This is a genomic window from Streptomyces cyaneofuscatus, from assembly GCF_000718135.1.
Taxonomy (GTDB): domain Bacteria; phylum Actinomycetota; class Actinomycetes; order Streptomycetales; family Streptomycetaceae; genus Streptomyces; species Streptomyces cyaneofuscatus.
This window is the reverse complement of the sequence record NZ_JOEM01000019.1, coordinates 1-114,484: the sequence shown is the minus strand read 5'-3', so window position 1 is coordinate 114,484 and position 114,484 is coordinate 1. Positions and strand designations below refer to the sequence as shown.

Annotated in this window: 98 protein-coding genes, 1 pseudogene and 1 riboswitch; of the genes and pseudogenes, 31 read left to right on the top strand and 68 right to left on the bottom strand. The window is 71.9% G+C overall.

Annotated elements, in window-relative coordinates; translation table 11 throughout:
* Positions 1–101: 101 nt before the first annotated feature.
* Positions 102–1,430 carry a class I SAM-dependent RNA methyltransferase gene (locus tag IF17_RS0127950; RefSeq protein WP_030571494.1) on the bottom strand — a complete coding sequence of 443 codons (1,329 nt, stop codon included), beginning with the start codon at positions 1,428–1,430 and terminating at the stop codon, positions 102–104.
* Between the two features lie 121 nt (positions 1,431–1,551).
* Positions 1,552–3,603, bottom strand: a complete 2,052-nt coding sequence (locus IF17_RS0127945) for an APC family permease (RefSeq protein WP_030571491.1) — start codon at positions 3,601–3,603, stop codon at positions 1,552–1,554.
* Positions 3,604–3,924: 321 nt separating this feature from the next.
* Here IF17_RS0127945 and IF17_RS0127940 point away from each other — a divergent pair, with 321 nt between their 5' ends.
* Complete coding sequence (locus IF17_RS0127940) at positions 3,925–4,593, top strand: potassium channel family protein (protein ID WP_030571488.1); 669 nt, start codon at positions 3,925–3,927, stop codon at positions 4,591–4,593.
* Positions 4,593–5,273, top strand: coding sequence for a potassium channel family protein (locus IF17_RS0127935; protein ID WP_030571485.1), 681 nt, complete (start codon positions 4,593–4,595; stop codon positions 5,271–5,273). Before IF17_RS0127940 ends, IF17_RS0127935 begins: the two co-directional genes overlap by 1 nt.
* A gap of 83 nt (positions 5,274–5,356) precedes the next feature.
* On the opposite strand, the gene IF17_RS0127930 is transcribed toward IF17_RS0127935, so the two are convergent.
* From IF17_RS0127930 to IF17_RS0127875, 11 genes are all read right to left on the bottom strand, one after another.
* Complete coding sequence (locus IF17_RS0127930; protein WP_030571482.1) at positions 5,357–6,163, bottom strand: DUF3159 domain-containing protein; 807 nt, start codon at positions 6,161–6,163, stop codon at positions 5,357–5,359.
* 3 nt (positions 6,164–6,166) lie between these two features.
* The gene (locus IF17_RS0127925; protein ID WP_078616063.1) at positions 6,167–6,583 is read right to left on the bottom strand and encodes an OB-fold nucleic acid binding domain-containing protein; all 417 of its coding nucleotides are present in this window, start codon (positions 6,581–6,583) and stop codon (positions 6,167–6,169) included.
* A 75-nt stretch (positions 6,584–6,658) separates the two neighbouring features.
* Complete coding sequence (locus tag IF17_RS0127920; protein WP_030571476.1) at positions 6,659–7,351, bottom strand: response regulator; 693 nt, start codon at positions 7,349–7,351, stop codon at positions 6,659–6,661.
* Positions 7,352–7,469: 118 nt separating this feature from the next.
* Entirely contained in the window at positions 7,470–10,019 is a 2,550-nt protein-coding gene (locus IF17_RS0127915) for a sensor histidine kinase (protein WP_030571474.1), read from the bottom strand.
* Between the two features lie 247 nt (positions 10,020–10,266).
* Positions 10,267–10,938, bottom strand: a complete 672-nt coding sequence (locus IF17_RS0127910; RefSeq protein ID WP_030571470.1) for a potassium-transporting ATPase subunit C — start codon at positions 10,936–10,938, stop codon at positions 10,267–10,269.
* A gap of 6 nt (positions 10,939–10,944) precedes the next feature.
* Positions 10,945–13,053, bottom strand: a complete 2,109-nt coding sequence (gene kdpB, locus IF17_RS0127905; protein WP_030571468.1) for a potassium-transporting ATPase subunit KdpB — start codon at positions 13,051–13,053, stop codon at positions 10,945–10,947.
* Positions 13,050–14,714, bottom strand: a complete 1,665-nt coding sequence (kdpA, locus tag IF17_RS0127900) for a potassium-transporting ATPase subunit KdpA (protein WP_030571465.1) — start codon at positions 14,712–14,714, stop codon at positions 13,050–13,052. Before kdpA ends, kdpB begins: the two co-directional genes overlap by 4 nt.
* A gap of 7 nt (positions 14,715–14,721) precedes the next feature.
* The gene (kdpF, locus tag IF17_RS1000000137380; protein WP_032757140.1) at positions 14,722–14,811 is read right to left on the bottom strand and encodes a K(+)-transporting ATPase subunit F; all 90 of its coding nucleotides are present in this window, start codon (positions 14,809–14,811) and stop codon (positions 14,722–14,724) included.
* Between the two features lie 347 nt (positions 14,812–15,158).
* Positions 15,159–15,926, bottom strand: a complete 768-nt coding sequence (locus tag IF17_RS0127885) for a DUF3710 domain-containing protein (protein WP_030571462.1) — start codon at positions 15,924–15,926, stop codon at positions 15,159–15,161.
* Between the two features lies 1 nt (position 15,927).
* Positions 15,928–16,455, bottom strand: a complete 528-nt coding sequence (gene dut, locus IF17_RS0127880; RefSeq protein WP_015611958.1) for a dUTP diphosphatase — start codon at positions 16,453–16,455, stop codon at positions 15,928–15,930.
* On the bottom strand, positions 16,455–17,039 hold the full coding sequence (locus IF17_RS0127875) for a PaaI family thioesterase (protein ID WP_018516258.1): 585 nt from the start codon (positions 17,037–17,039) through the stop codon (positions 16,455–16,457). Before IF17_RS0127875 ends, dut begins: the two co-directional genes overlap by 1 nt.
* 58 nt (positions 17,040–17,097) lie before the next feature.
* Between IF17_RS0127875 and IF17_RS0127870 the strand changes: the two genes are divergently transcribed.
* On the top strand, positions 17,098–17,556 hold the full coding sequence (locus IF17_RS0127870; RefSeq protein ID WP_030571458.1) for a DUF3093 domain-containing protein: 459 nt from the start codon (positions 17,098–17,100) through the stop codon (positions 17,554–17,556).
* 18 nt (positions 17,557–17,574) lie between these two features.
* Here IF17_RS0127870 and IF17_RS0127865 read toward each other — a convergent pair whose 3' ends face one another.
* The 4 genes from IF17_RS0127865 to IF17_RS0127850 form a co-directional block, all read right to left on the bottom strand.
* Positions 17,575–18,531, bottom strand: coding sequence for a hypothetical protein (locus tag IF17_RS0127865; RefSeq protein WP_030571455.1), 957 nt, complete (start codon positions 18,529–18,531; stop codon positions 17,575–17,577).
* A 13-nt stretch (positions 18,532–18,544) separates the two neighbouring features.
* Positions 18,545–18,841, bottom strand: a complete 297-nt coding sequence (locus IF17_RS0127860) for a DUF4193 domain-containing protein (protein ID WP_003965732.1) — start codon at positions 18,839–18,841, stop codon at positions 18,545–18,547.
* A gap of 405 nt (positions 18,842–19,246) precedes the next feature.
* Positions 19,247–20,488 carry a sensor histidine kinase gene (locus IF17_RS0127855; RefSeq protein WP_030571452.1) on the bottom strand — a complete coding sequence of 414 codons (1,242 nt, stop codon included), beginning with the start codon at positions 20,486–20,488 and terminating at the stop codon, positions 19,247–19,249.
* Positions 20,489–20,493: 5 nt separating this feature from the next.
* Positions 20,494–21,147 carry a response regulator transcription factor gene (locus tag IF17_RS0127850; RefSeq protein WP_018516262.1) on the bottom strand — a complete coding sequence of 218 codons (654 nt, stop codon included), beginning with the start codon at positions 21,145–21,147 and terminating at the stop codon, positions 20,494–20,496.
* Positions 21,148–21,496: 349 nt separating this feature from the next.
* Between IF17_RS0127850 and IF17_RS1000000139350 the strand changes: the two genes are divergently transcribed.
* Positions 21,497–21,670: a hypothetical protein gene (locus IF17_RS1000000139350; protein WP_015611953.1), complete on the top strand. Its 174-nt coding sequence runs from the start codon at positions 21,497–21,499 to the stop codon at positions 21,668–21,670.
* Positions 21,671–21,775: 105 nt separating this feature from the next.
* Here the strand turns inward: IF17_RS1000000139350 and IF17_RS0127840 are convergent, their stop codons facing one another.
* Positions 21,776–22,576 carry an inositol monophosphatase family protein gene (locus tag IF17_RS0127840; RefSeq protein WP_030571449.1) on the bottom strand — a complete coding sequence of 267 codons (801 nt, stop codon included), beginning with the start codon at positions 22,574–22,576 and terminating at the stop codon, positions 21,776–21,778.
* 31 nt (positions 22,577–22,607) lie between these two features.
* Positions 22,608–23,735 carry a ferrochelatase gene (locus IF17_RS0127835; protein WP_030571446.1) on the bottom strand — a complete coding sequence of 376 codons (1,128 nt, stop codon included), beginning with the start codon at positions 23,733–23,735 and terminating at the stop codon, positions 22,608–22,610.
* Between the two features lie 195 nt (positions 23,736–23,930).
* Between IF17_RS0127835 and IF17_RS0127830 the strand changes: the two genes are divergently transcribed.
* Positions 23,931–25,178: an MFS transporter gene (locus tag IF17_RS0127830; RefSeq protein ID WP_030571443.1), complete on the top strand. Its 1,248-nt coding sequence runs from the start codon at positions 23,931–23,933 to the stop codon at positions 25,176–25,178.
* Entirely contained in the window at positions 25,135–26,457 is a 1,323-nt protein-coding gene (locus tag IF17_RS0127825) for a D-arabinono-1,4-lactone oxidase (protein ID WP_030571439.1), read from the top strand. The genes IF17_RS0127830 and IF17_RS0127825 overlap by 44 nt, the downstream gene beginning before the upstream one ends.
* Before the next feature lie 79 nt (positions 26,458–26,536).
* On the opposite strand, the gene IF17_RS0127820 is transcribed toward IF17_RS0127825, so the two are convergent.
* Positions 26,537–27,730 carry a hypothetical protein gene (locus IF17_RS0127820; protein ID WP_078616061.1) on the bottom strand — a complete coding sequence of 398 codons (1,194 nt, stop codon included), beginning with the start codon at positions 27,728–27,730 and terminating at the stop codon, positions 26,537–26,539.
* A gap of 495 nt (positions 27,731–28,225) precedes the next feature.
* On the opposite strand from IF17_RS0127820, the gene sepH reads away from it, so the two are divergent.
* Positions 28,226–29,293, top strand: a complete 1,068-nt coding sequence (gene sepH, locus IF17_RS0127815; protein WP_030571433.1) for a septation protein SepH — start codon at positions 28,226–28,228, stop codon at positions 29,291–29,293.
* A gap of 72 nt (positions 29,294–29,365) precedes the next feature.
* Here the strand turns inward: sepH and IF17_RS0127810 are convergent, their stop codons facing one another.
* Positions 29,366–30,196: a sulfurtransferase gene (locus IF17_RS0127810; protein ID WP_030571430.1), complete on the bottom strand. Its 831-nt coding sequence runs from the start codon at positions 30,194–30,196 to the stop codon at positions 29,366–29,368.
* A gap of 236 nt (positions 30,197–30,432) precedes the next feature.
* On the opposite strand from IF17_RS0127810, the gene IF17_RS0127805 reads away from it, so the two are divergent.
* On the top strand, positions 30,433–31,209 hold the full coding sequence (locus tag IF17_RS0127805; RefSeq protein WP_030571426.1) for a VOC family protein: 777 nt from the start codon (positions 30,433–30,435) through the stop codon (positions 31,207–31,209).
* A gap of 19 nt (positions 31,210–31,228) precedes the next feature.
* Here IF17_RS0127805 and IF17_RS0127800 read toward each other — a convergent pair whose 3' ends face one another.
* Genes IF17_RS0127800 through IF17_RS0127785 form a run of 4 tightly spaced genes read right to left on the bottom strand, consistent with a single transcriptional unit; the run spans position 31,229 to position 36,643 of the window.
* Positions 31,229–31,882 (bottom strand): thymidine kinase, encoded by a 654-nt coding sequence (locus IF17_RS0127800; RefSeq protein ID WP_030571422.1) that lies wholly within the window; start codon positions 31,880–31,882, stop codon positions 31,229–31,231.
* Between the two features lie 56 nt (positions 31,883–31,938).
* Positions 31,939–33,126, bottom strand: coding sequence for an alkaline phosphatase family protein (locus IF17_RS0127795; RefSeq protein ID WP_030571419.1), 1,188 nt, complete (start codon positions 33,124–33,126; stop codon positions 31,939–31,941).
* Complete coding sequence (locus IF17_RS0127790; protein ID WP_030571416.1) at positions 33,126–33,722, bottom strand: DUF5998 family protein; 597 nt, start codon at positions 33,720–33,722, stop codon at positions 33,126–33,128. The genes IF17_RS0127795 and IF17_RS0127790 overlap by 1 nt, the downstream gene beginning before the upstream one ends.
* Positions 33,723–33,763: 41 nt before the next feature.
* Entirely contained in the window at positions 33,764–36,643 is a 2,880-nt protein-coding gene (locus IF17_RS0127785; RefSeq protein ID WP_030571413.1) for a bifunctional acetate--CoA ligase family protein/GNAT family N-acetyltransferase, read from the bottom strand.
* Between the two features lie 165 nt (positions 36,644–36,808).
* Between IF17_RS0127785 and IF17_RS0127780 the strand changes: the two genes are divergently transcribed.
* Entirely contained in the window at positions 36,809–37,090 is a 282-nt protein-coding gene (locus IF17_RS0127780; RefSeq protein WP_007449776.1) for an HPr family phosphocarrier protein, read from the top strand.
* Positions 37,091–37,256: 166 nt separating this feature from the next.
* Here the strand turns inward: IF17_RS0127780 and IF17_RS0127775 are convergent, their stop codons facing one another.
* The 4 genes from IF17_RS0127775 to IF17_RS0127760 all read right to left on the bottom strand — a co-directional run bounded on the left by IF17_RS0127775 (position 37,257) and on the right by IF17_RS0127760 (position 42,181).
* The gene (locus IF17_RS0127775; protein WP_030571410.1) at positions 37,257–37,964 is read right to left on the bottom strand and encodes a GntR family transcriptional regulator; all 708 of its coding nucleotides are present in this window, start codon (positions 37,962–37,964) and stop codon (positions 37,257–37,259) included.
* Between the two features lie 223 nt (positions 37,965–38,187).
* Positions 38,188–39,003, bottom strand: a complete 816-nt coding sequence (locus IF17_RS0127770) for a M23 family metallopeptidase (protein WP_030571408.1) — start codon at positions 39,001–39,003, stop codon at positions 38,188–38,190.
* A 13-nt stretch (positions 39,004–39,016) separates the two neighbouring features.
* Positions 39,017–39,185, bottom strand: a riboswitch (cyclic di-AMP (ydaO/yuaA leader).
* A gap of 243 nt (positions 39,186–39,428) precedes the next feature.
* Positions 39,429–40,799 carry a M16 family metallopeptidase gene (locus IF17_RS0127765; RefSeq protein WP_030571405.1) on the bottom strand — a complete coding sequence of 457 codons (1,371 nt, stop codon included), beginning with the start codon at positions 40,797–40,799 and terminating at the stop codon, positions 39,429–39,431.
* Between the two features lie 26 nt (positions 40,800–40,825).
* Positions 40,826–42,181, bottom strand: coding sequence for a M16 family metallopeptidase (locus IF17_RS0127760; protein ID WP_030571401.1), 1,356 nt, complete (start codon positions 42,179–42,181; stop codon positions 40,826–40,828).
* Positions 42,182–42,452: 271 nt separating this feature from the next.
* On the opposite strand from IF17_RS0127760, the gene IF17_RS0127755 reads away from it, so the two are divergent.
* The gene (locus IF17_RS0127755; protein WP_030571399.1) at positions 42,453–44,906 is read left to right on the top strand and encodes a DNA gyrase/topoisomerase IV subunit A; all 2,454 of its coding nucleotides are present in this window, start codon (positions 42,453–42,455) and stop codon (positions 44,904–44,906) included.
* Between the two features lie 33 nt (positions 44,907–44,939).
* Here the strand turns inward: IF17_RS0127755 and IF17_RS0127750 are convergent, their stop codons facing one another.
* Together IF17_RS0127750 and IF17_RS0127745 are read right to left on the bottom strand one after the other, a co-directional pair.
* Positions 44,940–46,049, bottom strand: a complete 1,110-nt coding sequence (locus tag IF17_RS0127750) for a CobW family GTP-binding protein (RefSeq protein WP_030571395.1) — start codon at positions 46,047–46,049, stop codon at positions 44,940–44,942.
* Positions 46,050–46,073: 24 nt separating this feature from the next.
* Positions 46,074–47,228 carry a citrate/2-methylcitrate synthase gene (locus IF17_RS0127745; protein ID WP_030571392.1) on the bottom strand — a complete coding sequence of 385 codons (1,155 nt, stop codon included), beginning with the start codon at positions 47,226–47,228 and terminating at the stop codon, positions 46,074–46,076.
* Positions 47,229–47,339: 111 nt separating this feature from the next.
* Between IF17_RS0127745 and IF17_RS0127740 the strand changes: the two genes are divergently transcribed.
* On the top strand, positions 47,340–48,590 hold the full coding sequence (locus tag IF17_RS0127740) for a citrate synthase (RefSeq protein ID WP_030571389.1): 1,251 nt from the start codon (positions 47,340–47,342) through the stop codon (positions 48,588–48,590).
* Between the two features lie 35 nt (positions 48,591–48,625).
* Here the strand turns inward: IF17_RS0127740 and IF17_RS0127735 are convergent, their stop codons facing one another.
* Positions 48,626–49,645, bottom strand: a complete 1,020-nt coding sequence (locus IF17_RS0127735) for a LacI family DNA-binding transcriptional regulator (RefSeq protein WP_030571386.1) — start codon at positions 49,643–49,645, stop codon at positions 48,626–48,628.
* Between the two features lie 194 nt (positions 49,646–49,839).
* Here IF17_RS0127735 and IF17_RS0127730 point away from each other — a divergent pair, with 194 nt between their 5' ends.
* A complete protein-coding gene (locus IF17_RS0127730; protein WP_030571383.1) occupies positions 49,840–51,507 on the top strand; it encodes an ATP-binding protein in 1,668 nt (555 codons plus the stop codon).
* Entirely contained in the window at positions 51,504–52,172 is a 669-nt protein-coding gene (locus tag IF17_RS0127725; RefSeq protein WP_030571380.1) for a response regulator, read from the top strand. The genes IF17_RS0127730 and IF17_RS0127725 overlap by 4 nt, the downstream gene beginning before the upstream one ends.
* Positions 52,173–52,203: 31 nt before the next feature.
* On the opposite strand, the gene IF17_RS0127720 is transcribed toward IF17_RS0127725, so the two are convergent.
* The 3 genes from IF17_RS0127720 to IF17_RS0127710 all read right to left on the bottom strand — a co-directional run bounded on the left by IF17_RS0127720 (position 52,204) and on the right by IF17_RS0127710 (position 56,603).
* Entirely contained in the window at positions 52,204–53,796 is a 1,593-nt protein-coding gene (locus IF17_RS0127720) for a solute symporter family protein (RefSeq protein WP_030571378.1), read from the bottom strand.
* Positions 53,793–54,260: a DUF485 domain-containing protein gene (locus IF17_RS0127715; protein WP_030571376.1), complete on the bottom strand. Its 468-nt coding sequence runs from the start codon at positions 54,258–54,260 to the stop codon at positions 53,793–53,795. The genes IF17_RS0127720 and IF17_RS0127715 overlap by 4 nt, the downstream gene beginning before the upstream one ends.
* Before the next feature lie 216 nt (positions 54,261–54,476).
* Complete coding sequence (locus IF17_RS0127710) at positions 54,477–56,603, bottom strand: DNA gyrase/topoisomerase IV subunit B (protein ID WP_030571374.1); 2,127 nt, start codon at positions 56,601–56,603, stop codon at positions 54,477–54,479.
* Positions 56,604–57,050: 447 nt separating this feature from the next.
* Here IF17_RS0127710 and IF17_RS0127705 point away from each other — a divergent pair, with 447 nt between their 5' ends.
* Positions 57,051–57,281 carry a DUF7455 domain-containing protein gene (locus tag IF17_RS0127705; RefSeq protein WP_018516290.1) on the top strand — a complete coding sequence of 77 codons (231 nt, stop codon included), beginning with the start codon at positions 57,051–57,053 and terminating at the stop codon, positions 57,279–57,281.
* A gap of 108 nt (positions 57,282–57,389) precedes the next feature.
* Here IF17_RS0127705 and IF17_RS0127700 read toward each other — a convergent pair whose 3' ends face one another.
* The 6 genes from IF17_RS0127700 to IF17_RS0127675 form a co-directional block, all read right to left on the bottom strand.
* Complete coding sequence (locus IF17_RS0127700) at positions 57,390–58,220, bottom strand: serine protease (RefSeq protein WP_030571373.1); 831 nt, start codon at positions 58,218–58,220, stop codon at positions 57,390–57,392.
* 136 nt (positions 58,221–58,356) lie between these two features.
* Positions 58,357–59,904: an RNA polymerase sigma factor gene (locus IF17_RS0127695; protein WP_030571370.1), complete on the bottom strand. Its 1,548-nt coding sequence runs from the start codon at positions 59,902–59,904 to the stop codon at positions 58,357–58,359.
* 346 nt (positions 59,905–60,250) lie between these two features.
* Complete coding sequence (locus tag IF17_RS0127690) at positions 60,251–61,141, bottom strand: FadR/GntR family transcriptional regulator (RefSeq protein WP_179115583.1); 891 nt, start codon at positions 61,139–61,141, stop codon at positions 60,251–60,253.
* Between the two features lie 160 nt (positions 61,142–61,301).
* Positions 61,302–63,041 (bottom strand): ABC transporter ATP-binding protein, encoded by a 1,740-nt coding sequence (locus tag IF17_RS0127685; protein WP_030571367.1) that lies wholly within the window; start codon positions 63,039–63,041, stop codon positions 61,302–61,304.
* A 146-nt stretch (positions 63,042–63,187) separates the two neighbouring features.
* Positions 63,188–63,931, bottom strand: coding sequence for an NUDIX hydrolase (locus IF17_RS0127680; protein ID WP_030571364.1), 744 nt, complete (start codon positions 63,929–63,931; stop codon positions 63,188–63,190).
* 142 nt (positions 63,932–64,073) lie between these two features.
* A complete protein-coding gene (locus IF17_RS0127675) occupies positions 64,074–65,480 on the bottom strand; it encodes a DUF4192 domain-containing protein (RefSeq protein ID WP_030571360.1) in 1,407 nt (468 codons plus the stop codon).
* Positions 65,481–65,590: 110 nt separating this feature from the next.
* On the opposite strand from IF17_RS0127675, the gene IF17_RS0127670 reads away from it, so the two are divergent.
* Together IF17_RS0127670 and IF17_RS0127665 are read left to right on the top strand one after the other, a co-directional pair.
* Positions 65,591–67,762, top strand: a complete 2,172-nt coding sequence (locus IF17_RS0127670; protein WP_030571358.1) for a RecQ family ATP-dependent DNA helicase — start codon at positions 65,591–65,593, stop codon at positions 67,760–67,762.
* A 216-nt stretch (positions 67,763–67,978) separates the two neighbouring features.
* The gene (locus IF17_RS0127665; RefSeq protein WP_030571355.1) at positions 67,979–68,629 is read left to right on the top strand and encodes a hypothetical protein; all 651 of its coding nucleotides are present in this window, start codon (positions 67,979–67,981) and stop codon (positions 68,627–68,629) included.
* An 84-nt stretch (positions 68,630–68,713) separates the two neighbouring features.
* Here the strand turns inward: IF17_RS0127665 and IF17_RS0127660 are convergent, their stop codons facing one another.
* The 6 genes from IF17_RS0127660 to IF17_RS0127635 all read right to left on the bottom strand — a co-directional run bounded on the left by IF17_RS0127660 (position 68,714) and on the right by IF17_RS0127635 (position 74,499).
* Entirely contained in the window at positions 68,714–69,409 is a 696-nt protein-coding gene (locus IF17_RS0127660; RefSeq protein ID WP_051884144.1) for a hypothetical protein, read from the bottom strand.
* A 23-nt stretch (positions 69,410–69,432) separates the two neighbouring features.
* Positions 69,433–70,143 (bottom strand): ribonuclease HII, encoded by a 711-nt coding sequence (locus tag IF17_RS0127655; protein WP_026242271.1) that lies wholly within the window; start codon positions 70,141–70,143, stop codon positions 69,433–69,435.
* A gap of 95 nt (positions 70,144–70,238) precedes the next feature.
* Entirely contained in the window at positions 70,239–71,993 is a 1,755-nt protein-coding gene (locus IF17_RS0127650) for a DUF4153 domain-containing protein (protein WP_030571348.1), read from the bottom strand.
* Between the two features lie 201 nt (positions 71,994–72,194).
* Positions 72,195–73,103 (bottom strand): ADP-ribosylglycohydrolase family protein, encoded by a 909-nt coding sequence (locus IF17_RS0127645; RefSeq protein WP_030571345.1) that lies wholly within the window; start codon positions 73,101–73,103, stop codon positions 72,195–72,197.
* A gap of 12 nt (positions 73,104–73,115) precedes the next feature.
* Positions 73,116–73,775 carry a histidine phosphatase family protein gene (locus IF17_RS0127640; RefSeq protein ID WP_030571341.1) on the bottom strand — a complete coding sequence of 220 codons (660 nt, stop codon included), beginning with the start codon at positions 73,773–73,775 and terminating at the stop codon, positions 73,116–73,118.
* A 118-nt stretch (positions 73,776–73,893) separates the two neighbouring features.
* Positions 73,894–74,499: a YdbC family protein gene (locus tag IF17_RS0127635; protein ID WP_030571338.1), complete on the bottom strand. Its 606-nt coding sequence runs from the start codon at positions 74,497–74,499 to the stop codon at positions 73,894–73,896.
* Between the two features lie 208 nt (positions 74,500–74,707).
* Here IF17_RS0127635 and IF17_RS0127630 point away from each other — a divergent pair, with 208 nt between their 5' ends.
* A complete protein-coding gene (locus IF17_RS0127630) occupies positions 74,708–75,244 on the top strand; it encodes a TerD family protein (RefSeq protein ID WP_030571335.1) in 537 nt (178 codons plus the stop codon).
* A gap of 95 nt (positions 75,245–75,339) precedes the next feature.
* Here IF17_RS0127630 and IF17_RS0127625 read toward each other — a convergent pair whose 3' ends face one another.
* Both IF17_RS0127625 and nrdR read right to left on the bottom strand, forming a co-directional pair.
* Positions 75,340–78,234 carry a vitamin B12-dependent ribonucleotide reductase gene (locus IF17_RS0127625; RefSeq protein WP_030571332.1) on the bottom strand — a complete coding sequence of 965 codons (2,895 nt, stop codon included), beginning with the start codon at positions 78,232–78,234 and terminating at the stop codon, positions 75,340–75,342.
* A gap of 165 nt (positions 78,235–78,399) precedes the next feature.
* Positions 78,400–78,912, bottom strand: coding sequence for a transcriptional regulator NrdR (gene nrdR, locus IF17_RS0127620; RefSeq protein WP_030571330.1), 513 nt, complete (start codon positions 78,910–78,912; stop codon positions 78,400–78,402).
* 480 nt (positions 78,913–79,392) lie between these two features.
* Between nrdR and lexA the strand changes: the two genes are divergently transcribed.
* The gene (gene lexA / locus IF17_RS0127615) at positions 79,393–80,190 is read left to right on the top strand and encodes a transcriptional repressor LexA (RefSeq protein ID WP_026242273.1); all 798 of its coding nucleotides are present in this window, start codon (positions 79,393–79,395) and stop codon (positions 80,188–80,190) included.
* Positions 80,191–80,270: 80 nt separating this feature from the next.
* Here lexA and IF17_RS0127610 read toward each other — a convergent pair whose 3' ends face one another.
* Genes IF17_RS0127610 through IF17_RS0127590 form a run of 5 tightly spaced genes read right to left on the bottom strand, consistent with a single transcriptional unit; the run spans position 80,271 to position 88,408 of the window.
* Complete coding sequence (locus tag IF17_RS0127610; protein ID WP_030571327.1) at positions 80,271–82,241, bottom strand: ATP-dependent DNA helicase; 1,971 nt, start codon at positions 82,239–82,241, stop codon at positions 80,271–80,273.
* A gap of 38 nt (positions 82,242–82,279) precedes the next feature.
* Positions 82,280–84,181 carry an IucA/IucC family protein gene (locus tag IF17_RS0127605; protein ID WP_030571325.1) on the bottom strand — a complete coding sequence of 634 codons (1,902 nt, stop codon included), beginning with the start codon at positions 84,179–84,181 and terminating at the stop codon, positions 82,280–82,282.
* 60 nt (positions 84,182–84,241) lie between these two features.
* Positions 84,242–85,003 (bottom strand): GNAT family N-acetyltransferase, encoded by a 762-nt coding sequence (locus tag IF17_RS0127600; RefSeq protein WP_030571322.1) that lies wholly within the window; start codon positions 85,001–85,003, stop codon positions 84,242–84,244.
* Positions 85,004–85,041: 38 nt separating this feature from the next.
* Positions 85,042–86,976 (bottom strand): IucA/IucC family protein, encoded by a 1,935-nt coding sequence (locus tag IF17_RS0127595; RefSeq protein WP_030571319.1) that lies wholly within the window; start codon positions 86,974–86,976, stop codon positions 85,042–85,044.
* Between the two features lie 28 nt (positions 86,977–87,004).
* Entirely contained in the window at positions 87,005–88,408 is a 1,404-nt protein-coding gene (locus tag IF17_RS0127590; RefSeq protein ID WP_030571316.1) for a diaminobutyrate--2-oxoglutarate transaminase family protein, read from the bottom strand.
* A 356-nt stretch (positions 88,409–88,764) separates the two neighbouring features.
* On the opposite strand from IF17_RS0127590, the gene IF17_RS0127585 reads away from it, so the two are divergent.
* The gene (locus tag IF17_RS0127585) at positions 88,765–89,934 is read left to right on the top strand and encodes a trypsin-like serine peptidase (protein ID WP_030571313.1); all 1,170 of its coding nucleotides are present in this window, start codon (positions 88,765–88,767) and stop codon (positions 89,932–89,934) included.
* Positions 89,935–89,982: 48 nt separating this feature from the next.
* Here IF17_RS0127585 and IF17_RS0127580 read toward each other — a convergent pair whose 3' ends face one another.
* Positions 89,983–90,333 (bottom strand): hypothetical protein, encoded by a 351-nt coding sequence (locus tag IF17_RS0127580; protein WP_030571310.1) that lies wholly within the window; start codon positions 90,331–90,333, stop codon positions 89,983–89,985.
* Between the two features lie 58 nt (positions 90,334–90,391).
* Entirely contained in the window at positions 90,392–90,634 is a 243-nt protein-coding gene (locus tag IF17_RS0127575) for a DUF6411 family protein (protein WP_018516317.1), read from the bottom strand.
* A gap of 174 nt (positions 90,635–90,808) precedes the next feature.
* Here IF17_RS0127575 and IF17_RS0127570 point away from each other — a divergent pair, with 174 nt between their 5' ends.
* Positions 90,809–91,258 carry an ATP-binding protein gene (locus IF17_RS0127570; RefSeq protein ID WP_179115582.1) on the top strand — a complete coding sequence of 150 codons (450 nt, stop codon included), beginning with the start codon at positions 90,809–90,811 and terminating at the stop codon, positions 91,256–91,258.
* A gap of 80 nt (positions 91,259–91,338) precedes the next feature.
* Here IF17_RS0127570 and hflX read toward each other — a convergent pair whose 3' ends face one another.
* The 6 genes from hflX to miaA all read right to left on the bottom strand — a co-directional run bounded on the left by hflX (position 91,339) and on the right by miaA (position 99,309).
* The gene (hflX, locus tag IF17_RS0127565) at positions 91,339–92,859 is read right to left on the bottom strand and encodes a GTPase HflX (protein ID WP_030571304.1); all 1,521 of its coding nucleotides are present in this window, start codon (positions 92,857–92,859) and stop codon (positions 91,339–91,341) included.
* A gap of 161 nt (positions 92,860–93,020) precedes the next feature.
* Entirely contained in the window at positions 93,021–94,475 is a 1,455-nt protein-coding gene (locus tag IF17_RS0127560) for a M1 family metallopeptidase (protein WP_030571301.1), read from the bottom strand.
* A gap of 85 nt (positions 94,476–94,560) precedes the next feature.
* Positions 94,561–96,693: a RelA/SpoT family protein gene (locus IF17_RS0127555; protein WP_030571298.1), complete on the bottom strand. Its 2,133-nt coding sequence runs from the start codon at positions 96,691–96,693 to the stop codon at positions 94,561–94,563.
* Between the two features lie 188 nt (positions 96,694–96,881).
* Entirely contained in the window at positions 96,882–97,754 is an 873-nt protein-coding gene (gene dapF, locus IF17_RS0127550; RefSeq protein ID WP_030571295.1) for a diaminopimelate epimerase, read from the bottom strand.
* Between the two features lie 68 nt (positions 97,755–97,822).
* Complete coding sequence (locus tag IF17_RS0127545) at positions 97,823–98,263, bottom strand: hypothetical protein (protein ID WP_030571292.1); 441 nt, start codon at positions 98,261–98,263, stop codon at positions 97,823–97,825.
* A 107-nt stretch (positions 98,264–98,370) separates the two neighbouring features.
* A complete protein-coding gene (gene miaA, locus IF17_RS0127540) occupies positions 98,371–99,309 on the bottom strand; it encodes a tRNA (adenosine(37)-N6)-dimethylallyltransferase MiaA (RefSeq protein WP_030571289.1) in 939 nt (312 codons plus the stop codon).
* A 170-nt stretch (positions 99,310–99,479) separates the two neighbouring features.
* Here miaA and IF17_RS0127535 point away from each other — a divergent pair, with 170 nt between their 5' ends.
* Positions 99,480–99,746 (top strand): antitoxin, encoded by a 267-nt coding sequence (locus IF17_RS0127535; RefSeq protein ID WP_030571287.1) that lies wholly within the window; start codon positions 99,480–99,482, stop codon positions 99,744–99,746.
* Between the two features lie 65 nt (positions 99,747–99,811).
* Here IF17_RS0127535 and IF17_RS0127530 read toward each other — a convergent pair whose 3' ends face one another.
* The gene (locus IF17_RS0127530; RefSeq protein ID WP_030571285.1) at positions 99,812–100,525 is read right to left on the bottom strand and encodes a class III extradiol dioxygenase subunit B-like domain-containing protein; all 714 of its coding nucleotides are present in this window, start codon (positions 100,523–100,525) and stop codon (positions 99,812–99,814) included.
* A gap of 123 nt (positions 100,526–100,648) precedes the next feature.
* On the bottom strand, positions 100,649–102,172 hold the full coding sequence (gene miaB, locus IF17_RS0127525; RefSeq protein ID WP_076968355.1) for a tRNA (N6-isopentenyl adenosine(37)-C2)-methylthiotransferase MiaB: 1,524 nt from the start codon (positions 102,170–102,172) through the stop codon (positions 100,649–100,651).
* Between the two features lie 89 nt (positions 102,173–102,261).
* Between miaB and IF17_RS0127520 the strand changes: the two genes are divergently transcribed.
* The gene (locus IF17_RS0127520) at positions 102,262–103,260 is read left to right on the top strand and encodes a TAXI family TRAP transporter solute-binding subunit (RefSeq protein ID WP_030571279.1); all 999 of its coding nucleotides are present in this window, start codon (positions 102,262–102,264) and stop codon (positions 103,258–103,260) included.
* 30 nt (positions 103,261–103,290) lie between these two features.
* On the opposite strand, the gene IF17_RS0127515 is transcribed toward IF17_RS0127520, so the two are convergent.
* The gene (locus tag IF17_RS0127515; RefSeq protein WP_030571276.1) at positions 103,291–104,688 is read right to left on the bottom strand and encodes a sensor histidine kinase; all 1,398 of its coding nucleotides are present in this window, start codon (positions 104,686–104,688) and stop codon (positions 103,291–103,293) included.
* 18 nt (positions 104,689–104,706) lie between these two features.
* On the bottom strand, positions 104,707–105,399 hold the full coding sequence (locus tag IF17_RS0127510; RefSeq protein WP_003965809.1) for a response regulator transcription factor: 693 nt from the start codon (positions 105,397–105,399) through the stop codon (positions 104,707–104,709).
* Between the two features lie 329 nt (positions 105,400–105,728).
* Here IF17_RS0127510 and IF17_RS0127505 point away from each other — a divergent pair, with 329 nt between their 5' ends.
* From IF17_RS0127505 to IF17_RS0127470, 9 genes are all read left to right on the top strand, one after another.
* A complete protein-coding gene (locus tag IF17_RS0127505; protein ID WP_030571273.1) occupies positions 105,729–106,514 on the top strand; it encodes an amino acid ABC transporter ATP-binding protein in 786 nt (261 codons plus the stop codon).
* A gap of 53 nt (positions 106,515–106,567) precedes the next feature.
* Positions 106,568–107,491, top strand: a complete 924-nt coding sequence (locus tag IF17_RS0127500; RefSeq protein WP_030571270.1) for a glutamate ABC transporter substrate-binding protein — start codon at positions 106,568–106,570, stop codon at positions 107,489–107,491.
* Between the two features lie 161 nt (positions 107,492–107,652).
* Entirely contained in the window at positions 107,653–108,300 is a 648-nt protein-coding gene (locus tag IF17_RS0127495; protein WP_018516333.1) for an amino acid ABC transporter permease, read from the top strand.
* The gene (locus IF17_RS0127490; protein ID WP_030571267.1) at positions 108,297–109,241 is read left to right on the top strand and encodes an amino acid ABC transporter permease; all 945 of its coding nucleotides are present in this window, start codon (positions 108,297–108,299) and stop codon (positions 109,239–109,241) included. The genes IF17_RS0127495 and IF17_RS0127490 overlap by 4 nt, the downstream gene beginning before the upstream one ends.
* Before the next feature lie 166 nt (positions 109,242–109,407).
* Entirely contained in the window at positions 109,408–111,192 is a 1,785-nt protein-coding gene (locus tag IF17_RS0127485) for an FAD-dependent monooxygenase (RefSeq protein ID WP_030571264.1), read from the top strand.
* 32 nt (positions 111,193–111,224) lie between these two features.
* Positions 111,225–111,311: a putative leader peptide gene (locus IF17_RS1000000140430; RefSeq protein ID WP_311307652.1), complete on the top strand. Its 87-nt coding sequence runs from the start codon at positions 111,225–111,227 to the stop codon at positions 111,309–111,311.
* 94 nt (positions 111,312–111,405) lie between these two features.
* Positions 111,406–112,011, top strand: coding sequence for a cupin domain-containing protein (locus IF17_RS0127480; protein ID WP_373036966.1), 606 nt, complete (start codon positions 111,406–111,408; stop codon positions 112,009–112,011).
* Positions 112,008–112,457, top strand: a complete 450-nt coding sequence (locus IF17_RS0127475) for a rhodanese-like domain-containing protein (protein WP_030571258.1) — start codon at positions 112,008–112,010, stop codon at positions 112,455–112,457. The genes IF17_RS0127480 and IF17_RS0127475 overlap by 4 nt, the downstream gene beginning before the upstream one ends.
* A 182-nt stretch (positions 112,458–112,639) precedes the next feature.
* Entirely contained in the window at positions 112,640–113,278 is a 639-nt protein-coding gene (locus IF17_RS0127470; RefSeq protein WP_030571252.1) for a DUF6197 family protein, read from the top strand.
* Positions 113,279–113,396: 118 nt separating this feature from the next.
* Here the strand turns inward: IF17_RS0127470 and recX are convergent, their stop codons facing one another.
* Positions 113,397–114,167 (bottom strand): recombination regulator RecX, encoded by a 771-nt coding sequence (recX, locus tag IF17_RS0127465; protein ID WP_030571249.1) that lies wholly within the window; start codon positions 114,165–114,167, stop codon positions 113,397–113,399.
* A 3-nt stretch (positions 114,168–114,170) separates the two neighbouring features.
* Positions 114,171–114,484: pseudogene (locus IF17_RS0127460) on the bottom strand (recombinase RecA); the annotation flags it as partial.

Genomic DNA, 114,484 nt, shown 5'->3' with positions numbered 1-114,484 from the left:
TGCCGCTCGTAGGAGCCCGGCTTCCGACGAGGTGCTCTGAGAGGATGGAACGTCAAGAAGTCGCCCATCACGCTTACAGCGCACATAGCCCAGCCCGCGGGTCAGGCCCCCTTTCCGATGGGTTCAAGGATCGCCACGCACTCCACATGGTGCGTCATAGGAAACAGATCGAACGCCCGCAGCGTCCGCACCCGATACCCGCCCTCCGCGAAGTACGCCAGGTCCCGGGCCAGCGCCGCCGGGTCGCAGGCCACGTAGGCGATCTTGCGGGCGCCCAGACCCGACAGGTGCTTGACCACCTGCTTGCCCGCGCCCGCGCGCGGCGGGTCCAGGACGATCAGGTCGCACTCCGTGATGCCCGTCCGGGGCAGGACCTGGTCGACCTTGCCCTGTTCGATGCGGACCCGGTCCAGGTCCTTGAGGTTGTGGCGGGCGTCCTCGACCGCGCGCTTGCCGGACTCGATGCCGAGCACCGCGCCCTTCTCGCCGATGCGCTGGCCGATGGCTCCGGCGAAGAGGCCGACGCCGCAGTAGAGGTCGAGGGCCGTGTCGTTCTTGCGGGGCAGCAGGCCTTGCATGACCGCGCGGACCAGGGTGTTGGCGGCCTGCGGGTGGACCTGCCAGAAGCCGCCGGAGCCGACGCGGTACGTGCGGTCGTCGGCGCGTTCGCGGACGAAGGCGCGGCCGTGGACGCGGTGGACGCCGCCGTCGTGCTCCTCGACGCGGAGTACGGAGACCGGCTTGTCCAGCTCGACCAGGGGGAGCCGGCCGCCGGGCTTCGGGGTGAGGATCACCTGGCGGTCGTTCGAGCCGGTGGCGGTGATGGCCTCGACCGCAGCGATCTGTGGCCATTCGCGCTTCTCCACGCCGAGCTCGGAGACTCCGGGTGCGGCGATCAGGCAGCGGTCGATCGGCTGGACGTCGTGCGAGCGGTGCTTACGCAGGCCCGCCCGGCCGTCCGCGTCGACGGTGTACTGGACGCGGGTGCGCCACGCGGGGACCTCGCCCGGCGGGAGCTTGTCGCCATCGGCGGGCATGACCGTGCCGTCCCAGCCGGCCTCCTCGGGCGTCAGGCCCGCCAGGCGCTGGAGCTGCTCGGCGATCACCTCGCCCTTGAGGCGGCGCTGCGCGCCGGGCTTGGCGTGCTGCCAGTCGCAGCCGCCGCACATGCCGGGGCCGGCGTACGGGCACGGGGCCTCGACCCGGTCCTTGGACGGCTCCAGGATCCGTACCGCGTCGGCCCGCAGGAAGCGGGAGTCCGTGTCGCCGTCGGTGACCTTGGCGATGATCTTCTCGCCGGGGAGCGTGTGTCGGACGAAGAGGACCTGGTTCTCGGCGGTACGGGCGATGCAGTGGCCGCCGTGTGCGACGGGACCGACCTCGACCTCGTACTCCTCCCCGACCAGCGACGACGTGGGTGCGTTCTGCATGAGGGGAGGCTCCAGGGAGGGGTAAGGGGGGCATACCGGGCAGGCGTGCGTGCCCGGACGACAGCCGACCAGTCTACGTGGGTGTGGCCGGGGCTCCGACCACGACCGGCCGCGGCCCGCCTCAGCCCTTCCGGCCCGGCTCCTTGTGGTGCCGGCGTTCCACCGGGCCCCGCCGTACCGAACCCGGAGCGCTCCAGTCCGCACGCCTGCGCGCCCGCTTCTTCGCCGCCTCGGAGGACTGGAGCTGGTACGGGACGGAGGTGACCATCACGCCCGGGGTGAACAGCAGGCGGCCCTTGAGGCGCAGGGCGCTCTGGTTGTGCAGCAGGTGCTCGTACCAGTGGCCGACGACGTACTCCGGGATGTAGACGCTGACCACATCGCGCGGGCTCTGGCGCCGCAGGCCCTTCACGTACTCGATGACCGGGCGGGTCACCTCACGGTAGGGCGAGTCGAGGATCTTGAGCGGTACGTTGATGCCGCGCCGCTCCCAGTCCTCGCGCAGGGCCTTCGTCTCGTCCGGGTCGACGCTGATGGAGAGCGCCTCCAGGTGGTCCGCGCGGATCAGCTTGGCGTAGGTGAGGGCGCGCAGGGTCGGGCGGTGCAGCTTGGAGACCAGCACGATCGCGTGGACGCGGGAGGGACGGATCGTCTCGTCCGGGGAGGCGTTCTCGGCGGAGATCTCGGCGGCCACCCGGTCGTAGTGCTTCCGGATCGCGGTCATCGTGCCGTAGAAGATCACCATGCCGAGCAGCGCGACCCAGGCACCGTGGGTGAACTTGGTGGCCAGGACGACGACGAGCACCAGGCCCGTGAAGAAAGCGCCGAAGGCGTTGATGGCGCGGGAGCGGATCATGTGGCGGCGTATGGCCTGGTCGCGTTCGTCGGCCAGCAGGCGGTTCCAGTGCCGCACCATGCCGGTCTGGCTGAGGGTGAAGGAGACGAAGACGCCGACGATGTACAGCTGGATAAGGCGCGTGGAGTCCGCGCCGTAGATCCACACCAGCAGGATGGCCGCGCCCGCCAGCAGCACGATGCCGTTGGAGAAGGCGAGCCGGTCGCCGCGGGTGTGGAGCTGGCGCGGCAGGTAGCGGTCCTGGGCGAGGATCGAGCCGAGCAGCGGGAAACCGTTGTACGCGGTGTTCGCGGCCAGGAAGAGGACCAGCGCGGTGGCCGCGGCGAGGAGCATGAAGAGGACCGAGCCGTGGCCGAAGACCGCCTCCGCGACCTGGGCGATCACCGGGTCCTGGGTGTAGCCGTCGCCGACCGGCACGCCGTCGCGGATCAGGTCCTTGGCCGGGTACTCGGCCATCTTGACGCCGGTGGTCATGGCCAGGGCGATGATCCCGCAGAACATGGTGACGGCGAGCAGCCCCATCATCGCGAGCGTCGTCGCGGCGTTCTTGGACTTCGGCTTGCGGAAGGCGGGCACCCCGTTGCTGATCGCCTCCACGCCGGTCAGGGCGGCGCAGCCGGAGGAGAAGGCGCGCAGGAGGAGGAAGACGAGCGCGAAGCCGGCGATGCCCTGGTGCTCGGGCTTGATCTCGAACTCGGAGGTCGGGGCGTGCATCGTGTCGCCGAGGACCAGGCCCCGGAACGCGCCCCAGAGGAGCATGAGGAAGACGCCGGCCACGAAGAGGTACGTCGGGACCGCGAACAGCTTTCCGGACTCCCTGACTCCGCGCAGGTTCATCACCGTGAGCAGCACGATGGCGCCGACCGCGCAGAGCGTCTTGTGCTCGATGACGAAGGGGATCGCGGAGCCCAGGTTCTCCACTCCGGCGGAGATCGACACGGCCACGGTGAGGACGTAGTCGACCAGCAGCGCGCTGGCGACGGTCAGCCCGGCCCGGGGGCCGAGGTTGGTGGTGGCGACCTCGTAGTCGCCACCGCCGCTCGGGTAGGCGCGGACGTTCTGCCGGTAGGAGGCGACGACCGTGAACATGAGGACCACGACGGCCAGCGCGATCCAGGGGCTGAAGTGGTACGCCGACACGCCCGCGATGGACAGGACGAGGAGCACCTCTCCAGGTGCATACGCCACCGAGGACAGCGGGTCGGATGCGAAGACGGGGAGCGCGATGCGCTTGGGGAGGAGGGTCTCCCCCAGCTTGTCGCTGCGCAGCGCCCGGCCGATCAGGATCCTTTTGGGCAGGTCGGTCAGTTTGGACACGCTGAGGATCGTAAGCGGAGCCCGTACCGGTCGAGGACGCCTGATCGCCGTGGCACCCCGCTCTCCTGCGGCGGGAGCAGAAATCAGCCGTAATCCTTAACGCAATCCTTGCGACCGGCGCAGCGCCTTTACTCCCCCTTTGCCCATGTGTCCGGGGCAACGCACACTCGGAGGAAACAGCGGCCCCCCAGCGGCATAAGCTCATCCCCGGGCAACGCCGAAGCCGTTGCCCCGTTGTTTGCCCGGCAAGCTGAGAGAGAAGTGTGAGCAGCGTGTTTTCGCAGGTCAGCCGGACGACCAGGACGGCGAGGTAGGCGAACGGTGCACATCGTCATCATGGGCTGCGGGCGCGTCGGAGCCGCTCTCGCACAGACCCTGGAGCAGCAGGGCCACACGGTCGCGGTGATCGACCAGGACCCCACGGCCTTCCGCCGTCTCGGGTCCGGATTCGGCGGTCGCCGGGTCACCGGGGTCGGCTTCGATCAGGACACCCTCCGCGAGGCGGGCATCGAGGACGCCGGGGCGTTCGCCGCGGTAAGCAGCGGCGACAACTCCAACATCATCGCGGCCCGCGTGGCCCGCGAGATGTTCTCCATCGAGAACGTCGCGGCCCGCATCTACGACCCGAAGCGGGCCGAGGTGTACCAGCGGCTCGGCATTCCCACCGTGGCGACGGTCCGCTGGACGGCGGACCAGATGCTGCGGCGGCTGCTGCCGTCGGGCGCGGAGCCGCTGTGGCGCGATCCGAGCGGGGGTGTGCAGCTCGCCGAGGTGCACACGACACCGTCGTGGATCGGCCACCGGATCAGCACGCTCCAGGAGCAGACCGGCGTCCGCGTCGCCTTCCTCACCCGGCTGGGCGAGGCCATCCTGCCGACGTCGCAGACCGTCCTGCAGGAGGGCGACCTGGTCCACGTGATGATGCGTACGGACGAGATCGCCAAGGTCGAAGAGGCCTTCGCCGAGGGTCCCGAGGAGGGCGGTCATTGATGCGTGTGTCGATTGCCGGAGCGGGCGCGGTGGGCCGTTCCATCGCCACCGAACTCCTGGAGAACGGGCACGAGGTGCTGCTCATCGACAAGGCGCCCAGCGCCATCTCGGTGGAGCGGGTCCCGTCGGCGGAATGGCTGCTCGCGGACGCCTGCGAGATCACCTCGCTGGACGAGGCGGCCCTGCAGCGCTGCAACGTGGTGATCGCGGCGACGGGCGACGACAAGGTGAACCTGGTCGTCTCGCTGCTCGCGAAGACCGAGTACGGCGTGCCGCGCGTGGTGGCGCGGGTCAACCACCCGAAGAACGAGTGGCTCTTCAACGAGTCCTGGGGCGTCGATGTCGCGGTCTCGACCCCGCGGCTGATGTCGGCCCTGGTGGAGGAGGCGGTGAGCGTCGGCGATCTGGTCCGGCTGTTGCGCTTCAGCCACGGCGACGCCAACCTGGTGGAGCTGACGCTGCCGCCGGAGTCGGCGCTGGCCGGGACCCGGGTCGGTGATGTGGCGTGGCCCGAGGACACCTCGCTGGTCACCATCATCCGGGGGACGCGGGTGCTGACGCCGAGCCCCGAGGAGTCCCTGGAGGCCGGTGATGAGCTGCTGTTCGTGGCGGCCCAGGCGCGCGAGGAGCAGTTGGAGGACCTGTTGTCGGTCCGCCGCGATCTGTCGTCCGACGACTGACGCGCAGCCGTAGAGCTGACGCGTGAACATAAGAAGGGCCCGTAACCGCACAACAGCGGTTACGGGCCCTTCCTTTTACGTCCTTACGCCTCCGGGTTGCGGAGAGCCGCCGCGGCCTGCTCGGCCTTATGGTCTTTCTCGGCCTGCTCCGCGGCCTTCTCCTCGGCCTCCATCTCGGCGAAGACGTCGATGGGCGGCGGAGCCTTCGCCAGGAAGACCCAGGTCAGGTAGACCGCGAGCAGGAACGGCGGGATCTTGAGCGCGATCAGCACCCAGCCGAACTGCGTGGTGTCGGCCCACCAATACAGCGGGAAGAGGATCGCGCACTTGGTGAGCAGGATGAGGCCCCAGGCGTAACTGGCCTTCGTGTACGCCTTCTTCCGGCCCGGGTTACGCGTCCGCCAGGAGAGGTTCTCCTTGAAGACCGGGCCCAGGATGAGGCCGATCAGCGGTACGCCTGCGGCGGCGGTGCCCAGGTAGGCGACGGCCAGCCCCAGGGTGTAGAGCATGCCCGGCAGGTAGAAGTCCTTGGCGTTGCCCGTCATCATCGCGAAGACGACACCGAAGGCGACCCCGAAGACGCCGCTGAAGGCGTGCTTCACGGTGTCCCGGCGGATCAGCCGTACGGCGACCAGGGCCAGGGAGACGGCCAGGGCCGCGATGGCCGAGATGTGCAGGTCCTTGTTGATCGTGAAGATCGTGACGAAGAGCAGCCCGGGCAGGACTGTCTCCACCATGCCGCGCACGCCGCCGAAGGCCTCGAAGAGGGCGGCTTCGGTGACCGCCTTCGACGCGGCGTCCTGCTGGGCGGCGTGCCTTCCGCCGGCGCTCTGCCGGTCGGTGGGGTGAGGCTGGTCCGTTTCGGACGTCGGCTTGTCGAGAGACGTCACCGGCTACTCCTTGCCGAGCGGTCGGAGTTCGTATGTGGGGTTGAACAGCACCCGGCGCCCGTGACTCATGGCGACCCGGCCCGAGGCGATGATCCGGCGGCCGGGCTCTATGCCGACGATGGAGCGCCGGCCCAGCCAGACCACGTCCAGCGGCTCGGTGCCGTCGAAGAGCTCCGCCTCCAGGGCGGGCACTCCGGCACGGGGTCGGAGGGTGACGGTCCGCAACGTACCAGCCACCTTCACGATCTGGCGGTCGGTGCACTCGGATATCCGGGTGCACCCGGTGGCCTGGGTGTCCTCCCGCAGCTCCTGGGACTCCAGGTCCTCCTGGGAACTGGAGAGCCGGTCGAGCATACGGCGGAAGCGCCCGGAAGGCCTCTCCGCCCTGCCGGCCTTCTCGTGTCGGGGAACAGCACTCATACCCGAAGGGTACCGGTCCTGCGGGCTGTGTACTGAGGCCTGGGTGGACCACTCGAAAGGGTGAGCCGGTGAGCGTCAGTCACGCTCGAAGCGGTAGCCCATGCCCGGCTCGGTGACGAAGTGGCGGGGGTGCGAGGGGTCCGCCTCCAGCTTGCGGCGGAGCTGGGCCATGTAGACCCGCAGATAGTTGGTCTCGGTGCCGTAGGAGGGCCCCCAGACCTCCTGGAGGAGCTGTTTCTGGCTGACCAGGCGGCCGCCGTTGCGGACGAGGACCTCCAGCAGGTGCCACTCGGTGGGGGTCAGCCGTACGTCGCGGCCGGCGCGGTGCACCTTCTTGGCCGCCAGGTCGACGGTGAAGCCGGCCGTCTCCACGATCGCGAGGTCCTCGCCGATGTCCTGGCCGACCGGTTCCGAGCGGCGTACCGAGGCGCGCAGGCGGGCCAGCAGCTCGTCCATGCCGAAGGGCTTGGTGACGTAGTCGTCGGCGCCCGCGTCCAGCGCCTCCACCTTCTCGTCGGAGGTGTGGCGCGCGGAGAGGACGAGGATCGGGACCCGGGTCCAGCCGCGCAGGCCCTTGATCACCTCGACCCCGTCCATGTCGGGCAGCCCGAGGTCCAGGAGCACGACGTCGGGGTGGCGGGCGGCGGCGAGCTGGAGGGCGGTCGCCCCGTCGGGCGCGGCGTCGACCTCGTACTTGCGGGCCTTCAGGTTGATCACGAGGGCGCGTACGATCTGCGGCTCGTCGTCGACCACAAGCACCCGGGTCATCGCGGACCTGCCTTTCTGCGGGAGGAGCTGTACGGGGAGGGGCTGTACGGGGAGGAGGGGGCGGGCTTCAGGCGGGCGGGACCGTCGTCAGGTGGCGGGACCGTGCGCGGCGGGTCCGTCATGAGGTGGCCTCGGCCGGGAGCGCCGCCCGGTCCTGGACCTGCTCCCGGCCCGGTGCGGCCGTCAGCGTCAGGACCATGGTCAGCCCGCCACCAGGCGTGTCCTCGGCGTCCAGGGTGCCGCCCATGGCCTCGGCGAAGCCCCGGGAGACCGCGAGGCCGAGGCCCACCCCGGCGCCGCGCGGGGCGTCACCGTACCGCTGGAAGGGCTCGAAGATCCGCTCCTTGGCCTCGTCGGGGACGCCGCGCCCCCGGTCGACGACCCGGAGCTCGACGCGTTCGCCGTGCGCGCTGGCGGCCACCGCGATGGGCTCCCCGCCGGGGCTGTACTTGACGGCGTTCTCGACGACGTTGGCGACGACCCGCTCCAGCAGTCCCGGGTCGACGGCGACCATGGGCAGCGTCTCGGGGATGTCCAGGTCGACGCTGCCCTCGGGGACCCCGCCGAGCGCCATCGGCACCACCTCGTCGAGGTCGATCTCGCGGATCAGCGGGGTCACGGTGCCGGTCTGGAGGCGGGACATGTCCAGCAGGTTGCCGACCAGGTGGTCGAGCCGGTCGGCGCCGTCCTCGATGCCTTCGAGGAGCTCTGCCTCGTCCTCCGGCGACCAGGCCACGTCGTCGGAGCGCAGCGAGCTGACGGCGGCCTTGATCCCGGCGAGCGGGGTGCGCAGGTCATGGCTGACGGCGGCGAGCAGCGCGGTCCTGATCCGGTTGCCCTCGGCGAGCCTGCGGGCCCGGTCGGCCTCGGAGACCAGGCGCTGGCGGTCCAGGACGACGGCCGCCTGGGCGGCGAAGGCGCCGAGCACCCGGCGGTCCTCGGCGGGCAGCACCCGGCCGGAGAGCGCGAGCGCCATGTTGTCGCCGACCGGCATGTCCACGTCCGCGTCGTCGGGCCGGGCGACCGGGGCGGGCCCGACCGACCCGGCGCAGGTCCACGGGTCGACGTCGCTGGCCCGCTCCAGCAGGGCGACCGACTCCATCGCGAAGGTCTCGCGGACCCGCTCCAGCAGCGCGTCCAGCGCGGTCTCCCCGCGCAGCACGCTGCCCGCCAGGAAGGAGAGGATCTCCGACTCGGCGCGCAGCCGGGCGGCCTGGTGGGTACGGCGGGCCGCCAGGTCCACCACCGAGGAGACCGCCACCGCCACCGCGAAGAAGATCACGATGGCGACGAAGTTCTCCGGGTCCTGGACGGTCAGAGTATGGGTCGGCGGGGTGAACCAGTAGTTCAGAAGCAGGGTGCCGACGGCGGCCGAGGCGAGCGCGGGCCGCAATCCGCCGAGCAGCGCCGCGGCGACGGTCAGGAAGAGGAAGAGCAGGACGTCGTTGGCGAGGCCGGGGCCGTTCTCCAGGCTGAGCAGAAGCAGGGCGAGCAGAACGGACCCCCCGACGCCCACCAGCCATCCCCCCACGATCCGGGCCCGCCCGAGCCGGGCGCCGCGCGCGATGGGCAGGCCACGGCCCTTGGCGACCTCTTCGTGGGTGACGATGTGGACGTCCAGGTCGGGCCCGGACTCCCGGGCGACGGTGGCGCCGACTCCGGGGCCGTAGATGTACTGCCAGGTCTTGCGGCGGCTGGAGCCCAGCACGATCTGGGTGGCGTTGACGCCGCGGGCGAACTCCAGGAGGGCGGCGGGGATGTCGTCGCCGATGACGTGGTGGAACGTCCCGCCGACGTCCTCGACCAGGGTGCGCTGGACCGCCAGCTCCTTGGGCGACGCGGAGGTCAGCCCGTCGCTGCGCGCGATGTAGACGGCGAGGATCTCGCTGCCGGAGCCCTTGGCGGCCATCCGGGAGGCGCGGCGGATGAGCGTGCGGCCCTCGGGGCCGCCGGTGAGGCCGACGACGATGCGTTCGCGGGCCTGCCAGGTGGTGCGGATGTTGTGCTCGCCCCGGTACTGCTGGAGGTACTCGTCGACCCGGTCGGCGGTCCACAGGAGGGCCAGCTCGCGCAGGGCGGTCAGGTTGCCGGGGCGGAAGTAGTTCGAGAGGGCGGCGTCCAGCTTGTCGGGCTGGTAGATGTTGCCGTGCGCCATCCGGCGGCGCAGCGCCTGGGGCGACATGTCGACCAGCTCGATCTGGTCGGCCCGGCGCACCACCTCGTCCGGGACGGTCTCCTGCTGGCGTACGCCGGTGATCGACTCGACCACGTCGCCCAGCGACTCCAGGTGCTGGATGTTGACCGTGGATATGACGTCGATCCCGGCCCGCAGAAGCTCCTCGACGTCCTGCCAGCGCTTGGCGTTGCGGGAGCCGGGCACGTTGGTGTGGGCCAGTTCGTCCACCAGGGCCACGGCGGGCGCGCGCTCCAGGACGGCGTCGACGTCCATCTCGGTGAAGACGGCGGAGCGGTAGTCGATCTCGGAACGCGGGATCTGTTCCAGACCGTGCAGCATCACCTCGGTACGCGGCCGGTCGTGGTGCTCCACGAGGGCCACCACGCAGTCGGTGCCGCGCTCGACCCTGCGGTGGGCCTCGGCCAGCATCGCGTACGTCTTGCCGACGCCCGGTGCCGCGCCGAGGTAGATCCGGAGTGTGCCGCGTCCCATGGCCCCATTGTCTTCTTCCTGCGGCCGTCCGTGCCGGTGGCCGATGGCGCCGGGTGCGGCTGCCGCTCACGACGCTACTCCGCGAATCCGTGGCTCCGGGACCTGGGAGCGCAGGTGGGGGCCGTATTGACGCAACCCTGATGGCATCGACGCAGCCCTGACGCTGACCTGCCCGCTTCCGGCAGGTCAGCGTCAGGGACCGGTCAGGCGGGCGCCGGTCCGGTCCCGCGGAACGGTGTGGGGCCGCTCAGCGGGCGTCCGCCAGCTCCCGCAGGGCGATGTTTAGCCGCAGGACGTTCACCCGGGGCTCTCCGACGAAGCCGAGGGTCCGCCCCTCGGTGTGGTGCGCGACCAGCTCCGCCACCCGCTCGGCGTCCAGGTGGTTGCGGGCGGCGACCCGGCGGACCTGGAGCTCGGCGTAGGCCGGGGAGATGTGCGGGTCGAGGCCGGACCCGGAGGAGGTGACGGCGTCCGGGGGGACGTCCTGGGGGCGGACGCGGTGGCCCGGTACGGAGTTGTCGGCGACGACGGCTTCCTGGGCGGCCTTCACCCGGCCGATCAGCTCCTCGTTGTCGCCGGCGAGGTTGGAGGCGCCGGAGACGAGGAGGTCGTACCGGGTGTTGACGCCGTTGGTGGAGAGCCCGGCGGACGGGCGGGGCTGGAACCACCGGAGGTCGGGTGCGGGCGCCTCGCCGCCCTTCCGTGCCGGGAGGTCGTAGCGCTGGCCGATGAGCTCCGAGCCGACGGTACGGCCGCCGGCGGTGATCTCCGAGCCGTCGGCCCGGCCGGGAAGGAGGGCCTGGGCCGCTCCGGTGACGGCCAGCGGGTAGAGGACGCCGCAGACCAGGGTGAGGACGAGCAGGGCGCGCAGCCCGGCTCCGAGCAGCCGGGCGGTGGTGCCGGCGTAGGTGTGGGTCATGGCGGATCAGCCGATTCCGGGGATGAGGGAGATGAGCAGGTCGAGGAGTTTGATGCCGATGAAGGGGGCGATCAGGCCGCCGAGCCCGTAGAGCCCGAGGTTGCGCCGCAGCATCGCGTCGGCGCCTGCGGGCCGGTAGCGGACGCCCTTCAGGGCCAGCGGGACGAGCACCACGATGATCAGCGCGTTGAAGACGACGGCCGAGAGGATCGCGGACTCGGGCGAGGCCAGGCGCATGATGTTGAGGCGGTCCAGCGACGGGTAGGCCACGGCGAACATGGCCGGGATGATCGCGAAGTACTTGGCCACGTCGTTGGCGATGGAGAACGTGGTCAGGGCGCCCCGGGTGATCAGGAGCTGCTTGCCGATCCGGACGATCTCGATGAGCTTGGTGGGGTCGGAGTCCAGGTCGACCATGTTCCCGGCCTCCTTGGCGGCCGAGGTGCCGGTGTTCATCGCGACGCCGACATCGGCCTGGGCGAGCGCGGGGGCGTCGTTGGTGCCGTCCCCGGTCATCGCGACCAGCCGTCCGCCGGCCTGCTCCCGCTTGATGAGGGCCATCTTGTCCTCGGGCGTGGCCTCGGCCAGGAAGTCGTCGACGCCCGCCTCCTCGGCGACGGCCCGAGCGGTCAGCGGGTTGTCGCCGGTGATCATCACCGTACGGATGCCCATGCGGCGCAGCTCGCCGAACCGTTCCCGCATCCCTTCCTTCACGACGTCCTTGAGGTGGACGACGCCCAGGACCCGGGTCCCGTGCGCGTCCTCGACGGCCACCAGCAGCGGCGTACCGCCCGCCGCCGCGATCCGGTCCGCGATCTCGCCCGCGTCACCGGGCACCTCGCCGCCCCGGCTCCGCACCCAGGTGGTGACGGAACGGGCCGCGCCCTTGCGGACCCGGCGGTCGTCCAGGTCCACCCCGGACATCCGGGTCCGCGCGGTGAAGGCGATCCACTCCGCGCCGTCCGCCCGCGCCTCCGGCCCGTACGGCCCGTGGCGCTCGTCCGCGAGGGCGACGATGGACCGGCCCTCCGGGGTCTCGTCGGCGAGCGAGGAGAGGCGTGCGGCCCCGGCAAGTTCCGCCTCGCTCACCCCCGCCACCGGGACGAACGCGGCCGCCTGCCGGTTGCCGAGGGTGATGGTGCCGGTCTTGTCGAGAAGCAGCGTCGACACGTCGCCCGCCGCCTCGACCGCGCGCCCCGACATGGCCAGCACGTTGCGCTGGACGAGGCGGTCCATGCCCGCGATGCCGATGGCGGAGAGCAGAGCGCCGATGGTGGTGGGGATCAGGCAGACCAGCAGGGCCGTCAGCACGATCATCGACTGCTCGGCGCCCGCGTACACCGCGAACGGCTGGAGCGAGACGACGGCCAGCAGGAAGACGATCGTGAGGGAGGCCAGCAGGATGTTCAGGGCGATATCGTTGGGCGTCCGCTGCCGTGCCGCGCCCTCGACCAGGCCGATCATCCGGTCGATGAACGTCTCCCCCGGCTTGGTGGTGATCCTGATGACGACGCGGTCGGAGAGCACCTTCGTACCGCCGGTGACGGCCGAGCGGTCGCCGCCGGACTCCCGGATGACCGGTGCCGATTCACCGGTGATGGCGGACTCGTCCACGGAGGCGACGCCTTCCACCACGTCGCCGTCCCCGGGGACGGTGTCCCCGGCCTCGCAGACCACCAGGTCCCCGATGCGCAGCTCCGTTCCGGCGACCCGTTCCTCACCGAAGCCGGAACCGGAGCCCGTGACGCGGCGGGCGACGGTGTCGGTCCTGGCCCGGCGCAAGGTCTCGGCCTGCGCCCTCCCACGCCCCTCCGCGACCGCCTCCGCCAGATTGGCGAAGAGCGTGGTGAGCCAGAGCCAGCCGGTGATCGCCCAGCCGAACCAGTCGCCCGGCTCCAGCGCCGCGAGCACGGTGGTGAGCACCGAGCCGATCAGGACGACGAACATCACCGGGGACTTCACCATCACCCGGGGGTCCAGCTTGCGTACCGCGTCGGGCAGGGACCGGAGCATCAGCCGGGGGTCCAGGGTCCCGGAGCCGACGCGGGTCCCGGCGGGCCCGTGATCGACCTGCGGCGCCTGTAGCGCCGTACGGGGGTCGGTGAGCGTGCTCATGACGCGAGCCCTTCAGCCAGCGGGCCCAGTGCCAGGGCCGGGAAGTAGGTGAGTCCGGTGACGATCAGGATCGTGGCGAGGAGCACCCCGCTGAACAGCGGCTTGTGGGTGCTGAGGGTGCCGTTGGTGGCGGGGACGGACCTCTGTTCGGCCAGTGAGCCGGCCAGGGCCAGGACGAGGACGATCGGCAGGAAGCGGCCGAGCAGCATCGCGATGCCGAGGGTGGTGTTGAACCACGGGGTGTCGGCGGCCAGCCCGGCGAAGGCGGAGCCGTTGTTGTTGGCGGCCGAGGTGTAGGCGTAGAGGATCTCGGAGAAGCCGTGCGGTCCCGCGTTCGCCATCGACTCGCGGGGCGTGGGCAGGGCCATGGCCACGGCGGTGAGGCCGAGGACCAGCGCCGGGGTGACGAGGAGGTAGCAGGCGGCGAGCTTGATCTCCCGGATGCCGATCTTCTTGCCCAGGTACTCCGGGGTCCGTCCGACCATGAGACCGGCGATGAACACCGCGATGACCGCCATGATCAGCATGCCGTAGAGACCGGAGCCGACCCCGCCGGGGGCGATCTCGCCGAGCTGCATGCCCAGCATCGTGATGCCGCCGCCGAACCCGGTGTACGAGGAGTGGAAGGAGTTCACCGCTCCGGTCGAGGTCAGCGTCGTGGCGACCGCGAAGAGCGCCGAGCCGGCGATCCCGAAGCGGGTCTCCTTGCCCTCCATGGCACCGCCCGCGATCTCGAAGGCCGCTCCCCGGTGGGCGGATTCGGTCCACAGCATCAGCGCCGTGAAGCCGGTCCAGATGACCGCCATCGTGGCGAGGAGCGCGTACCCCTGCTTCAGCGAACCGGTCATCCGGCCGAAGGTGCGGGTCAGCGCGGTCGGGATGAGCAGGATGAGGAAGATCTGGAACAGGTTGGAGAGCGGTGTGGGGTTCTCGAAGGGGTGGGCGGAGTTGGCGTTGAAGTAGCCGCCGCCGTTGGTGCCCAGTTCCTTGATGGCCTCCTGCGAGGCGACGGCGCCGCCGTTCCATTGCTGGGTGGTGCCGAGGAACTGGCCGACGCCGTGGATGCCGGAGAAGTTCTGGACGGCCCCGCAGGCGACCAGGGCCAGGGCGCCGGCCACGGATATCGGCAGCAGGACGCGTACGGTGCCGCGCACCAGGTCGGTCCAGAAGTTGCCGAGCTCCCCGGTGCGGGTCCGGGCGAAGCCGCGTACGAGGGCCACGGCGACGGCCATGCCGACGGCGGCGGAGACGAAGTTCTGCACCGCCAGGCCGCCGGTCTGCACGAGGTGGCCCATGGCCTGTTCACCGGCGTACGACTGCCAGTTGGTGTTGGTGACGAAGGAGGCGGCGGTGTTGAACGCCTGGTCGGGGTCGATCGAGGCGAAGCCCAGGGAGCCGGGCAGGAGACCCTGCGCCCGCTGGAGCGCGTAGAGGAGCAGGACGCCGACGAAGGAGAAGGCGAGGACCGCGCGCAGATAGGCGGGCCAGCGCATCTCGGCCGACGGGTCGGCGCCGATGGCCCGGTAGATCCACCTCTCGGCCCGCAGGTGGCGGGTGGAGGTGTAGACCCGGGCCATGTGGTCGCCGAGGGGACGGTAGGCCAGGCCCAGTGCCGCGACCAGGGCGAGCAGCTGGAGCAGACCGGCGAGGAAGGGGCTCATCTCGGGCTCAGAACCTCTCCGGGTGGAGGAGGGCGAGGACGAGGTAGCCCAGCAGGGCGACGGCCACGATCAGGCCGACGGTGTTCTCGGCGGTCACAGCTTGCCCACCGCTCGGGCGATGAGGGCCACCAGCGCGAAGACCGCGATCGTGGTGGCGACGAAGGCCAGGTCGGCCATCGTGTGCTCCTAGGGAGGTTCGGTTTCTCGGACCCCCTGAGCAAACCGCCGAGAACGGCTCCCACCAGCGGCGTTGACAGTCTCCTTACGGCAGCGGCCCGGCTCTTGATGTTCCTCGTACGTGCCCGATACGCGCCCCATACGCGCCCTCGGCCGGCGGACCGGGCCGGGACGGGACGGGAGACGCGGAAAGGCCGGTGGGCCGCACCCCGGGCAGGGGTGCGGCCCACCGGCCGCGATGCTGTGGTGACGTACCGCTCTGTACCGCTAGCGGACCTCGGTGATCTCCGGTCCGCGCTGGAGCTGGCCCATGCCGCCGGAGAACTTCGAGCCCTCCTGCTCCTCCTGCTGGACACCCTCGGGCACCATCTGGGCGTCGTTGGGGAGCTTCAGGACGATCGGGTCGCGGGGGGCCATCGGGCCCTCTCCGCGGACCACCACGGTGTCCCGGAAGATCGTCTCCAGCAGGCCCGCGGCCTCCGGCTGGACCGCGCCCTGGCCGGAGATGACTCCGCGCAGGAACCAGCGGGGGCCGTCGACGCCGACGAAGCGCACCAGCTGGACACCGTTGGTGCCGTCCGGGAGCTGTACGGGGACCTGCGCGCGCAGCTCCCAGCCCAGCGGGCCCTCGACCTCGTCGATGATGCCGCCCTGCTGGGTGATGCCGGAGGCGATCTCCTCGCGGACCTCGCCCCAGATGCCCTGCCGCTTGGGGGCCGCGAAGGCCTGCAGCTGGACCGCGCTGTCGCGGAGCACGACGGTGGCGGCGACGATCGCGTCCCCGGCCACCTCGACCCTCAGCTCCATGCCCTCGACACCGGGCACGAAGATGCCGCCCAGGTCGACCCGGCCCTCGCCGGGCTGGGAGACCTCGGAGAGGTCCCAGGGCCCGTCGGGCCGGGGGGCCGGCGGAAGGTTCGACCGCCGGGCGCCTGCGGCGGCCCCGTCGGTGCCCTCGTCGGCGACCTGCTCGGTCTCGCGCACCTCGTCCGCCGCGTCCTCGGCGGAACCACTCTTCTTGCGACGTCCGAACACGTCACTGTCCTTCCCGGTCGGATACGACCGAAGCGTAGCTGTTCCCACCGTGGGTGATCCCGCCCTCGGCGACGTCCACCGCCGCGTGGCCGCCGGTGGACCCGAAGCCCCCTTCGGCCCGCGCCGAGCCGGGAAGTTCCGCCACCTCGTGGAAGCGCACCTTCTCGACCTGCTGGACAACCAGTTGGGCAATCCGGTCGAACCGTTCGAATCGCACGCTCTCGCGCGGATCCAGGTTGACCACAATCACCTTGATCTCCCCACGGTACCCGGCATCAACCGTCCCTGGGGCATTCACGAGGGCCACTCCGCAGCGGGCCGCGAGGCCGGAGCGGGGGTGCACGAAGGCGGCGTACCCGTCGGGCAGGGCGATCGAGACCCCGGTGGGCAGCACCACGCGCTCGCCGGGGGCGAGTTCGGCGGCCTCGGTGGTCACCAGGTCGGCCCCGGCGTCCCCCGGGTGTCCGTACGCCGGAATCGGCACGTCCGGGTCGAGCAGGCGGATCAGTACGTCGACGGGGCTGCGCATCAGGGGTTCACCTCGAAGGCTCGGGCACGCTTGACCTGGTCCGGGTCGGCCATGGCCGCCTGGATCTCGGCGGGCCGCCCGTTCTCGATGAAGTGGTCCACCTTGACCTCGATGAACAGGGCGTCGGCCCGCACCGCGACGGGGCCCTCGGGGCCGCCGATCCGGCCGGTGGCCGTGGAGTAGATCTTCCGGCCGTGCACGGCGGTGATGCGCGCGTCGAGGTGCAGCACGGTGTCCACCGGGACGGGGCGCACGAAGTCGGTCTCCAGCCGTCCGGTCACCGCGATTGTGCGCAGCAGCCAGTTCAGCGAGCCGAGCGTCTCGTCCAGCGCCGTGGCGAGCACGCCGCCGTGGGCGAGGCCGGGGGCGCCCTGGTGGGCGGGCCTGACGGTGAACTCGGCGGTCACGCTCACGCCCTCGCCGGCCCGCGCCGCCAGGTGCAGGCCGTGCGGCTGCCCCTCGCCGCAGCCGAAACAGTGCTCGTAGTGCGCGCCGAGGAGTTCCCCGGGGGCGGGGGCGTCAGGGTGCCGGACCGGGGCGACGGCGTCGGCCGGGGGTGTCAGAGCTGCTGATGTTCCACTCACAGGCGCAGACCTTACCCGCGCGGCGGTGTGCCGGTCCCGCCGTGCCAAGCTTGGCCCCATGCAGCCTTCCGCACCGCCCTTCGACGAACGTCTCACCGCTCCCCGTTCCTGGTGGTTCATCGCCTTCGGGATCGGTGTCGCCTGTGCGCTGATGCTTCTGCCGCTCGGGGCCCTGCCGATGCTCGCCGGGCTGGTCGGCGGCACGGCGGCCGCCGCGGCCGCGGTGAGCAGTTACGGCTCCGCCCGGATCCGGGTGGTGGCCGGGGCGCTGGTGGCGGGGGACGCCCGCATTCCGCTCTCGGCGCTCGGGGAGCCCGAGGTGCTGGACGCCGAGGATGCGTACGCCTGGCGCACGCACAAGGCGGACGCGCGCGCCTTCATGCTGCTGCGCAGCTATGTGGGGACGGCGGTGCGGGTGGAGGTCATGGATCCGCAGGACCCGACTCCGTACGTCTTCCTCTCCACCCGGGACCCGAAGGGCCTGGCGGCGGCGCTGACGGCGGTTCCGGCGGCCTGAGAGCCTTACGGAAGCCGGTCAGGCCCCCTCGATCTCCTTGGGCAGCACCACCGGTACGGCGGGCCGCTCCAGCGGGGGCAGCTCGGCGAGCCGGTCCCAGGGGATCTGCTGCCTGCGCAGGTCGTTCCTGATCCGGTCGGCGAGCTTGCGGGTGTCGCGGCGGTTCATCGTGGCGCCGACGGCGGCGCCGATCATGAACGGGATCAGGTTGGGCAGATTGCGGGCCATGCGCTTGGTGATCTGCTGGCGCAGCTCGCGCTTCATCTGGCCGCCCAGGGCCGCGTTGAGTGTGGTGGGCCGGGTGACGTCGATGCCGCGCTCCTCGGTCCAGGACGTCAGATACGCGGTGGAGCGCTGGGCGAGGTTGCCCGGCGGGCGGAGGCCGTAGACCTCGTGGAGCTCGGCGACGAGCTTCATCTCGACCGCGGCGACGCCGGTGACCTCGGCCGCCAGCTCGGCGAGCATGGCGGGCGGTACGGGCAGCATGGCGGCCGCTCCGATGCCCGCGCCGACGGTGGCGCTGGCCCGGCTCGCGCCCGCCACCAGCTTGTCGGCGAGCTCCTCGGGCCCCAGCCCGGGGAACTGCTTGCGCAGGGTGGCGAGATCGCGCACCGGGACGCGGGGAGCTGTTTCGATGATCCGGTCGGCCAGCTGGCCGGCCAGGGCACGGGCGCTCTCCCCGCCCTTGCGCACCCCCCGTTTCACTGCGTGCAGGCGGCCTGCCCCGGTCGTGGGCTCCGCCTGGTCACTCTCTCCGCTCCGGTCCGGCAGGTCTGCCGCCCCCGCCACTTCGAGCGAGGCCGAACGGCCCCGCTCGTCGTCGGAGGTACCGGAAACACCGGAGGGGTCCGGCAGGGCGGCGGACCGCTCGGCAGACGGGCTGACGCCTGCTGCCGGGCCTGGGCCGCCCTCGTTCGCCTCCGGCCCGTGCCGACGCCAGGGGCGCCGCTTCCGGAACGGTGTGTCGCCTGCCATGGCCGACCCGACCTCAGTCGCAGTCGCGGCAGATGGGCTGACCGTTCTTCTCGCGGGCCAGCTGGCTGCGGTGGTGCACCAGGAAGCAGCTCATGCAGGTGAACTCATCGGCCTGCTTGGGCAGGACCCGGACGGCCAGCTCCTCGTTGGAGAGGTCCGCGCCGGGCAGCTCGAGGCCTTCGGCCGCGTCGAATTCGTCGACGTCGACGGCGGATGCCGTCTTGTCGCTCCGACGAGCCTTGAGCTCTTCGAGGCTGTCCTGGTCCACGTCGTCGTCGGTCTTGCGTGGGGTGTCGTAATCCGTTGCCATGTCGCTCTCCCCCTCTTGGGTGTCTACGGGTGTCTCAGCGCACGTAACGCGTGAGAGGCCGGACTTGTGCCCGACCTGAGGCGGAGATTTTGCCTCACATCAAGGTCTGTTACTCAATCGACACCCAACCGGCCGCCTCGGCGAGGCTCGGCTTGGGTGGCGATGGGGACCGTACACGGTCCCGACTGTGCAGTTCACAGGCGCCACCCCGTGTACTTCCCGTGATAACCCCCTCCGAAAACCCGGACGATTACCGGCTTTCCGAACGACGCGCGATCACGGAGAGTGGATGACCCGAAAACGGGCCCTGTGATCGATCACACACGACCCGCCCGGGAACGGGTCCTGAAAATTCCGCCCAAAGCGAACATGAAGATTCGGTGCAGAATCACACCGTGCAGCCTCTCAGACCGGCAGGGTGACGCGCATCACGAGACCGCCGCCTTCGCGGGGCTCCGCGATGATACGGCCTCCGTGGGCCCGCGCGACGGATCGTGCGATCGACAGGCCGAGTCCGACCCCCTTGTCGCTGCCCGTCCGCTCCGTACGCAGCCGCCGGAAGGGCTCGAAGAGATTGTCGATCTCGTACGCCGGCACCACGGGGCCGGTGTTCGAGACGACCAGCAGGGCCTGGCCGGGCTGGAGGGAGGTCTCGACCTCCACCCAGCCGTCCTCGGCCACGTTGTAGCGCACGGCGTTCTGTACGAGGTTCAGCGCGATCCGCTCCAGCAGGACCCCGTTGCCCTGCACGACGGCGGCCGACCGCTCACCGCGGATCTCCACCTTCCGCGCCACCGCCTCCGCCCTGGCCTGGTCGATGGCACGGTCGGCGACCTCGGCGAGGTCGACCGGTTTGCGCTCCACGATCTGGTTGTCGCTGCGGGCCAGCAGCAGCAGCCCCTCGACCAGCTGCTCACTGCGTTCGTTGGTGGCCAGCAGCGTCTTCCCGAGCTGCTGGAGCTCCGGTGGTGCCTCCGGATCGGAGAGATGGACCTCCAGCAGCGTGCGGTTGATCGCCAGCGGGGTGCGCAGCTCGTGCGAGGCGTTGCCGACGAACCGCTGCTGCGCGGTGAACGCCCGCTCCAGCCGGTCCAGCATGTCGTCGAAGGTGTCAGCAAGCTCCTTGAGCTCGTCGTCCGGGCCGTCCAGCTCGATCCGCCGGGTGAGGTCCGTGCCGGCCACCCGGCGTGCGGTCCGGGTGATCCGGCCGAGCGGCGAGAGGACGCGTCCGGCCATGGCGTAGCCGAAGGCGAAGGCGATCACGCTGAGGCCGACCAGGGCGAGGAGCGCCCGGTTCAGCAGGCTGTCCAGCGCGTGCTGCCGCTGTGCCGCCGTGCACGCCTTGATGGTCTCGTTCAGCTGGTCGTTGTTGGTCGCGGCGCCGAGCTGCGGACAGGTGTCGCTCGCGATCAGCACGTTGTTGCCGCCGACCTTGAACTCCAGGCTCCCCGCGTCGTGGAGGGCCTGCGCGGCCAGCATGTAGATGATCGAGAGCAGCAGGATGCCCGCGATCAGGAACATCCCGCCGTACAGCAGCGTGAGCCGTATCCGGATGGTCGGGCGCAGCCAGGGGTACGGGGGCTCCTGCTGCTTGGGCTCCCAGGTGGGCTTGGGGGGCGCCGTGGAGGGCGGCGGGGTGGCGGCCATGGTCCTCAGATCCGGTATCCGGAGCCCGGCACGGTGACGATGACGGGCGGTTCGCCGAGCTTGCGGCGGAGCGTCATGACCGTGACCCGCACCACGTTGGTGAAGGGGTCGGTGTTCTCGTCCCAGGCCTTCTCCAGCAGCTGCTCCGCCGAGACGACGGCGCCCTCGCTGCGCATCAGGACCTCCAGCACCGCGAACTCCTTGGGGGCGAGCTGGATCTCCACCTCGTCCCGGAAGACCTCGCGCCGGTTCGGGTCGAGCTTGATGCCGGCCCGCTCCAGGACGGGCGGCAGCGCCACCGTCGTACGGCGGCCCAGCGCGCGGACCCGGGCGGTCAGCTCACTGAAGGCGAAGGGCTTGGGCAGATAGTCGTCGGCGCCCAGCTCCAGGCCCTCGACGCGGTCGCTGACGTCACCGGAGGCGGTGAGCATGAGCACCCGGGTGGGCATGCCGAGCTCGACGATCTTGCGGCAGACGTCGTCGCCGTGCACCAGCGGAAGGTCCCGGTCCAGTACGACGACGTCGTAGTCGTTGACCCCGATGCGCTCCAGAGCCGCGGCACCGTCGTAGACGACGTCGACGGCCATGGCCTCCCGGCGCAGTCCGGTGGCCACCGCATCGGCGAGCAGCTGCTCGTCCTCGACGACGAGTACGCGCACAGCGCAGTCCTTCCCTAGGTCCTTCTACGGGTTCACACAGCGAACGGCCCCCGAGGGAGGCCGACTGTGTGCGTCCATCCTGCCCGCAACGCGTATAAACCGGCGGTAAGACGGCGCTGCGGCCCCCGAGCCCGGGGAAGGGGGCGGAATTACCGGTCAGTTGAGGTTTCTCTGAGACTGCGTGTGGGGATGAGGGGTTCACACCCGCGATCACGCCCCGGCCCGTGGCATTCCACGGCCCCGTCTCCGTTCCCCGGAGAGCGGCGAGATCACCCGCTCCTCCGGCTCCCCGGCCTGAGGTATCCCGGGCACACCCCCGTGCCACCGACCCACGATGAGGGGGCGCATCATGGACGCTTTCACCGCAGGTCTGCTGCAACGCATCAAGAGCACCGAGTCCGACCTCACGCGGGCTCGCGAGGACGGCGACGACTTCCTGGCGGACGTCGAGCAGGGCGAGCTGGACGACCTGCACCGCCTCGCGGCCGAGCACGGCGTGGAAATTGGCGCCACAAGCGTCTGAGCCGTACGACAGAGGGCCCCGGATGCCGACAACGGCACCGGGGCCCTCTGCTGTGCCGTGCGGCCCTCACAGCTCCCACCAGGGCGTTCGGGCCGGGCAGGGCTGTCAGTCGTGCCAGGCGCCCAGCTCCTCCAGGGCGGCCTGCAGCGGCTCGAAGACGCCCGGGGTGGCGGCCACCATGAGGTCGCCGTCGGCGGGCAGCCCGGGGCGGCCGCCGGTCAGCGCGCCCGCCTCCCGGGCGATGAGGTCGCCCGCGGCCAGGTCCCAGGGGTGCAGCCCGCGCTCGTAGAAGCCGTCCAGCCGGCCCGCCGCCACATCGCAGAGGTCGACGGCCGCGGAGCCGCTGCGCCGGATGTCCCGCAGCCTGGGGATCAGCTGCTGGGCGACGTCCGCCTGGTGGGCGCGGACGTCGCTGACGTAGTTGAAGCCGGTCGAGACGAGGGCCTGGTCGAGCGGCGGGGCGGGGCGGCAGCGCAGGGCGTTGCCGTTCGCGTACGCACCGCCGCCCAGGACCGCCTGGCAGGTCTCCCGGCGCATCGGGGCCTCGACGACGCCCACGACCCGCTCGCCGTCGCGTTCGGCGGCGATGGAGACCGCCCAGGTCGGCAGGCCGTACAGGTAGTTCACGGTGCCGTCGAGCGGATCGATGACCCAGCGGATGCCGGTGGAGCCCGGGGAGCTGGCCCCCTCCTCGCCGAGGAAGCCGTCGTCGGGGCGGAAGTCGGAGAGGTAGCCGGTGATCAGCTTCTCCGCGGCGATGTCCATCTCGGTGACGACGTCGATGGGACTGGACTTGGTCGCGGCCACCCCCAGGTCGGCGGGGCGGCCGTCGCGCAGCAGGGCTCCGGCGCGGCGCGCGGCCTCCAGGGCGAGGTCGAGCAGTTCGGTCAGGGCGGGGTCGGTCACGGTGCTCCCAGAGGTGGTCGGTGCGTACGGGCTACGCGTACGGGCTGTCGGCGCCCGCCGCCGCGGGCTTGGGGGCCCTGGCCGGGCAGCAGCCGACCGGACAGAGGTCGTGGGACGGGCCGAGGGAGCCCAGCGCGCACGGCTTCACCTCACGCCCCCGCTCACGCGCCGCGCGCTCCAGGAGCAGGTCCCGTACGGCGGCGGCGAAGCGCGGGTCGTCGCCCACCGTCGCGGACCGGCGGACCGGCAGCCCGAGCTCGGCGGCCTTCGCGGTGGCCTCGGTGTCGAGGTCGTACAGGACCTCCATGTGGTCGGAGACGAAGCCGATGGGCGCCATCACGACCGCGGGGACGCCCTCGCCGTGCAGGGTCTCCAGGTGGTCGCAGATGTCGGGCTCCAGCCACGGGATGTGCGGGGCGCCGCTGCGGGACTGGTAGACGAGCTGCCAGGGGTGGTCGGTGCCGGTCTCCTCGCGCACCGCCTCGACGATCAGCCGGGCCACGTCCAGGTGCTCCGCGACGTACGCGCCGCCCTCGCCGTGCGCCTCCACCGGCCCCGAGGCGTCGGCGGCGGAGGTCGGGATGGAGTGCGTGGTGAAGGCCAGGTGGGCGCCGGAGCGGACGTCCTCGGGCAGATCGGCGAGGGAGGCGAGCACCCCGTCCACCATGGGCTCCACGAAGCCGGGGTGGTTGAAGTAGTGGCGCAGCTTGTCCACGCGCGGCACGTCGAGGCCCTCCGCCTCCAGGGCGGCCAGCGACTCGGCGAGGTTCTCACGGTACTGGCGGCAGCCCGAGTACGAGGCGTACGCGCTGGTGGCGAGGACGGCGATGCGGCGGTGCCCGTCGGCGGTCATCTCGCGCAGGGTGTCGGTGAGGTACGGCGCCCAGTTGCGGTTGCCCCAGTAGACCGGCAGGTCCAGGCCGTGGTCGGCGAAGTCCTTGCGCAGGGCGTCCAGCAAGGCACGGTTCTGGGCGTTGATCGGGCTGACCCCGCCGAAGAGGAAGTAGTGCTGCCCGACCTCCTTGAGCCGTTCCTCGGGGATACCCCGGCCGCGGGTCACGTTCGCCAGGAACGGGACCACGTCGTCCGGGCCCTCGGGACCGCCGAAGGAGAGCAGCAGCAGGGCGTCGTAAGGAGCGGAATCGCGCAGATCGGACATGGCATCGATCCTGCCACCCGCCGCCGACAGCGCGGCAACCGACATCCGACGCCCCGTCGGCAAGAGCCGGAAGCTCCGGCGGCCGTACGCCCGTTCCACTCCCCCGGACGCTCCGAAATCCGGTGTCCAGCGCCGCCGCCCGGCCGTAAGCTGTATCAGCCCGCTACACGCATGACAGGCACGACCGGAGTCCCCTTGCCCAGCCCCTACCGCGCCATCTTCGCCGCCCCCGGCTCCAAGGGGTTCTCCGCCGCAGGCTTCTTCGGCCGCATGCCGCTGTCCATGATGGGCATCGGCGTCGTGACCATGATCTCCCAGCTCACCGGGCGCTACGGGCTGGCCGGGGCGCTCACCGCGACCCTCGCCATGGCGGCCGCGGTCTTCGGTCCGCAGGTCTCGCGCCTGGTCGACCGGTACGGGCAGCGTCGGGTCCTGCGCCCCTTCACGCTGGTCTCGGTGGCGGCGGTGGCGGGACTTCTGATCTGTGCCCAGCAGGGGGCGCCGGACTGGACGCTGTTCGTCTTCGCGGCGGGCGCGGGCTGTGTGCCGAGCGTGGGGTCGATGGTCCGGGCCCGCTGGGCGGCGATCTACCGGGGTTCCAGCCGTGAGCTGCATACGGCGTACTCCTGGGAGTCGATCGTCGACGAGGTCTGCTTCATCTTCGGGCCGATCATCTCGATCGGGCTCTCCACCGCCTGGTTCCCGGAGGCCGGTCCGCTGATCGCCGCCGCGTTCCTGCTGGTCGGGGTCTTCTGGCTGACCGCCCAGCGCGCCACCGAGCCCATCCCGCACCCCAAGTCCCAGCACACGGGCGGCTCGGCGCTGCGCTCGCCCGGCCTCCAGGTCCTGGTGATCACCTTCGTGGCGACGGGCGCGATCTTCGGGGCCGTCGACGTGGTGACCGTGGCCTTCGCCGAGGAGCGCGGCCACAAGGCCGCGGCCTCCCTCGTGCTGGCCGTCTACGCGCTCGGTTCCTGCCTCGCGGGGGCCGTCTTCGGGCTGCTGCACCTGAAGGGGAAGCCCGCGACCAGGTGGCTGGTGGGGGTCTGCGCGATGGCCGTGAGTATGATCCCCCTCCAACTGGCCGGGAACCTTACGTTGCTGGCCGTGGCGCTCTTTGTCGCGGGCCTCGCCATCGCACCGACGATGGTCACCACCATGGCCCTCGTCGAAGCGCACGTACCGCGCACCAAGCTGACCGAGGGCATGACCTGGACCAGTACCGGGCTCGCGGTCGGAGTGGCGCTCGGCTCCTCGGCCGCCGGCTGGGTGGTCGACGCCGCCGGGGCGAAGGCGGGGTACGCGGTGCCCGTCGCGGCGGGAGCGCTCGCGGCGGCGGTGGCGTTCCTGGGGTATCGCCGGCTGGCGAAGCCGGTTCCTACGGGAGGGCGCGGGGAAGATGACCGACACCTACGCACGGACGACGACGAGCGCGTGGCGTAACTGGGCGGGGACCGTCACCGCCCGGCCCGCCAGGACCGAGTCCCCCGCGTCCGTGGACGAGCTCGTCGACGTACTGCGCCGGGCGAACGAGGACGGCCTGAAGGTGAAGCCGGTCGGCACCGGCCACTCCTTCACGGCGACCGCCGCCACCGACGGCGTGCTGATACGCCCGGACCTGCTCACCGGCATCCGGGACATCGACCGCACCACCATGACCGTCACCGTGGAGGCGGGCACTCCGCTCAAGCGCCTCAACACCGCGCTCGCCCGTGAGGGGCTCTCGCTCACGAACATGGGCGACATCATGGAGCAGACGATCGCCGGGGCGACCTCCACCGGGACGCACGGCACCGGCCGGGACTCGGCGTCGATATCCGCCCAGATCCGCGCCCTGGAGCTGGTCACCGCCGACGGCACCGTGCTGGTCTGCTCGGAGCAGGAGAACCCGGAGGTGTTCGCCGCCGCCCGGGTCGGGCTCGGCGCCCTCGGGGTGATCACCGCGGTCACCCTCGCCGTGGAGCCGGTCTTCCTGCTGACCGCCCGTGAGGAGCCGATGACCTTCGACCGGGTGACGGGCGACTTCGACCAGCTGGTCGCCGAGAACGAGCACTTCGAGTTCTACTGGTTCCCGCACACCGGCAACTGCAACACCAAGCGCAACAACCGCAGTGCGGGCCCGGCCGCCCCGCCCTCCAGGGTGAGCAGCTGGATCGACGACGAGCTGCTCTCCAACGGCATCTTCCAGGTGGCCTGTTCGGTCGGCAGGGCGATCCCGCCGGCCATTCCCTCGATCGCCAAGCTCTCCAGCCGTGCCCTCTCGGCCCGGACCTACACCGACATCCCGTACAAGGTGTTCACCAGCCCGCGCCGGGTGAAGTTCGTGGAGATGGAGTACGCCGTTCCGCGCGAGCAGGCCGTGGCGGCGCTACGGGAGCTGAAGGCGATGGTCGAGCGCTCCCCGCTGAAGATCAGCTTCCCGGTCGAGGTGCGCACCGCGCCCGCCGACGACATGGCCCTCTCGACGGCCTCGGGCCGCGACAGCGCGTACATCGCCGTCCACCTCTACAAGGGCACGCCCCACCGCTCCTATTTCACGGCGGTCGAGCGGATCATGACCGCGCACTCCGGCCGCCCGCACTGGGGCAAGATCCACACCCGGGACGCGGCCTATCTGGCGGAGGTCTACCCGCGCTTCGGCGAGTTCACCGCCGTACGCGACCGGCTCGACCCGGACCGGATGTTCGGCAACGACTACCTGCGGCGCGTCCTCGGCGACTGATCTCCCGCAACGCCTCGGCCCCCTTGACGCTTCAAGGGGGCCGAGGCGTTTCCTGCGGTACGCGGTACGCGGTACGTCGTCACTCGCCGCCGGTGCCGTCGGCGGGCGGGGCCTGCTCGCCCTGGCCGGCGGCGCCGCCGGTGCCCGGGGCGGTCGTCGGGTCGGGGGCCCCGGTCGCGCCGCCGTCGGGGGCGGACGGGGTCGGCGTCGGCGGGGGCGTGGTCTGCCCGTCGCCGGAGCCGGAGGGCGTCGGCGTGGGGGTGGATCCGGTGTCCGGCTTCTCGCCGCCCGTTCCCGTACCGGGGTCCGGGCTCTGGCTGTTGCCGTCGCCCGGGTCGGTGGCCGGGGCGGAACCGGTGCCGGTGCCGTCCTCGTCGCCGTCGCCGGGCGTCTGCCGCTGGTCCTCTCCCCCGTCCTGGCCGGTCTCACCGGAGGGCGTGGGATCGGCCGGGCCGGAATCGCGGTCTCCGCCACCTCCCCCGCGTACGACGGAACCGAGGGTGGTCCCCTTGCCGCCGCTGAGGTCGTTGCCCGAGAACACCTCGAAGGCGGTGATCCCGGCCATGGACACGGCGAAGACCGCGGCGGCCGCGAGCGCGGGGCGCTTCCAGCCGCGCAGCCGGGTGCCGTGGGTGGTGCCTTCGGTGAACGCCTCGTCGGTCGCGTCGGTGGCGGTGGCATCGGTGGCCGCCGGGCCCTTTCCGGCCTGCGGCAGCAACTGCGTACGGTCCGGGTCGGATCCGGCGCCCGCTCCGGGGCCGGGCCACGCCCGCAGCATCCGGGTGCGCTCGTCGCCGAGGTCCAGCAGCTGTGTCCGGTCGGTGTCGGGGACCGGCGTCAGCAGCTGTGTGCTCTCCCCCTCCGCCAGCACCTCCGGCACCGCGCCCGGATCGACCGTGGGCAGCACCGTGGTGGCGTCGTCCGTCGGGGCCGACGCCTGCTCCGGTTCCGTCCGGCGCTCGGCGCCTCTGCGCCCCGCGGGCGTCGTCTCCTTGGTGTGCACCGTCACCTGGCGGCCCTCCGGGTGGGTCACCTGGACCGTCACCTCGCGGATCTGCTCGCCGGTGCGGCGGAAGAAGTGCTGGAAGACGGAGCCGCCGCAGGTGGCGACGACGCTCATCACGCCGGCCCCGGCGATGGTGCCGTACACGCCCAGCTGCGAGGCCGCCACGGCTGCCGCGACGGCCGCCACGGCACTCCCGGCGACCTGCGGCAGACTCAGATCTATGCGCCTTTCCTTGGGTTCTGTGTCACTTTCCGGCTTCTGAACCATTACCAGCCCCTGCTTGACATCTCTCCCACCATGCAACAGGAAGGGACAAATGAGCGAAGTGGATAGTTCCGTTTCCGGCGATTGTGTGAAGCACAACACGCATCAGGGGCATTTCGCGGGGAACCGGGTACCCCAACTCCCGCACCCCCCGAGAAGTTCGGCGGCGCGCCGGTCCACCCAAGTGGCCCGAATGGAGTACCGTACGAGCCCTGGGGCGGACTCCCACACCGGAATCCGCAGCCACGGGAGGGGGCCGGCAGCGGCACTCGAACCGGGCAGCGCCAAGGCATGGCACGGACACTTGCCGTACAGAGCGACCAAATCGGTCACTTTGGGACGCAAGAGACAACCGTGCCATGGCGGCGTTCCAGGGCGAGCGCCCGACACGCCGGGCAACTTGGCAAGGTTGTGGCAGGCTGCACCCGGGCAGGTCACACTCGACTAGCGGAAGCAGCGACGCACGTGACGTCGGCAGGCACCACCCGGGAGGTCCCCATGCCCGAACTGCGTGTCGTGGCCGTCTCCAACGACGGCACACGACTGGTGCTCAAGGCTGCCGACAGCACGGAATACACGCTTCCGATCGATGAGCGGCTGCGCGCCGCCGTGCGCAACGACCGCGCTCGGCTCGGCCAGATCGAGATCGAGGTGGAGAGCCACCTCCGCCCCCGCGACATCCAGGCCCGCATACGGGCCGGTGCCTCCGCGGAGGAGGTCGCCCAGTTCGCCGGCATCCCGGTCGACCGTGTCCGCCGCTTCGAGGGCCCCGTGCTCGCGGAGCGCGCCTTCATGGCCGAGCGGGCCCGGAAGACTCCCGTGCGCCGTCCCGGCGAGAACACCGGCCCCCAGCTCGGCGAGGCGGTGCAGGAGCGGCTGCTGCTGCGCGGCGCCGACAAGGAGACCGTCCAGTGGGACTCCTGGCGCCGCGACGACGGCACCTGGGAGGTCCTCCTCGTCTACCGGGTAGCGGGCGAACCGCACTCGGCGAGCTGGTCCTACGACCCGCCGCGCCGGCTGGTGCAGGCCCTGGACGACGAGGCGCGCTCGCTGATCGGTGAGAGCGACGGCGCGGCGCCCGAGCCGAGCTTCCCGTTCGTGCCCCGGATCGCCCGGCTGCCGCGCGACCGGCCGCTGGACCGCGCTCTCGACCGGCAGATCGAGCGGCACACCGAGCGGCCCGCACCGGTATCCGAGCCTGAGGAGTACGTGAGCAGCGCATCGGCCGGTGAGCGTGACTCGCTGACCAGCCTGCTGGAGGCGGTGCCGAGCTTCCGCGGTGACATGGTCGTCCCGGAGCGGCCCATACAGCCCGAGCCGCCTGCGCTCGAACCCGCGGTGGAGGAGAGCGAGGCGGACGAGCCGCCCGCCGCCGCGGCCTCGGCCGGTGCCGGTGCGGCGTACGCGGACGTACTGATGCCGCGGGCAGTGGCCGGTCACCGCGACCGGCTGACCGGGACGACGGACCGTCAGGCCGAGGCTGACGGGGTCCGGCCGGGCCGCCGTGCCGCCGTGCCGAGCTGGGACGAGATCGTGTTCGGCACCCGCCGCAAGAAGCAGGACTGACCGGGAGTGCCGGTCAGCAGGAGAGGGGCCCGTACGCCATGGCGTACGGGCCCCTCTCCGTCGTCCCGCCGGTCAGGCCGGCTCGGGGCCGGTGGCGACCGGGCGGGCGGGGTCGGCGGACCACTCGGACCAGGAGCCGGGGTAGAGCGCGGCGCGGATTCCGGCGATCTCCAGGGCGAGCACCTCGTGGGCGCCGGAGACTCCCGATCCGCAGTACACGCCGACGGGGCCGTCGCCCTTCCCCGCTCCGAGCGCGGTGAACCGCTCGGTGAGCCGTTCGGCCGGAAGGTAGCGGCCGTCCTCCGCGACGTTTGCCGTGGTGGGGGCGGAGACCGCTCCGGGGATGTGGCCGCCGACGCGGTCGATCGGCTCGACGTCGCCCCGGTAGCGCTCGGCCGCCCGTGCGTCCAGGAGCAGACCGGTGCGGGCCAGGGCGGCCGCCGCGTCCGCGTCCAGGGTGGGCAGCGCGCCCGGCTTCGGCCGGAAATCGCCCTCGGCGGGTTCCGGGATCTCGGTGGAGAGGTCACCGGTCCACGCGGCGAGCCCGCCGTCCAGGACCCGTACGTCCGCGTGCCCCGTCCAGCGCAGCAGCCACCAGGCGCGCGCGGCGGCCCAGCCCTGCCCGCCGTCGTACACCACGACCGGGGTGTCCTGGCCGACCCCGGCACGGCGCATCACGGCGCCGAAGGCCTCCGGGTCCGGGAGGGGATGGCGGCCGCCGCTGCCCGCCGGGCCGGCCAGTTCCGTGTCGAGGTCGACGAAGACGGCGCCGGGCAGATGGCCGGCCTCGTAGTCGGGGCGGCCGTGCGGACCACCCAACTGCCAGCGGACGTCCAGGAGCACCGGGGGCCGCGGTCCCGCCGACTCGCTCGCGTATTCGGATGCGGTGATGATGGGCTTCATGGGTGCCATCCTCGCGCAGAGGCCGTGGCACCCGTACCGGCGCCTGGGCGGATATACCGCACCAAAGCGGTCCTCGCCCGTCGAGAACCCGGAGAACGCGGCGCGGCCGGGGCCGTACCGGCGCCGGGTGGTGCGAGCATCTGCACGGAGTGTGCGGACCGCGTCCTGACCCGGGACGGCCGCATACGCCCGGTTCCCCCGTCCGGCCACACAACGGTCCGAGGAGAGACAAGACGATGACCGAGGCTGCTGCCCGGCGCACGCCCGGAACACCTTGCTGGGTGAGTCTGATCGTGCACGGCCTGAACGCGACCCAGGAGTTCTACGGAGCCCTGTTCGGCTGGGAGTTCCGGCCGGGCCCCGACCAGTTGGGCCCCTACGTCCGCGGGCTGCTCGACGGGAAGGAGGTCGCGGGCATCGGCCAGCTGCCGCCCGACCGGCACCTCCCGATCGCCTGGACCACCTACCTGGCGACGGACGACGCGGACCTGACGGCCGAGGTGATCCGCTCCTGCGGCGGCACGGTCGCGGTCGGCCCGCTCGACGCGGGCGAGGCGGGACGGCTCGTCATGGCCTCCGACCCGGGCGGGGCGGTGTTCGGCGCCTGGCAGGGCTCGGAGCACATCGGGACCATGACGGCGGGCGTCCCCGGCACCCCCGTCTGGAACGAGCTGGTGACCCGGGAGACCTCGATGGTCGCGAAGTTCTACCAGACGGTGTTCGGTTACGAGACCGAGGCGGTGGTCTCCGCCGACTTCGACTACCAGACCCTGCACCTGGGCGGCCGTCCGGTGGCCGCCCTGCACGGCGTCGGCCAGTCGCTGCCGCGCGACCGGGGCCCGCACTGGATGACGTACTTCGAGGTCGCCGACGTCGACGAGTCGGCGGCGCGGGTGGTGGAGCTGGGCGGGCACATCCTCCACCCGCCGCGCGAGGGGGCGAGCGGCAGGCTGGCGACGGTGGCCGATCCGGAGGGCGCGGCCTTCACGATCGTACGGTCGTCCGAGGAGTAACCGCCCTGCGTGACGGGCTCTAGCTGTCGGCGGCGACCGGCAGCACGTCCGGGGAGAGGGTGCCGGCGCGGGCCGTCTCCGCGGTGAGCCTGCGGCGGTGGTGGCGGCGGCACAGCACCTCGTAACCGACCTCGCCCGCCTGCCGGTTGACGTCCCCGACGACCACCTGCGCACCCTCGACGACCATTTCGCCGTCCACCGTACGGGCGTTGTGCGTGGCGCGGGCGCCGCACCAGCAGAGCGCCTCGACCTGGAGGGCCTCTATCCGGTCGGCCAGTTCGATCAGCCGCTGGGAGCCGGGGAAGAGCTTGGTGCGGAAGTCCGTGGTGATGCCGAACGCGAAGACGTCCAGGCCCAGATCGTCGACGACCCGGGCCAACTGGTCGATCTGGACCGGGGCGAGGAACTGCGCCTCGTCCACGATGACGTAGTCGACCCGGCCGCCGCGGCTGACCCGGTCGACGATGTGGGCGTACACGTCCATGCCCTCGTCCGCCTCGACGGCGTCCGTCACCAGGCCGAGCCGGGAGGAGAGCTTGCCCTGGCCCGCCCGGTCGTCACGGGTGAAGATCACGCCCTGGAGGCCGCGCGCGGAGCGGTTGTGACCGATCTGCAGGGCCAGCGTGCTCTTTCCGCAGTCCATGGTTCCGGAGAAGAACACCAGCTCGGGCATGAGGGGTCGAGCACCTTTCACAGCGGCAGGGGGAGACGTTCAGCGGAGAAATGCGGTTACGAGCGTACTTCGAGCAGCGGGACGAGCTGTTCGACGGGGGTCAGGGAGCCGTGCATGCCGACCATCGCCGACTCGTGCGGCTCGTTGACCGACGCCGTGATGACGACGTCGTCGTGGGCGGCGGCGACCACATCGCCGATCCGGCCGTACACCCGCTCGTCGATCGTCAGCCCGAACCAGCCCGCCGCGATCGCCTCGTCCCGGCTCGCCACCCAGAACTGCTCGCCGAGCACCTCACGCCAGACGGCCAGGACGTCGCCCTGGGCGCCGGGCACCGCGTAGACATGGCGGGCACGGCCCTCGCCGCCCAGCAGGGCGACACCGGCGCGCAGCTCCCAGTCCTCGTCGAAGTCGATCCGGGACTGCTCGTCGAACGGGATGTCGATCATGCCGTGGTCGGCGGTGATGTAGAGCGCGGAGCGCGGCGGGAGCTGCTCGGCGAGACGCTGGGCGAGTCCGTCGACGTACATCAACTGGCCGCGCCATGCGTCGGAGTCGACGCCGAAGCGGTGGCCCTTGCCGTCGACCTCGCTGTAGTACGTGTAGACGAGCGAGCGGTCACCGGCGGCGAGGCGCTGGGCTGCGGTGTCCATCCGGTCCTCGCCGGAGAGCCGGCCGAGGAACGAGCCGCCGCTGAGCGCGACCTTGGTGAGCGGGGTCTGCTCGAAGTCCGGGGAGGAGACCTGCGCGGTGTGCACGCCCGCCGCATCGGCCAGCTTGAAGACCGTGGGGTAGGGCTGCCAGACCTTCGGCGCGGTGAACGGCTTCCAGCGGAGCTGGTTCATCAGCGCGCCGGTCTCCGGGTTGCGCACGGTGTAGCCGGGCAGGCCGTGCGCGCCGGGCGGCAGCCCCGTACCGACCGAGGCGAGCGAGGTCGCGGTGGTGGAGGGGAAGCCGGCGGTGATGGGGCGGCCGGTGTTGCCCAGCGAGGTGGGGAGCAGGGAGTGCAGGAAGGGCGCCTCGTCGGGGTGGGCCTTGATCTGCTCCCAGCCGAGGCCGTCGATCAGGAAGACGCAGTTGCGGTCGGCGGGCGTCAGCTCGGGGATGGTGGCGGTGAGGCCCTCCACCCCCTGCCCGGCCGCGAGGGTCGGCAGCAGGTCGGCGAGCGAGCCGCTGCCGTACGCGGGGACGGGGGCGGTGTCGAGAGCGAGCGGGACCGGGTCCTGCCAGGCGGGCTGGGCCATCACCGGCCGGTCGCCGCGGTGGCGGCCGTGGCCTCGGAGAGCGACTGGGCGAAGGCGAGGGTCTGGCGGACGGCGTCGGGGCCGTCCCCGGCCTCGCTGACGCGCAGGCTCAGGTCGTCGGCGGTGGAGCTGCCGGTGTAGCCGTGGTCGGCCTCGCAGTTGGCGTCGCCGCAGGCGGCGGGCTCCAGGTCGATCCGGGAGACGGCGCCCCAGCCGATGGTCAGGACGACCTCGCGGGGCAGCGTGCCCGCCACGTACTTCTCCGGGTTGGCCACCACGCGGCTGACCACGACGGAGGAGATCCGGTCGAGCTTGACCGACTCCGTGGACGTGGTGGCGTACGGCGTCGGGGAGCTGGTGTCGGCGGCCTGCTCGTCGGTGTGGCTGACGATGAACCGGTTCCCGGTCAGGACGAGGACCGTGGCGTGACGGCGGACCTCGTTGGAGTCGAACGTGGTCTCCTGGTGGACCAGGTACGAGGCGACCGGCTCTCCGCCGACGGCGGCCTCGACCGCCTCGGCCACGAGGGCCGGGTAGTAGCCGCTGCGCTCGATCGCCGCGCGCAGCCCCTGGGTCGTCGTACCGGTCTTTGCCATGTGCACCATCCTACGGGGGGCCGGTGGCTGCCTGGGACCTGTCAGTAGTTCGGGAGGCGGCGGGGGCCGAGGTCGCCGCGCGGGGGCGGTGGGGCCAGGCGGACGCTCGCACCCAGCACGGTGAGGCCCTGGGGGGCCACGACCACCGGTTCCAGCGCCACGGAGACCACTTCGGGGTGGTCGTCGACGAGCCGGGAGAGCCGCAGCAGCAGCTCTTCCAGGGCCGGGGTGTCGACGGGGGCCGAGCCGCGCCAGCCGAAGAGGACCGGGGCCGCCTTGATCGACCGGATCAGCTCGGCGGCGTCGCGGTCGGTGGCCGGAACCAGCCGGTGCGCGGTGTCGCCGAGCAGCTCGGAGGGGGCGCCCGCGAGGCCGAAGGAGAGGATGGCCCCGGCGGCGGCGTCGATGGAGGCCCGGACGACGGTGTCCACGCCGCGCGGGGCCATGGACTGGACGACCGGGAGGAGTTCGGCGGGCTTGCCGAGGAGCTCGGTGAACTCTCCGTACGCCCGGCGCAGCGCGTCCTCGTCGGCGAGGTCGAGCCGGACGCCGCCGAGGTCGGCGCGGTGGCGCAGGTGGGGTGCGGTGGTCTTGAGCGCCACCGGGTAGCCGAGGCGGGCGGCCGCCGCGACGGCGGTTTCGGGGTCCGGGGCGGGGAGCGTGGGGCGTACGGGGATGCCGTAGCGGCCCAGCAGCTCGCGGGCCTCGTCGTGGGTGAGGGGGCGGCCGCGCGGGTCGGGGGTGGCGCCGAGCAGGGTGTCGATCAGGGCGGCGGCGCCGGGCTCGTCGGTGGTCTCGTCCAGGAACTCGGGCACCTTGCCGGGGGTGGCCGCCTGGCGCCGCCACTGGGCGTACTTCACGGCCTCGGCCAGCGCCCGTACGGCACGTTCGGCGGCGGGGTAGGCGGGGATGCGGCCGGGGGGTCGCTCGGTGCGGTCGGCTTCTTCGGCTGCTGCGGCTTCTTGGGGTGCGTTCTCCGTGGGAGCGGTCGCGGCGGGCGGGCCGGACGGTTGCGCGGCGAGCGTCGTGGGCCGGGTGCGGGGTGCGGCCGTGCTGCTCGCGGCGGCCAGCGCCTCCGCCAGGCCGCCGATCTCCACATGGACGACGGCGACGGGCTTGGCGGGGCTTTTGGCCGCGGCACCGTGCAGGGCGGCGGCCAGCACCTCGCCGTCACCGGTCTCGGCCTCGCCGTTCTCGCCCACCCACGGGATGGCGGTGACGATCACGGCGTCGCAGGTCCCGTCGGCGAGCGCCTCGGCCAGCGCGTCCCGGAAGTCCTGCGGGGAAGCGGCCGTGGTGAGGTCGATCGGCGGGCGCGGGCGGAGCCCCTCGGCCAGGCAGGCGTCGTACGTGAGGAGGCCGAGGGACTCGGAGTTGCCGAGGATCGCGACCCGGGGCCCGGCCGGGAGCGGCTGGCCCGCCAGGAGCAGCCCGGCGTCCACCATCTCGGTCACCGTGTCGACCCGGATGACGCCCGCCTGCCGCATCAGGGCGGAGACCGTGGCGTCGGGGATGCGGCTGACCGGGACGGCGTGGCCGGGCGGGTTGGTGCCGCTGTGGCGGGCGCCCTTCACGACGACGACAGGCTTCACGGCGGCGGTGCGGCGGGCGAGGCGGGTGAACTTGCGCGGGTTGCCGAGCGATTCGAGGTAGAGGAGGGCGACGTCGGTGTCCTGGTCCTCGAAGGAGTACTGGAGGAAGTCGTTGCCGGAGACGTCGGCCCGGTTGCCCGCCGAGATGAACGAGGAGAGGCCCGCGCCCCGCCGGTGGAGGCCGGAGAGGAGGGCGATGCCGATGGCGCCGGACTGGGTGAACAGGCCGATCCGGCCACGGGCGGGCGACTCGGGGGCCAGGGAGGCGTTCAGCCGGACGGACTCGGCGGTGTTGATGATGCCGAAGGCGTTGGGGCCGATGATCCGCATGCCGTACGAGCGGGCCTGGCGGACCAGTTCGCGCTGGAGCTCGCGGCCGGCGGAGCCCCGCTCGGCGTAACCGGCGGAGAGGACGACGAGGCCCTGGACACCGTGCTCGCCGCAGTCCGCGACGGCCTCGGGGACCCGGTGGGCGGGGACCGCGATGACGGCCAGGTCGACCTGCTCGTCGATCTCACCGAGCGAGCGGTGGGCGGGGACGCCGTCGAGGGTGGCGAGGCCCTCGTCGAAGGCGCGGTTCACGGCGTACGTACGGCCGGTGAAGCCGGCGGCGAGGAGGTTGCGCAGGACCGTGCGGCCCACTCCGCCGGGCGTGCGGCCGGTGCCGATCACCGCGACGGAGCCGGGGGCGAGGAGGCGCTGGACGGAGCGGGCCTCGGCGCGCTGTTCGCGGCCGCGCTGGACGGCGAGGGACCTCTCGGTGGGTTCCAGGTCGAGGGTGAGGTGGACGGAGCCGTCCTCGAAGCTGCGCCTCTGGGTGTAGCCGGCGTCCCGGAAGACCTTGATCATCTTGTTGTTGGCGGGGAGCACCTCGGCGGCGAAGCGCCGGATGCCCCGCTCGCGGGCGACCGCGGCGATGTGTTCGAGCAGCGCCGAGGCGACTCCGCGGCCCTGGTGGGCGTCCTGGACGAGGAAGGCGACCTCGGCCTCGTCGGCGGGGGCGGAGGCGGGCCGGCCCTGGTCGTTGATGCGGTCGTAGCGGACGGTGCCGATGAACTCGCCGCCGATCGTGACGGCCAGCCCCACCCGGTCGACGTAGTCGTGATGGGTGAAGCGGTGCACGTCCCGGTCGGAAAGGCGGGGGTACGGCGCGAAGAACCGGTAGTACTTCGACTCGTCGGAGACCTGCTCGTAGAAGCTGACCAGCCGTTCGGCATCGTCCGTGGTGATCGGCCTGATGCGTGCGGTGCCACCGTCGCGGAGCACCACGTCCGCTTCCCAGTGGTCGGGGTACGCGTGATGCGGACTCTGCTCCGGCGAGGGCTCCATGGGCAAAGCCTACGGCCGGTGTCCCGGTCGCGGAGGGATCGGTACCGGGGCAGTCTGAGGACCACCCCGGCCAGGGGTCGCCGGAGGGGAGGGAGGCCGGGCACAGCATTGCGCACCGCATGAGAGACTGGTCTAGACAACCGTTGATATGTGAAGGGCAGAACCATGGCTGAGCGCCGCGTAAACGTCGGTTGGGCCGAGGGCCTGCACGCCCGCCCCGCTTCCATCTTCGTCCGTGCCGCCACGGCTTCCGGCGTCCCCGTGACGATCGCCAAGGCCGACGGCAACCCGGTCAACGCCGCCTCCATGCTCGCGGTGCTGGGTCTGGGCGCGCAGGGTGGCGAGGAGATCGTGCTCGCCTCCGACGCGGATGACGCCGAGGCCGCCCTGGACCGTCTGGCGAAGCTGGTCGCCGAGGGTCTCGAAGAGCTTCCCGAGACCGTCTGACGATCCCGAGACCGTACAACGGCGACGGACTGTGAGCCGTGGTTCCCCGAGGGGGACCACGGCTCTTTCGTTATTCCCGGCACCCGGGCATCAGCCACTCCGACTTTATTCGGGCAGCACGAATAAAGCCCTCGGCAATTACTTCTCTTTGTATACGGCGTCCTTGTTAATGGCGGGCACCCGCGATGTTTACGCCGTGTTGCGAAGAACTCACCCGGGGCGGCGGCGCCGTGCGCCGGCCGGGGCGGTCCGGGCGGCGCAGCCGGTGCGCCCCGGCGGCCCGTTCCGCATGCTGGGCGGTCAGCGCCCTGGCCCGTTCCGCGTCGCCGCGCGCCACGGCGTCCACGATGGCCCCGTGCTCGGCCCACGAGTCGACCGGGCGGGCCGGCTGCTCGACGGCGTACATCCAGGCAATCTTGTGCCGGAGCTGGGTGAGCAGGGCGATGAGGCCGGGGCTGCCGGAGGCCTGGGCGAGGGTCTCGTGGAACCAGCCGCCCAGTGACCGCAGATCCTCCCCCTCACCCCGGCGGGCCCGCTCCTGACCCAGCCTGACCAGCCCGCGGAGCACCTTGAGGTGGGCCTCCGTACGCCGCTGGGCGGCCCGGGCGGCGCCGAGCGGCTCCAGCAGCATCCGCACCTCCAGCAGGTCGGCGGCCTCCTGCTCGGTGGGCTCGGCGACGCAGGCCCCGGCGTGCCTGCGGGTGACGACGAAGCCCTCGGACTCCAGGGTGCGCAGCGCCTCGCGCACCGGGACGCGGGAGACCCCGTACCGCCGCGCCAGCAGCTCCTCGGTGAGGCGGCTGCCGCGCTCGTAGACACCGGAGACGATGTCGTCACGGATTGCCGTGCATACCGAATGCGCGGGAATGCGCATGTCCGAACCTCCGCCTTAATCCCCGCGAAACGCGGCCGGCCGACGCCTGTTCCGTGACTCTATTGCAATCTGCCGCAATTTCCGATGGCAGGCCGGAATTGATGGATATCTTCTGGCCAAGGGTCGGGGTGGAGTGACGCGGCACGGGGCTTTCGCGGCGCACGCCGAAGGCCCCGGCGGGAAACCGGGGCCTTCGGGAGTGCGGGGGTCGCGCGAGGCGGGGTCAGACGTTGACGCCGTGCGAGCGCAGGTAGCCGACCGGGTCCATGTCCGAGCCGTACTCCGGGGTGGTCCGGGCCTCGAAGTGGAGGTGCGGGCCGGTGGAGTTGCCGGTGGAGCCGGAGAGGCCGATCTGCTGGCCGGAGCTGACGCTCTGGCCGACGGAGACGCCGATCGAGGAGAGGTGGCCGTACTGGGTGTACGTCCCGTCCGTCATCCGGAGCACGATGTTGTTGCCGTACGCGCCACCCCAGCCGGCCTCGACGACCGTACCGGCGCCGACCGCGACGACGGAGCTGCCGGAGGCGGCGCGGAAGTCCACCCCGGAGTGGCTGCCGGAGGACCAGAGCGCGCCGCCCGACTTGTAGCCGGTGGTGACGGACGAGCCGGCGACCGGGAGGTGGAAGGCGTTGAGGCGGGCGCGCTCGGCGGCGCGGGCGGCCCGGGCCTTCTCCTCGCGGATCTCCTTCGCACGGGCCTCGGCCTTGCGCTGGGCCTCCGCCTTCGCCTTGGCCTTCGCGGCCTTGGCCTTGGCTTCGGCGGCCGCCTTGGCCTTCGCCCTGGCGATCGCTTCGGCCTGCTGGTGCTGCACCCGGGCCTGGGCGTCGATCTGCTCGGCGAGCGTGGCGTCGAGGGCGATGGCCTGGGTGAGTCCGGTCTCGGTGGCCTTGGGGGCCTCGGAGTCCGCTGCGACGGCCGGGGAGGCCAGGGAGCCGAGGACTCCGGTGGTGGCCAGGGCCGCGATGCCGGCGACCTGGGCGCTACGGCGCGTCAGGCGGCTCGGGGCACGGTGCTTCCCGGTGGCACGGGTGAACGCCATGGAGGGGCTGATCCTTTCCTTCCTTCTCGCCTACCGGGTTAGCTGACGGGTTCGGAGCAGGAAGGTCTCCTACGGAGCTCCGCGCCGGGTCACGGCACGGGGATCCGATTCACCCCAGGGACTACGCGTGGGTCCCCGGCTCCCCAGGCTCGCGCCTGACGGGGACTCGGCGATGGCTGCCCGGCGCCGCGGATGCGGCATACGGGTGACGGACAGCCGGGCCGACGCTAGGCGGGGCGGCCTCCCGGCACCAAACGGACAGGGGGATTTGTCGCGCATCCCACAGGACATATGGGCACGCTCTCAAGCAAAGGGAATGAGCATCACTTAACGGACATACAGAAGGGCCCCGGCGAATCCAGAAGGACCCCGGCGAATCGCTCTCCGCCGGGGTCCTCTTCGTCCTGGTGTGTACCGACGGTGCGTCAGCCGGTGACGACGGTCACCTCTCCGATGCCGAGCGCCTTCACCGGCTCCGCGATCTGGGCCGCGTCGCCCACGAGGACCGTGACCAGCCGGTCCACCGGGAAGGCGCTGACCACGGCCGCGGTCGCCTCCACGGTGCCCGTCTCGGCGAGGCGGGCGTACAGCTGGGCCTGGTAGTCGTCGGGCAGGTGCTGCTCGACCTGGTCGGCCAGCGTGCTCGCGACCGAGGCGGCCGTCTCGAACTTCAGCGGGGCGACGCCCACCAGGTTCTGCACGGCCGTCTCCCGCTCGGCGTCGGTCAGCCCTTCGGCCGCCAGCGTCCGCAGGACCTTCCAGAGGTCCTCCAGCGCCGGTCCGGTGGACTCGGTGTCCACCGAGCCGCTGATGGCGAGCATCGCCGCGCCGCCCGAGTCGGGGCCGGTGGAGCGCAGGACCTGGGCGAAGGCCCGTACGCCGTAGGTGTAGCCCTTCTCCTCGCGCAGCACCCGGTCCAGGCGGGAGGTGAGCGTGCCGCCCAGGCAGTACGTGCCGAGCACCTGGGCGGGCCAGACGCGCTCGTGCCGGTCGGCGCCGATGCGGCCGATCAGCAGCTGGGTCTGGACCGCGCCGGGGCGGTCCACGATGACCACCCGGCCGGTGTCGTCGGCGGTGATCGGCGCGACCGGGCGGGCCTGGGCCGTGTTGCCCGACCAGTCGCCGAGGGTGTCGGCGAGCAGGGCGTCCAGGTCGATACCGGTGAGGTCGCCGACGATCACGGCCGTCGCGGTGGCCGGGCGGATGTGGGCGTCGAAGAAGGCGCGCACGGCGGCCGCGTCGATCCGCCGCACCGTCTCCTCGGTGCCCAGACGCGGGCGGGACATCCGGGCGGTGGCCGGGAACAGCTCCTTGGAGAGCTGCTTGGCGGCGCGCCGGGACGGGTTGGCCTGCTCGTGCGGGATCTCGTCGAGCCGGTTGCCGACGAGCCGCTCGATCTCGCTCTCGGCGAAGGCCGGGGCGCGCAGGGCCTCGGCGACCAGGCCGAGCGCCTTGGCCAGCCGGGAGGCCGGGACCTCCAGGGAGACCCGGACGCCGGGGTGGTCGGCGTGCGCGTCCAGGGTGGCGCCGCACCGCTCCAGTTCGGCGGCGAACTCCTCGGCGCTGTGCTTGTCGGTGCCCTCGGAGAGCGCGCGCGACATGATCGTGGCCACGCCGTCCAGGCCCTCGGGCTCGGCGTCCAGCGGCGCGTCCAGGAAGATCTCCACGGCGACGACCTGCTGGCCGGGGCGGTGGCAGCGCAGCACGGTCAGCCCGTTGGGCAGGGCGCCGCGCTCGGGGGCGGGGAACGCCCACGGCCGGGCGGTGCCCGGGGTCGGCTGCGGGTGGTACTCCATGGCTACTCCAGTCACGGCGGCGTCGCTCACTTGTCCGCCCCCTCGGGCGCGTCGGTGGCCTCTTCGGCGTCCTCGGCCGGCTCGATGGGCTCGTAGACCAGCACCGCCCGGTTGTCGGGGCGCAGGGCCGCCGCTGCCGCTTCGCGCACCTCGTCGGCGGTGATGTCCAGGACGCGTCCCACGGCGCTCAGGGCGAGCTGCGGGTCGCCGAACAGGACCGCGTAGCGGCACAGTTCGTCCGCGCGGCCCGCGACCGTCCCCAGCCGGTCCAGCCACTCGCGCTCCAACTGGGCCTGGGCGCGCTCCATTTCCTCCGGCGTGGGGCCCTCCTCGGCGAACCGGGCCAGCTCCTCGTCGACGGCGGCCTCGATCGTCTCCACCTCGACACCGCCGGAGGTCTTCACGTCCAGCCAGCCCAGCGAGGGCGCCCCGGCGAGCCGCAGCAGGCCGAAGCCCGCCGCCACCGCCGTACGGTCGCGGCGCACCAGGCGGTTGTGCAGCCGGGAGGACTCGCCGCCGCCCAGCACGGTCAGTGCCAGGTCGGCCGCGTCACAGGCGCGGGTGCCGTCGTGCGGGAGCCGGTAGGCGGCCATCAGCGCACGCGCCGGGACCTCCTCGTGGACCACTTCGCGCAGCTGCTCGCCGATGATCTCGGGCAGCGTGCCGTCGCGCGGCGGCTGCTTGCCGTCGTGGGACGGGATGGAGCCGAAGTACTTCTCGACCCAGGCGAGGGTCTGCTCGGGGTCGATGTCCCCGACGATCGAGAGCACCGCGTTGTTGGGCGCGTAGTACGTACGGAAGAACGCGCGGGCGTCCTCCAGCGTGGCCGCGTCCAGGTCGGCCATGGAGCCGATCGGGGTGTGGTGGTACGGGTGGCCCTCGGGGTAGGCGAGGGCGGTGAGCTTCTCGAACGCGGTGCCGTAGGGCACGTTGTCGTAACGCTGGCGCCGTTCGTTCTTGACGACGTCGCGCTGGTTCTCCATGGACTCCTCGTCGAGGGCGGCGAGGAGGGAGCCCATACGGTCGGCTTCCAGCCAGAGAGCCAGCTCCACCTGATGGGTGGGCATGGTCTCGAAGTAGTTGGTCCGCTCGAAGCTGGTCGTCCCGTTGAGCGAGCCGCCGGCCCCCTGGACGAGCTCGAAGTGACCGTTCCCCTTGACCTGTCCCGAGCCCTGGAACATCAGGTGCTCGAAGAGGTGAGCCAGACCGGTGCGTCCCTTGACCTCGTGGCGCGAACCGACGTCGTACCAGAGGCAGACCGCGGCGACCGGGGTCAGATGGTCCTCGGAGAGCACCACACGCAGGCCGTTGGCCAGGCGGTGCTCGGTCGCTGTCAAGCCGCCGGAGCCGGCCTGTGCTGTGGCCGTGTGACCCATGGGCATGTACGTCCCTTCGATCGCGATACTGGACTTCCTGCCAGACCTGCCACTCTAAGCAAGCGCACCGGCACCTGGCGAAGTTCCCGTTCCGTGGATGTTTCCGTCGATGGTGCCCCAGGTGGCACCGCCCGGGACCGCTTCGGACGGGTCGAGGTCGGCGTTGTCAGTGCGGCGGTCCACAATGGTCCGCGACAGCAGCTCGTCCTGTCAGCTCGTGTCGCCCCGAACAAGCTCAGGTTGTCCGAACAGAATCCGTGAAGGAGTCGCAGCCGCGATGGCCCGCCGTAGCACGAAGACCCCGCCGCCGGACGACTTCGAGGAGAAGATCCTCGACATCGACGTCGTCGACGAAATGCAGGGCTCCTTCCTCGAGTACGCGTACTCGGTGATCTACTCCAGGGCCCTGCCCGACGCCCGCGACGGCATGAAGCCGGTGCACCGGCGCATCGTGTCCCAGATGAACGAGATGGGACTGCGCCCGGACCGCGGCTATGTGAAGTGCGCGCGCGTCGTCGGCGAGGTCATGGGCAAGCTGCACCCCCACGGTGACGCGTCGATCTACGACGCCCTGGTGCGGATGGCGCAGCCCTTCTCGATGCGGCTGCCCCTGGTCGACGGCCACGGCAACTTCGGCTCCCTCGGCAACGACGACCCGCCGGCCGCGATGCGGTACACCGAGTGCCGGATGGCCGACGCCACGTCGCTGATGACCGAGGCGATCGACGAGGACACCGTCGATTTCCAGTCAAACTACGACGGCCAGGAGCGCGAGCCGGTCGTCCTCCCGGCGGCCTACCCCAACCTTCTGGTCAACGGGGTCTCGGGGATCGCGGTCGGCATGGCGACCAACATGCCCCCGCACAACCTGGGCGAGGTCATCGCCGCCGCCCGCCATCTGATCAGGCACCCGGGCGCCGACGTCGAGACGCTGATGCGTTTCGTTCCCGGCCCCGACCTGCCCACCGGCGGCCGCATCGTCGGTCTCGGCGGCATCAAGGACGCGTACACGACGGGCCGCGGCACGTTCAAGATCCGTGCCACCGTCGCCGTGGAGGACGTGACGGCACGCCGCAAGGGCCTCGTCGTCACCGAACTGCCCTTCACCGTCGGCCCGGAGAAGGTGATCGCCAAGATCAAGGACCTGGTCTCGGCGAAGAAGCTCCAGGGCATCGCCGACGTCAAGGACCTCACCGACCGGGCGCACGGCCTGCGTCTGGTCATCGAGGTGAAGAACGGCTTCGTGCCGGAAGCGGTGCTGGAACAGCTCTACAAGCTGACGCCGATGGAGGAGTCCTTCGGCATCAACAACGTGGCGCTGGTCGACGGGCAGCCGCTCACGCTCGGCCTCAAGGAGCTGCTGGAGGTCTATCTCGACCACCGCTTCGAGGTGGTGCGCCGGCGCAGCGAGTTCCGCCGCACCAAGCGCCGCGAACGGCTGCACCTGGTCGAGGGTCTGATCGTCGCCCTCCTCGACATCGACGAGGTCATCCGGATCATCCGGGACAGCGACAACTCCGCGCAGGCGAAGGAGCGCCTGATGGCGCACTTCTCGCTGAGCGAGATCCAGACGCAGTACATCCTGGACACCCCGCTGCGCCGGCTCACCCGCTTCGACCGGATCGAGCTGGAGAGCGAGCGCGACCGGCTCAACGGCGAGATCGAGGCGCTGACGGCGATCCTGGAGTCGGACGCGGAGTTGCGCAAGCTGGTCTCCTCGGAGCTGGCCGCCGTGGCGAAGAAGTTCGGCACGGACCGGCGCACGGTGCTGCTGGAGTCGGCCGCGTCGCAGATCGCGTCCGTGCCGCTGGAGGTCGCCGACGACCCGTGCCGGGTGCTGCTCTCCTCGACGGGTCTGCTGGCCCGTACGGCGAACGCGGAGCCGGTCGAGATCTCCGAGGACGCCCGCCGCACGAAGCACGACGTGATCGTCTCGGCGGTCGCGGCGACGGCGCGCGGCGATGTGGGGGCGGTGACCTCCACCGGGCGGTTGCTGCGGCTCTCGGTGATCGACCTGCCCCAGCTGCCGGACACCCACGCGGAGCCCAACCTCTCGGGTGGGGCGATGATTTCGGAGTTCCTCAGCCTGGAGGCGGACGAGGAGCTGATCTGCCTCACGACGCTCGACGAGGCGTCGCCGGGGCTGGCGATCGGCACGCTCCAGGGGGTGGTGAAGCGCGTCGTGCCGGACTATCCGGCCAACAAGGACGAGCTGGAGGTCATCACCCTCAAGGACGGTGACCGCATCGTGGGCGCGGCCGAGCTGCGTACGGGCGAGGAGGATCTGGTCTTCATCACCTCCGACGCCCAGCTCCTGCGCTACCCGGCGGCGTCGGTGCGCCCGCAGGGGCGGGCCGCCGGAGGTATGGCGGGCGTCAAGCTGGGGGCGGGGGCCGAGGTGCTGTCGTTCACGGCGGTGGACCCGGCGGCGGACGCGATCGTGTTCACGGTGGCCGGTTCGCACGGGACGCTGGACGACTCGGTGCTGACGTCGAAGCTCACCCCGTTCGACCAGTATCCGCGCAAGGGCCGGGCGACCGGCGGGGTGCGCTGCCAGCGGTTCCTGAAGGGCGAGGACGTCCTGGTCTTCGCCTGGGCGGGCGCCACTCCGGCCCGGGCCGCCCAGAAGAACGGCACCCCGGCGAAGCTGCCGGAGCCGGACCCGCGCCGCGACGGTTCGGGCACGCCGCTGCTCCAGCCGGTGGCCGTGATCGCGGGGCCGCCGCTGTAGGCCCTCCGCACGACCAGGAGCGGCCCGGGGGTGTTACGTCTCCGCGGCCGCTTCTTCTCGTACGTCCTCGGGCTCCGGCTCCCGTTGTACGTACCGGAGCACGCCCCACATGGCGCGTTCGGTTTCGGTGTCCGGGGTTTCGGGACCCGGCTCCGCGCGGCAGGCGGTCAGCCCGGCCCGCAGCGCCTCGGCGTCGATCCCGGCCCCGATCAGGACGAGTTGGGTGAGCCGCTGTTCCCCCCGCGCCCACGGCTGCGGTACGAAGCGCAGGAACCGGCCGACCGCGTGCAGTGCGTACCTGTTGTCCCGGTCCCCCGCGCCGAAGTCCGCGAACCCCTTGATCCGGTAGAGGCCTTCGGGCCGGGAGTCGAGGAACGCGATGAAGCGGCGCGGGTCCAGGGGGACGTCCGAGGTGAAGTCGACGCTCTCGTACGCCGCGTGCAGATGGCCGGCGTGGTCGTCGTGGTCGTCGCCCTCCTCCTCCCGCAGCAGATCCTCGAAAGTGAGCTGACGGGTCTTCTCCTCGCCGTCCGGCCGCATCGCCGGATCGAAGAACAACTCCGGGTCGATCCGGCCGTGCACGGCGGAGATCACGGCGGCGGGCCGGCTCAGCTCCGCGACCGTCCGGCGCAGCCGCTCCTGCTCGCCCTCCCCCACCCGGTCGGTCTTGTTCAGGACGACGAGATCCGCGACGGCGAGATGCCGGTCGATCTCCGGGTGACGCTCCCGGGTCCCGTCGAACTCGGCGGCGTCGACGACCTCGACCAGCCCCCCGTACAGGATGTGCGGGTTCTCGCTGGCCAGCAGCATCCGTACCAGCTCCTGGGGTTCGGCGAGGCCGCTCGCCTCGATGACGATCAGGTCCAGCCGGGCGGAGGGGCGGGTGAGCGTCTCCAGGAAGGTGTCGAGTTCGCTGGCGTCGACCGCGCAGCACAGGCAGCCGTTGCCCAGGGAGACCGTGGAGCCGACCTGCCCCGCGACGGTCATGGCGTCGATCTCGATGGCCCCGAAGTCGTTGACGATCACGCCGATCCGGGTGCCCGCGCGGTTGCGGAGGAGGTGGTTCAGGAGTGTGGTCTTGCCTGATCCGAGAAAGCCCGCCAGGACGACGACCGGGATCTGCTGGGTGCGGGGCGGGGTCAACGGGGGCCTTCCTCGGATGGGCGGTCAGGGCGCGGGGACCGGCTGCGGCGGGGGTGTGCCGATGTAGCGGGCCGCCGGGCGGATGATCTTCGGGTCCTCCGCCTGCTCCAGGATATTGGCGCTCCACCCGATCACCCGCGCCGCAGAGAAGGTGGGCGTGAACATCGCGCGCGGCAGCCCGCAGAGCTCCATGACGACCCCGGCGTAGAACTCCACGTTGGTGTGCAGCTCCCGCCCCGGCTTGAGCTCGGCGAGGATGGCCTCCACCTGGCGCTCGACCTCCACGGCGAAGTCGACGAGCGGTCCGCCGAAGCCCTGCGCGATGGACTTGAGCATCCGGGAGCGCGGGTCCTCGGTGCGGTAGACGGGGTGGCCGAAGCCCATGATGCGGCGGCCGGAGAGGACCTGCTCGCGGATCCAGCCGTCGATGCGGTCCAGGGTGCCGATGGCGTCCAGGGTGTCCAGCGCCCGGCTGGGGGCTCCGCCGTGCAGCGGTCCGGAGAGCGCGCCGACGGCCGCGACCAGGCAGGCGGCGACGTCGGCGCCGGTGGAGGCGACGACCCGGGCGGTGAACGTGGAGGCGTTGAAGCCGTGGTCGACGGTGGAGATGAGGTACTGCTCGACGGCCCGGACCCGGTCGGGCTCCGGCTCGGTGCCGGTGAGCATGTAGAGGTAGTTGGCCGCGTAGGGCAGATCCTCGCGGGGCTCGACGGGTGCGAGGCCCTCGCCGAGGCGCTGGAGCGCGGTGAGGATCGTGGGTACGGCGGCGCAGGCGGCCAGCGCGTCCGCGCGGCGGCGGTCGGCGTCCAGGTCGTAGACCGGGCGGTATCCACGGGAGGCGCCGAGCAGCGACAGGGCCGTACGGAGTCCGGCGAGCGGGCCGGACACCGCGCCCGCGCGGGCGATGGCGGGCAGGGCCTCGCTCACATCAGCGGGGAGTGCGCGCAGACTCGCCGTACGGGCGGCGAAGTCGGCGGCCGCCGCCCGGTCGGGCAGCTCGCCGTGGAACATCAGGTACCAGACGTCCTCGAAGCTGCGGGTCTGCGCGAGCCCGATCGCCGAGTACTGGCGGTAGTGGTAGAAGCCCTCGCGGCCGCGGACATCGCCGAGGGCGGTGTCGGTGACGACGACGCCGGCGAGACCGCGGGGGACGGCAGGGACGACAGGGGTGGTGGTCATGGCCGTTCTCTCCTCCGTGCATGCAACATTGATTCGACTGTCCATGCTTGACTGGAAATCTGTCAATGTTGATTAGATCAATATGGAGAGGTGGTGGATACGGTGGTCCCCATGACGGATCAACCAGAGCCCGGCCGCCCGGACGCACCCCGGCTGACCACCCGCGAGGCCGCCGAGCTGCTGGGGGTGAAGCCGGAGACGGTGTACGCGTACGTCAGCCGGGGCCAGCTCAGCAGCGTGCGGGCGGCCGGGGGCCGGGGCAGCACGTTCGACGCCGAGGAGGTGCGGGCCCTGGCGCGGCGCTCGGGGCGGCGCGAGCCGTCGCCGGCCGGGGGTGACCTGGTGTTCCGTACCGGGATCACGCTCATCGAGGAGGACCGGTACTACTTCCGGGGGGTCGACGCGACGGAGCTGGCCCGGCGCCACAGCTACGAGGAGGTCGCGGAGTGGCTGTGGACCGGTCAGCTGCGGCCGGGCGTCCGCTTCGAGGCGCCGCCCGGGACCCTGGCGGCCGCCCGCCGGACGGTGGGCACGCTGCCCGCGCACAGCGGGTCGACGGACCGGCTGCGGGTGGCGGTGACCGCTGCCGCCGCCACGGATCCGCTGCGGTTCGACCTGTCGCCCGAGGCGGTGCTGAGCAGTGCGCGGAGCCTGATCCCGACGCTGGTGGGGGCGTTGCCGGTGGTCGGCGGCGCATCGGAGGGAGCCGGGGATTCCCTGGCCCGGCAGCTGTGGCCCCGGCTGACCGCGCGGCCGGCCGACGCCCCGGCGCTCGCCGTCCTGGACGCGGCCCTGGTCCTCCTGATCGACCACGACCTCGCGGCCTCCACCCTGGCCGCCCGGGTCGCCGCCTCGGCGCACGCCCATCCGTACGCCGTGGTCTCCGCCGGCCTCGGGGTCCTGGAGGGCCCGCTGCACGGCGCCGCGAGCGGGCTGGCCCACCGCATGCTCCAGGAGGCCGTGGACCGGGGCAGCGCGGTCCCCGTGGTCGCCGACCACCTGCGGACCGGGCGCCGGGTGCCGGGGCTGGGCCACCGGCTCTACCGGGGCGAGGACCCCCGGGCCCGCACTCTCTTCGCCCTGCTGGAGGACGTACCACAGGCGGCCGGAGCGCTGGCGGCGGCCCGGGGGGTGGTCGCCACGACGGCCCGCCACGCGCCGCTGCACGCCAACATCGACCTGGCGCTCGCCGTCCTCTCCGTGGCCTGCGGGATGGCGGCGGAGGCGGGCGAGACGGTGTTCGCGGTCTCCCGTACGGCGGGGTGGATCGCGCACGCGCTGGAGGAGTACGGAGAGCGCCCGCTGCGGATCCGGCCGAGCGGGCAGTACACAGGCCCCCGGCCCCCGCAGCCGACCCCCTGACCGCCAGGTCTGGACCAGTGCAAATTAACTACGGATCAGAGGGAATTCTCGCGCGGCGGCTGGGCGGTGGACCCGCGCACCACCAGTTCGGGCTCGAAGAGCAGCTCGTCCGAGGGCACGGTCCGCCCGCCGATCTGGACCGAGAGCAGCTCCACGGCCGCGCGCCCCATGGCCTCGATGGGCTGGCGGACGGTGGTGAGCGGCGGCTCGGTGCAGTTCATGAACGCCGAGTCGTCGTAGCCCACGACCGAGACGTCGCCGGGCACCGAGAGCCCCCGGCGGCGGGCGGCCCGGACCGCACCGAGGGCCAGCGGGTCGCTGGCGCAGATGATGCCGGTGACGCCGCGCTCCAGCAGCCGCATGGCGGCGGCCTGCCCGCCCTCCAGCGAGAACATCGCCCGCGCCACCCACTCGTCGGGGATGGACGTGCCGGTCTCCTCCGCGAGCACCCGGGCGGCGGCGAGCTTGCGCTGCGAGGGCACGTGGTCGGACGGGCCGAGGACGAGGCCGATGCGCTCGTGGCCGAGCGAGACGAGGTGGCGCCAGGCCTGCTCGACGGCGACGGAGTCGTCGCAGGAGACGCCCGGGAAGCCGAGCCGGTCGATGGCCGCGTTGATCAGGACGACGGGGATCTTGCGGTCCGCGAGCACCTTGTAGTGGTCGTGCGGGGCGTCCTCCTGGTGGTAGAGGCCGCCCGCGAAGACCACGCCGGAGACCTGCTGCTGGAGGAGGAGCTCGACGTAGTCGGCCTCCGAGACCCCGCCCTTGGTCTGTGTGCAGAGCACCGGGGTGAGCCCCTGCTGGGCGAGCGCACCGCCGACCACCTCGGCGAAGGCCGGGAAGATCGGGTTCTGCAGCTCGGGCAGGACCAGCCCGACCAGCCGCGCCCGCTCCCCCCGCAACTGGGTGGGCCGCTCGTAACCGAGGACGTCCAGCGCGGAGAGGACGGCCTGCCTGGTGGCGTCGGAGACGCCTGGCTTGCCGTTCAGCACCCGGCTGACCGTCGCCTCGCTGACTCCTACCTTCTGGGCCACTTGAGCAAGTCGTCGCGTCATGAGCGCAAGATTAGCGCAAGAAGCGCAAGTGGATTGCGCTCCTGACGAACTCGCCGCACCTGCCGAACTCGCCGCAACGCTCCCAGAACGCCCGTACGAGAACGCTCACAGAAGCCGCGCCGCCAGGCAAGGGGGACGGCCTGGCCGACCGAACGGATTTCCGCCCCGCCCCCGCGCCCTTTACCGTCTCTACGATGAACGCGCCACCGCACTCCGACCGGGGACCGCGCCGGTTCGGCTGGCCGCAGCGGGTCTTCTCCCAGGTCCTGCTGATGCAGCTGGCCATCATCACGGGCGTCACCGTGCTGGTCACCGGCCTGTTCCTGGCCCCCCTCAGCGCCCAGCTGGACGACGAGGCGATGCGCCGCGCCCTGGCCATCGCCCAGAGCACGGCCGCCCAGCCCGGCATCGCGGAGGACCTGCGCACCACCGAGCCGTCCGCGCTCGGCCCCGTACAGTCCGCCGCCGAGCGGATCAGGCGGTCCACCGGCGCGGAGTACGTCGTGGTGATGGACCGCCGGGGCGTGCGCTGGTCGCACCCGGAGGCGGACCGGATCGGCGAGGTGGTCTCCACCGACCCCGGGGACGCGCTCCGGGGCCGGGAAGTCATGGAGATCGACAGCGGCACGCTGGGCCGCTCGGCCCGGGGCAAGGTGCCGTTGCGCGACACCTCCGGCTCGTCGGAGGTGGTCGGCGCGGTCTCGGTCGGGATCGAGTACGACAGCGTCCGCGCCCGCCTCCTCGGCGCGATCCCGGGGCTCCTCGCGTACGCCGGAACCGCCCTCGCCGTCGGCGCGCTCGCCGCGTACCTGATCTCCCGTCGGCTGCAACGGCAGACCCATGACCTGGCGTTCTCCGACATCTCCGCGCTGCTGACCGAGCGCGAGGCGATGCTGCACTCCATCCGCGAAGGGGTCGTCGCGCTCGACGGCACGGGCCGCATCCGGCTGCTCAACGACGAGGCGCAGCGGCTGCTGGGGCTCGGCCCCGAGGCGGCGGGACGGCCGCTGGAGGAGGTGCTGGACCCCGGCCGGACGGTGGACGTGCTGGCGGGGCGGGTGGTGGGCGACGACCTGCTGGCCGTCCAGGGCAGCCGGGTGCTGCTGGCCAACCGGATGGAGACGGACGACGGCGGGGCGGTGGTCACCCTGCGGGACCGGACCGAGCTCGAACACCTCGGCCGCGAACTCGACTCCACCACCGGGCTGATCGACGCGCTGCGCGCCCAGGACCACGAGCACGCCAACCGGCTGCACACCTTGCTGGGGCTGCTGGAGCTGGAGATGCACGAGGACGCCATGGAGTTCGTCACGGAGGTGGTGGGCGTCCACCGGGCGACGGCGGAGCAGGTCACGGAGAAGGTGCGGGATCCGCTGCTGGCCGCGCTGCTCGTCGGCAAGGCGACGGTCGCAGCCGAGCGCGGTGTCTCGCTGCGGCTCGCCCCCGGCACACTGCTGCCGGACCGGGTGGTCGACCCGCGCGGCCTGGTCACGGTGGTCGGCAACCTCGTCGACAACGCCACGGACGCGGCGGCGGGGACGGCGGACGCCCGGATCGAGGTCGGACTGCGGGCCGAGGGCCGTACGGTGGAGCTGCGGGTACGGGACAGCGGCCCCGGGATCGCCCCGGAGCGGTACGCGTCGATCTTCACCGAGGGCTGGTCCACCAAGGACCTCCCGGCCCACGGCAAGCGCGGCCTCGGACTCCCCCTGGTCCGACGGCTCGCGGAGCGCCAGGGAGGCAGTGTGACGGTCTCCGGGGCCGACGGGGGCGGGGCGGTCTTCACGGTGGTCCTGCCGGAGGCGCTCGGCGCGGCGGGTCCCGCGACGCCCCATCAAGCCACGACGGGAGAGAACCGGTGATCCAGGTCCTGATCGTGGACGACGACGTCCGGGTGGCGGAGATCAACGCCGCGTACGTCGCCAAGGTCGCCGGATTCCGAGTGGCCGCGCAGGCCCACTCGGCGGCCCAGGCACTGACCATGGTCGAGGAGGTCCCGGTGGATCTCGTCCTGCTCGACCACTACCTCCCGGACCGCAACGGCCTCGCCGTCGTACGGGAGCTGCGCCGGCTGGGCCGTCAGGTCGACGTGATCATGGTGACCGCCGCCCGCGACGTGGCGACCGTGCAGGACGCGATGCGGCACGGCGCGCTCCAGTACCTGGTCAAGCCGTTCACGTACGCCGGTCTGCGCTCGAAGCTGGAGGCGTACGCGGCGCTGCGCCACACCCTCGACGGCGGCGGCCAGGCCGAGCAGGCGGAGGTGGACCGGCTCTTCGGCGCCCTGTGGGCGGCGGGCGAGCCGGACCTGCCCAAGGGCCACTCCCCCACCACCGCCGAGCTGGTCCGGCGGGCGCTGCGCGACGCGGACGGCCCTCTCTCCGCCCAGGAGATCGCGGAGAGCGCGGGGATGAGCCGGCAGACGGCGCAGCGCTATCTGAAGCTGCTGGAGCAGACGGGGAAGGTCCGGCTGACGCTGCGGTACGGCGAGACGGGCCGCCCGGAACACCGGTACGCCTGGGCGTAGGCTTTTCAGACGGCCTCTTTACGTGGAGCTTCTACGCGGCCCCTGCCCCCGTCAGCGCCCTGACCTCGCTCTCGGCGTGTTTGGCCTCGTCCGGCTTCTCGCCCGAGGTGACCGTACCGAGCCAGCCCGCCAGGAAGCCGAGCGGGATCGAGACGAGCCCCGGGTTCTCCAGCGGGAAGAGCTGGAAGTCGACGCCCGGGAACAGGGACGTGGGGCTGCCCGAGACGACGGGTGAGACCAGAACCAGGACGACGGCCGGGACGAGGCCGCCGTACACCGCCCAGACCGCGCCCCGGGTGGTGAAGTTCCGCCAGAACAGGGAGTAGAGCAGCGCCGGGAGGTTCGCCGAGGCGGCCACGGCGAAGGCGAGGCCGACCAGGAACGCCACGTTGAGGTTCTGGGCCAGCAGGCCGAGCGCGATGGCGACCGCCCCGATCCCGGCGGCGGCGACCCGCGCGACGGCCACTTCGCCGTACTGCTTGCGTCCCGGGCGGCGGAGCGAGGCGTAGAGGTCGTGGGCGACGGAGGCCGAGGAGGCGAGCGTGATGCCCGCGACGACGGCCAGGATGGTGGCGAACGCGATCGCGGCGACCACGGCGAAGAGAACCGTTCCGCCGGTGGAGCCCTCACCGCCGCCGAGGTCGAGGGCCAGCAGCGGTACGGCGGTGTTGCCCGCGGCGTTCGAGGAGCGGACCTCGGCGGAGCCGACCAGGGCCGCGGCGCCGAAGCCGAGCACGATCGTCATCAGGTAGAAGCTGCCGATGAGGCCGATGGACCAGACGACCGACCTGCGTGCCGCGCGGGCGGTGGGCACGGTGTAGAAGCGCGACAGGATGTGCGGCAGCCCCGCCGTGCCGAGGACGAGGGCGACGCCCAGGCTGATGAAGTCGAAGCGGGAGATCCAGTCGCCGCCGTAGCGCAGACCGGGGGCGAGGAAGTCCTTGCCATGGCCGCTGCGTTCGGCGGCGGTGGTGAGCAGGCTGTTGACGTCGAAGCGGAACTGGACCAGGACGAGCACGGTGAGGGCGACGGCGCCGCCCATCAGCAGCACGGCCTTGACGATCTGGATCCAGGTGGTGGCGCGCATCCCGCCGAACGACACGTAGACGACCATCAGCGCGCCGACCCCGACCACGGTCCACGTTCGGGCCGCGTCGCTCGTCCCGCCGAGCAGCAGGGCCACCAGGGAGCCCGCACCGACCATCTGGGCGACGAGATAGAGCACGGAGACGGTGACGGAGGAGGTGCCGAGCGCGATACGCACCGGGCGCTCCGCCATGCGTGCGGCGACCACGTCGGCGAGGGTGAACCGGCCGCAGTTGCGGACGAGTTCGGCCACCAGCAGCAGGACGACCAGCCAGGCGACCAGGAAGCCGACCGAGTAGAGGATGCCGTCGTAGCCGAAGAGGGCGATCAGCCCGGAGATGCCGAGGAAGGAGGCGGCCGACATGTAGTCGCCGGCGATGGCGAAACCGTTCTCCATGGGCGAGAACAGGCGCCCGCCGGCGTAGAACTCCTCGGCGGAACCCTGCCGGTTGCGGCTGACCCAGGTGGTGATGAAGAGCGTCACCGCGATGAACGCGCAGAACAGCAGCAGGGCGAGTGTCTGGTGGTCGCCGCTCAACGGACCGGCCCTCCTGCCGCGGGCTGTCCGGCGCCCCGTGTCATCTCCTGGGTGTCCCACCGCAGATCGAGGGCGGCCCGGTCCCTGCGCAGCCGCGCGTGGCGTGCGTACGCCCAGGTCAGGAGGAAGGTGGTGAGGAACTGGCCGAGACCCGCCACCATCGCCACGTTGACCGCTCCGGCGACCGGGCGGGCCATGAGCGCGGGCGCCGTGGTGGCCGCGACGACGTACGCGAGGTACCAGAGGAGGAAGGCGAGGGCGGCGGGCATCACGAAGCGGCGGTAGCGGCGGCGCACCTCGCGGAAGGCCGCGCTGCGGTGCACCTCCAGGTAGATCTCGGCCGCGCTGGGCCCGGGCGGCGGCTCCCCGGGGCCGGGCGCACCGGCCGCCGCCTCGCCTCCCACGCCGTCCGCCTCGTCCCAGCCCGCGGCCGACGCCTCGTACCACGGGTCGTCGAGCCGCACTCCCGCGGCCGCCGGCCCTGCTTCCTTCTCCACCGAGCAACTCCCTTGTCCACGGACCTTTTCGGCCGCGTGGCCCACCATGAGCGGTAAGAGAAGATCCCGGACGCGTCATTCGCCCGAATTCACCTCTTCAGGTGACAGAAGTCCCGAACGCAGGCGGCCCCCGCCCTTCCGGTGATCCGGGAGGGCGGGGGCCTCAGGGGTTGATACGGCTGCCTACGCGTCGATGCGCGAGCGGTCCAGGGTCGCCGCCGAGCTGGTGATGAACTCCTTGCGGGGCGCGACCTCGTTGCCCATCAGGAGGTCGAAGACCTGCTCGGAGGATTCCAGGTCCCCGATGTTGATCCGGCGCAGCGTGCGGTGGCGCGGGTCCATCGTGGTCTCGGCCAGCTGGTCGGCGTCCATCTCACCGAGGCCCTTGTAGCGCTGGATGGACTCCTTGATCCGGACGTTCTTGCGCTGGAACTCCAGCAGCGTCTGGCGCAGCTCGTTGTCCGAGTACGTGTACACGTACTTGTCCTGGCCCTTCTTGGGCTGGACCAGCTCGATCCGGTGCAGCGGGGGCACCGCCGCGAAGACCCGTCCGGCCTCGACCATCGGGCGCATGTAGCGCTGGAAGAGGGTCAGCAGCAGGGTGCGGATGTGGGAGCCGTCCACATCGGCGTCGGTCATCATGATGACCTTGCCGTAGCGGGCGGCGTCGATGTCGAAGGTCCGGCCGGACCCGGCTCCTATGACCTGGATGATGGCGCCGCACTCGGCGTTCTTCAGCATGTCCGAGACGGACGACTTCTGGACGTTGAGGATCTTGCCGCGGATCGGCAGGAGCGCCTGGAACTCACTGTTCCGCGCCAGCTTGGCGGTACCGAGCGCCGAGTCGCCCTCGACGATGAAGAGCTCGCTGCGCTCCACGTCGTCGCTGCGGCAGTCGGCGAGCTTGGCCGGCAGCGAGGAGGACTCCAGCGCGGTCTTGCGGCGCTGGGCGTCCTTGTGCTGGCGGGCCGCGATCCGCGTACGGGCGGCGGCGACGGCCTTCTCCAGGACCGCCCGGGCCTGGGCCTTGGCGTCCCGCTTGGTGGAGGTCAGGAACGCCTTGAGCTCCTTGGCGACCACGGCGGCGACGATCCGGTTGGCCGCCGAGGTGCCGAGCACCTCCTTGGTCTGCCCCTCGAACTGCGGCTCCGCCAGCCGTACGGTGACGACGGCGGTGAGCCCTTCGAGGGCGTCGTCCTTCACCACGTCGTCCTCGGCGACCCGCAGCATCTTCGCGGAGCGGAGGGCCTCGTTCACCGTCTTGGTGAGGGAGCGCTCGAACCCGCTGACGTGGGTGCCGCCCTTGGGGGTGGCGATGATGTTGACGAAGGAGCGGACGGTGGTGTCGTAGCCGGTGCCCCAGCGCAGCGCGATGTCGACGCCGAGCTCCCGGGTGACCTCGGTCGCGGTCATGTGGCCGCGGTCGTCGAGGACCGGGACGGTCTCCTTGAAGGTGCCGGTGCCGGTCAGCCGCTGGACGTCGCAGACGGCCTTGTCCTGCGCCAGGTACTCGCAGAACTCGCTGATGCCGCCGTCGAAGCGGAACGTCTCCTCGGTCTTGCCCTCGCCGTCGATCCCCCGCTCGTCGCGGACGACGATGGTGAGGCCGGGGACGAGGAAGGCCGTCTGGCGGGCCCGCTGGTAGAGCGTCTCCAGGTTGAGCTTGGCGTCCTTGAGGAAGATCTGCCGGTCCGCCCAGTACCTGACCCGGGTACCGGTACGGGTCTTGGGGACCCGCTTCCCCTTGCGCAGGCCGTTGGCCGGGTCGAAGGGGCTGTCGGGGCCCTGCTCGGTGAACATGCCCGGGACGCCGCGCCGGAAGCTGATGGAGTGGGTCGCGCTGTTGCGGTCGACCTCGACGTCCAGGCGGGCGGAGAGGGCGTTGACCACGGAGGCGCCGACGCCGTGGAGGCCGCCGGAGGCCGCGTAGGAGCCGCCGCCGAACTTGCCTCCGGCGTGCAGCTTGGTCATGACGACCTCGATGCCGGAGAGCCCGGTCTTGGGCTCCACGTCCACGGGGATGCCGCGGCCGTTGTCCCGGACCTCGACGGAGGAGTCGTCGTGGAGGATGACCTCGATGTGGTCGCAGTGGCCGCCCAGGGCCTCGTCGACGGAGTTGTCGATGATCTCCCAGAGGCAGTGCATGAGCCCGCGGCTGTCGGTGGACCCGATGTACATCCCGGGGCGCTTGCGGACCGCCTCAAGTCCTTCGAGGACGAGAAGGTGCCGCGCGGTGTAGTTGGAGCTGTCCCGGTCGCCGCCTGCTGCGGTCAGCATCGCGGTGGACGGCACGGACGTTTCGGCGGTCACGCGGTTCGCTCCTCGCTGAATTTCATCTGGGCCCCTGGTGGGTATCACGGTCGGCTTCGGTTGCCGCTGAGAGCCTACAGAGGCCTGGTAGAGCGGTTGTAACGCCACCCTCGGGGAATCCTCATGCTAGTCGAGCTTCATCCGGGCTCGCATGGATGTTCGATCATTCGTCGGAGTGACGTGCACATCACGTTCCCTTCGAGGCATGAACCATTTAGGCTCCGGGCACGTCCTCATGAACAAACCGGCAAGCCGGCCGGCGGGACCCACCCCCAAGACAAGCAATGCGAAACCGTAGCGCTCCGCATACGGCACATTCGCCGCCAACCGGCAACTGACAGCCATCCCGAGAAGAAGTTTCGAAGAAAAGCCACGAGCGGGAACGTTTTCGGCCTGGTTGGATGTTGACCCTGGTACGACAGCTCGTCGAGCTAGAGAAGAGGCGACGTGACTACTGTTCTGACCCCCGCGAGCCCGCTGACCGCAGCAGACCGCTGTGACCGTTGCGGCGCCCAGGCCTATCTGCGCGTCGTCCTGATCAGCGGCGGTGAACTGCTCTTCTGCGCCCACCACGGGCGCAAGTTCGAGCCGGAACTCAAGAAGATCGCCGCGGAAATACAGGATGAGACGGATCGGCTCACCGCCGTGCAGGCGACCGCCGACGAGGACCAACACTGACACCTCGCATCCACGACGAGCCAGGGGCCGGTCCAGGACCGGCCGACGGGCGGCACCCCCACCGGGGGCGCCGCCCGTTCTCGTACGTCGGCGAGTCCGCGGGCCCGCTCAGATGCGGCCCTCGGCCCACTTCAGGGCCGCCGAGACCCGGGTGTACACCCCGGGGCTGCCCGCGCGCCCGCAGCCGCTCCCCCAGGACACCAGGCCGATGAGCCGCCCACGGGCCACCAGCGGCCCGCCGCTGTCGCCCTGGCACGCGTCCCGCCCGCCCGCCGGATCGCCCGCACAGAGCATCCCTGAGGCGTCGTACGTGCCCTCCCGGCCGCCCGGGTAGGCCCGGGCGCACTCACGGTCGGGCAGGACCTGGACCCGGGCGGAGCGCAGCACGGAGGCGTAGGTACCGGCCCCGGTGGTGTCCCCCCACCCGTAGACCGCCGCGGCCGTCCCGGCCCGGTACGCCTCGTCCCCGGCCCGGGCCATCGGGATGACGCCGCTCCTCGGCAGCGCCCGGGACAGCGTCAGCACCGCGAGGTCGCCGGCGTTGGTGTCGGGGTCGTACGCCGGATTGACCCAGACCCCCCGGACCGGGATCTCCTGGCCGCTCGTGTCACTCAGCCGGTCCCGCCCGGCGATGACGCGGAGGTCCTTCACCCGGCTCACCGGTGCGCCGAGCGCCTCTTCACCCAGACAGTGGGCGACCGTCAGGACCTTCGTGGGCGCCACGGCGACGCCGCCGCAGAACTGGCCCGAGCGCGCCCCGCCGAACCGCTCACGGCTGGACAGGGCCACCGCCCACGGGCTGTCCGCCACGGGGGCGGGCTGTCCGCCGACGACGATGCTGTCGGCGGCCGCCGGGAGCGGGGCCACGAGCGGCGCTACGGCGACCGCGGCGGTCAGGGCGAGGACCCCGGTCAGGGCACGGACGACGGGACGGGGCATGAGGGCTCCTGACACTGAGGTGGAAACGTTTCACCCAGCGTGATCCAGCCCGTCCCCCTGCGCACCCGCGGACACGCCGGAGGGCCCGGATCCCTGGGGATCCGGGCCCTCACCGGTGAATCTTCCGCCCTGTGTTCTAGTCCAGGTAGTCGCGCAGGACCTGCGAACGGGACGGGTGACGGAGCTTCGACATCGTCTTCGACTCGATCTGGCGGATGCGCTCACGCGTCACGCCGTAGACCTTGCCGATCTCGTCCAGCGTCTTCGGCTGGCCGTCGGTGAGACCGAAGCGCATCGAGACCACGCCGGCCTCACGCTCGGAGAGCGTGTCGAGCACCGAGTGCAGCTGCTCCTGGAGGAGCGTGAAGCTGACCGCGTCCGCCGGGACGACGGCCTCGGAGTCCTCGATCAGGTCACCGAACTCGCTGTCGCCGTCCTCGCCGAGCGGGGTGTGCAGCGAGATCGGCTCGCGGCCGTACTTCTGGACCTCGATGACCTTCTCAGGGGTCATGTCGAGCTCCTTGGCCAGCTCCTCCGGGGTGGGCTCACGGCCCAGGTCCTGGAGCATCTGGCGCTGCACGCGCGCGAGCTTGTTGATGACCTCGACCATGTGCACCGGGATACGGATGGTGCGGGCCTGGTCGGCCATGGCGCGGGTGATCGCCTGACGGATCCACCAGGTGGCATACGTGGAGAACTTGTAGCCCTTGGTGTAGTCGAACTTCTCGACCGCGCGGATCAAACCGAGGTTGCCCTCCTGGATCAGGTCCAGGAAGAGCATGCCGCGGCCGGTGTAGCGCTTGGCCAGGGAGACCACCAGACGGAGGTTGGCCTCCAGGAGGTGGTTCTTGGCGCGGCGGCCGTCCTCGGCGATGATCTCCAGCTCGCGCTTGAGCTTCGGCGCGAGCTTGTCGGCGTTGGCCAGCTTGTCCTCGGCGAAGAGACCGGCCTCGATGCGCTTGGCGAGCTCGACCTCCTGCTCGGCGTTGAGGAGGGGGACCTTGCCGATCTGCTTGAGGTAGTCCTTGACCGGGTCGGCGGTGGCGCCGGCGACGGCGACCTGCTGGGCAGGCGCGTCGTCCTCGTCGTCGTCGGAGAGGACGAAGCCCTTGTTCTCGCCCTCGCCCTCCTCTTCCTCGCCCTTGCCGGCCTTGACCTCTTCGACGGCCTCGTCACCGTCGAGCAGCTCGTCGTCCTGCTTGCCGGACTTCTTCGCCGCTGTCTTCTTGGCCGCCGTCTTCTTCACGGCGGTCTTCTTGGCAGCCGTCTTCTTGGCTGCCGCCTTCTTCACGGGGGCGGCAGCGACGGCGTCGTCGGCCACCGCGTCCGCACTCTCGGCCGCCGGGGCGGCGGTGGCCGCGACGGTCCTCGTCACGGTGGTCTTCGCCGCGACAGTCTTGGTGGCGGTGCGCTTGACCGGGCTCTTCGCTGCGACGCTCTTGCGGGCGCGCTTCGGCGACTCCGCGGCACTGACCATCAGCGTCACACCCTCTTCCTCGAGGATCTGGTTGAGGCTGCGCAGAACATTCTTCCACTGGGTTGGCGGAATCTGGTCAGCCTCGAAGGCCCGACGCACGTCATCGCCGGCGATCTGCCCATCAGCCTTCCCTCGCTCGATGAGCGCCATGACAGACTCGGACTCGGCGATCTCGGGCGGGAGCGTACGGGATGTGCTGGCCGACACGAACAACCTCTCGGAACGATGGAAACGGCTTCCGGCCCTGCCCTGGAGAGGGCTGGAACCGACGACCGCCGACTGGGGATGTCGTCGACGGCGCGGGTTTGGCCTCAGAACTGAACAGCGCGCCCAAGGGCTGCTGTATTCCTTCCGCGGCGGTCACCTCTTAAGTCATCGCGCTGCTTCGAGGAGTGTTACGCCCAATCCGCGTGGCCCGAGTCACACCCCATTCGCGACGAACCCAGCCAGGGCGGGCATCTCCTCACAATTGTGCCGCCGGACCCGTGCGGTCCGGCGGCACAGGTCCTGTCCGACGACAGGCCTGGGCCTGCCCACCCCGGCCGTGGACCGGTCAGTGCTGCTCGCGGGGCGCGGGAACCACCCGCTCCACGTCGGGGTGGACGACGAGCAGCTGGCGCATGGCCGTCTCGGCCCCCGCGGAGTCGCCCGAGGCGAGGGCGTCGACGATGCGCGCGTGGTGGGCGAGCGAGGCCTCGCCCGGACGGTCGCAGCCGGTGACCGGGCCGCCGGAGACGTGCAGGGCGGCCGAGACGATGCCCGAGAGGTGTTCGAGCATCCGGTTGCCCGCGGCCTGGATGAGCAGGGCGTGGAATTCGGCGTCGGCGCGGGAGAAGGTGATCGCGTCCCCCTGCCCCATCGCGTGGCCCATGATCTCCACCATGTCGCCGAGGCGCTGCTGAAGGTCCTCCCGGCCGTGCCCGGCGGCGAGGCGAGCGGCGAGGGGCTCGATGGTCCAGCGGAGCTCGGCCAGCTCACGGCGCTGGTCGTCGCGCTGCGGACCGAAGGCGCGCCACTCGATGATGTCGGGATCCAGCAGGTTCCAGTCGCTGACCGGGCGGACCCGCGTACCCACATTGGGGCGCGCGCTGACGAGCCCCTTGGCCTCCAGGACGCGCAGGGACTCGCGTACGACGGTGCGGGAGACCTCGAAGCGCTGGCCGATCTCCTCGGGAACGAGGGGGCGGTCCGCGCCGAGGTCGCCGGAGACGATCATCTGGCCCAGCTGCTGGACGAGTTGACCGTGCAGCCCGCGTCCGCGGCTGGCCGCTCCCCTGCGGCTCGCCCGCCCCAACTCGGAATCGGAACCGCCCCAGGGCCGGGCCGCGGCGCGCTCGCCGGCCGGCGCTTCCGTGTAGGGATAGCGATCGAGTTCGCCCGGGCCGGCCAGGCCGGAATCGGCGGAGCGGGCGGCGGTCATCATGGTGTGCGCAAGGGTACTCACGCATCCTTTGTCGGCGTAGCTCGTCCGCCCCTTGAGGTCTTTGGTGAAAAGCACACGAAAGGGTGATCGGCGCCCGCGCCGCAATTGACGCCATATTCGTATGAACCAGGCATTTCCTAGGGAGTTACGGGCTCCTCTTCTCGCCGCCGGGCCGGGGTGATCACCAACGCACCTTCCCGCGAAGGCTGGTGAACAGATACGCGCAGATCAGGGCCGACAACGACAGGGCGAGCGCGGCGCCCACGGGCTGCGCCACCACCCTCGCGACGGCCAGGACCCAGCGGTCCGCCTCCTGCGGCAGCTGCCACCAGGCCAGTTCGCGCAGCCGGCCCGGAAGTCCGGTGACCGAACGCGCGGACGGGGCCTCGAACACCTTCTGCACCAGCGGAACCACCAGCACCGGAACGGCCAGTACGGCGGCGATCCCGGCCCCGGCCACCCGGAAGACACCCGCCGCCAGCAGCCCGGCCCAGGCGCAGCCCACGACCAGGCACGCCCAACTCGCCCCGAGCGCGACGGCATTGGCCGGAACGGTGAGCAACTCCGGGCCGTAGAAGAGCCGGAGGCCCTGCGCGCCGCAGACGACGGTGAGCGAGGCCAGCAGGAGGGCGAATCCGGCGGTCACCGTCAGCTTGGCCGCCAGCAGGCCGATCCGCCGGGGCACGGTCCCGCGACCGGCGGCGAGCGCCGGGTAGCGGAACTCGTCACCGAAGGAGAGCGCGCCCAGGATGCCCGCACCCAGGGCGGCGGGCGGCAGCGGCAGCAGCTCGGGCCAGGCGGCGAGCGCGCGCGGCAGGGGTGTGCCGCCGGTGCGCGCCAGGAGGACGGAGAGCGCGGCGGAGACCAGCAGCACGGACGCCATGATCATGGTCGTCGTCCGGACGCCCAGGGAGCGCCGCAGTTCGTACCGGAGCGGGCGCAGGGGCCCGCGGGCGGGGCGGACCCGGATCGGCGGCGGCAGTTCGGAGAGGGCGGCGGCGGAGGGCTGCCGGGCCTCGTCGCCGGCCGGTGGCGGGGCGGCGGCGGGGCCGGTGTCGCCGATCTCGTCGGCGAGTTGGTGGACCGGGACGCCGTGCCGGAAGGCGGTGTCCCCGACCTCGGCGCAGGTGGAGCCGTACACGGTGAGCCGCCCGTTCGGCTCGGGGACCACCTCGACCGAGCGCCGTGCGGCCCGGGCCTCCCTGCTGACGACCGCGGCGAGCCGGGCCGCGTGCGGGGTGCGGACGGCGACGCGGGGGCGGAGCCGGGTGCGGGCGAAATCGGCGACCTCCTGGTCCGCGACGAGGCGGCCGCCGTCGACGGTGACGACGTGATCGGCCGTGCGGGCGGCCTCCTTGGGGTCGGCGGTGGCGTACAGGACCGTTCCGCCCTGGGCCGCGTGGGCGCGCAGCAGCCCGTACAACCAGCTGTTCTCGCGCGGGGAGAGGCCTTCGGCGGGTTCGTCCAGGACGAGGGTGTGCGGGTCACCGAGGAGGGCGGAGGCGAGGCCGAGGCGGCGGTCCATCCCCACCGACAGGGTGCCGAGCCGCTGGTCCCCGAGCCCGGCGAGGCCCACGACTTCGAGCATCTCGTCGGCTCGGGTCGCGGGCGTCCCTGCGGCCGCGCAGAGCATCCGGAGCTGGCCGCGGGCCGTACGGGAGGGGTGTCCCGGTACGTCACCGAGCAGCACGCCCACCTCGCGCGCCGGGTGGGGGATGCGGTGCAGCGGCCTGCCGCGGAAGTAGGCGACGCCCCGGCCGGAGTCGAGTTCGAGCATCAGCCGCAGGGCCGCGGTCTTGCCCGAACCGGGGGCACCCAGCAGGGCGGTGACACGGCCGGGCGGGGCCTCGAAGGTCAGGTCGTCCACGGCGGGCGGAGCGTCGCGACGGGGGGTGCTGGTGAGTCCGATGGCCTGGAGCATCGCTTCTCTCGCGTTCTCTCACGGATGGTGAGACCGCTCGGCGGCAGAGGGGTACCGCAGCAACATAACGCGACATTTCCGACTTTTCGTGCAGCAGTGGACCCACGGGTGTTCCGCACTCCCCCGGCTGCCGACAGGCCCCGCCGTCAGACCTCCGGCCGCAGCATCGGCGGGTTGAGCACCGTGGCCGCACCGGCCCGGAACAGCTGCGCGGGCCGGCCGCCCTGCCGTGTGGTGGTCCCGCCGGAGGGCACCAGGAAGCCGGGGGTGCCGGTGACCTTGCGGTGGAAGTTGCGCGGGTCGAGGACCACGCCCCACACCGCCTCGTACACCCGGCGCAGCTCCCCGACCGTGAACTCCGGCGGGCAGAACGCCGTGGCCAGCGAGGAGTACTCGATCTTGGAGCGGGCACGCTCCACCCCGTCGGCGAGGATCCGCGCGTGGTCGAAGGCGAGCGGTGTGGCCTGCTCGCCCTCCCTGAGGAGGTCCTCCACGGGTGCCCAGCGGGCGCTGTTGGCGTCCCCGCCCGCCCGGGGCGCGGGCAGATCAGGGGCGAGCGCGAGGTGCGCCACGCTGACGACCCGCATCCGGGGGTCCCGCGCCGGGTCCCCGTAGGTGGCCAGCTGTTCGAGGTGCGCGCCGTTGCCCACGGCGGGCTTCGCCGGATCGTGGGCGCACAGCCCCGTCTCCTCGACGAGCTCACGCGCCGCCGCGGACCCGAGATCCTCGTCGGCCCTGACGAAACCGCCGGGCAGCGCCCACCGGCCCTGGAACGGCGTTTCCCCGCGGCGGACCACCAGCGCGCAGAGAGCGTGACGGCGCACCGTGAGCACGACCAGGTCCACGGTGACGGCGAAGGGCGGGAAGTTCGACGGGTCGTAGGGCGGCATGCCGTGATCATAGTCGTCTGCCTGACGATAAACACTCCCTTCGGTACTCCGGTGATCAGGGAGATCCCGTGTGCGGCCGGATCCGGCCGCACACGTCGAGAAGGTCTCCGCCGAGCGGTGCCGTCGAGCGGACGGGCCGCCCTCAGCGGCGCGTCCCGGCGCCGCGCCTGCCGTACCGCCGGACGTCGCGCACGCGGCGCCCGGCGGCCACCGGCCCGGGCCCGGCCGTACCGGGCCTGGCCGAACCGGGCGCCGGCGCGGTCCCCCCGGTGTCCGTCACCCGCCGCCCGCTCGCGCGCCGCCGGGCCCGGTTCGCCGCCGGCCTGACCCTGCGGACATGCAGGGCGGGCCCCCTGGCGCCCCCGGCCCCCAGCGCCGCCCCGGTCTCCTCGGCGCCCGCGACCTCCGTCTCCGGCCCTTCACCGCCGTCGCCGTCACCGCGCAGGCAGCGGCGCAGGGTCTCCGGGTCCAGCCCCTCGTTGCACGCCCGGTGCAGCAGTTGCGCGAACGTGTACTCCGGGTCCGCGCGGAGCGCCATGGCCAGCGCGACCCGGGCGCCGGGCTCGTCGCCGGTGGACCAGGAGACCCAGCCGGCCAGGGTCAGCGGAGCCGCCGCGTGCTCGCCGTACGGTCCGACGCAGCGCCGGGCGAGGGTCCGCCACAGCCTCAGCGCACGGTGACCTTCGGGGCCCTCCATCCAGACCGCGGCCTTGTCCCGGGTCTCCCGGTCCTGGAGGCCGAGGATGACCGCGGCGGCCTCGTCCTGGTCGATCAGCTTGTCGTCCCCGAGGTCGGAGACGGCTTCCGGAGCGGGCGGCGTCCGCCCGAGGCGGTCCATCAGGGTGCGGGCGAGCGCGAGGGTCTCCTTGGCCACCTCGGCCTTCACCCGCTCGTCCAGGATCCGGGGCACCAGCGAGGGCGCGGCCCGGTCCAGCGCCCGCAGCTGTGCGGAGACCTCGTCCGGCGTCCGCCAGGGAGCGAGCCGCGCCTCCATGTCGCGCAGCGTCCCCCGTACCCGGATCCCCGCATAGGCGGCCGCGGCGGCCATCACCGTCGTACCGGGCATGGCCAGGGGCTTTCCCTGGGGCGGGCAGCACCGGCCGTCGGGGCAGCAGTACGACCAGTACCGGCCGTCCGAGAGGCAGAGCGCTTCGAGCACGGGCACGTCCAGCGCTCCGCACGCCGTACGCAGGCTCTGGGCGAACGGCCGCAGGCGCTCCATCGTCAGGGGGCCGCTCTCGCCGTCCGGCGAGTCCTGGCAGAGGAAGATCACGATCGCGTCGGGCCGTCCGTCGCGGCGCTCGCTCCCCGAGATCAGGCTCTCCGCCAGCTGTTCGGCGACCGGTCCCCATTCACCGGGCTCCCGCGGAATGCCGAGCCGGAGCCGGCCGCCGAACCGGCCCCGGCCGCCGTGCAGCGCCACCATCACGACGCTGTCGCTGGGGTGGAATCCCATCAGATACGGGAGGGCGTCGGCGAGTTCGGCGGGGCCGCGCAGGGTGATCTGCTGACCGTCGGACGGGCCGGTTGATTCGTGGTGCTTGTTCATGACTCGACGGTCCCGTGGGCCGCCTCGTCCCGCCACCCCTGTGGATAACGTTATCCACAGGGGTGGCCCGGCGTTCGCGGTTTGTGGTCGTCATCGGGTTGCATGGAGGGATGACCAACGCAGATCGTGCAGCACTCAGGGCTTCGGCCGACTCCGTCCTCGCCCGCCTCGTCGGGGATGCCACGGGTGAGGCGAGGCTGCGTGAGGACCAGTGGCTGGCGATCGAAGCGCTCGTCGCCGACAAGCGCCGGGCGCTGGTCGTGCAGCGCACCGGATGGGGCAAGTCCGCCGTCTACTTCGTGGCGACCTCGCTGCTGCGCGCGCAGGGCAGCGGCCCGACCGTGATCGTCTCACCGCTGCTGGCGCTGATGCGCAACCAGGTCGCGGCGGCCGCGCGGGCCGGGATCAGCGCCCGCACCATCAATTCGTCCAACACGGAGGAGTGGGAGAGCGTCCAGGCCGAGGTGGCGGCCGGTGAGGTCGACGTCCTCCTGGTCTCCCCGGAGCGGCTGAACAACCCCGACTTCCGGGACCAGGTGCTGCCTCGGCTCTCCGCCGCGACGGGTCTCCTGGTGGTCGACGAGGCCCACTGCATCTCCGACTGGGGGCACGACTTCCGGCCTGACTACCGGCGGCTGCGCACCATGCTCGCCGATCTCCCCACCGGCGTGCCGGTGCTGGCCACCACCGCCACGGCCAACGCCCGCGTGACGGCGGACGTCGCGGAACAACTGGGCACGGGAGCGGGCACGGACGCGCTGGTGCTGCGTGGTCCGCTGGACCGGGAGAGCCTCAGCCTGAGCGTGCTCCAGCTGCCCAACGCGGCGCACCGGCTGGCCTGGCTGGGCGACCACCTCGGGGAGCTGCCCGGTTCCGGGATCATCTACACGCTGACGGTCGCGGCGGCCGAGGAGGTCACGGCCTACCTGCGCCAGAACGGCCATCCGGTCACCTCCTACACCGGGCGGACCGAGAACGCGGACCGCCAGCAGGCGGAGGACGACCTGCTGGCCAACCGGGTCAAGGCGCTGGTGGCCACCTCCGCACTGGGCATGGGGTTCGACAAGCCCGACCTCGGCTTCGTCGTGCACCTGGGCTCGCCGTCCTCCCCCATCGCGTACTACCAGCAGGTCGGACGCGCGGGGCGCGGGGTCGAGCACGCCGAGGTGCTGCTGCTCCCCGGCAAGGAGGACGAGGCGATCTGGCAGTACTTCGCCTCGGTCGCCTTCCCTCCCGAGGAGCAGGTGCGCCGCACCCTGGACGTTCTGGCCCGGTCGGAGCGGCCGCTCTCGCTGCCCGCGCTGGAACCTCTGGTCGACCTCCGGCGGACCCGACTGGAGACGATGCTCAAGGTGCTGGACGTCGACGGCGCGGTGAAGCGGGTCAAGGGCGGCTGGATCTCCACCGGCGAGCCGTGGGTCTACGACTCCGAGCGCTACGCCTGGGTCGCCCGGCAGCGGGCCGCCGAGCAGCAGGCCATGCGCGACTACGCCACGACGACGGCGTGCCGGATGGAGTTCCTGCGGCTGCGGCTCGACGACGAGGAGGCCACCGCCTGCGGGCGCTGTGACAACTGCGCGGGCGCCCGCTTCGACGAGAAGGTCTCCACCGCGGCCCTGGACGGCGCCCGCAGCGAGCTGGGCCGGCCGGGGGTGGAGGTGGCTCCCCGCAAGATGTGGCCCACCGGTCTCTCCGCGGTGGGCGTCGACCTCAAGGGACGTATCCCCGCCGGTGAACTCTCCTCCGCCGGACGGGCGCTGGGCAGGCTCTCCGACATCGGCTGGGGCAACCGGCTGCGCCCCATGCTGGCGGCGCAGGCACCGGACGCGCCCGTTCCGGACGATGTCACGGACGCCGTGGTCACCGTGCTCACGGACTGGGCCAGGGGCCCGGGCGGCTGGGCCTCCGGGGCCCCCGACGCCGCTCCCCGGCCGGTCGGCGTGGTCACCGTCGCCTCGCGCCGCCGGCCGCAGTTGGTGGAGTCGCTCGGCCGGCGCATCGCCGAGATCGGCCGGATGCCGCTGCTCGGAACGGTGACGTACGCGCCGGGCACCGAGGATCTGACGATGTCGCAGACCAACAGCGCCCAGCGGGTGCGGGCCCTGCACGAGGCCCTGACCGTCGAGCCGGAGCTGGCACAGGCGCTGCGGTCCGCCGACGGTCCGGTCCTGCTCGTGGACGACCTGTCCGACACCGGCTGGACGCTGGCCGTCGCCGCGCGGCTGCTGCGGCGGGCCGGAGCCCAGGGGGTGTGCCCGCTGGTCCTCGCGGTTCAGGGGTGACGGGACGCGTCATCCGGGCCGGGGCTGGGCAGGGATATCAGTGTCATTCCGGCTGATTCCCGTCAGCCGCGCCAATTGCTCGTTGCCGCCTGCCGATACGCCAGGAAGAATTGGGACTGCTCCCCGCACAGTTCTCGTCGGGCCCGGAAGGGCTGTGCCGCGGCGCGCCCTCACTCGACCCTGCCCGCACCATGGGCGCGTAGCGAAGGGAGGACCATGACCTTCGGATTCGCCCCGTCCTCAGCCACTTCGATATCGGCGTTCTCGACCCCACCGGGTGGAGCGGACTCCGTCAACCGCCTTGCCCGGATGCTCGAACCCGCCGAGTGGGCCTCGGCGGGGATACCGCTGCTGCGCAGTCCGCGCGAGGTCGTCAGCGGGCTGCACTCCCGGCATCGGCCGACGCCCGCCACCGCCGTCGTCGCGGTCCTCGACCATGAGGAACGGCTCACGGCGAGCGCCTCGTTCACGCGCCGGGACACGGTGGCAGCGGACGGCTGGGACTTCCGCAACGCCCTGCTCGCCCATCTGCGGCGCGTGATCCCGCACGATCTGCGCCGGCGTACTCCGGTGCGTACGGCCGTGCTCCTCTACTGCCGCGACGGCGACGAGCGGTGGACCGAGGAGGACGGCGCGTGGATGTGGGGCCTGCGGGACGCCTGCACCCTGCACGGGCTCCGGTGCGGTGCGTACATCACGCTGACCGGCGGGGGCTGGCAGGTGCTCGGCGAAGGGCGGGGCGGGCGGCGGCCCAGCTCCCTGTCGGAGCCGGCCCCGCTGGCCGACCTCGTCACCGACCAGCAGCCCGCGCTGACGCGGACCGGTGGCGGCTCCGCCCAGGCGCTGCGCCGCTCGGCCGCCCGCTGACCGCGGAGCACACCGGCTGAGCCCCGGCCGCCCGTGACGGCGGCCGGGGCTCCTGCGTACGACGGTTACGACCGGTAGGACGGTTCAGACGCCCGCGCCGAGTGCGGAGTTGATCGTCTGCGGGTCTCCGCAGACGATCAGCAGCGCGGCGGCGCGGTCACGGGCGACGGGCAGCGCGCGGGCGACGGTGTCACCGGCGTCCCCGTTGACCGCCACGACGACGATGGGCCGGGGCTTCGCCCGGTCGACCGCGGAGGCGTCCGCGAAGAAGACGTCGTCACCGGCGTCCTGCTGGGCCCAGTACGCGGCGTCGCCGAAGGACAGCTCGTGGGCGGCCCACGGGTGCTGCTCGCCGGTGGTGAGCACCAGGATGTCGCCCGGTGCGCGGCCGGACTCCAGCAGCAGATCGACCGCTTCCTCGGCCGCGTCGAGGGCTCCGCCGGCCGGGGCCGGGATCAGCTGGAGCTGGGGCGCGGAACGATTCTCCGGCCGGCTCGGAGCGCTCGTCGGCGCTACGGGAGCCGGTGCGGGCGCGGGTACGGGTGCGGGGTGTGCGCGCTGCGCCGGAGGCGTGGGGCGCGCGGGGCCGGGCACCGGACGACCGGGACGCGGCGTGGCCGCGGAACGCGGACCTGGTACGGGGCGGGGGGTCGGCGCGGTACGGCCGGCGGCCGGGGTGACGCGGGGACCCTGGGCACTCTCGTGAATCTGAGGCTCCTGAAGGATGAAGGAAGAGAGGCAGGAAGGTGGTTGGTCGGGGCCGACGTGCTCGGTCGGCATCGCTGGTGGGCGCCTGCGCGCGATCAGAATTCGAAGCCGAGCTGGCCCCCGCTTTCGAGTGCGGCCGCCTCGGCGGAAAAACGGACCTTCTTCAGGTGCTGCCACCGGGGCAGCGCGTCGAGGTACGCCCAGGAGAGGCGGTGATGGGGCGTGGGCCCCCGCTCCTCCAGTGCGGCCCGGTGCACCGGCGAGGGATACCCCGCGTTGGCACCGAAGGCGAAGTCCGTGTACTCCTCGGACTCCCCGCCCAGTTCGGCCATCATCCGGTCGCGGTACACCTTGGCGATGACCGAGGCCGCCGCCACCGCGATGCAGGACTGGTCGCCCTTGATGACCGTACGGACCTTCCAGGGGGCGCCCAGGTAGTCGTGCTTGCCGTCGAGTATCACCGCGTCGGGCCGCACCGGCAGCCCCTCCAGGGCCCGTACGGCGGCGAGCCGCAGCGCCGCGGTCATGCCGAGGTCGTCGATCTCCTGCGGGGAGGCGTGGCCCAGGGCGTGGGCGGTGACCCAGCTCTCCAGCACGGGGGCGAGCTGGGCACGCCGCAGCGGCGTCAAGAGCTTGGAATCGGTGAGGCCTTCGGGCGGTCGGCGCAGGCCGGTGACCGCGGCACACACGGTGACGGGTCCGGCCCACGCCCCGCGTCCGACCTCGTCGACACCGGCAACGGTCCTGGCACCGGTGGTAGCGCGAAGCGAGCGCTCGACGGTGTGCGTGGGTGGTTCGTACGGCATGGCGCCAGCCAGCGTACGCCGAGAGCGACGGCAGCGACACCCCGGGGCACCGTGCACACCGAGTTTCGGCCGAGGGGCGTCGCTCCGGGGTGGGATCAGTAGGGGTCGTAGTCGTCGTGGTCCTGCTCGTAGCCGTCCCGCTCGCCTTCCCGTACGCCGTCCGTACCGAGGCCGTAGCAGGTGCGGTGGTCGGTGGTGGCGGGGCGCTCGCGGAGGATCTCCTCGGCCCGCGCCTCGCCCCAGCTGGTGGCGTACCAGGGGGAGTCGGAGCCGCGCAGGTCGCTCTGGATGACCCGGAGCGCGCAGGAGCGCTGCGGCTCCGGGAGCTTGTCGAGAGCGGGTACGGCGTCGGCGGAAAGGTCCTTGAGGTAGTCGATGTCGATCGAGGTGCGGTCGTCCTCGAAGCGCTGGACGTTCTGCTCGGCGACCACCGCGTCCGGGGAGATCGCCCCGAAGGTCAGCACGGCGGCCGCGGCGCTGACCGCGATCGCACGCGGCAGGAACCTGGCGCCGAACACCCCGGCGGCCAGGATCAGGACGAAGACGACGCCGAGCCAGAGTTCCATCGCGGCCACGGAGATCCGGAGCCGGGTCAGCCCGTACTCCGCGACGTACAGGTCCATGCGGCGCAGCGCCGAGGCGACGACGACCAGGGTGAGCACGCAGAGGGTGCCCAGCACGGCGCGTACCAGCGTCCGGTCCCGGCTGCCGCCGCGCGGCGCCCAGCGCAGGGCCAGGGCGATCACGACGAGGGTGAGCAGGGTGGCCCAGAGCAGCTGCCAGAAGCCCTGGCGGGCGTACTCGGCGTGGTCGAGCCCGGTCTTCTCCCGCACCTTGTCGTAACCCCCGAGGAGGACGACGAGCTGGAGGGTGATGAACGCGGCGAAGAGCAGGTCGAGCACGATGAGCGGAAGTGCCCATTCCGTACGTCCCCGGGGCTTGCCCGCCTTGACGGTGAGCCCGTCCCAGCGCACGGGGGCGGCGGCGGTGCGGGCGGCGGCCAGCGCGCCCACGAGGCCGACGAGGAAGAGGAACGTCCGCAACGGGCCGTCGACGATCGACACATCGGGGGTGAGCCTGCCCAGCAGGTCCGCGAAGGCGGCGTCGGCGCTGGCGAAGAGCGTCCCGAACACCACGAGGAGCCCGACGGCCACGGCCGTGGTGCGTACGGCGGTGCCCCAGCGCCCCCGGGAGTCGTCGGCCCGCTCCCGTACCCCGCGCCAGCCCCACCGGACCCCGGCAGCGACCGAGTCCACGACGCCCACGGAGCCGATCAGCACGCCGAGCCAGCTCCGGCTGCCGTGCAGCGCGAGCGAGCCCAGGGCGAAGGCCGACACGACGGCCAGGAAGGTCGGCCAGCCCGCGTCCCGGAGCGCGGGCACCGCGAGCAGGGCGAGACCGCCGAGGGCCCAGGTGGCGGTCCAGGGCCGCAACCGCCGCCCCGCGGCCCGGGCGGCGAAAGCGGCGGCCAGGGCGGCGGGCACCGCCACGATCAGGAGGTTCACCCCGAGGCCGTCGCCGAGCAGGAGCGCGCTGAGTACGGCGGTGGCCAGGACGGCCCAGAGAACGGCGGGCGGGATCGGCGGGGGTGCGGCCGGGCGCAACTTGGCCGTCGCGCCGGGGCCCTTGACGGGGGGCTGCCAGGGGCGGCCGGGCTGCCAGGTCTGCTGCGCACCCTGGGCCCGCTGCCGCTGGGCGTGGAGGTACGCGGGAGTGACCGGCGGCTCGATGCCCTGCGCCGGAGGCGGCGACGATGACGGCGTCTGCGGCTGCGACGGCGGCTGCGCAGTCGGTGAGGCGTCGGCCGGCGGGCCTGACGCCTTGGTCGACTCGGGCGGTTGTTCGGGCATGGGACCCCTCCCCCACCGAGCATCCGCGCACACCCCAGGGGGCGCGCGGTCCCGGCATCTCATTCGGCGCACGCCCATGGAGGCCGACCGGTGAAGATCGACCAGGGGACGGCGTGGCCGAAAGATTAATCCCGAACCGGTGTTCGCGAACACTCAGAGTGAGGCCTGTGGCAGGACCGTGACAGTCCCCCCGTCAAACGGTCAGTGCCGCGCCGGGAGCAGCCAGCCGGGCGGCTCCTCCGTCTGCGCCAGCCAGTCGGCCGGCGGCGCCCCGGCCGTACCGGCGGCGACGACTCCCCCGACGATCGCGCAGGTCGTGTCGACGTCGCCGCCCGCCTGAGCCGTCAGCCAGAAGGCCTCCTCGAAGTCTCCGAGGCTCCTGGCCGCCGACCAGAGGGCGAACGGCACGGTGTCGTGGGCGCTGGTCCGGCGGCCGTTGCCGAGGACCGCGGCGACCGTGCCGGCGTCCTGGTAGTCGAGCATGTCGCGGGCCCGGCGCAGCCCGGCGCCGACCGCGCTGCGGGGCACGAGCGCGATGACGCCGTCGAGGAGCTCCTCGGGCTTCGGCGGCCCGCCCGGGGCCGCGGCGAGCGAGGCGGCCGCCGCGACGGCCATCGCGCCGACGACGGCCTCACGGTGCTGGTGGGTGGTGTACGAGGAGATCTCGGCCTGGTGGGTGGCCTGCTCCGGGTCGTCCGCGTACCAGGCGCCGAGCGGGGCGATCCGCATGGCCGAACCGTTGCCCCACGACCCCTGCCCCTTGAAGAGCGCCGACGCCAGCTCGCGCCAGTCGCCGCCCTCCCGCACCAGCCGGAGCAGCCGGTTCACCGCGGGGCCGTAGCCCCGGTCGAAGTCGTGGTGCTCGGCGAAGGAGTGCGCGAGCGCGTCCTGGTCCACGCGGCCGTGGGCGGCGAGCACGGCCAGGACCGAGGAGGCCATCTCGGTGTCGTCGGTCCACTGCCAGGGGCCGGGCGGCAGGAGGCGCTGTTTGAGCAGCGGGTAGTTGACCGGGACGAAGAACTGGGAGCCCAGGGCGTCTCCCACGGACAGGCCACGCAGGCTGGCCAGGGCGCGTTCGAAGCGCCGCTCGGAAGCAGAATCAACGGTCATCGCCCTGCCACTCTATCCGGTACGGCCGTACGGCTCAGGGGTGCGCCAGTGCTGGAAGGGCCGGTCCAGGGTGTAGCGGCCGTTCTCGCCGAGGAGCAGGGTCCGCGCCTCGCCGTTGCCCGGGTTGGAGAGCGATTCGAACTCGGCGACCGACCAGTGGAACCAGCGCATGCAGAAGAGCCGCATCGTCAGCCCGTGGGTGACCAGCAGGACGTTCTCCGGGTGGTCCGGCTCCTCGAAGCTGCGGTGCAGGCTCTCCAGGAACGCGCCGACCCGGTCGTAGACGTCGGCGCCGGACTCCCCCTGGGCGAAGCGGTAGAAGAAGTGCCCGTAGGCGTCCCGGTAGGCCTTCTGGAGCCGTACGTCGTCCCGGTCCTGCCAGTTGCCCCAGTCCTGCTCGCGCAGCCGGGGCTCCTCGCGGACCCTGACCTGGGCGGGGTCGAGACCGAAGGCCCGGAACGTCTCGTGGGTGCGCCGGTAGGGGGAGATGTAGACGCTCACCCGCTCCTCGCCGAACTGCTCACGCAGCCGCGCCCCGGTCTCCTCCGCCTGCCGCAGCCCCGTCGCGGTGAGCCGGAGCGCGTGGTCGGGCTCCCGCTCGTAAACCGTGTCGTCGGCGTTGCCCTCGGACTCGCCGTGCCGGACGAGGACGATGCGCTGCGGTCGTGCCATGCACCGACCCTAGGGGGTGTGCGGCGATTCCGCGTGATCCGTAAAGACCACGCGTGATCTGCAAAGGTCGCGCGTGACCCACAGGGACTGGTGTCACACCGTCCAGGAGGGACCGGTGTCAGACCGTCCAGGAGGGTTCCAGCTCGACCACGTCCCCCGTCAGCGCCGCCACGTCCGTCTCGGTCTGCGCGCGGGCCGCCAGGCGCTCGGCCCCGTCGGCGCGGTACTTGCCCCGCTCGGCAGCCGACTTCCACATGGACAGCACGAGGAACTCGTTGCCGGGCGCCTCCCCGAAGACCCCGCGCAGCATCCCGGGGGAACCGGCCATCGCCGGGTTCCACACCTGCTTCTGCATCAGCACGAAGTGCTCGGCCCGGTCCTCGTGCACGCTGCTGTGCGCGACCCTGACGACATCCGCGTCCGTGAAGTCCGGCTCGAAACCGGTCTTCACGTCGAACCGGCGCTCGAAGAGCATGACCTGCATGTCACGGAAGGTTCCGGCCTGCCCGGTAGCCGGGCGGTCGTGTCCGCGGGCCATGAACGAGTCGTAGAAGACGCGGTTCTCCCAGAACGCGAAGACATGGGCGACATCGGGGCACGTTCGGCTCCACCCGCCGCTCTGCCCCCTGAACCCCGGCTCGCCGAGCAGCCCCGCCCACTTCCGCTGTCCCCGCTCGAAACCATGACGGTCCACCACGGAACAGCGAATCCACTTCACCAGCACCGCGCCATCGTACGGCGCGCGACGTGGCCGGGGTCACGGTCGTCGGCGGACCGCCCGGACCGGACGTTCCGCCGACGGCCCCGAGCGCATGGCCCGAATCAGCCGTCCGTCCTCGGGGCAGTTGGCGGCGCGGGCCGTTCCGTACATGATCGGGTGAATCGGATGATGAGAACGGTCCCCTGGACCGTCGGCCAGGAGGGGAAGTCCGGTGAGCACTCCGAACAAGGACATCGAGAAGGTCGAAGTACGGATCAAGTGGGACCCCAGCCCGCACGGTGAACCGGACGTCGACCTCGACATCATCGCGGCCACCTACCCGGCGGAGGCGCCGTACGGCAGCCCCGCCTACCTGGTGCACTTCGACAGCCGCTCACCGGACGGGACCATCACGCTGAACCGGGACAGCAGGACCGGCCAGGGGTTCGGCTTCGACGAGGTCATGACTATCGAGCTGGACCGGCTGGCGGACCGGTACGGCCGGGTCGTGGTCGGCGTCGCCATCCAGCAGCGCGAGGGCCGCAAGACCTTCGGCCAGGTCGGCAGCACGTTGGTGGAGATCCGGGAGGGCTACACGAGCCTGGTCCAGGACGACTTCGCGAGGGTGGCGTCGTCGACGGCGGCCGTCGTCGGGGAGTTCTCCCGTACGGGGTCGGGGACGTGGGTGTTCCGCTCGGACGTACGCGGCTTCGACGCCGATCCCGACGCGTTCGCCGCGGTGATGGGTGACCGCGACGCCGGGGCCTGACCCGCATCGACGAGTTCCGGCCAATGCGTGCCGGGCATACCGGAGGGGACCGGCCCGAGGCCGGTCCCCTCCGTCACTCAGCGCTCAGCCGGGTGTCAGCTGCAACCGCTGGTCGAGCCGCAGCCCTCGCAGATGTAGCAGGAGCCGGCGCGCTGCATCTTCGTCCCGCAGGAGAAGCAGAGCGGGGCGTCCGCGCTGATGCCGAGCTGCATCTCGACCAGCTCGGCCGAGGTGTGGGCCGTCGCCGGGGCCGGCTTCTCGGCGGTCTCGCGGGGAGCCGCCACCGCCTTCAGCTCGGGCTGCACCGGGGCCGACTGGGCGAGGCTCTCGGAGTCCACGCCGTCCGCCTCGAAGGTCGGCTCGTACGAACCGGTGTCGAGGTGGCGCTGGCGCTCCTCGGCGGAGTGGATGCCGAGGGCGGAGCGGGTCTCGAAGGGCAGGAAGTCGAGCGCCAGGCGGCGGAAGATGTAGTCGACGATCGACTGTGCCATCCGCACGTCCGGGTCGTCCGTCATACCGGCCGGCTCGAAGCGCATGTTCGTGAACTTCGAGACGTACGTCTCCAGCGGGACGCCGTACTGCAGGCCGACCGAGACGGCGATGGAGAACGCGTCCATCATGCCCGCGAGGGTCGAGCCCTGCTTGGACATCTTCAGGAAGACCTCCCCGAGACCGTCGTCCGGGTAGGAGTTGGCGGTCATGTAGCCCTCGGCGCCACCCACCGTGAAGGAGGTGGTGATGCCGGGACGGCCCTTGGGGAGGCGCTTGCGGACCGGGCGGTACTCGATGACCTTCTCGACCGCCGTACGGATGGTCTCCTCGGCCTTCGCGGTGACCTCTTCCTTCTCCTTGTCCTTGGTCTTGGCGGAGAGGGGCTGGCCGACCTTGCAGTTGTCGCGGTAGATCGCGAGCGCCTTGACGCCCATCTTCCACGCCTCGAAGTAGACCTCTTCGACGTCCTCGACGGTGGCCGTCTCGGGCAGGTTCACGGTCTTGGAGAGCGCGCCGGAGATCCACGGCTGGATGGCCGCCATCATCCGGACGTGGCCCATCGCGGAGATGGAACGCTCGCCCATCGCGCAGTCGAAGACCTCGTAGTGCTCGGGCTTGAGGCCCGGCGCGTCGATCACGTTGCCGTTCTCGGCGATGTGGGCGACGATCGCCTCGATCTGCTCCGGCTGGTAGCCCATGCGGCGCAGGGCCTGCGGCACCGTGCCGTTGACGATCTGCATCGAGCCGCCGCCGACCAGCTTCTTGAACTTGACCAGGGCGAGGTCGGGCTCCAGTCCTGTGGTGTCGCAGGACATCGCGAGACCGATGGTGCCGGTGGGCGCGATGACCGAGGCCTGCGCGTTGCGGAAACCGTTCTTCGCTCCGAGCCGGACCACGTCCTGCCAGGCTTCCGTCGCCGCCGCCCAGACGGGGGCGTCCAGGTCGTCGGTGCGGACGGCCTTGGCGTTGGCGTCGGCATGCTGCTTCATGACGCGCTGGTGGGGCTCGGCGTTACGGGCGTAGCCGTCGTACGGGCCGACGACCGCGGCGAGCTCGGCGGAGCGCTTGTACGAGGTGCCGGTCATCAGCGAGGTGATGGCGCCGGCGAGCGCGCGGCCGCCGTCGCTGTCGTACGCGTGGCCGGTCGCCATCAGGAGGGCGCCGAGGTTGGCGTAACCGATGCCCAGCTGGCGGTAGGCGCGGGTGTTCTCGCCGATCTTCTGCGTCGGGAAGTCCGCGAAGCAGATCGAGATGTCCATCGCGGTGATGACCAGCTCGACGACCTGGGAGAAGCGCTCGGACTCGAAGGACTGGTTGCCCAGACCGTCGTCCTTGAGGAACTTCATCAGGTTGAGGGAGGCGAGGTTGCACGAGGTGTTGTCCAGGTGCATGTACTCGCTGCACGGGTTCGAGCCGTTGATCCGGCCGGACTCCGGGCAGGTGTGCCAGGCGTTGATGGTGTCGTCGTACTGGATGCCCGGGTCGGCGCAGGCCCAGGCGGCCTCGGCCATCTTGCGGAAGAGGGACTTGGCCTCGACCTCTTCGATGACGTCGCCGGTCATCCGGGCGCGCAGCCCGAACTTGCCGCCGGCTTCGACGGCCTTCATGAACTCGTCGTTCACGCGGACCGAGTTGTTGGCGTTCTGGTACTGGACGGACGTGATGTCGTCGCCGCCCAGGTCCATGTCGAAGCCCGCGTCACGCAGGGCGCGGATCTTCTCCTCCTCCTTCACCTTGGTCTCGATGAAGGCCTCGATGTCGGGGTGGTCGACGTCGAGGATGACCATCTTGGCCGCACGGCGGGTGGCGCCACCGGACTTGATGGTTCCGGCGGACGCGTCGGCGCCGCGCATGAAGGAGACCGGTCCCGAGGCGTTGCCGCCGGAGGAGAGGAGCTCCTTGGAGGAGCGGATACGGGAGAGGTTCAGGCCGGCGCCGGAGCCGCCCTTGAAGATCATGCCCTCTTCCTTGTACCAGTCGAGGATCGACTCCATGGAGTCGTCGACGGCCAGGATGAAGCAGGCGGAGACCTGCTGCGGCTGGGGCGTGCCGACGTTGAACCAGACCGGGGAGTTGAAGCTGAAGACCTGGTGCAGGAGCGCGTACGCCAGCTCGTGCTCGAAGATCTCGGCGTCCGCGGGAGAGGCGAAGTAGCTGTTCTCCTCGCCGGCCTTCCGGTACGTCTTCACGATCCGGTCGATCAGCTGCTTGAGACCGGTCTCGCGCTGCGGCGTACCGACCGCGCCGCGGAAGTACTTGCTGGTGACGATGTTGACCGCGTTCACCGACCAGAAGTCGGGGAACTCGACGCCACGCTGCTCGAAGTTGATCGAGCCGTCGCGCCAATTGGTCATGACGACGTCACGGCGCTCCCACGCCACCTCGTCGTACGGATGCACGCCGGGGGTGGTGTGGATGCGCTCGATACGCAGACCCTTGCTCGCCTTGGTGCCCTTGGTGCGGGAACCTCGTGCCGGGCCGCTCGCCGTCTCTGTCATGCCGCCTCCCATATGTGGGCAAAAACGCCCTGAAGTGCCCAGTTCTTCCCAGGCACAGTGTGTGTCCGTCGCCCCGCGGGCCACGTCTGGCCGCGGGAACAGGTTCTGAATCGCCCGGTCACCGGCCGGAGGACATGACTCCGGACGGTGACGGGCAGGTGCCGCTCAGTCGGCGGCAGTGGCAGGGACGGGGACCTCAAGGGTCTCGCCGCTCCCGCAGTCCTCTGCGGTGGGCCGCTGCGCGCGCAATTCCACGATGGCGGCCTCGAAGTCTTCCAAAGAATCGAACGCCCGGTAGACGGACGCGAAGCGCAGGTACGCGACGAGGTCGAGTTCCTGCAGGGGGCCGAGTATGGCCAGACCCACGTCGTGGGTGGTCAGCTCGGCGCTGCCGGTGGCGCGCACCGCCTCCTCGACCCGCTGGCCGAGTTTGGCGAGGGCGTCCTCCGTGACGGGCCGGCCCTGGCATGCCTTGCGGACGCCGGAGATGACCTTGGTGCGACTGAAGGGTTCGGTCACGCCGCTGCGCTTGACCACCATCAGCGAGCACGTCTCCACCGTGGTGAAGCGGCGGGAGCAGTCGGGGCACTGGCGGCGGCGACGGATCGACGTCCCGTCGTCGGTGGTGCGACTGTCGACGACCCGGCTGTCGGGGTGCCTGCAGAAGGGGCAGTGCATGGCTCCCAACCCTCCTTCACAGCGCGACTGAATAGCCTCTTCGACAAGCCCTTGCGGGCCCCTCGGAGGCAGTCCCCAGCATAGGCGATGGCCCTGGTCCGAATGAACCCGGGACCACAACTTCTGGGCGACCGGGACGATCCAACCACTAGATCTAGGGTTGGGTCGCAATTTCGGCCCTACCGCGTGTCGCACTCCGGGCGGTACCCGGAGGGGAGCGCGGGCCAGGGAAGAGGGTACGGGAATCGCGCGGTCCGCGAACCGCCGGGGCCCGTGGTGCGGAGCCGGATGAAAGACTGGGGCAGGATCCGGCGGGGAGCCCGCCGGACCCCGCACGCACCCTTCCGTCTCGTGCTCATACACCTGAGGGAAGGATCGCGGCAGCCCTTTATTCGTTTTTCACTCGAACGTGTGTTTGGCGCAACCTTTCGAAAGCTACTACCGTTGTCCAGCTAGGGAGAACATTCGAGAGGGGCCGACGTGACCACGACCGCAGACAGTGCCACCATCACCGCCCGGGACCACCGCTCCCAGAGCCGACTTGAGCCGGTGCATGCCATGAATGACTCAGTCACGAACACGGACGGGCCCGAGCCCGCGCGACCCGGGCGCTCCTTGCCCGGGAGGCCGCCAGGGATCAGGGCGGACAGCTCGGGACTCACGGACCGGCAGCGGCGGGTCATCGAGGTCATCCGCGACTCCGTGCAGCGCCGGGGGTACCCGCCGTCGATGCGGGAGATCGGTCAGGCGGTGGGCCTGTCCAGCACGTCGTCCGTCGCCCATCAGCTGATGGCCCTGGAGCGCAAGGGGTTCCTCCGGCGGGACCCGCACCGGCCCCGCGCCTACGAGGTGCGCGGATCGGACCAGCCCAGCACCCAGCCGACCGACACGACGGGGAAGCCCGCCGCGTCGTACGTCCCGCTGGTGGGCCGGATCGCCGCCGGTGGGCCGATCCTCGCCGAGGAGTCGGTCGAGGACGTCTTCCCGCTGCCGCGCCAGCTCGTCGGTGACGGCGAGCTGTTCGTCCTGAAGGTCGTCGGTGACTCGATGATCGAAGCGGCGATCTGTGACGGCGACTGGGTCACCGTGCGCCGCCAGCCCGTCGCGGAGAACGGCGACATCGTCGCCGCGATGCTGGACGGCGAGGCGACGGTCAAGCGCTTCCGCCGCGAGGACGGCCATGTGTGGCTGCTCCCGCACAACGCCGCGTACCAGCCGATCCCCGGTGACGAGGCGACGATCCTCGGCAAGGTGGTGGCGGTGCTGCGGCGGGTGTGAAGAGCACCGGTCCTCGACCTCACCTACACGACGAAGCCCCGGGCCGCTTTACGGCGGTCCCGGGGCTTCGTCGTGGTGACCTACTTGCCGTCCGCCTTGGCGAGCGCGTCGATCGCGGCGAGTGAGCGGCGCGCCTGGTTGCGGTCCGTGGTGTACCAGAAGTCCGGCAGGGAGGCGCGCAGATAGCTGCCGTACCGCGCGTTGGCGAGGCGCGGGTCCAGCACGGCTACGACGCCCTTGTCGCCCGTGGCCCGGACGAGGCGGCCCGCGCCCTGGGCCATCAGCAGCGCGGAGTGCGTCGCGGCCACCGCCATGAATCCGTTGCCGCCGGCCTCCTCGACCGCCTTCTGGCGGGCGCTCATCAGCGGGTCGTCGGGGCGGGGGAACGGGATCCGGTCCATGACCACCAGCTGGCAGCTCGGCCCCGGCACGTCCACGCCCTGCCAGAGCGAGAGGGTGCCGAAGAGGCAGGTCTCCGGGTCGGCGGCGAAGTTCTTGATCAGCTCGCCGAGGGTCTCCTCGCCCTGGAGCAGGATCGGCTTGTCCAGCCGGCCCCGCAGCTCCTCGGCGGCCGCCTTCGCTCCCCGCATGGAGGAGAACAGCCCCAGCGTGCGGCCGCCCGCCGCCTCCACCAGCTCCGCCAGCTCGTCGAGCATGTCCGTACGGGACCCCTCGCGCCCCGGGGTGTTCAGATGCCGGGCGACATAGAGGATGCCCTGCTTCGGGTAGTCGAACGGGGAGCCGACGTCCAGCCCCTTCCACTGCGGGAGGTCATCGCCCGCCGTGCCCTCGGGCGCGAGCCCCAGGGAGGCGCCCACCCCGTTGAAGTCCCCGCCGAGCTTCAGCGTGGCCGAGGTCAGGATCACCGAGCGCTCGGCGAAGAGCTTCTCGCGTAGCAGCCCGGAGACGGAGAGCGGGGCCACCCGCACCGAGGCGCCGAACCGGTCGTGCTGCTCGTACCAGACGACGTCGTACTCCGAGCCCTGGGTGATGCGCTCGGCTACCCCGTGGATCGACTCGACCGAGGCCAGGGCCTGCTTACGGACGGCGTTCTCGTCCTCGACCGACTTGTCCCGGGTGGCGCCGATCGCGGAGATCACCGTACGGGCCGCGTCCCGCAGCGCCATCAGCGCGTACCCGAGGTCCTCGGGCACATCCTCCAGCCGCCCCGGGAGCGCCAGCTCCATCACCCGCTCGAACCCTTCGGCGGCACTCTGGAGCGCGTCGGCGGCCTTCTCGTTGACCAGCTTCGCCGCCCGCCGGACCGCCCGGTTGACCTGGGCCGGGGTCAACTCGCCGGTGGCGACCCCGGTGACCCGGGAGACCAGCTCGTGCGCCTCGTCCACGATCAGCACCTCGTGCGAGGGGAGCACCGGGGCGCCCTCGATGGCGTCGATCGCGAGCAGGGCGTGGTTGGTGACGACCACATCGGCGAGCTTGGCGCGTTCACGGGCCGCCTCCGCGAAGCACTCCGCCCCGTACGCGCACTTCGACGCCCCGAGGCACTCGCGCGAGGAGACCGAGATCTGCGCCCAGGCCCGGTCCGAGACGCCGGGGGTGAGGTCGTCCCGGTCGCCGGTCTCCGTATCGCTGGACCACTCCCGCAGCCGCAGCAGGTCCTGGCCCAGCTTGCTGGAGGGCGCCGCCGCCTCGAACTGGTCGAAGAGCCCCTCCTCCTCGTCCTGCGGGACCCCTTCGTGGAGCCGGTGCAGGCAGAGGTAGTTCGACCGGCCCTTGAGCATCGCGTACTGCGGGCGCCGGCGCAGCAGCGGGTGCAGGGCCTCCACCGTGCGCGGAAGGTCCCGCTCCACCAGCTGCCGCTGGAGGGCGAGGGTGGCCGTGGCCACGACGACCCGCTCCCCGTGCGCCAGCGCGGGCACCAGGTAGCCGAGGGACTTGCCCGTGCCGGTGCCGGCCTGGACGAGCAGGTGGGATTGGTCGTCGACCGCCTCGGCGACGGCCTCGGCCATGGCGGCCTGGCCGGGGCGCTCCGTACCGCCGACGGCGGTGACGGCGGCGTGCAGGAGCTCGGGGAGGAGTGGCTTCGTCATAGCCCGACCACCCTACGGCGCGCCACTGACAACGGCGGTCACTCCCGGATCCGCGCGGAGGGGTGCAGCGGATTGGGAACCGTGCCGTGGATCGCCGCGTGCGGGCGGCTGGAGCGGTCGCGGTAGCCGTCCACGTGCAGCCGGTTGCGGTTGAGACAGAGCCGCTCGATCTCGGGGGTGAGCATGTCGAACAGCTCGAACCGCTCCTTGAGCTCGGGGAAGCGGGCGTGATGGCGGACGATCTCCGCCCGGACGAGTGACCAGAACGCGTCCTCGCTCACCCCCAGCTGCTCCTCGCAGAGCGGGGACAGATAGCGGAAGACGCCGACGAAGAGGCCGGAGTGGATGAACTGGGTGAGGAAGGACGGCGCCTCGGTGAGGAGGACCGTGCGGACCTCCTCGGGCATGGTGTCGTGCTCCGGCAGCGGGTGGGCGCTGACGTTGACGTCGTCGACGAAGTCCTTGATCGCGAGGCGCACGGGCACGTCGTTCTCGTCGAAGACGACGATGGCGTTCTCGCCGTGCGGGGAGAACACCGTGCCGTAGCGGTAGAGGAAGTGCAGCAGGGGCGGCAGCAGGGCCGCGAAGAGGCGGGTGAGCCAGGCCTCCGGGGCGAGCCCGGAGCGCTCGACGAGTTCGGCGGTGAACGCGCGCCCCGCCGGATCCGTATGGAGGAGGGAGGCGAGCGTGCGGGCGCGCTCGCCCGGTGCGAGGCGGGGCGGCAGGGGCTCCCGCCAGATCGCGCCGAGGATTTCCTTGTACTGGTACGGGGCTTCGGGGAGGTGGTCGTAGAGCGGGTGTTCCACGGCGACGGAGGCGACCTCGCCGAGGAGGATGACCCGGCAGGCGTCGCGCAGGAACGGATCGGCCTCGCACAGGCCCTGGACCCAGGCGGTGACGGCGGGGGCGGCGAGGGTCCGTTCGGTGGGCAGGCCGCGCCAGACCAGGGTGTTGAGGATGGAGAGCGGCAGCTTCACCGTGTGCCGGTCGGGGCGGGACACGTTGGCGAACGTACGGACGGACTGCTGGGCGAGGCGGGCGTCGCCGTCGGTGTGCAGCGCCACGATGTCCCCGTCGGCGATGGCGGGGGCGAAGAGCGGCACGATCCATTCGTCCCACTGCCAGGGGTGTACGGGGAGGTAGAGGTAGCTCGCGGGATCGAGGCCCCGGGCGTGCAGCTCGGCGGCGAACGAGGCGCGCACGGAGGGGTCGAGCTCCTGGGCGTAGAGGTGCTCGGGGGTGGTGAGGCGGCCGACGCCCCGGTACTGCGCGATGCGGGTGCTCACGGCGATCCACGGCAGCTGGAGGGGGCTGCGGGTCTCGGGGGTGAAGCGGGCCGCGTCGGCGGCGGAGAAGCCGAGCCGCCCCTTGCTCGCCACCAGCCAGGGGTGGCCGGTCTGGTGGCCTTCGAGCTCGGCGTAGCCGACGTCGGCCAGCTCGCGCGCGGTGAGGGCGGTGTGGTCGAGCCGGGCGTCGGCGGAGAGCGTGAGGGTCAGCTCCCGGATGAGGTGGCCGAGGGTGGCGCCGTCGAGGCCGAGGAGACCGCGGGCACGGGCGAGGAAGCGCAGCGGGTCGCGGAAGGGGCGGGCCGTACCGTCCGACGTGCCGTTGGCGGCGGCGTGGCTGGAGGAAGCGCCGTTGGAGAGGGGGCTTGCGGGCGGATGGGCCGTCTCGATGGAGTCGGGGTCGACGCGCCAGCTCCCGTAGACGCCCCGGCCGGCCGAGAAGCGGAGCTCCGTACCGTCGTCGAGCGACAGGGAGTGCAGGTGGCTGTCGCCGGGCCGGCGTTCGGGCTCGATGATCTCCTCGTACGCGAACTCGCCGAGCATCTTGGCGAGCAGCCGCGCTGCGGCCCGGTCCCAGACCTGCCGGTTCAGCTCCGGGGGGCTGAGGAGCGGGTGGGGCTCGACGGAATCAGGGCTCGCGGGATATGTCGGCACGGGGACTCCTCCGGGTGGGACCGATGGGGTTCGAGCGGTGTGTACGGTGCGGCGCGATGTTCACAGGTGATCACGGTACGTTCGGTCGCGGATCATGAGAGCGGCACGTTTGTCGGGGAGGTCCACCTCTGCGGAGAAGCGGAATCCGGCGCTCAGGAATGCCGATACGGACGGGGTGTTGCGCAGGTCCGGTTCGGCGACGACCCGGCCGCAGCGCGGAAGGTTGTCCAGCACGAGGTCGGCGACCGCGCGGAGCAGGGTGGTGCCGACGCCCCTCCCCCGGTTGCCCACGCCCCCGACGAGGAGGTGGATGCCGGTGTCGTGGAGGCGGGCGGGGTAGTGGCGGGCCAGCGGGTCCAGGTCGGCGCGGTAGATCTCCCAGTAGCTCATGGGTGTTCCGTCGAGGACGCCGAGGCAGGGGAGGGAGCGGCCGTCCCCTTCGAGCTGCGGCCGCAGATGGTCGGCGGTGACGGATGCGGGCCCGGCGAGCTCCCAGAAGGCGGCGACGGCGGGGTCGTTCATCCAGCGGCTGAGGACGGCGAGATCGCGCTCCAGGACCACCGGGACCAGGTGGAAGACCCCGGCCTCGGTGGTCGCGCCGGGCCAGGTGGCCGGGTCCCCGAGCAGTTCGCCGGCGGGGTCGCGCCGACGAGTCGCCTTGTTCCGGTCCGCCGAGATGAGGGCGAGGAGTTCCTCGGTGAGTTTCAGGTCGAGAGTGTCTTCCGTGCCGGCGTGCGCGGCGGGGGTTTCCCGGTCGCCGGGCCCGGAGCCCGGTTCCTCAGGCGCCGCGTCGGGTTCGGCGGGCGCGTCGGCGGGAGGCACGGTGACACTCTCCTCTCTGGAGCGGGGGCCGGGGCCCCTCAGGCGTGGAGCGGGTTGGCGATGGTGACGTAGACGGACTGGGTGTCGACGGGACCGACCAGCTCGTCGAGGCCGTGCAGCCGGGTCAGCAGGTTGGCCTTGCAGCGCAGTTGGCGGTTCTGGAGAAGATACGCGGGCAGGGGCGAGCCCAGTTCCGCGGTCTCGGTGAGGAATTGGCGCAGGACGGTGAGGAGTGTCTGTTCGTCGGTGAGGCGTTGCGCGCCGAACGCGCCGATGAGGCCGAGGACGTTGTTGATGCCCAGGTAGTAGGCGAACCGCTCGTCGGTGACCGGGTCGGAGACGAAGGTGTCGCTGACGGTGGAGATGCCCGGGAGCCGCCGCTCCAGCTCGTCGCGGCGGGATTCGCGGAAGTAGTAGCCCTGGTTGTCGCGGTAGCGTCCGCCGACCGGCCAGCCGTCCGGGTCGAGCAGGACCAGGGTGTTCTGCTGGTGGGCCTCCAGGGCGACGCCGGCGTGGGCGTCGAGCCAGAGGACGGGGCGTACGACGCGGTCCAGATAGCGCCGGAACCACTCGGCGGAGACGTCCGCGACCGGGCGGCCGGTCCGGGCGGCGAGGGCGGTGACGGCCTCGGCGAGCCGGGAGCGCATCAGGGGCTGCCCGGGCCGGGGCCGCTGTGCGGTGAGCCCGGCGATGCAGACGGCGTCGTCGCCCGGGCCGAAGGGGTTCTGCCGGAGCATCACGTCGAGGCCGGTGACGGGGGTGCCCTCGGGGTCGTCGACGGCGAGCCAGGCGGGGTCGCGGACGATGTCGAAGCCGGGGTGTTCCCGCTGCCAGCTCTCGGCGAGTCCGGTGGTCAGGAGGCGGTGGACCTCGACGCCCCGGTGCAGCTCCTTGCGGAGGTTCTCGCGGCGGGAGTTGGTGATGCGTACGCCGAGGGAGAGCTTGAGCATCACCCGGGCGCCGGGGCGGTGGACGGTGCGGATGGACGAGGTGGGGTGCCAGTGCTCGCCGTACGGGCCGAGGTCGTGCAGCAGGCCGGTCTCCTGGAGGGCGGCGACCTGCGGGCGGCTCAGCAGGTCGGCGGCCTGCCAGGGGTGCAGCGGCACGGCGACGGTGCCGGGCGGCAGGCGCAGCCCGTCGCGGTGCGGGGCGAGGAGTTCCTCGGCGGACGCCGGGCCGCCGTCGCTCCAGGCGGAGTCGGTGGCGGTCAGGGTGCGGTCCACGGCGAACCAGTGGAGCGGGAAGGAGCCGTGGAGCTCGGGCGAATAGCGCCGGGACTCCGCCTCGGAGAGCCCTTCGCGGCTCTTGGGGGTGGGGTGGAGCGGGTGGCCGAGGAGGAGGGACTGCTCGGCGGTGAGGAAGAGGTCGGCATCGGCCGGTTCGGCGGGGCGGCGGCGCCGCTGTTCGACGAACCCGGCGGTATGGCGTACGGAGTCGGCGACCCGGGCGACCAGGTCGGCGGAGCCGTTGCGGTCGGCTTCCCGGCCGATGAGGACGGCGACGGTGACGGCGTCGGCGGCCGGGGCCTCCTCGGGCGCGCCTTCCAGGACCGGGGCGCCGAAGCGGTGGGCGCCGGTGGCGGACCAGTAGTGCACGGGGACGAGCAGGGCGGTGCCGGTGGCGGGGAAGGCGACGCGCAGGGTGTCGCCTTCGGGGCGCGGCAGGTCGTTCTCCCGGGTCCAGCACCGCAGGAGGCTCTCGGTGCCGGCGGCGTCGGCGGCCCGCAGCGGGTCCGGGTGGTCCAACGGGTCCTGGCCGTCGAGGAGTCCGTCGTACGGGGCTGCGTCGTGCGGGGCTTCGGGGGCGCCGGGCTCCTCGGGGGCGTACGCCGGATCGCTCAAGTCAACGCCCTGCGCCGCTTTCTGACGGGGCACGGTCGTCGCCTCGACCGTGCCGGGGGCGGCCGGTCCGTCCTGCCCTCGGTGCTGGGGGGTACCGGGGCCGTCGGCCTCGGAGGCGGGGGTGGGGTTCACGGCGGTCTTCCTTGTGTGGTTCCGGGGATCAGGTGGTCGGCCCGGCTGCGGCCCTGCGGTGCGGCGAACGCTCCGCGGCTGCCAGCGCGTCGGCCAGACGGTCGACGACGGCGCTCGCCTGCTCGTCGGTGAGGGTGAGTGGGGGCAGGAGGCGGACCACGGCGCTGTGCCGGCCGCCCAGTTCGACGATGAGGCCGCGGTCCAGGCACTCCTGCTGGACGGCGCGGGCGAGGGCCGGGTCCGGCGGCGGGGCCGGGGCGTGGTCGTCGGCCTCGGCCGGCAGGGGCGCGGCCTCGGGGTCCACCAGCTCCAGGCCGATCATCAGTCCGCGCCCCCGTACGTCGCCGATCCCCGGATGATCCACCCGCAACTTCCGCAGGCTGTCGAGCATTCGGGCGCCCAAGGCCGCCGCCCGCTCCGCCAGCCCGTTCTCCCGGACGTACGCGAGGGTGGCCGCGCCCGCCGCCATGGCGAGCTGGTTGCCACGAAACGTACCCGCGTGGGCGCCCGGCTGCCAGAGGTCCAGCTCAGAGCGGTAGACGATGACCGCGAGCGGGAGGGAACCGCCGATCGCCTTGGAGAGGACCATGACGTCCGGCACGATGCCGCTGTGCTCGACGGCCCAGAAGGCGCCGGTCCTGCCGACGCCGGTCTGCACCTCGTCGGCGATCAGCGGGATGGACCGGGCCCGGGTGATCTCGCGCATCCTGCGGAGCCAGGCGTCCGGGGCGGGGTTGACGCCGCCCTCGCCCTGGACCGGCTCCACGATCATCCCCGCCGGGGCCGGGACGCCGCCCTTCTCGTCGTCCAGCAGGTGCTCCGTCCACCGCGCGCCGAGGGCGGCCCCGCGCTCGCCGCCGATCCCGAACGGGCAGCGGTAGTCCTGCGGGAAGGGCAGCCGGGTCACCCGCACGTCCCGGGCGCCGCCGGAGGCCTCCAGCGCCCCGGCCGTCATACCGTGGTAGGCGCCGGTGAAGGTCAGCAGGCCGTCGCGGCCGGTCGCGGCCCGGACCAGCTTGAACGCCGCCTCGACGGCGTCCGTACCGGCGGGGCCGCAGAACTGGATGCGGGCGTTGTCGGCGAACTCGCGCGGCAGGGTGGCGAACAGCTCGGTGGTGAAGGCGTCCTTGACCGGGGTGGCGAGGTCGAGCACGTGCAGGGGGGCGCCGGAGTCGATGACCTTCCGGATGGCTTCGAGCACGACCGGGTGGTTGTGGCCGAGCGCCAGAGTCCCCGCGCCCGACAGACAGTCCAGATACCGGCGTCCGTCCGCACCCTCGATGGTGAGCCCGCGCGCCCTGACCGGAACGATCGGCAGGGACCGCGCATAGGTGCGGGCGGCCGACTCACGCAGCGACTGGCGGCGGAGGATGCCCTCGTGCACGGGAGGCGCGGGAGGCGGTGCCACCGGAGCGGGTTCGGTCACGGACACGGCTCTTGATCCTCCTGCGGTAACAGTTGCGTTGCACGTCGGTACGTTTTCGCGCGGACGGAGTGCGGGGGTGAACGCTGTCCTGGTGTCCCCCGTACGTACCAACGACGGCGGCCGCAAGGGATCACGGGTACACCGGAACATCCTTGCGGGAACGGAACCGTGGACCTGCCGCGAACCGTCCCCATCGGCACCGGCATAGTGGGGGCCGCGCCGAGCGCCGGAGAAGGTTGTTCCGCCGCCCCGGAGTGTCCGAAAGCAGCACGGAGTACCGAGTGACGAAGTCCCAGGGGGATCACCAGATGCGACCCATTCGCCCGACCGACACCGCACGCCGCGGCAGGCGCGTACGGCGCATGCCTTCCGGTGTGCTCGCCGCGACGGCGGCCGTCGCCGTCCTGACGCTCACCGCCACCGCCTGCGGTCCGGAGGAGGACAACGCGGGCGGTACGACGCCCAGCGCCCCGGCCGGCCAGGCCGACGGCAAGATCACGATTCCGGACGATCTCAAGGACCGGCTCAAGGAGCACGGGATCGACCCGGACAAGTGGCGGGACGGCGAGTGGAAGAACTGGGACAAGGACCAGTGGCTGCGTGAGGCCCAGGACTTCGTCAACCCGATCATCGAGGACCTCTGGGACCCGGACCGGATGCGGGAGGCCGACAAGCCCCCGGAGAACCCGGTCGACAACGACATCTCCGGTGACGACGGTGTGACGGACCCGACGCCCGCCCCCGTCCAGGCGGCCGATGTCGCGACGCCGTACCACGACAACGCGCCGGAGGCCGGGAAGCTCCTCTTCGACGGTCCCAAGGGCCCGATGGTCTGTTCCGCGACCGTGGTGAAGGACCCGGCGAACCCGGGCAAGTCCAACATGGTGTGGACCGCCGGGCACTGTGTGCACGCCGGCAAGGCGGGCGGCTGGTACCGCAACATCGCCTTCGTCCCGTCGTACAACAACGACAACCTCTCCGCGGCGGAGCTGGAGACCGCCCCCAAGGAGAAGGTCGCGCCCTACGGCGTGTGGTGGGGCCGGTGGGCCCAGACCTCCGAGCAGTGGATCGCCCAGGGTGCGGCGACCGGCGGGCAGGGCGCCCCGTACGACTTCGCGGTGCTGCATGTGACGCCGGAGAAGGGGTCGACGGGCAAGTCGCTGGAGGAGACGGTCGGTTCGGCGCTGGCGGTCGACTTCGACGCCCCCGCCGTACCGGAGATCGCGGACATGACGGCCACCGGCTACCCGGCCGCGCCGCCGTACGACGGCCAGAAGCTCCTCCGGTGCAAGGACAAGCCGGGCCGCCTCTCGGTCCGCCAGGACGAGCCGACGATGTACCGCATCGGCTGCACGATGACCGGTGGCTCCTCCGGTGGCGGCTGGGTCGCGACCGGCTCGGACGGGCAGCCCGCCCTGGTGTCGAACACCTCGATCGGCCCGGTCTCGGCGGGCTGGCTGGCCGGTCCCCGGCTCGGCAAGGAGGCCGAGGGCGTCTACCGCGCGGTCAGTGAGAAGTACGCGGGCCAGTAGGACGTCGTACGAGGCCCGGCAAGGCTCTTTCCCGCCCGGGCGGCCGACTCATCCGTCGGCCGGCCGGGCGGTTCGCCGCCCGGGCTCCCCGGCGGCGTCGAGTTCCGCGGCCCCGTCCTCCCAGCGGCGGCGCCGCTCGGCGAGGGACTGCTCCCACCAGGGGGTGCCGCGTTCGCCGAGGGCAACCTTGGCCGTGTGCACCCGGCTCCGGGCCAGCTTCTCGGCCGCCGGGTCCTGGTTCCGGTGCGAGGCGGCCACCCCTCGCCGAGCCGCCATGAGGTGACGGCGCAGAGCGGCGGCGACGTCTTCGGGGATCTCCGGATCGGTGGCCCGCCAACGGCGGCCCTTCACCACGATGTACCGGCCGTCGGGGGTCCGCTCCGGCTGATCGGCGTCCATCCGGCCATGGTGCCCGACGGGCACGGCCACCGGCGTGAGGGCGTACGGGCGCACGCCGTCAGAACGGCATGTGGCCACGAGCACGCCGACCGGCCGAGCCGCTGCGGCCGACCGCCTTGGAGCTGCTGCGGAACGGCTTGCTGAAGAGCCGGCCCAGCGGCCCCGGCGCCTTGCTGCCCGCGCGGGAGCCCAGGCCGAGCGTGCGCTGGGTACCGCGCTCCGGATGACGCGAGAACCTGGGGACCAGGAAGGCCAGTACGGCCAGAACGACACAGACAGCGACTATTCCGACGATCATCATGATTTCCTCCTCGTGGGATGGGTGCTGCCGTCGTGTGCCCGGTGCCCGGCCCTCCAATCACCGCCACGTCCCGGACGGGCCGCGGCTCGGGCGGCACGGTGTTCCGCGTTCCGGCGGGTACACGGAAGGCACTTGGCGCCGGATCCCGTGCGGCCACGACCGAGAGGCATGGCAATGAGCGATTCCACATTGCGGGCGGTGGGGTGGGCGCAGTCCTTCCCCGTCTCCCAGGGAGTGCGAGCGGGGCGAGACTGGGCGCGCGAGCACCTGCAGAGCCTGGAGTGGGCCAGGGAGGAGCCCGACACCGTGGATTCGGTGCTCCTCACCGTCTCCGAGCTCATCACCAACGCGCACAAACACGCGCACAGCGACGCCCAGCTCGTCCTGACGTGGGACAGCACGTGCCTGCACGTCAGCGTCCACGACTCCAGTCCGCAACCGCCCACGCAGCGCGACAGTGACCCCGGCGCACTCGGCGGCCGGGGCATGGCCATCGTCGACGCGCTGGCCGACAGCTGGCAGCACCATCCGCAGCGGGAGGGCAAGACCGTGACCGCCTGCTTCGTGCCCCCGGGGTACGAGCAGTCCGCCGCGGCAGGGCATGAGGACCCCGGGAACGGCTGACGCCCGGCCGGGAGGTCCCGGTCGGGCGTCTTGGACACAGCCTGTGCCGTGCGGTGATCACGGCCTGCGCCGTGCGGTGATCAGTGCGCGGCGGGGACGAACGTCCCCAGCTCCGCCGCCAGTTCCTCGTGGACCTGGGCCTTGAGCAGGGTGCCCTCGGCGGTGTGCTCCTCGGAGAGGACCTCACCCTCGGCGTGCACCCGGGAGACCAGCGCCCCCTGGATGTACGGCACGAGCACCTCGATCTCGACGGACGGGCGCGGCAGCTCGGCGTCGATGAGCGCGAGCAGCTCGTCGATCCCGGCGCCGGTCCGGGCCGAGACGGCGATCGCGTACTTCTCGTTGCGCAGCAGCCGCTGGAGGACCAGCGGGTCCGCCGCGTCCGCCTTGTTGATCACGACGATCTCGCGCACGTTCACCGCGCCGACGTCCCGGATGACCTCGCGCACCGCGGCGAGCTGCTCCTCGGGCACCGGGTGCGAGCCGTCCACCACGTGCAGGATGAGATCGGACTCGCCGACCTCCTCCATGGTGGAGCGGAACGCCTCGACGAGGTGGTGCGGCAGGTGCCGTACGAACCCGACGGTGTCGGCGAGGGTGTAGATCCGGCCGCTCGGTGTCTCGGCCCGGCGCACGGTCGGGTCCAGGGTGGCGAACAGGGCGTTCTCCACCAGGACACCGGCTCCGGTGAGACGGTTGAGCAGCGAGGACTTTCCGGCGTTGGTGTATCCGGCGATAGCGACGGAGGGCACCTTGTTGCGCTTGCGCTCCTGGCGCTTGATCTCGCGGCCGGTCTTCATCTCCGCGATCTCCCGGCGCATCTTCGCCATCTTCTCGCGGATCCGCCGCCGGTCCGTCTCGATCTTGGTCTCACCGGGACCACGGGTGGCCATGCCGCCACCGCCGCCGGAACCGGCGCCGCCCATCTGTCGGGAGAGCGACTGGCCCCAGCCTCGCAGGCGCGGCAGCATGTACTGCATCTGCGCCAGCGAGACCTGCGCCTTGCCCTCACGGGACTTCGCGTGCTGGGCGAAGATGTCGAGGATGAGGGCGGTCCGGTCGACCACCTTCACCTTGACGACGTCTTCCAGATGGATCAGCTGGCCCGGGCTGAGCTCACCGTCGCAGATGACGGTGTCCGCCCCGGATTCGAGGACGATGTCCCGCAGCTGCAGCGCCTTGCCGGAACCGATGTAGGTCGCCGGGTCGGGCTTGTCGCGCCGCTGGTACACCGCGTCCAGGACCTGTGCGCCCGCCGTCTCGGCGAGGGCGGCGAGCTCCGCGAGGGAGATCTCGGCGTCACGCACCGTCCCCGAGGTCCAGACACCGACCAGCACGACGCGCTCCAGGCGCAGCTGTCGGTACTCGACCTCGGTGACGTCCTCGAGCTCCGTCGAGAGACCGGCGACGCGCCGCAGGGCGGCACGCTCGGAGCGGTCCAGCTGGTCGCCGTCGCGCGCTCCGTCGATCTCCTGGCTCCAGGCGACGTCCTCTTCCATCAGGGCGTCGGCCCGAAGGCTCTCGGTGAGGCTCTCGGGGATGTTCTCCGTGGCGCTCTGCGCGTCCTGCGCGTCCTGGGGAAGGGAAGAAGAGGAGGTCATTGGATCCTTACGTCGATAGAAGTCTTTACGTTAGTCACAACGTGTGACCTGTCCGGATGATTCCCGATCATTCCCGCCGGGACTCCGGTGCGGTCCGCCGTGGAGACGTGTCGATAGTGGCACGGCCCCACCGGGCCCGTCACTGGGGTTTTCCCCCGCCCTCAGGGGGTGGCAGCGGGCTCGGCCGCACGCCAGTCGGGGTGGCCGGGCATCGCCGGGGTCTTCTTCCCGTACAGCCACTCCTCGAAGAAGGGGGTCAGATCCCGTCCCGCGATGCCGGAAGCCAGCCGGGTGAAGTCCGCGGTGGTCGCCGTACCGTCCCGGTGGACGCGGACCCAGGCGCGCTGCAGCCGGTCGAAGGCGGCCGCACCGATCTCCTGGCGCAGGGCGTAGAGGACCAAGGCGCTGCCGTCGTAGACGACCGGGCGGAAGAGGCTCAGCTTCTCGCCCTCGGCGGGGGTGTCCGGGCGCGCCGGCGGGCCGCCGTCCGCCCGCCAGCCGTCGGAGAGCTTGTACGCCTCGCGCATCCGCCGCTCCAGCGTCCCTCCGCCGTTCTCCTCCGCGTACAGGGCCTCGTACCAGCTGGCGTGCCCCTCGTTGAGCCAGAGGTCGGACCAGGAGGCGGGCGAGACGCTGTTGCCGAACCACTGGTGGGCCAGCTCGTGGACCATGACGGAGTCGACGTACCACTCGGGATAGGCGGGCTCGGTGAAGAGGGACCTGCCGAAGAGCGAGATGGTCTGGGTCTCCAGCGCGAAGCCGATGCGGCTGTCGGCGACGAGGACCCCGTACGTCTCGAAGGGGTAGCGGCCGACGCGCCGCTCCATCCACTCCAGCTGGGCGGGGGTCTTCTTCAGCCAGGGCTCCAGCTTCTCGCGGTCGGCGGTGGGGACGACGTCGCGCAGCGGCAGGCCGTGCGGTCCGGTGTGGTGGTGGACGTGGGAGCGGCCGATGGAGACCTGGGCGAGCTCGGTGGCCATGGGGTGCTGGGTGCGGTAGGTCCAGGTGGTGGTGGCGCCGTTACGGGTGTGGCCGGCGGGCAGCCCGCCCGCGACGGCCGTGAGGTCCTTGGGCGCGGTGATGCGGAAGGTGAAGTGCGCCTTGTCCGAGGGGTGGTCGTTGCTGGGGAAGACCCGGTGGGCGGCGTCGGCCTGGTTGGCCATGGCGAGGCCGTCGGCGGTACGGATCCAGCCGCCGTTGCCCGAGGTCCCGGACGGGTCGCTGGTGTGCCGGACGGTGATGTTCAGGGGGGCGCCTGCGGGGAGACGGCGGGGGGCCTGGATCACCAGGTCCTCGTTCTTGCTGCCGAAGTCGGCGGCCCGCCCGTCGACCTCGACGCCCTGCACGGTGCCCCGGGCGAAGTCGAGGTTGATCCGCTCCAGCGGTGCGGTGGTACGGGCCCTGATCTTGGTGACGGCGTCCAGGGGCTTGGTGTTGCTGCCGTGGTACGTGAAGGCGATGTCGTACGAGAGGACGTCGTAGCCGGGGTTGCCCAGCTCAGGGAAGAGCCGGTCACCGATGCCGAGCGGCTCGGGGTCGGGCAGGGCGGCGGCGACGAGGGTGAGCGACGCGGTGGCCAGGAGGGCGGCCCGCAGGCGGCGGGAGAGGTGCGGCATGGACTACGGCTATCAGCGCCGGGCGCTCTCCGGGTGGTGCCGCGCGCCGCACCACCCGAACGGGGCGGTCTCTCCGGGGCGGCCCTCAGCCGGTGGCGGCGGGGTGCTGGGCGCGGCTGACGTCGTAGACCCCGGCGACATCGCGCATGGCCCGCATCAGGGCGGGCAGTCCGGCGGCGTCGGGGAGCTGGAGGGTGTAGGTGTGCCGGACGCGCTGTTCGCTGGGGGGCTCCACGGTGGCGGAGACGATGGCCGCGTCGGCCGTGGCGATCGCCTCGGTGAGGTCGGCCAGCAGCCTGGGGCGCCCGAAGGACTCGGCGACGAGCGTGACGCGGCAGGCGGCGGTGTCGCGTCCGCCGTCCTCGTCGCGCCAGCGGGCCGCGACGGGGGCGCGGCCGATCTCCCGCATCCGGGCGACGGCGGGACACTCCTGGCGGTGCACGGTGACGGCGCCACCCCGGACCACGATGCCGACCACCTCGTCCGGGGGCACCGGCGTACAGCAGCCGGCCAGGCGGGTGGGGCTCTCCGGGCCGTCGACGACGATGTTGGCGGCGCGCCCGCCGGACCGGGTGCGGGCGGGTGCGATGGGCTGCGGGCCGTCGGCGGCCGGTTCCGCGGGGCCCTCGGCCTCGGGGCCCGGGGCGTCGGGGTGGGCGGAGAGCCAGCCGGTGATCGCGATGCGGGCGGCGGGGGTGCGGGCGTGGTCCAGCCACTCGGGCGACGGGCCGGAGGCGGTGTCCTGGGCGAGCAGCAGTTGCACGGTGTCGCCGTCGCTGAGGACGGTGGAGAGGGTGGCAAGGCGGCCGTTGACCCTGGCTCCGATGCAGGTGTGCGCCCGCTCCCCGTGCTGGGCATACGCGGCGTCGACGCAGCTGGCCCCGGCGGGCAGGCCGAGGGTCCTGCCGTCGGTGCCGAACACGGTGATCTCGCGGTCCTGGGCGAGGTCGGCGCGCAGGGTGGTCCAGAACGTGTCGGGGTCGGTGGCGGACTCCTGCCAGTCCAGCAGCCGGGAGAGCCAGCCGGGCCGGGTCGGGTCGGCGCGCTCGTCGGACGGTTCGGCCTGCTGGGCGGCGGTGGGGTCGTGGGCGTACGGGTTGCCCAGGGCGACGACGCCCGCCTCGGCGACCTTGTGCATCCGGTGCGTACGGATGAGGACTTCGGCGACGGCGCCCTCGGGGCCGACGACGGCGGTGTGCAGCGACTGGTACAGGTTGAACTTGGGGGCGGCGATGAAATCCTTGAACTCGGAGATCACCGGGGTGAAGCAGGTGTGCAGCTCACCGAGGACCGCGTAGCAGTCGGCGTCCTCGCCGACCAGGACGAGCAGCCGGCCGAAGTCGGTGGGGCGCAGCTCGCCGCGTTTCCTGCGGACCCGGTGCACGGAGACGAAGTGGCGCGGCCTGATGAGGACTTCGGCGCTGATGCCCGCTTCCCGGAGCGTCGCCCGGACACATTCGGCGATGGGGGCCAGGGGATCGCTCTCGCCCGTCACGCCGGCGATGAGGGCGCGGGTGTCCTCGTACTCCTCGGGGTCGAGGATCGCGAAGACCAGGTCCTCCAGCTCGGTCTTGAGCGCCTGGACGCCGAGCCGTTCGGCCAGCGGGATGAGGACATCGCGGGTGACCTTGGCGATCCGGGCCTGCTTCTCGGGGCGCATCACGGTGAGGGTGCGCATGTTGTGCAGCCGGTCCGCGAGCTTGATCGACATGACCCGGACGTCGTTGCCGGTGGCGACGAGCATCTTGCGGAAGGTCTCGGGCTCGGCGGCGGCGCCGTAGTCGACCTTTTCGAGTTTGGTGACGCCGTCGACGAGATAGCAGACCTCTTCGCCGAACTGCTCCCGTACCTGATCGAGGGTCACCTCGGTGTCCTCCACGGTGTCGTGGAGGAGGGAGGCGGTCAACGTGGTGGTCTCGGCGCCGAGCTCGGCGAGGATCAGGGTGACGGCGAGCGGGTGCGTGATGTACGGCTCGCCGCTCTTGCGCATCTGGCCCCGGTGCGAGGACTCCGCGAGGACGTAGGCGCGGTGGAGGATGGCCAGGTCGGCGTCGGGATGGTGGGCGCGGTGCGCCTCGGCGACATGGCCGATGGCGTCGGGCAGCCGGTCACGGGGGACGGGGCCGAGCAGCGCCACCCGGCCCAGCCTGCGCAGATCGATCCGGGGCCGGCTCCGCCTGCGCGGCACAGCGGCGGGATCGGCGGCCTCTGCACTCATGGGGCACCTCCGGCGACGTCGACCGGCGGTGGGGAGAGGCGGTCGCTTCTCCGGGCCGGTGCTTGATGCTATCGACCCCACCACGTGGCGCAGTCCGCCTCTCGCCCAGCGTGAAACGGATCACCCATTCGAGCGAAGCTCGGACCGATCACCGTTTCGAGGAGGGGACCCTGGAGCGTGCTTGCCGGTCAGCCGACGACCGTTTCCAGCCAGGCCGGGTCGATGGTGCCCTCGGCGACGATCACGGCGGCGCCGGTCATGTCGACCGAACCGTCCGGGTGCTCGGTGATGGTCAGGGTGCCGCCGGGGAGATCCACCCGGTACGTCGCGGGGAGCCCGGTCACCGCCGGGTCCCTGCCGTCCCGGCGGGCGGTGGCGACGGCCACCGCGCAGGCGCCGGTGCCGCAGGAGCGGGTCTCGCCGGAGCCGCGCTCGTGGACGCGCATGGCGACGTGGCGGGGGCCCCGGTCGACGACGAACTCGACGTTGACGCCGTCGGGGTAGACCGCGGCGGGCGTGACCGGAGGGGCTGAGAGCAGGTCGCCGGCGTGGGCGAGGTCGTCGACGAAGGCGACGGCGTGCGGGTTGCCCATGTTGACGTTGCGGGATGGCCAGCTGCGCTCCCCGACGGCGACCGTGGCGCTCGCCTCGGGCAGCAGGGCGCGCCCCATGGAGACGGTGATGTCGCCGTCCTTGGCGAGGTGGACCTGCTTGACGCCGCCCCGGGTGGCGACGGCGAGGCCGCCCTGCTCGACGAGGCCCGCGCGCTGGAGGTGGTGAGCGAAGACGCGCACCCCGTTGCCGCACATCTCGGCGATCGAGCCGTCCGCGTTGCGGTAGTCCATGAACCACTCGGCCTCGGCGGCCATGTCCTGGGCCTCGGGGTGGGCCGCGGAGCGGACGACGTGCAGCAGGCCGTCCCCGCCGATACCGGCCCGGCGGTCGCAGATCCGGGCGACGACAGACGCGGGCAGCGCGAGGGCGTTGTCCGGGTCGGGGACGATCACGAAGTCGTTCTCGGTGCCGTGACCCTTGAGGAAGGTGATCTGCGAAGTGCTCACAGGGCAACTGTACGAGCCACCACCGACACTCGGCGAGGCCGGACCCGCCGGGCGTCCCCCGGGCGGCGTCAGCGCAGGCGGGCCACGCGCCACACGGCGAGGGCGACCAGTCCGGTGCCCATGACGACGTACAGGGCGATCACACGCCAGTCGGGGCGGTCGCCCGAGCCCCTGGCCGGCAGGCCGGGCCAGGTGTGGCCGACGCGGCGGGCCGCCATCATGGCCCAGCCGGCCGCGCAGCAGCTGATCAGGAGCCCCAGCATGGCGACCACGGCACCGCCGTCACCGAACTCGAAGGCGAGCGGGAAGGCGAACATCAGGGAGCCGACGGCGGCCAGCATGACGATGGGCGCGAGCTGCCAGATCCGCAGTTTGCGGGTGGGTCGCAGCTCGACCTCGACCTCGGGGGCCACGTCCTGCTCGTCGGGCCCGTCGGGGCTCAGCCGCCCCGCGATCTCCCGCGGTGGCGGTACGTCGTGCTGCTCCGTGTCGCGAGGGCCGGCCTCCATCGCCACGCGCCCTCCCTACTCGGACTCCGCTGGTGGATCGATGCTCGATGATGGCACGGGCACGGGTGCCGAATTGACGGCCGGAGCGTCCCGATGCCATCACGTGATCAGGCTGTGACCGCTCGTTCGACCAACGTCAGCGTCCGGTGCGGGAGTTCTTCCCGGTCACGGTGTCCGCCACCGACCCAGTGGACGCGCGGGTCGCGGCGGAACCAGGAGTCCTGCCGGCGCGCGAAGCGCTTGGTGGCGCGTACGGTCTCGGCTCGCGCCTCCTCCTCGGTGCACTCCCCCGCGAGTGCCGCGAGGACCTGCTGATAGCCGAGCGCCCGTGAGGCGGTGAGTCCTTCGCGGAGTCCGGACGCCTCCAGGGCGCGCACCTCTTCCACGAGGCCGGCCTCCCACATCCGGTCGACGCGCCGGGCGATGCGCTCGTCCAGTTCGGGGCGCTCGACGTCGACGCCGATCTGCACGGCGTCGTAGACCGGCTCGTCGCCGGGGAGGTTGGCGGTGAAGGGCTTCCCGGTGATCTCGATGACTTCGAGGGCGCGGACGATACGGCGGCCGTTGCTCGGGAGGATGGACCGGGCGGCGCCGGGGTCCGCGGCGGCGAGCCGCTGGTGCAGGAGGCCGGAGCCGCGCTCGGCCAGCTCCGCTTCGAGCCGGGCGCGCACCTCGGGGTCCGTACCGGGGAACTCCAGGGCGTCGATGGCGCCCTTCACGTACAGCCCGGAGCCGCCCACGAGGATCGGCGTACGGCCTTCGGCGAGCAGCCGGTCGATCTCCAGCCGGGCCAGGCGCTGGTACTCGGCGACGCTGGCGGCCTCGGTGACGTCCCAGATGTCCAGCAGGTGGTGCGGGACGCCCGCGCGCTCGGCGGGCGTCATCTTCGCCGTACCGATGTCCATGCCCCGGTAGAGCTGCATGGAGTCGGCGTTGACCACCTCGCCGCCGAGCTCCTGGGCGAGGAAGACCCCCAGATCGGATTTTCCGGCCGCGGTGGGGCCGACGACGGTGATGACACGGGGGGCTGAAGCGGGACGGTTCACCGGGACAGTCTCCCAAATATCCGGGGCCCTCCCGCACACCGCCGAAAGCGTGGAAGGGCATCAGGGAAACGCTAAAGGGCGAGTAAAGTCGGCAGGAAGGGAGAGGTGACGGACAATGGGGGCGGGAGAACGCTCCCGCAGACCGTCCTCACTGCACGGAAGGTGACCCAATGGGGTTCCTGGACAACCTGAAGGCCAAGCTGGGACCGGCCAAGGACAAGGTCGGCGACCTCGCGCAGCAGCACGGGGGCAAGATCGAGCAGGGCCTCGACAAGGCGGCGCGCACGGTCGACCAGAAGACCAAGGGCAAGTACAGCGACAAGATCGACACGGGTACGCGCAAGGCCAAGGAGGCCGTGGACAAGCTGGGCCAGAAGGACGGGGGCACCCCGGGGACACCCGGCACCACGCCGCCCCCTCCGCCGCCCGCCTCCTGACCTGACAGCGGCAGTCCCCGACGGCGGCACCGGTTCTCTCCGGTGCCGCCGTCGGGCTGCGCGGGTCAGGACCAGGCGGCGACGGTGTATCCCACCCCGTAGGGCGCGTCCTCGTACAGCAGCCGGCCGCCGAGGCCCGCTCCCCGTGCGGCGCCGCTGAGCAGCTGCCAGGGGGCCCGGCCGGCCACCTTGAGCTCGTACGCGAGTGTCTCGTCCAGCGCGTCCAGTGCGGCGAGGTCCGCGGAGGCCAGCGCCTCGGCCGCCCGGGCGTCGAAGACCTCGGCCCGCTCGTCGAGATAACCGGGCGCCTTGAGTGTGCGGCAGGCGCTCCCGTCGCCCATCACCAGGAGCGCGACGCGGCCGGCACGGGCGGCCAGCTCCTGTCCGGCCCGGGCGCACTCGGCGGCGGGGCTGCGCCCGTCCACCGCGAGCCCCTCGACCGGCGCGCCGGCCCAGCGGGCCCGGTCCAGCAGCCACGCGCCGACGGCGAGGGAGTCCGCCAGCGCCGGTCCCTGCGCGGCCGGGTCGGGCTCGCCCAGGGTGACATCGAGGGCGACGCCGAAGCCCCGGAAGGAGCCGTGCCCGCCCGCCGGGTAGGCGGCCGCGGTCCGGCCGTCCGCCGGGCCCACGACCACGAGCAGGTCGGGGCGGGAGGCGGCGAGCACCCCCACGGCGTCCAGGCACGCGGCGCGCGCGGGGTCGAGTTCGGGTGCGGCCCCGGCGGCGACCTCGGGCACCAGGAGCGGCGGGCAGGGGCACACGGCGGCGGCGACAAGCATGCCGGTCAGCGTACTTGCCGGGCGCGGAACCCCTCGTACGGACCGGTCGGCCGGAACCGGAGCCGGAGCCGGAGCCCTCTGACCGGAGCCGTCAGCCGGAGCCGATGCCGTCGGCCGGAGCCGTCAGCCGATGCCGCAGGCCGGGGCCGCGGCGGCCGGGAGCGGGTCCGGGGCGCCGATGGACGGGAGGCCGAGCATCACGCCGGCCGGCTTGGCGGCCGGCGCCGTGGTGCGCTTCTCCCAGGCGTCGCCCGCGCGCGTGCCCCGTACCGCGAGCGGGGCGCCCTCGGCGAGCAGGTGGTGCGGGGCGGCGTAGGTGATCTCCACGGTCACCACGTCGCCGGGGCGCACGTCCTGGCCGGGCTTGGTGAAGTGGACGAGGCGGTTGTCGGGGGCACGGCCGGAGAGGCGGTGGGTGGCGCCGTCCTTGCGGCCCTCGCCCTCGGCGACCATGACCTCCAGGGTGCGGCCGACCTGTTTCTTGTTCTCGTCCCAGGAGATCTGCTCCTGGAGGGCGGACAGGCGCATGTACCGCTCCTGCACGACCTCCTTGGGGATCTGGCCGTCCATGTCGGCGGCCGGGGTCCCGGGGCGCTTCGAATACTGGAAGGTGAACGCGTTGGCGAAACGGGCCTCGCGGACCGCGTGCATGGTCTGCTCGAAGTCCTCCTCGGTCTCGCCGGGGAAGCCCACGATGATGTCGGTGGAGATGGCGGCGTCCGGCATCGCGGCGCGCACCTTCTCGATGATGCCGAGGAAGCGCTCCTGACGGTAGGAGCGGCGCATCGCCTTGAGGATGCTGTCCGAGCCGGACTGCATCGGCATGTGGAGCTGCGGCATCACGTTCGGCGTCTCGGCCATGGCGGCGATGACGTCGTCGGTGAAGTCGCGGGGGTGCGGGGAGGTGAAGCGGACGCGCTCCAGGCCCTCGATCTTCCCGCAGGCGCGCAGCAGCTTGGAGAAGGCCTCGCGGTCGCCGATGTCGGAGCCGTACGCGTTGACGTTCTGGCCGAGCAGGGTGATCTCGGACACGCCCTCGGCGACCAGGGCCTCGATCTCGGCCAGGATGTCGCCGGTGCGGCGGTCCTTCTCCTTGCCGCGCAGCGCCGGGACGATGCAGAAGGTGCAGGTGTTGTTGCAGCCGACGGAGATGGAGACCCACGCGGCGTAGGCGGACTCGCGGCGGGTGGGGAGCGTGGAGGGGAAGGCCTCCAGGGATTCGGCGATCTCGATCTGCGCCTCCTCCTGGATCCGGGCGCGCTCCAGCAGCACGGGCAGCTTGCCGATGTTGTGCGTACCGAAGACGACGTCCACCCAGGGGGCCCGCTTGACGATGGTGTCGCGGTCCTTCTGGGCGAGGCAGCCGCCGACGGCGATCTGCATGCCGGGGCGCTTGGTCTTCATCGGGGCGAGCCGGCCGAGGTTGCCGTAGAGCTTGTTGTCGGCGTTCTCGCGGACCGCGCAGGTGTTGAAGACGACGACGTCGGCGTCGCCGTCGGCGCCCTCGGGGGCCCGTACGTAACCGGCGTCCTCCAGGAGACCCGACAGCCGTTCGGAGTCGTGGACGTTCATCTGGCACCCGTAGGTGCGCACCTCGTAGCTCTTCTGGACGTCCACTGCTTCTTCGCTCCGGTTGCCGCTGCTCATGTGACCAGGGTAGGCGGTAGCCGGGCGCGCCCCGGTCCCTGCCCGGCCGGGCCTGGTCAGGGGGGCGGTGAGCTGGCAGGATCGCGCGCATGTTCCACGCTCTGTCCCGATTCGGCCGACGACGCACCCTTCAGACGGGCGCCGTGCTCGCGGTCGTGCTCGGGCTGCTCGCGTGGTGGCTCCTCCCCCTGGGCGAGCGGACGCCGAGCGGGACGCTGACCTTCTCCACGGGGGTGCCGAGCGGTGTCTACCAGCGGTACGGGGAACGGCTGGAAGGCGCCCTTGCCAAGGACATGCCCGAGGTGTCGATAAAGCTCCTCACCAGCGAGGGGTCCCAGCAGAACCTCGCGCGGGTGGCGACGGGCAAGGCCGACTTCACCATCGCCACCGCCGACGCCGTGGCCACCTACGTACGCGACGGCAGGCCCGGCGCCCACCTGCTCCGGGGCTGTGTGCGGCTTTACGACGACTACGTCCAGCTGGTCGTCCCGCGCGACTCCGACATCGCGAGCGTGGCCGATCTGCGGGGCAAGCGGGTCGGCGTCGGCCAGGAGGGCTCCGGTGTCCGGCTGGTCGCGAACCGGCTTCTGAACGCGGCGGACATCCATCCGACGCAGGACCTGACCGCTGTGTCGGCGGGGATCAACACCATGCCGAACCGGCTGGTCACCGGGGACCTCGACGCCTTCTTCTGGTCCGGCGGGCTGCCGACCGGGGCGGTGCAGGAGCTCTCGGAGCGGTTCGCGATCAAGCTGGTCCCGCTGGACGGGGACCTGATCAAGGAGTTGCAGTCGATGGGCGGCTCCGCCCGCTACTACCGGTCGGCCACGATGCCCGCCGACGCGTACCGCTTCGCCCAGCGCGGTGTATCGGTCCCCACGGTCGCCGTAGCCAATCTGCTCATCACTACGGACCGTACGGATCCGGCCATGACCGAGGCGTTCACCCGTACCGTGATCAACAGCCGGGACCGGATCGGCCGCGAGGTGCACGCCGCGCAGCTGGTGGACCTGCGGACGGCGATCTACACGGACCCGCTGGAAGTGCACGAGGGCGCCAAGCGCTACTACCGCTCGGTCAAGCCCTGAGCCGGGTCCTCCGGCAGGTGCTGGAGGACTTCAGGGCGCGTGCGGCAGTTCGCGCGGCACCGAGACGGTGACCCGCAGACCGTGCGGCTCGTGGCGCTCGTACGTGATGGAGCTCCCGCCCGCCGCGAGCAGCACGCGGGAGATGGACAGGCCGAGCCCCGACCCGCTCACGTTCTGGTGGCGGGCGCTGCGCCAGAAGCGGTCACCGACGCGCTCCAGCTCCTGATCGGTGAGGCCGGGCCCCCGGTCGGCGACCACGACGGTTGTCGCGGTGGCTCCCGGGGTGACCGTGACCCGTACGTCCTCACCGGCCGGGGTGAACTTCAGGGCGTTGTCGATGACGGCGTCCAGCGCGCTGGAGAGGGCCACCGGGTCGGCCCAGGCGGTGGCGGCCGGGGCCCCGTCCTGGATGAGGCGCACGCCCTTCCCGTCCGCCATCGGGCGCCAGGAGGCGACGCGCTCGGCGGTGAGCGGGACGATGTCGGTCAGCTGGAGGTCGGCCTCGGCGTGTTCGGCCAGGGCCAGGTCGAGCAGGTCGTCCAGGACCCGGGCCAGCCGCTTGCCCTCGGTGCGTACGGCGGCGATCTCCTCGTTGCCCTCGGGCAGTTCCAGGGCGAGGAGCTCGATGCGCAGCAGGAGCGCGGCGAGCGGGTTGCGCAGCTGGTGCGAGGCGTCGGCGACGAAGGCGCGCTGCTGTTCCAGGACGTCCTCGACGTTGTCGGCCATCTCGTTGAAGGACCGGGCCAGCCGCCGCAGCTCCGGGGGGCCTCCGGCGGCCGCGACCCGTGAGCGCATCCGGCCGACGGCGATGTCGTGGGTGGCCGCGTCCAGGACCCGTACCGGCAGCAGGACCCAGCCGGTGAGCCGGACGGCGGCGCCGACCGCGACCAGCATGGCCAGGGCCTCGCCGACCGCGATCAGCAGCCAGGTCCGCAGGATCCGGGAGCGCATCTCGTCGGTGGGCGAGTCGATGACGACCACGGCCACGACGTCCCCGTCGCGCACGACGGGCGAGGCGACGACGACGCGGCCGTCCTGCCAGGGCCAGACCTGCGGGGGGTCGTGCGAACGGCGGCCGAGCAGCGCCTCGTTGAAGGCCGTGCGCCCCTCCCCCTCGGCGGGCAGCATCCAGGTGCCCGGGGCCTTCGCCAGGGCCAGGTCGTCGCGGTAGAAGACGCCGGCCCGGATGCCGTACACCGAGGCGTAGACCTCCAGGTCCGTGGCGAGCGTCAGACGGCGCTCGTCATGGACCGGGACGGTGTCGGTGATGGGCTGGGCGAGGGCCGCGAAGCGGGCGGTGTCGTCGATCCGGTCGATGACCAGGCTCTGCTGCTCGGCGGCGGCCACGCTCACCGCGAGCGGGAAGCCGAGGGTGAGCAGGACGGCCGCCATGAGGGTGATGAGCAGCGGAAGGAGACGGGTGCGCACCGGGGACGTACCGGCCCGTTACGCGGACGGCGCGACGAGCCGGTAGCCGACGCCCCGCACGGTCTCGATGAGGGCGGGCAGCCGCAGCTTGGAGCGCAGGGATGCCACGTGCACCTCCAGGGTGCGTCCGGTCCCCTCCCAGCTGGTGCGCCAGACCTCGCTGATGATCTGCTCGCGGCGGAAGACCACGCCGGGCCGCTGTGCGAGGAGGGCCAGGAGGTCGAACTCCTTGCGGGTGAGCTGGACTTCGGCGCCGTCGACGCTGACGCGGCGGGTGGGCAGCTCGATCGCGACGGGCCCCAGGCGCAGGGCGGCGACCGGCGTCGGGGCGGTGTCCTCGCCGCTGGTGGTGCGCCGGGCGACCGCGTGGATACGGGCGAGCAGCTCGCCGGTGTCGTAGGGCTTGGTGACGTAGTCGTCGGCGCCGAGGTTGAGCCCGTGGATGCGGGAGCGGACGTCGGCCCGGGCGGTCACCATGATCACCGGGGTGGCGGTGCGCTTGCGGATCTTGCCGCACACCTCGTAGCCGTCCTGGTCGGGCAGGCCGAGGTCGAGGAGGATGACCCCGAAGGGCTCCTTCTCCGCGGGCAGCAGCGCGCGCAGCGCCTCTTCGCCGTTGCGGGCGTGCACGACCTGGAACCCGTGCCGGGCGAGCACGGCGGACAGGGCCGCCGCGACATGGTCGTCGTCCTCGACGAGCAGCAGTCTCATGGCCCTCCTCTCCGTCTCCCTGGATCTTCGGGTCGTCTCCCTCGATCTTCGGGCTCTGGCCGAAACATTCCGTTCAGCGGCGCTTCACGTTCTTTTGCCGCACAGGGCATCCACTCCGATGACAGGTATGTCAGTCAAGGGGTTGCCGGTTACAGCAGGGTTTCCGTTATGCACCCGGTACGCCCCGGCGCTGCGCGTGGCGTCCCCTTCACACGGAGTGTCCGGTTGCCGCCGGATCGTTATGCTCAATTTCCGCTCAGATGTAATGACGCTGGTCGCACCGCGTCATTAGTGTCCTTGGCACCCGAGGAGGACGGAGCAAGAAGCCGATGAGCGGAGTTTCAGTGACCAAGGCCGCCGAGAATGCCGCGCCTGCGGGCGACGACCTTGTCGTACTGAGCGACGTCAACAAGCACTTCGGCGCGCTGCATGTGCTCCAGGACATCGACCTGACCATCGCCCGTGGCGAGGTCGTGGTCGTCATCGGGCCCTCCGGGTCCGGGAAGTCCACGCTGTGCCGCACGATCAACCGCTTGGAGACGATCGATTCGGGTGCGATCTCGATCGACGGCAAGCCCCTGCCCCAGGAGGGCAAGGAGCTGGCGCGGCTGCGCGCCGACGTGGGCATGGTCTTCCAGTCGTTCAATCTCTTCGCACACAAGACGGTGCTGGAGAACGTCATGCTGGGCCAGACCAAGGTCCGCAAGACCGACAAGAAGGCCGCCGAGGAGAAGGCCCGGACCCTTCTCGACCGGGTCGGCGTCGGCGTGCAGGCCGACAAGTACCCGGCACAGCTCTCCGGTGGCCAGCAGCAACGCGTCGCGATCGCACGGGCGTTGGCGATGGACCCGAAGGTCATGCTCTTCGACGAGCCCACGTCGGCTCTCGACCCGGAGATGATCAACGAGGTCCTCGAAGTCATGCAGCAGCTGGCCCGGGACGGGATGACGATGATCGTCGTCACCCACGAGATGGGCTTCGCCCGCTCGGCCGCCAACCGCGTGGTGTTCATGGCCGACGGAAAGATCGTCGAAGAGGCCACGCCCGAGCAGTTCTTCAGCAACCCGCGCAGCGACCGGGCCAAGGACTTCCTGTCGAAGATCCTTCACCACTGACGTCCGACGACTGACGACTGACGACAACGACCTACGGCATAAGGAAAACTCATATGAAGCTCCGCAAGTCGGCCGCCGTCGCGGCCATCGCCGTCCTGGCCCTGACCGCGACCGCGTGTGGTGGCAAGGAGGGTTCCGCCGGTGACAAACCGGGCGGCACCAAGCCCGGTTCCTCCGAGGCTCCCGCGCTGCCCACGTACGAGGTCGCCAAGGACGTCGCCCTGGACTCGCCGGTCTTCAAGAAGGCGAAGCAGCGCGGCAAGCTGATCATCGGTGCCAAGGCCGACCAGCCCTACCTCGGCTTCGAGGACCAGTCGACCAAGGAGCGCTCCGGCTTCGACATCGAGATCGCCAAGATGATCGCGGCGGACCTCGGCTTCACCGACAAGCAGATCGAGTGGAAGACCGTCGACTCCGGTATCCGTGAGACGGCGATCTCCAAGGGCCAGGTCGACTACTTCGTCGGCACCTACACGATCAACGACGAGCGCAAGAAGCAGGTCGGCTTCGCCGGTCCGTACTACAAGGCGGGCGCCGACCTCCTGGTCCGCAAGGACGACGACTCCATCACCGGCAAGGAGTCGGTGAAGGGCAAGAAGGTCTGCTCGATCGTCGGTTCCACCCCGCTCCAGGAGATCAAGAAGCCGGAGTACGGCGCGAACGTCGTCGAGCTGGCCAAGTACTCCGACTGCGTGCAGCAGGTGCTGACCAAGCAGGTCGATGCCCTCACCACGGACGACTCGATCCTCAAGGGTTACGCGGCCGCCAACCCCGGCAAGCTCAAGGTCGTCGGCAAGCCGTTCACCGACGAGCCCTACGGTGTCGGCCTGAACAAGGACGACAAGGTCCTGCGCGACGCGATCAACGACTCGCTGGACAAGCACGTCAAGGACGGCACGTACAAGAAGATCTACGAGGCCACGCTGGGCCTGTCCGGCTCGGCCTACACCGAGCCGCCGGCTCTCGAGCGCTACTGACACCGTCCGCCGTCCCACGGCTGACGCCCCGTCACTGACGTACCGCGTGTGACTCAGGAGGCGTCCCGTACGCCGCCGCTGCCCCTCAGGGGGCACGGGGCGGACGTACGGGGCGCCCCTTCCCCTGCCCTGATGCCGCTGACCGCCGACGCGGAGACCTCATGAACGTACTGCTCGACAATTTCCCAGAGTTCCGCGACGGCTTCATAGGAACCGTGTCGATCACCGCCGTCAGCTCGGTTATCGCCCTGGTCCTCGGTGTCATCATCGCCGGGTTCCGGGTCTCGCCGGTGCCACCGCTGCGGTTCTTCGGCACCGCCTGGGTGACGCTGATGCGCAACACCCCGCTGACGCTGCTCTTCCTGATCTTCTTCTTCGTCGTCCCGGAGATCCTCTTCCCGGGGATGAGCCCCTTCGTGCTCGGCTCGCTGGCGCTCGGCTTCTACACCTCCTCGTTCGTCTGCGAGGCGGTCCGCTCCGGCATCAACACCGTGCCGCTGGGACAGGCCGAGGCCGCGCGCTCGATCGGCATGACGTTCTCCCAGACCCTGAGCATCGTGGTGCTCCCGCAGGCGACGCGTACCGTCATCCCGCCGCTGAGCAGCATCTTCATCGCTCTCACCAAGAACTCCGCGATCGCCGGAGCCTTCAGCGTCGCCGAGCTCTTCGGCTGGCAGAAGCTGATGAGCGACAAGGGTTACGACATCGTCCCCGTCTTCATCTGGGTGGCCCTCGGCTACCTGGTGGTCACGTTTACCATCAGCGGCCTCTTCCGGCTGCTGGAGCGTCGCATGGAGGTCGCCCGATGAGCGCCAGCGTTCTCTACGACGCCCCGGGCCCCAAGGCTCTCGTCCGCAACCGGATCTACGCCGTCGCCGGCACCCTCGCCATCGCGGCCCTGATCGCCGTCAGCCTGATGCGCCTTGCCGACAAAGGCCACCTGGCCCCGGCGATGTGGGACATCTTCAACTACGCGGGCATCCGGCAGAACATCGCCGACGCCCTCGTCGCCACCCTCAAGGCCTTCGGCCTGGCCGCGGTCGGCTCGCTCGTCCTCGGCGTACTGCTCGCGGTGGGACGCCTCTCCGACCACAAACCGGTCCGCTGGGCGGCGACCACGTTCATCGAGTTGTTCCGCTCGCTCCCGCTGCTGATCACGATCTACGCCATCTGGGTCGGCTTCCTCACGGACTACTCGATGTGGGCGCTGGCAGCCGGTCTGTCCGTCTACAACGGCTGCGTCCAGGCCGAGGTGCTGCGCGCCGGCGTCAACGCCGTCCCGCGCGGCCAGAGCGAGGCCGCGTACGCGCTCGGCATGCGCAAGACGCAGGTCATGGTCACCGTGCTGATGCCGCAGGCCGTCCGGTCGATGCTGCCGACGATCATCAGCCAGCTCGTGGTGACCCTCAAGGACACCTCGCTCGGCTTCATCATCCTGTACCCGGAACTGCTCCAGACCGCGCGGCTGATCGCCTCCAACACGCAGGTGAACGGCCAGTACCCGTACGTCTCGACGATCGCCGTCATCGGCACGATCTATATCGTGCTGTGTCTGCTGCTCTCATCGCTGGCCACCTGGATCGAGAAGCGCGGCCGCCGCGCCAAGACCGGCATCGCGGTGGCGCCGGCCGTCCAGGCCCCAGGAACCATCGACGCGACGGCCGGCACGTTCGGCCCGGATGCGGGGGGCGCAGGGGGCGCGGGCACCGGGTTCGACGGTGCCGGTGGGGCCGGAGTGACGAAGGACTGAGTCCCACCGGTCCTTCCCGGCGGAAGCATTCGAGGCAGCGGCGCACGCGTCGCTGCCTCGGTCACTTGACGCAAGCACCCCCAGTGGGTTGCATACGTTCTGTGATCACGCACCCGGCTCCCACTGCCACGTTCCGCATGACCGTACGGGCCGGAGGACGCGCGCCGTGGACCCGGTGATCGTCGTCGGCGCCGGACCCGTCGGTCTGACGCTGTCGCTGGCCCTCGCCGCCCAGGGCGTCCCGAGCGTGCTCCTGGACGAGGGGCCGGGCACCGAGGAGGTCCGTCTCGCCCGCACGGTCGTGCTGCGTGAGGACACCGCCGACCTGGTGGAACGTCTCGGCGCCGCCCACCTGGAGAAAGACGGGCTGCGGTGGAGCGGGTGGCGTTCGATGCGCCGGAAGCAGCTGGTCCGCGACGTGCCGCTGGGCGCGGGGCCGGATGGCTCCCCTGACACCGGAGACTCCGGAGACGTCCGTGCCTTCGGTGACGCCGGTGCCACCGGTGCCGCCGACGACCGGGGCGGGCCGTCCCTGCCTGCCCCTCTGCACATTCCGCAGCACGCGCTGGCCTCCGCCCTGCGCGCGGCGGTCGCGGCGGCGCCGCTGGTGGAGCTGGTACCGCTGAGCCGCATCGACACCCTGGAGCAGGACCGGGACGGCGTCACCGTGCACACCAAGGGGCCCGGCACGACCTGGTGGCGCGGCAGCTACCTGGTCGGCTGCGACGGCGCCCGCTCGACCGTGCGCAAGCTCCTGGACATCAGGTTTCCCGGCCGTACGGCGGTGGAACGGCACGCCGTCGCCGCACTCCGGGCCGAACTGCCCTGGCCGGGCGAGGCCGTGCTGCACCGGCAGCCGCCGTGGCGCGGCGGGGGTGCCGAGGTCAGCGCGCGGCCGCTGCCGGACGGGGTCTGGCGGCTGGACTGGCTGCTCCCGCCGCGCGGCGAGCTGGTCACCCCGGAGGCCCTCATCGCCCGCATCCGGGACACCCTGGCCGGCTGGTGCGGCAAGACCCCGCCGTACGAGCTGCTCGACACCGGCGTCCACACGCTCCACCACCGCCTCGCCCGGCGCTGGCGGGTGCGGCGGGCCTTCCTGGCGGGCGACGCGGCGCATCTGCTGGGGGCGCTCGGCACCCAGGGCCTGGACGAGGGGATCCGGGACGCCGAGAACCTGGCCTGGAAGCTCGCCCACGCCTGGCACCACCGCGGCGGCGACCTGCTGCTCGACAGCTACCAGGCCGAGCGCCGGGCCGCGGTCGCCGCCCGGCTGCGCGCCGCCGACCAGTCCCTGCCGATACTGCGGGGCGGCGGCGGACTGCGGACCCTCGTACCGGGCACGGTCCGCGGCCACGACACCCTGCTCGCCGACGGGCACCTGGGCCGTGGAGCCCTCGGTGCGCCCCCGTCGTACTCGCACTCCCCCCTTGCACCACCGCACGCGGAGGCGCACACCACCGTGGGTACGCCCCCCGGTGCGCCGGTCGCCGATGTACGGGTGACGGCACCGGACGGGACGGCCGTACGGCTCCGGGAGCGGCTCGGGCAGGGGCATCCGCTGGTGATCCTGGTGGCGCCCGGGACCGGCGTGTGGGACCGGCGGCACTGGCTGACCGCCGGCATCATGCCGCGCCTCGTGGAGGCCGTGGAGGCGCTGCCGTCCCCGGCGGAACTGCTGGTCACGGAGAGCTATCCGGGGGCGTCGGCCCACACCGTTCTGCTGGTTCGGCCGGACGGCCACCTGGTGGCCGCCTTCGCCGGCGTCCGGCCCGCGGAGCTGCTGGCGGCGGCGCGGGCGGCGCTGGGCGGGACGCCGGGGGCCGGAGGCGGGGACGGGGAGAGCGACGAGAACGGCAAGAGTGGCAAGAGCGGCGATGACGAGCGGGGGGCGGCGCGCGCGCCGGGGCCTCGCGAGCGGGTTCACGCCGACCGGTCCGCCAGGATCAATTGACCGTCACGGGCGCACATGGTGTACTCCAGATCATGACCGACACCGATGTGCGCCTGTGGCGGAGGGTCCATATGGACCTCCTCCGTTACGCGGGCTGCGTGTGTCGCCCGTCCTGCTGAATCGCCTTCCTCTGCCGGTCCGTGCCGCTTTCCGCACGGCCGGGACCTCGCGCGAACTTCCAGGACGGTCCCTGTGTCTTCCCCCTTGCCTGCCGTGCCCACGGCTGCCTCCGTACCCTCCCCCGCCGCTCCGGCGACCGCCGCCGCTCCGGTGACTGCCGCTCCCGCTGTCTCCGCGCGGGTCGGCTCGGCCCGTGCCGTCTCCGCCGGTCCGACGGTCGCCGAGCTGCTCGACTTCGTGCGCAGCGCCGCCGAGGACGAGGCGCTCATCGCCTCCCTCCCGCTCGACCCGGAGGGCCGCACCTGGGTCCGGCTCGACGGGCCCGGTGGCAGCGAGGCCTGGCTGATCGGCTGGCCGCCGGGGACCGGGACGGGCTGGCACGACCACGCCGACTCGGTCGGCGCCTTCACCACCGCGTCCGGCACCCTCAAGGAGCACTCGCTGGCCGTACGGCTGCCCACCGACGGCTGGAAGACCCTGGAGCTGAACGAGGGGGTGGACCGGTCACGGGAGCTGGCGGCCGGTCAGGGGCGGGCCTTCGGCCAGAACCACGTGCACGAGGTCCTCAACGAGTCCGACAGCGTGCACGCCGTCTCCGTCCACGCGTACTACCCGCCGCTGCCGCGGATCCGCCGGTTCAGCCGCACCGGCGCGGTGCTCCGGCTGGAGCAGACCGAGAGCCCGGAGGACTGGCAGTGAGCGGGGACGGAGCCGAGCGCGTGGGCGGGACTGAGCGCGTGGCCGCTTCGGAGCGGGTGGGCATAGACGAGTTGCTGGAGCGGGTCCGGGCCGGTTACGACCGGGTCGGCCCGCAGGAGGCGGCCGCGGCGGCGACGGACGGGGCGCTGCTGGTGGACATCCGGTACGCGGCCCTCCGGGACCGGGACGGGCTCATCCCGGGCGCGCTGGTCGTGGAGCGCAACGAGCTGGAGTGGCGGCTCGATCCGCAGGGCAGCCACCGCGCCGCCGAGGCGGTGAGCCACGACCTCCCGGTGGTCGTCATCTGCAACGAGGGGTACGCGTCGAGCCTCGCGGTGGCGTCGCTGCGGCAACTCGGGCTGCACCGGACCACCGACCTGATCGGCGGCTTCCAGGCGTGGCGCGCGGCGGGCCTCCCCGTCACTCCGGGCGCCGCCGACGACTGATGCCGAGCCGGTGAGCCGGTGAGGGAGGGGGCGGCCACGGGCGTGACGTGGCCGCCCCGTCCCTCACTCGTGTCTGATCTTCGGGCGGGACACACCCGAACGCCACACTCCGGTGGAGCCATCACCGTGTGCGACCGACATTCGCTTCACACAGAGGCGAAATGTACGGAGATGACGCACTTATGGCGATCCCTGTTCTCACCCCCGACCAGCTGGACGCCCAGGCGTCCCAGCTGCACGACACACAGGCATGGCAGAGCATCGTCTCGGGGTGGGAGCTCACCGCCCCCGAACCCGGGCCGCCGGCACCTGCATCTGCACCCGCACCCGCACCGGGCCGACAGCCCACCGACTGGCGGAGCCTGCTCTCCGTCCCCGTGGACCGGCTCATCGACGACGCATTGCGGACGCTGCCGGCGGCGCCTCCGCCCGAGCGCCCGCTCCCCGGCCGGCTGGGGGCGGCCCTGCCCGATCGTGTCCACGCCTGGCGACGGGTGGGCCAGGGGGATCTGCGGCCGTCCGTCCACCTCGGCTACGCACGGCAGATCCTCGCCGAGTGGGGCTGGCAGAACACCCCGTACCGGCTGCGCAACGCCCGTGGAGCCCGCTGTGTCTGTGGTGCGCTGCTCACCGCACACCGGCTCGGATACGGCTCCCCCACCACCGTGAACCGGGCCGGCGCCTGGCTGATCACCGAGCTCCGCTCCCAGGGATGGCCCGGGCTGATCGGCCCGTGGAACCGCGCGCCGGGCCGCACCGCCGCGGACGCGCTGGCCCTCGTCGACGCGGCCGCCCGCCGAGCGGCCGCAGCCGGACACTGACCGCCTGACGGATCCTGCCCCCATCTCCGTGTACCTCGTCCCCCGTCCCCGGTCGCCTCGGAACGGCCACTCCTCTCAGGAAGTCCGCTCAAGGAGTCAGTCCTCCGAGGAAGCCCTCTCAGAAAGGCTCGTCCAGCCCCTCCGTGTCCTCGCCCTCCTCCTCCAGCGCCTGGCGCACCACCCGCAGGGCCATGCCCTCCCCGTATCCCTTGCGGGCGAGCATGCCCGCAAGGCGGCGCAGCCGCTTGTCGCGGTCCAGGCCGCGGGTGGAGCGGAGCTTGCGGGCCACCAGCTCCCGGGCCGTCTCCTCCTCCTGGTCCGCGTCGAGCCGGCCGACCGCCTCGTCGATCACGGAGGAGTCGACGCCCTTCGTGCGCAGCTCGCGGACGAGGGCACGGCGGGCGAGCCCCCGGCCGTGGTGCCGGGACTCCACCCACGCCCCGGCGAAGGCCGCGTCGTCGATCAGCCCGACGTCCTCGAAGCGCGCGAGGACTTCCTCGGCGGCCTCGTCCGGGATCTCCCGCTTGCGCAGGGCGTCCGCGAGCTGCTTGCGGGTCCTCGGCGTCCCGGTGAGCAGGCGCAGACAGATGTTGCGCGCCTGCTCGACCGGATCGCGCGGCTCCCCCTTGTCCCGCTGATCACGCGGCTCCCCCCGCTCGGCCCTCGACGAGGAAGGGGAGCCGCTGCTCCTGGTGCCGGAGCGGGCACGCCGGCCCGCCCCTTCGCCGAACCCGGCGCCCGTGTCCGCTCCCCCGCGTGAGCGGCGCCCGGACCGCGCCCCGCGGCCGGTCCCCGGCTCGTAGGCGGACCCGTCCGTGGGTCCGCCGGCGAATTCGGGGCCGTCTCCGGGCTCGGCGGGGCCTCCCGGCCACTCCGTACGACGTGTCACGGCCTAGCTCTTGGCCGCCGCGGTCTTGGCCGGCTTCGCCTTGGTGGCCGCGGCAGCGGTCACCGGCTTCGCCGCACCGTCGGCCGCCGCTCCCGCGGTCGCCGCTCCTTCCGCACCCGGCTCGGCGGACTCGGCCTCCGGCCGGACACCGACACCCAGCTTCTCCAGGATCTTCTTCTCGATCTCGTCGGCGAGGTCGGGGTTGTCCTTGAGGAAGTTGCGGGCGTTCTCCTTGCCCTGGCCGAGCTGGTCGCCCTCGTACGTGTACCAGGCGCCGGCCTTGCGGACGAAGCCGTGCTCCACGCCCATGTCGATCA

Excerpts from the sequence above, each read along its gene's own strand:
- IF17_RS0127490 (WP_030571267.1), top strand. The coding sequence starts at position 108,297 with ATGAGCGCCAGCGTTCTCTACGACGCCCCGGGCCCCAAGGCTCTCGTC.
- IF17_RS0127925 (WP_078616063.1), bottom strand. The coding sequence starts at position 6,583 with ATGAGTGCTGTTCCCCGACACGAGAAGGCCGGCAGGGCGGAGAGGCCT.
- IF17_RS0127530 (WP_030571285.1), bottom strand. The coding sequence starts at position 100,525 with ATGCTTGTCGCCGCCGCCGTGTGCCCCTGCCCGCCGCTCCTGGTGCCC.
- IF17_RS0127645 (WP_030571345.1), bottom strand. The coding sequence starts at position 73,103 with ATGACCGTTGATTCTGCTTCCGAGCGGCGCTTCGAACGCGCCCTGGCC.
- IF17_RS0127520 (WP_030571279.1), top strand. The coding sequence starts at position 102,262 with ATGTTCCACGCTCTGTCCCGATTCGGCCGACGACGCACCCTTCAGACG.
- hflX (WP_030571304.1), bottom strand. The coding sequence starts at position 92,859 with ATGACCTCCTCTTCTTCCCTTCCCCAGGACGCGCAGGACGCGCAGAGC.
- miaB (WP_076968355.1), bottom strand. The coding sequence starts at position 102,172 with ATGAGCAGCGGCAACCGGAGCGAAGAAGCAGTGGACGTCCAGAAGAGC.
- IF17_RS0127670 (WP_030571358.1), top strand. The coding sequence starts at position 65,591 with ATGACCAACGCAGATCGTGCAGCACTCAGGGCTTCGGCCGACTCCGTC.
- IF17_RS0127915 (WP_030571474.1), bottom strand. The coding sequence starts at position 10,019 with ATGGGACGCGGCACACTCCGGATCTACCTCGGCGCGGCACCGGGCGTC.
- IF17_RS0127535 (WP_030571287.1), top strand. The coding sequence starts at position 99,480 with ATGGGGTTCCTGGACAACCTGAAGGCCAAGCTGGGACCGGCCAAGGAC.
- IF17_RS0127785 (WP_030571413.1), bottom strand. The coding sequence starts at position 36,643 with ATGGAGCCCTCGCCGGAGCAGAGTCCGCATCACGCGTACCCCGACCAC.
- IF17_RS0127560 (WP_030571301.1), bottom strand. The coding sequence starts at position 94,475 with ATGCCGCACCTCTCCCGCCGCCTGCGGGCCGCCCTCCTGGCCACCGCG.
- IF17_RS0127780 (WP_007449776.1), top strand. The coding sequence starts at position 36,809 with ATGGCTGAGCGCCGCGTAAACGTCGGTTGGGCCGAGGGCCTGCACGCC.
- IF17_RS0127580 (WP_030571310.1), bottom strand. The coding sequence starts at position 90,333 with ATGGACGCCGATCAGCCGGAGCGGACCCCCGACGGCCGGTACATCGTG.
- IF17_RS0127835 (WP_030571446.1), bottom strand. The coding sequence starts at position 23,735 with ATGTCCGATCTGCGCGATTCCGCTCCTTACGACGCCCTGCTGCTGCTC.
- IF17_RS0127795 (WP_030571419.1), bottom strand. The coding sequence starts at position 33,126 with ATGGCCCAGCCCGCCTGGCAGGACCCGGTCCCGCTCGCTCTCGACACC.
- IF17_RS0127950 (WP_030571494.1), bottom strand. The coding sequence starts at position 1,430 with ATGCAGAACGCACCCACGTCGTCGCTGGTCGGGGAGGAGTACGAGGTC.
- IF17_RS0127910 (WP_030571470.1), bottom strand. The coding sequence starts at position 10,938 with ATGACCCACACCTACGCCGGCACCACCGCCCGGCTGCTCGGAGCCGGG.
- IF17_RS1000000140430 (WP_311307652.1), top strand. The coding sequence starts at position 111,225 with ATGACCGACACCGATGTGCGCCTGTGGCGGAGGGTCCATATGGACCTC.
- IF17_RS0127495 (WP_018516333.1), top strand. The coding sequence starts at position 107,653 with ATGAACGTACTGCTCGACAATTTCCCAGAGTTCCGCGACGGCTTCATA.
- IF17_RS0127745 (WP_030571392.1), bottom strand. The coding sequence starts at position 47,228 with ATGACCACCACCCCTGTCGTCCCTGCCGTCCCCCGCGGTCTCGCCGGC.
- IF17_RS0127680 (WP_030571364.1), bottom strand. The coding sequence starts at position 63,931 with ATGCCGCCCTACGACCCGTCGAACTTCCCGCCCTTCGCCGTCACCGTG.
- dut (WP_015611958.1), bottom strand. The coding sequence starts at position 16,455 with ATGCGCAGCCCCGTCGACGTACTGATCCGCCTGCTCGACCCGGACGTG.
- IF17_RS0127770 (WP_030571408.1), bottom strand. The coding sequence starts at position 39,003 with ATGGCGTTCACCCGTGCCACCGGGAAGCACCGTGCCCCGAGCCGCCTG.
- IF17_RS0127510 (WP_003965809.1), bottom strand. The coding sequence starts at position 105,399 with ATGAGACTGCTGCTCGTCGAGGACGACGACCATGTCGCGGCGGCCCTG.
- IF17_RS0127825 (WP_030571439.1), top strand. The coding sequence starts at position 25,135 with ATGACCGACACCTACGCACGGACGACGACGAGCGCGTGGCGTAACTGG.
- IF17_RS0127775 (WP_030571410.1), bottom strand. The coding sequence starts at position 37,964 with ATGCGCATTCCCGCGCATTCGGTATGCACGGCAATCCGTGACGACATC.
- IF17_RS0127545 (WP_030571292.1), bottom strand. The coding sequence starts at position 98,263 with ATGGAGGCCGGCCCTCGCGACACGGAGCAGCACGACGTACCGCCACCG.
- IF17_RS1000000139350 (WP_015611953.1), top strand. The coding sequence starts at position 21,497 with ATGGACGCTTTCACCGCAGGTCTGCTGCAACGCATCAAGAGCACCGAG.
- IF17_RS0127935 (WP_030571485.1), top strand. The coding sequence starts at position 4,593 with ATGCGTGTGTCGATTGCCGGAGCGGGCGCGGTGGGCCGTTCCATCGCC.
- IF17_RS0127735 (WP_030571386.1), bottom strand. The coding sequence starts at position 49,645 with ATGACGCGACGACTTGCTCAAGTGGCCCAGAAGGTAGGAGTCAGCGAG.
- IF17_RS0127575 (WP_018516317.1), bottom strand. The coding sequence starts at position 90,634 with ATGATGATCGTCGGAATAGTCGCTGTCTGTGTCGTTCTGGCCGTACTG.
- IF17_RS0127640 (WP_030571341.1), bottom strand. The coding sequence starts at position 73,775 with ATGGCACGACCGCAGCGCATCGTCCTCGTCCGGCACGGCGAGTCCGAG.
- IF17_RS0127660 (WP_051884144.1), bottom strand. The coding sequence starts at position 69,409 with ATGCCGACCGAGCACGTCGGCCCCGACCAACCACCTTCCTGCCTCTCT.
- IF17_RS0127760 (WP_030571401.1), bottom strand. The coding sequence starts at position 42,181 with ATGCCCATGGGTCACACGGCCACAGCACAGGCCGGCTCCGGCGGCTTG.
- IF17_RS0127655 (WP_026242271.1), bottom strand. The coding sequence starts at position 70,143 with ATGCCGTACGAACCACCCACGCACACCGTCGAGCGCTCGCTTCGCGCT.
- IF17_RS0127555 (WP_030571298.1), bottom strand. The coding sequence starts at position 96,693 with ATGAGTGCAGAGGCCGCCGATCCCGCCGCTGTGCCGCGCAGGCGGAGC.
- IF17_RS0127790 (WP_030571416.1), bottom strand. The coding sequence starts at position 33,722 with ATGGCAAAGACCGGTACGACGACCCAGGGGCTGCGCGCGGCGATCGAG.
- IF17_RS0127500 (WP_030571270.1), top strand. The coding sequence starts at position 106,568 with ATGAAGCTCCGCAAGTCGGCCGCCGTCGCGGCCATCGCCGTCCTGGCC.
- kdpA (WP_030571465.1), bottom strand. The coding sequence starts at position 14,714 with ATGAGCCCCTTCCTCGCCGGTCTGCTCCAGCTGCTCGCCCTGGTCGCG.
- IF17_RS0127765 (WP_030571405.1), bottom strand. The coding sequence starts at position 40,799 with ATGGAGTACCACCCGCAGCCGACCCCGGGCACCGCCCGGCCGTGGGCG.
- IF17_RS0127470 (WP_030571252.1), top strand. The coding sequence starts at position 112,640 with ATGGCGATCCCTGTTCTCACCCCCGACCAGCTGGACGCCCAGGCGTCC.
- IF17_RS0127805 (WP_030571426.1), top strand. The coding sequence starts at position 30,433 with ATGACCGAGGCTGCTGCCCGGCGCACGCCCGGAACACCTTGCTGGGTG.
- IF17_RS0127855 (WP_030571452.1), bottom strand. The coding sequence starts at position 20,488 with ATGGCCGCCACCCCGCCGCCCTCCACGGCGCCCCCCAAGCCCACCTGG.
- IF17_RS0127740 (WP_030571389.1), top strand. The coding sequence starts at position 47,340 with ATGACGGATCAACCAGAGCCCGGCCGCCCGGACGCACCCCGGCTGACC.
- IF17_RS0127610 (WP_030571327.1), bottom strand. The coding sequence starts at position 82,241 with ATGACGAAGCCACTCCTCCCCGAGCTCCTGCACGCCGCCGTCACCGCC.
- IF17_RS0127685 (WP_030571367.1), bottom strand. The coding sequence starts at position 63,041 with ATGCTCCAGGCCATCGGACTCACCAGCACCCCCCGTCGCGACGCTCCG.
- IF17_RS0127870 (WP_030571458.1), top strand. The coding sequence starts at position 17,098 with ATGCAGCCTTCCGCACCGCCCTTCGACGAACGTCTCACCGCTCCCCGT.
- IF17_RS0127755 (WP_030571399.1), top strand. The coding sequence starts at position 42,453 with ATGGCCCGCCGTAGCACGAAGACCCCGCCGCCGGACGACTTCGAGGAG.
- IF17_RS0127860 (WP_003965732.1), bottom strand. The coding sequence starts at position 18,841 with ATGGCAACGGATTACGACACCCCACGCAAGACCGACGACGACGTGGAC.
- nrdR (WP_030571330.1), bottom strand. The coding sequence starts at position 78,912 with ATGCACTGCCCCTTCTGCAGGCACCCCGACAGCCGGGTCGTCGACAGT.
- IF17_RS0127665 (WP_030571355.1), top strand. The coding sequence starts at position 67,979 with ATGACCTTCGGATTCGCCCCGTCCTCAGCCACTTCGATATCGGCGTTC.
- IF17_RS0127810 (WP_030571430.1), bottom strand. The coding sequence starts at position 30,196 with ATGAAGCCCATCATCACCGCATCCGAATACGCGAGCGAGTCGGCGGGA.
- IF17_RS0127820 (WP_078616061.1), bottom strand. The coding sequence starts at position 27,730 with ATGGTTCAGAAGCCGGAAAGTGACACAGAACCCAAGGAAAGGCGCATA.
- IF17_RS0127700 (WP_030571373.1), bottom strand. The coding sequence starts at position 58,220 with ATGCCCCGTCCCGTCGTCCGTGCCCTGACCGGGGTCCTCGCCCTGACC.
- IF17_RS0127730 (WP_030571383.1), top strand. The coding sequence starts at position 49,840 with ATGAACGCGCCACCGCACTCCGACCGGGGACCGCGCCGGTTCGGCTGG.
- IF17_RS0127505 (WP_030571273.1), top strand. The coding sequence starts at position 105,729 with ATGAGCGGAGTTTCAGTGACCAAGGCCGCCGAGAATGCCGCGCCTGCG.
- sepH (WP_030571433.1), top strand. The coding sequence starts at position 28,226 with ATGCCCGAACTGCGTGTCGTGGCCGTCTCCAACGACGGCACACGACTG.
- IF17_RS0127650 (WP_030571348.1), bottom strand. The coding sequence starts at position 71,993 with ATGCCCGAACAACCGCCCGAGTCGACCAAGGCGTCAGGCCCGCCGGCC.
- IF17_RS0127625 (WP_030571332.1), bottom strand. The coding sequence starts at position 78,234 with ATGACAGAGACGGCGAGCGGCCCGGCACGAGGTTCCCGCACCAAGGGC.
- IF17_RS0127920 (WP_030571476.1), bottom strand. The coding sequence starts at position 7,351 with ATGACCCGGGTGCTTGTGGTCGACGACGAGCCGCAGATCGTACGCGCC.
- IF17_RS0127800 (WP_030571422.1), bottom strand. The coding sequence starts at position 31,882 with ATGCCCGAGCTGGTGTTCTTCTCCGGAACCATGGACTGCGGAAAGAGC.
- IF17_RS0127570 (WP_179115582.1), top strand. The coding sequence starts at position 90,809 with ATGAGCGATTCCACATTGCGGGCGGTGGGGTGGGCGCAGTCCTTCCCC.
- IF17_RS0127865 (WP_030571455.1), bottom strand. The coding sequence starts at position 18,531 with ATGGCAGGCGACACACCGTTCCGGAAGCGGCGCCCCTGGCGTCGGCAC.
- IF17_RS0127675 (WP_030571360.1), bottom strand. The coding sequence starts at position 65,480 with ATGAACAAGCACCACGAATCAACCGGCCCGTCCGACGGTCAGCAGATC.
- IF17_RS0127585 (WP_030571313.1), top strand. The coding sequence starts at position 88,765 with ATGCCTTCCGGTGTGCTCGCCGCGACGGCGGCCGTCGCCGTCCTGACG.
- kdpB (WP_030571468.1), bottom strand. The coding sequence starts at position 13,053 with ATGAGCACGCTCACCGACCCCCGTACGGCGCTACAGGCGCCGCAGGTC.